At 67.1% G+C, this 111,433-nt stretch carries 97 protein-coding genes, 1 tRNA gene and 1 pseudogene (1 of these 99 only partly in view); 45 read left to right on the top strand and 54 right to left on the bottom strand.

Annotated elements, in window-relative coordinates; translation table 11 throughout:
• Together ACN0WF_RS07390 and ACN0WF_RS07385 are read left to right on the top strand one after the other, a co-directional pair.
• Positions 1–348 (top strand): annotated as a pseudogene (locus tag ACN0WF_RS07390) (methyl-accepting chemotaxis protein); the annotation flags it as partial.
• A 202-nt stretch (positions 349–550) separates the two neighbouring features.
• The gene (locus tag ACN0WF_RS07385; RefSeq protein ID WP_417772154.1) at positions 551–2,986 is read left to right on the top strand and encodes a methyl-accepting chemotaxis protein; all 2,436 of its coding nucleotides are present in this window, start codon (positions 551–553) and stop codon (positions 2,984–2,986) included.
• 103 nt (positions 2,987–3,089) lie between these two features.
• On the opposite strand, the gene ACN0WF_RS07380 is transcribed toward ACN0WF_RS07385, so the two are convergent.
• The 4 genes from ACN0WF_RS07380 to ACN0WF_RS07365 form a co-directional block, all read right to left on the bottom strand.
• A complete protein-coding gene (locus ACN0WF_RS07380; protein ID WP_417772153.1) occupies positions 3,090–3,887 on the bottom strand; it encodes an FAD binding domain-containing protein in 798 nt (265 codons plus the stop codon).
• A gap of 86 nt (positions 3,888–3,973) precedes the next feature.
• The gene (locus ACN0WF_RS07375) at positions 3,974–6,343 is read right to left on the bottom strand and encodes a xanthine dehydrogenase family protein molybdopterin-binding subunit (protein ID WP_417772152.1); all 2,370 of its coding nucleotides are present in this window, start codon (positions 6,341–6,343) and stop codon (positions 3,974–3,976) included.
• A gap of 170 nt (positions 6,344–6,513) precedes the next feature.
• Entirely contained in the window at positions 6,514–7,002 is a 489-nt protein-coding gene (locus ACN0WF_RS07370; RefSeq protein ID WP_417772151.1) for a (2Fe-2S)-binding protein, read from the bottom strand.
• 143 nt (positions 7,003–7,145) lie between these two features.
• Positions 7,146–7,862: an SRPBCC family protein gene (locus tag ACN0WF_RS07365; RefSeq protein WP_417772150.1), complete on the bottom strand. Its 717-nt coding sequence runs from the start codon at positions 7,860–7,862 to the stop codon at positions 7,146–7,148.
• A gap of 320 nt (positions 7,863–8,182) precedes the next feature.
• On the opposite strand from ACN0WF_RS07365, the gene ACN0WF_RS07360 reads away from it, so the two are divergent.
• The 3 genes from ACN0WF_RS07360 to ACN0WF_RS07350 all read left to right on the top strand — a co-directional run bounded on the left by ACN0WF_RS07360 (position 8,183) and on the right by ACN0WF_RS07350 (position 10,933).
• The gene (locus tag ACN0WF_RS07360; protein WP_417772149.1) at positions 8,183–9,139 is read left to right on the top strand and encodes a class I SAM-dependent methyltransferase; all 957 of its coding nucleotides are present in this window, start codon (positions 8,183–8,185) and stop codon (positions 9,137–9,139) included.
• The gene (locus tag ACN0WF_RS07355) at positions 9,136–9,999 is read left to right on the top strand and encodes a TrmH family RNA methyltransferase (RefSeq protein ID WP_417772148.1); all 864 of its coding nucleotides are present in this window, start codon (positions 9,136–9,138) and stop codon (positions 9,997–9,999) included. The genes ACN0WF_RS07360 and ACN0WF_RS07355 overlap by 4 nt, the downstream gene beginning before the upstream one ends.
• Positions 10,000–10,066: 67 nt before the next feature.
• Positions 10,067–10,933 (top strand): SDR family oxidoreductase, encoded by an 867-nt coding sequence (locus ACN0WF_RS07350; RefSeq protein WP_417772165.1) that lies wholly within the window; start codon positions 10,067–10,069, stop codon positions 10,931–10,933.
• Between the two features lie 14 nt (positions 10,934–10,947).
• On the opposite strand, the gene ACN0WF_RS07345 is transcribed toward ACN0WF_RS07350, so the two are convergent.
• Together ACN0WF_RS07345 and glpK are read right to left on the bottom strand one after the other, a co-directional pair.
• Entirely contained in the window at positions 10,948–11,706 is a 759-nt protein-coding gene (locus tag ACN0WF_RS07345; RefSeq protein ID WP_417772147.1) for a DUF1194 domain-containing protein, read from the bottom strand.
• A gap of 111 nt (positions 11,707–11,817) precedes the next feature.
• Positions 11,818–13,341: a glycerol kinase GlpK gene (gene glpK / locus ACN0WF_RS07340; RefSeq protein WP_417772146.1), complete on the bottom strand. Its 1,524-nt coding sequence runs from the start codon at positions 13,339–13,341 to the stop codon at positions 11,818–11,820.
• Positions 13,342–13,506: 165 nt separating this feature from the next.
• Between glpK and ACN0WF_RS07335 the strand changes: the two genes are divergently transcribed.
• Positions 13,507–14,727 (top strand): MFS transporter, encoded by a 1,221-nt coding sequence (locus ACN0WF_RS07335; protein ID WP_417772164.1) that lies wholly within the window; start codon positions 13,507–13,509, stop codon positions 14,725–14,727.
• A 107-nt stretch (positions 14,728–14,834) separates the two neighbouring features.
• Here ACN0WF_RS07335 and ACN0WF_RS07330 read toward each other — a convergent pair whose 3' ends face one another.
• The 5 genes from ACN0WF_RS07330 to ACN0WF_RS07310 form a co-directional block, all read right to left on the bottom strand.
• Positions 14,835–15,077 carry a cold-shock protein gene (locus ACN0WF_RS07330; RefSeq protein WP_417772145.1) on the bottom strand — a complete coding sequence of 81 codons (243 nt, stop codon included), beginning with the start codon at positions 15,075–15,077 and terminating at the stop codon, positions 14,835–14,837.
• 323 nt (positions 15,078–15,400) lie between these two features.
• A complete protein-coding gene (gene lepA, locus ACN0WF_RS07325; RefSeq protein WP_417772144.1) occupies positions 15,401–17,206 on the bottom strand; it encodes a translation elongation factor 4 in 1,806 nt (601 codons plus the stop codon).
• Positions 17,207–17,288: 82 nt separating this feature from the next.
• On the bottom strand, positions 17,289–18,476 hold the full coding sequence (gene mepA / locus ACN0WF_RS07320) for a penicillin-insensitive murein endopeptidase (protein WP_417772143.1): 1,188 nt from the start codon (positions 18,474–18,476) through the stop codon (positions 17,289–17,291).
• A 152-nt stretch (positions 18,477–18,628) separates the two neighbouring features.
• The gene (locus ACN0WF_RS07315; RefSeq protein WP_417772142.1) at positions 18,629–19,663 is read right to left on the bottom strand and encodes a patatin-like phospholipase family protein; all 1,035 of its coding nucleotides are present in this window, start codon (positions 19,661–19,663) and stop codon (positions 18,629–18,631) included.
• A 97-nt stretch (positions 19,664–19,760) separates the two neighbouring features.
• A complete protein-coding gene (locus ACN0WF_RS07310; RefSeq protein WP_417772141.1) occupies positions 19,761–20,579 on the bottom strand; it encodes an alpha/beta hydrolase in 819 nt (272 codons plus the stop codon).
• Between the two features lie 89 nt (positions 20,580–20,668).
• On the opposite strand from ACN0WF_RS07310, the gene ACN0WF_RS07305 reads away from it, so the two are divergent.
• The 5 genes from ACN0WF_RS07305 (at position 20,669) to ACN0WF_RS07285 (ending at position 24,766) form a co-directional block, all read left to right on the top strand.
• Positions 20,669–21,847, top strand: coding sequence for a glycosyltransferase family 4 protein (locus ACN0WF_RS07305; RefSeq protein ID WP_417772140.1), 1,179 nt, complete (start codon positions 20,669–20,671; stop codon positions 21,845–21,847).
• A gap of 297 nt (positions 21,848–22,144) precedes the next feature.
• Positions 22,145–22,687, top strand: coding sequence for a translation initiation factor IF-3 (gene infC, locus ACN0WF_RS07300; RefSeq protein ID WP_417772163.1), 543 nt, complete (start codon positions 22,145–22,147; stop codon positions 22,685–22,687).
• A 266-nt stretch (positions 22,688–22,953) separates the two neighbouring features.
• Positions 22,954–23,151, top strand: coding sequence for a 50S ribosomal protein L35 (gene rpmI / locus ACN0WF_RS07295; RefSeq protein ID WP_120270265.1), 198 nt, complete (start codon positions 22,954–22,956; stop codon positions 23,149–23,151).
• Positions 23,152–23,187: 36 nt separating this feature from the next.
• The gene (rplT, locus tag ACN0WF_RS07290) at positions 23,188–23,547 is read left to right on the top strand and encodes a 50S ribosomal protein L20 (RefSeq protein WP_417772139.1); all 360 of its coding nucleotides are present in this window, start codon (positions 23,188–23,190) and stop codon (positions 23,545–23,547) included.
• 160 nt (positions 23,548–23,707) lie between these two features.
• Complete coding sequence (locus tag ACN0WF_RS07285; RefSeq protein WP_417772138.1) at positions 23,708–24,766, top strand: Rieske 2Fe-2S domain-containing protein; 1,059 nt, start codon at positions 23,708–23,710, stop codon at positions 24,764–24,766.
• Positions 24,767–24,810: 44 nt separating this feature from the next.
• On the opposite strand, the gene ACN0WF_RS07280 is transcribed toward ACN0WF_RS07285, so the two are convergent.
• The 4 genes from ACN0WF_RS07280 to ACN0WF_RS07265 all read right to left on the bottom strand — a co-directional run bounded on the left by ACN0WF_RS07280 (position 24,811) and on the right by ACN0WF_RS07265 (position 28,607).
• Entirely contained in the window at positions 24,811–25,785 is a 975-nt protein-coding gene (locus tag ACN0WF_RS07280; protein ID WP_417772137.1) for a zinc metalloprotease HtpX, read from the bottom strand.
• A 90-nt stretch (positions 25,786–25,875) separates the two neighbouring features.
• Complete coding sequence (locus tag ACN0WF_RS07275; RefSeq protein ID WP_417772136.1) at positions 25,876–27,366, bottom strand: methyl-accepting chemotaxis protein; 1,491 nt, start codon at positions 27,364–27,366, stop codon at positions 25,876–25,878.
• A gap of 187 nt (positions 27,367–27,553) precedes the next feature.
• Positions 27,554–28,201, bottom strand: coding sequence for a peptide-methionine (S)-S-oxide reductase MsrA (gene msrA, locus ACN0WF_RS07270; RefSeq protein ID WP_417772135.1), 648 nt, complete (start codon positions 28,199–28,201; stop codon positions 27,554–27,556).
• A gap of 79 nt (positions 28,202–28,280) precedes the next feature.
• On the bottom strand, positions 28,281–28,607 hold the full coding sequence (locus ACN0WF_RS07265) for a hypothetical protein (protein WP_417772134.1): 327 nt from the start codon (positions 28,605–28,607) through the stop codon (positions 28,281–28,283).
• A gap of 522 nt (positions 28,608–29,129) precedes the next feature.
• Between ACN0WF_RS07265 and ACN0WF_RS07260 the strand changes: the two genes are divergently transcribed.
• A tRNA-Ser gene (locus ACN0WF_RS07260) sits at positions 29,130–29,219 on the top strand.
• A 300-nt stretch (positions 29,220–29,519) separates the two neighbouring features.
• Positions 29,520–30,584: a hypothetical protein gene (locus ACN0WF_RS07255; RefSeq protein ID WP_417772133.1), complete on the top strand. Its 1,065-nt coding sequence runs from the start codon at positions 29,520–29,522 to the stop codon at positions 30,582–30,584.
• Between the two features lie 164 nt (positions 30,585–30,748).
• On the opposite strand, the gene ACN0WF_RS07250 is transcribed toward ACN0WF_RS07255, so the two are convergent.
• The 7 genes from ACN0WF_RS07250 to ACN0WF_RS07220 form a co-directional block, all read right to left on the bottom strand.
• The gene (locus ACN0WF_RS07250; protein WP_417772132.1) at positions 30,749–31,087 is read right to left on the bottom strand and encodes a hypothetical protein; all 339 of its coding nucleotides are present in this window, start codon (positions 31,085–31,087) and stop codon (positions 30,749–30,751) included.
• 113 nt (positions 31,088–31,200) lie between these two features.
• Positions 31,201–31,725: a carboxymuconolactone decarboxylase family protein gene (locus tag ACN0WF_RS07245; protein ID WP_417772131.1), complete on the bottom strand. Its 525-nt coding sequence runs from the start codon at positions 31,723–31,725 to the stop codon at positions 31,201–31,203.
• A gap of 53 nt (positions 31,726–31,778) precedes the next feature.
• Entirely contained in the window at positions 31,779–32,627 is an 849-nt protein-coding gene (locus tag ACN0WF_RS07240; RefSeq protein ID WP_417772130.1) for an SDR family NAD(P)-dependent oxidoreductase, read from the bottom strand.
• A gap of 97 nt (positions 32,628–32,724) precedes the next feature.
• Positions 32,725–33,033, bottom strand: a complete 309-nt coding sequence (locus tag ACN0WF_RS07235; protein ID WP_417772129.1) for a hypothetical protein — start codon at positions 33,031–33,033, stop codon at positions 32,725–32,727.
• On the bottom strand, positions 33,034–34,368 hold the full coding sequence (locus tag ACN0WF_RS07230) for an acyclic terpene utilization AtuA family protein (protein ID WP_417772128.1): 1,335 nt from the start codon (positions 34,366–34,368) through the stop codon (positions 33,034–33,036).
• Entirely contained in the window at positions 34,365–36,245 is a 1,881-nt protein-coding gene (locus tag ACN0WF_RS07225) for a TRAP transporter permease (RefSeq protein ID WP_417772127.1), read from the bottom strand. The genes ACN0WF_RS07230 and ACN0WF_RS07225 overlap by 4 nt, the downstream gene beginning before the upstream one ends.
• 12 nt (positions 36,246–36,257) lie before the next feature.
• Positions 36,258–37,220: a TAXI family TRAP transporter solute-binding subunit gene (locus ACN0WF_RS07220; RefSeq protein WP_417772126.1), complete on the bottom strand. Its 963-nt coding sequence runs from the start codon at positions 37,218–37,220 to the stop codon at positions 36,258–36,260.
• Between the two features lie 146 nt (positions 37,221–37,366).
• Here ACN0WF_RS07220 and ACN0WF_RS07215 point away from each other — a divergent pair, with 146 nt between their 5' ends.
• Entirely contained in the window at positions 37,367–38,308 is a 942-nt protein-coding gene (locus ACN0WF_RS07215) for a LysR family transcriptional regulator (protein ID WP_417772125.1), read from the top strand.
• A 107-nt stretch (positions 38,309–38,415) separates the two neighbouring features.
• Here ACN0WF_RS07215 and ACN0WF_RS07210 read toward each other — a convergent pair whose 3' ends face one another.
• The gene (locus tag ACN0WF_RS07210) at positions 38,416–39,759 is read right to left on the bottom strand and encodes an ATP-binding protein (protein ID WP_417772124.1); all 1,344 of its coding nucleotides are present in this window, start codon (positions 39,757–39,759) and stop codon (positions 38,416–38,418) included.
• Entirely contained in the window at positions 39,756–40,415 is a 660-nt protein-coding gene (locus tag ACN0WF_RS07205; RefSeq protein WP_417772123.1) for a response regulator transcription factor, read from the bottom strand. The genes ACN0WF_RS07210 and ACN0WF_RS07205 overlap by 4 nt, the downstream gene beginning before the upstream one ends.
• 146 nt (positions 40,416–40,561) lie before the next feature.
• Between ACN0WF_RS07205 and ACN0WF_RS07200 the strand changes: the two genes are divergently transcribed.
• The 6 genes from ACN0WF_RS07200 (at position 40,562) to ACN0WF_RS07175 (ending at position 46,991) form a co-directional block, all read left to right on the top strand.
• Complete coding sequence (locus ACN0WF_RS07200) at positions 40,562–40,846, top strand: PepSY domain-containing protein (protein ID WP_417772122.1); 285 nt, start codon at positions 40,562–40,564, stop codon at positions 40,844–40,846.
• A 152-nt stretch (positions 40,847–40,998) separates the two neighbouring features.
• A complete protein-coding gene (locus ACN0WF_RS07195) occupies positions 40,999–41,364 on the top strand; it encodes a hypothetical protein (RefSeq protein ID WP_417772121.1) in 366 nt (121 codons plus the stop codon).
• Positions 41,365–41,405: 41 nt separating this feature from the next.
• Complete coding sequence (locus tag ACN0WF_RS07190; protein ID WP_417772120.1) at positions 41,406–41,876, top strand: DUF2271 domain-containing protein; 471 nt, start codon at positions 41,406–41,408, stop codon at positions 41,874–41,876.
• Positions 41,877–41,888: 12 nt separating this feature from the next.
• The gene (locus tag ACN0WF_RS07185; protein ID WP_417772119.1) at positions 41,889–44,096 is read left to right on the top strand and encodes a PepSY domain-containing protein; all 2,208 of its coding nucleotides are present in this window, start codon (positions 41,889–41,891) and stop codon (positions 44,094–44,096) included.
• Positions 44,077–45,090, top strand: a complete 1,014-nt coding sequence (locus ACN0WF_RS07180) for an FAD:protein FMN transferase (protein ID WP_417772118.1) — start codon at positions 44,077–44,079, stop codon at positions 45,088–45,090. The genes ACN0WF_RS07185 and ACN0WF_RS07180 overlap by 20 nt, the downstream gene beginning before the upstream one ends.
• 5 nt (positions 45,091–45,095) lie before the next feature.
• Positions 45,096–46,991 carry a heavy metal translocating P-type ATPase gene (locus ACN0WF_RS07175; RefSeq protein WP_417772117.1) on the top strand — a complete coding sequence of 632 codons (1,896 nt, stop codon included), beginning with the start codon at positions 45,096–45,098 and terminating at the stop codon, positions 46,989–46,991.
• A gap of 251 nt (positions 46,992–47,242) precedes the next feature.
• Here ACN0WF_RS07175 and ACN0WF_RS07170 read toward each other — a convergent pair whose 3' ends face one another.
• A complete protein-coding gene (locus tag ACN0WF_RS07170) occupies positions 47,243–47,407 on the bottom strand; it encodes a DUF3309 family protein (RefSeq protein ID WP_417772116.1) in 165 nt (54 codons plus the stop codon).
• 131 nt (positions 47,408–47,538) lie between these two features.
• Positions 47,539–47,712 carry a CsbD family protein gene (locus tag ACN0WF_RS07165; RefSeq protein WP_417772115.1) on the bottom strand — a complete coding sequence of 58 codons (174 nt, stop codon included), beginning with the start codon at positions 47,710–47,712 and terminating at the stop codon, positions 47,539–47,541.
• Between the two features lie 524 nt (positions 47,713–48,236).
• Between ACN0WF_RS07165 and ACN0WF_RS07160 the strand changes: the two genes are divergently transcribed.
• Positions 48,237–49,274 (top strand): zinc-dependent alcohol dehydrogenase family protein, encoded by a 1,038-nt coding sequence (locus ACN0WF_RS07160; protein ID WP_417772162.1) that lies wholly within the window; start codon positions 48,237–48,239, stop codon positions 49,272–49,274.
• 63 nt (positions 49,275–49,337) lie between these two features.
• Here the strand turns inward: ACN0WF_RS07160 and ACN0WF_RS07155 are convergent, their stop codons facing one another.
• Positions 49,338–50,117, bottom strand: a complete 780-nt coding sequence (locus ACN0WF_RS07155) for a carbon-nitrogen hydrolase family protein (RefSeq protein ID WP_417772114.1) — start codon at positions 50,115–50,117, stop codon at positions 49,338–49,340.
• A 110-nt stretch (positions 50,118–50,227) separates the two neighbouring features.
• Between ACN0WF_RS07155 and ACN0WF_RS07150 the strand changes: the two genes are divergently transcribed.
• Positions 50,228–51,889, top strand: coding sequence for a flavin monoamine oxidase family protein (locus tag ACN0WF_RS07150; protein ID WP_417772113.1), 1,662 nt, complete (start codon positions 50,228–50,230; stop codon positions 51,887–51,889).
• 67 nt (positions 51,890–51,956) lie between these two features.
• On the opposite strand, the gene ACN0WF_RS07145 is transcribed toward ACN0WF_RS07150, so the two are convergent.
• Entirely contained in the window at positions 51,957–53,162 is a 1,206-nt protein-coding gene (locus tag ACN0WF_RS07145; RefSeq protein WP_417772112.1) for an MFS transporter, read from the bottom strand.
• Between the two features lie 200 nt (positions 53,163–53,362).
• Between ACN0WF_RS07145 and ACN0WF_RS07140 the strand changes: the two genes are divergently transcribed.
• The gene (locus ACN0WF_RS07140) at positions 53,363–54,304 is read left to right on the top strand and encodes a LysR family transcriptional regulator (protein WP_417772161.1); all 942 of its coding nucleotides are present in this window, start codon (positions 53,363–53,365) and stop codon (positions 54,302–54,304) included.
• A 118-nt stretch (positions 54,305–54,422) separates the two neighbouring features.
• On the opposite strand, the gene ACN0WF_RS07135 is transcribed toward ACN0WF_RS07140, so the two are convergent.
• Both ACN0WF_RS07135 and ACN0WF_RS07130 read right to left on the bottom strand, forming a co-directional pair.
• Positions 54,423–55,340: a dihydrodipicolinate synthase family protein gene (locus ACN0WF_RS07135; RefSeq protein WP_417772111.1), complete on the bottom strand. Its 918-nt coding sequence runs from the start codon at positions 55,338–55,340 to the stop codon at positions 54,423–54,425.
• A gap of 174 nt (positions 55,341–55,514) precedes the next feature.
• A complete protein-coding gene (locus ACN0WF_RS07130) occupies positions 55,515–55,970 on the bottom strand; it encodes an Lrp/AsnC family transcriptional regulator (protein ID WP_417772160.1) in 456 nt (151 codons plus the stop codon).
• Positions 55,971–56,107: 137 nt separating this feature from the next.
• Between ACN0WF_RS07130 and ACN0WF_RS07125 the strand changes: the two genes are divergently transcribed.
• On the top strand, positions 56,108–59,530 hold the full coding sequence (locus tag ACN0WF_RS07125; protein ID WP_417772110.1) for an indolepyruvate ferredoxin oxidoreductase family protein: 3,423 nt from the start codon (positions 56,108–56,110) through the stop codon (positions 59,528–59,530).
• A gap of 22 nt (positions 59,531–59,552) precedes the next feature.
• On the opposite strand, the gene ACN0WF_RS07120 is transcribed toward ACN0WF_RS07125, so the two are convergent.
• The 6 genes from ACN0WF_RS07120 to ACN0WF_RS07095 all read right to left on the bottom strand — a co-directional run bounded on the left by ACN0WF_RS07120 (position 59,553) and on the right by ACN0WF_RS07095 (position 66,291).
• Positions 59,553–60,068 carry a TRAP transporter small permease gene (locus ACN0WF_RS07120; protein WP_417772109.1) on the bottom strand — a complete coding sequence of 172 codons (516 nt, stop codon included), beginning with the start codon at positions 60,066–60,068 and terminating at the stop codon, positions 59,553–59,555.
• Positions 60,069–60,257: 189 nt separating this feature from the next.
• On the bottom strand, positions 60,258–61,232 hold the full coding sequence (locus ACN0WF_RS07115; RefSeq protein WP_417772108.1) for a TRAP transporter substrate-binding protein: 975 nt from the start codon (positions 61,230–61,232) through the stop codon (positions 60,258–60,260).
• Between the two features lie 22 nt (positions 61,233–61,254).
• Positions 61,255–62,538, bottom strand: a complete 1,284-nt coding sequence (locus ACN0WF_RS07110) for a TRAP transporter large permease (protein WP_417772107.1) — start codon at positions 62,536–62,538, stop codon at positions 61,255–61,257.
• 10 nt (positions 62,539–62,548) lie between these two features.
• Entirely contained in the window at positions 62,549–64,072 is a 1,524-nt protein-coding gene (locus ACN0WF_RS07105) for an amidase (RefSeq protein WP_417772106.1), read from the bottom strand.
• Positions 64,073–64,212: 140 nt separating this feature from the next.
• Positions 64,213–65,145 (bottom strand): LysR family transcriptional regulator, encoded by a 933-nt coding sequence (locus ACN0WF_RS07100; RefSeq protein WP_417772105.1) that lies wholly within the window; start codon positions 65,143–65,145, stop codon positions 64,213–64,215.
• A 132-nt stretch (positions 65,146–65,277) separates the two neighbouring features.
• The gene (locus ACN0WF_RS07095) at positions 65,278–66,291 is read right to left on the bottom strand and encodes a 1-aminocyclopropane-1-carboxylate deaminase (RefSeq protein WP_417772104.1); all 1,014 of its coding nucleotides are present in this window, start codon (positions 66,289–66,291) and stop codon (positions 65,278–65,280) included.
• Positions 66,292–66,430: 139 nt separating this feature from the next.
• On the opposite strand from ACN0WF_RS07095, the gene ACN0WF_RS07090 reads away from it, so the two are divergent.
• Entirely contained in the window at positions 66,431–66,907 is a 477-nt protein-coding gene (locus ACN0WF_RS07090) for an Lrp/AsnC family transcriptional regulator (RefSeq protein WP_417772103.1), read from the top strand.
• Between the two features lie 18 nt (positions 66,908–66,925).
• Here ACN0WF_RS07090 and ACN0WF_RS07085 read toward each other — a convergent pair whose 3' ends face one another.
• The 6 genes from ACN0WF_RS07085 to hemP form a co-directional block, all read right to left on the bottom strand.
• A complete protein-coding gene (locus ACN0WF_RS07085) occupies positions 66,926–68,869 on the bottom strand; it encodes an SLC13 family permease (protein ID WP_417772102.1) in 1,944 nt (647 codons plus the stop codon).
• A gap of 196 nt (positions 68,870–69,065) precedes the next feature.
• Entirely contained in the window at positions 69,066–69,818 is a 753-nt protein-coding gene (locus tag ACN0WF_RS07080; RefSeq protein ID WP_417772101.1) for a nucleotidyltransferase family protein, read from the bottom strand.
• Between the two features lie 119 nt (positions 69,819–69,937).
• Entirely contained in the window at positions 69,938–72,355 is a 2,418-nt protein-coding gene (gene pheT / locus ACN0WF_RS07075) for a phenylalanine--tRNA ligase subunit beta (RefSeq protein ID WP_417772100.1), read from the bottom strand.
• A gap of 54 nt (positions 72,356–72,409) precedes the next feature.
• Positions 72,410–73,090: a phenylalanyl-tRNA synthetase subunit alpha gene (locus ACN0WF_RS07070; protein WP_417772099.1), complete on the bottom strand. Its 681-nt coding sequence runs from the start codon at positions 73,088–73,090 to the stop codon at positions 72,410–72,412.
• Positions 73,087–74,169 (bottom strand): phenylalanine--tRNA ligase subunit alpha, encoded by a 1,083-nt coding sequence (pheS, locus tag ACN0WF_RS07065; protein ID WP_417772098.1) that lies wholly within the window; start codon positions 74,167–74,169, stop codon positions 73,087–73,089. The genes ACN0WF_RS07070 and pheS overlap by 4 nt, the downstream gene beginning before the upstream one ends.
• Before the next feature lie 550 nt (positions 74,170–74,719).
• Positions 74,720–74,950, bottom strand: coding sequence for a hemin uptake protein HemP (gene hemP, locus ACN0WF_RS07060; RefSeq protein ID WP_417772097.1), 231 nt, complete (start codon positions 74,948–74,950; stop codon positions 74,720–74,722).
• Positions 74,951–75,377: 427 nt separating this feature from the next.
• On the opposite strand from hemP, the gene ACN0WF_RS07055 reads away from it, so the two are divergent.
• The 4 genes from ACN0WF_RS07055 (at position 75,378) to ACN0WF_RS07040 (ending at position 79,445) form a co-directional block, all read left to right on the top strand.
• Positions 75,378–76,703, top strand: coding sequence for a DUF2325 domain-containing protein (locus ACN0WF_RS07055; protein ID WP_417772096.1), 1,326 nt, complete (start codon positions 75,378–75,380; stop codon positions 76,701–76,703).
• Positions 76,688–77,002, top strand: a complete 315-nt coding sequence (locus tag ACN0WF_RS07050) for an antibiotic biosynthesis monooxygenase family protein (protein WP_417772095.1) — start codon at positions 76,688–76,690, stop codon at positions 77,000–77,002. Before ACN0WF_RS07055 ends, ACN0WF_RS07050 begins: the two co-directional genes overlap by 16 nt.
• Positions 77,003–77,158: 156 nt before the next feature.
• The gene (mtnA, locus tag ACN0WF_RS07045; protein WP_417772094.1) at positions 77,159–78,259 is read left to right on the top strand and encodes an S-methyl-5-thioribose-1-phosphate isomerase; all 1,101 of its coding nucleotides are present in this window, start codon (positions 77,159–77,161) and stop codon (positions 78,257–78,259) included.
• A gap of 130 nt (positions 78,260–78,389) precedes the next feature.
• Positions 78,390–79,445, top strand: a complete 1,056-nt coding sequence (locus ACN0WF_RS07040) for a dipeptidase (protein WP_417772093.1) — start codon at positions 78,390–78,392, stop codon at positions 79,443–79,445.
• 34 nt (positions 79,446–79,479) lie between these two features.
• On the opposite strand, the gene ACN0WF_RS07035 is transcribed toward ACN0WF_RS07040, so the two are convergent.
• A complete protein-coding gene (locus tag ACN0WF_RS07035; RefSeq protein WP_417772092.1) occupies positions 79,480–79,950 on the bottom strand; it encodes a hypothetical protein in 471 nt (156 codons plus the stop codon).
• A 14-nt stretch (positions 79,951–79,964) separates the two neighbouring features.
• Here ACN0WF_RS07035 and ACN0WF_RS07030 point away from each other — a divergent pair, with 14 nt between their 5' ends.
• From ACN0WF_RS07030 to ACN0WF_RS07010, 5 genes are all read left to right on the top strand, one after another.
• On the top strand, positions 79,965–80,786 hold the full coding sequence (locus tag ACN0WF_RS07030; protein ID WP_417772091.1) for an ion channel: 822 nt from the start codon (positions 79,965–79,967) through the stop codon (positions 80,784–80,786).
• Between the two features lie 138 nt (positions 80,787–80,924).
• Entirely contained in the window at positions 80,925–82,334 is a 1,410-nt protein-coding gene (locus ACN0WF_RS07025) for a cytochrome ubiquinol oxidase subunit I (protein WP_417772090.1), read from the top strand.
• A gap of 5 nt (positions 82,335–82,339) precedes the next feature.
• Positions 82,340–83,347 carry a cytochrome d ubiquinol oxidase subunit II gene (gene cydB / locus ACN0WF_RS07020; RefSeq protein WP_417772089.1) on the top strand — a complete coding sequence of 336 codons (1,008 nt, stop codon included), beginning with the start codon at positions 82,340–82,342 and terminating at the stop codon, positions 83,345–83,347.
• On the top strand, positions 83,347–83,505 hold the full coding sequence (locus ACN0WF_RS07015; RefSeq protein WP_417772088.1) for a DUF2474 domain-containing protein: 159 nt from the start codon (positions 83,347–83,349) through the stop codon (positions 83,503–83,505). The genes cydB and ACN0WF_RS07015 overlap by 1 nt, the downstream gene beginning before the upstream one ends.
• A 137-nt stretch (positions 83,506–83,642) precedes the next feature.
• Complete coding sequence (locus tag ACN0WF_RS07010; protein ID WP_417772087.1) at positions 83,643–84,560, top strand: alpha/beta hydrolase family esterase; 918 nt, start codon at positions 83,643–83,645, stop codon at positions 84,558–84,560.
• Here ACN0WF_RS07010 and ACN0WF_RS07005 read toward each other — a convergent pair.
• Both ACN0WF_RS07005 and ACN0WF_RS07000 read right to left on the bottom strand, forming a co-directional pair.
• The gene (locus ACN0WF_RS07005) at positions 84,557–85,816 is read right to left on the bottom strand and encodes an OpgC family protein (RefSeq protein ID WP_417772086.1); all 1,260 of its coding nucleotides are present in this window, start codon (positions 85,814–85,816) and stop codon (positions 84,557–84,559) included. The genes ACN0WF_RS07010 and ACN0WF_RS07005 overlap by 4 nt on opposite strands.
• Positions 85,817–85,907: 91 nt before the next feature.
• On the bottom strand, positions 85,908–87,290 hold the full coding sequence (locus tag ACN0WF_RS07000; protein WP_417772085.1) for a tetratricopeptide repeat protein: 1,383 nt from the start codon (positions 87,288–87,290) through the stop codon (positions 85,908–85,910).
• Between the two features lie 309 nt (positions 87,291–87,599).
• Here ACN0WF_RS07000 and ACN0WF_RS06995 point away from each other — a divergent pair, with 309 nt between their 5' ends.
• Positions 87,600–88,760: a YeeE/YedE family protein gene (locus ACN0WF_RS06995; protein WP_417772084.1), complete on the top strand. Its 1,161-nt coding sequence runs from the start codon at positions 87,600–87,602 to the stop codon at positions 88,758–88,760.
• A 16-nt stretch (positions 88,761–88,776) separates the two neighbouring features.
• Here ACN0WF_RS06995 and ACN0WF_RS06990 read toward each other — a convergent pair whose 3' ends face one another.
• The 4 genes from ACN0WF_RS06990 to mdoH form a co-directional block, all read right to left on the bottom strand.
• Complete coding sequence (locus tag ACN0WF_RS06990; protein WP_417772083.1) at positions 88,777–90,426, bottom strand: thiamine pyrophosphate-binding protein; 1,650 nt, start codon at positions 90,424–90,426, stop codon at positions 88,777–88,779.
• Complete coding sequence (locus ACN0WF_RS06985) at positions 90,423–91,721, bottom strand: CaiB/BaiF CoA transferase family protein (RefSeq protein ID WP_417772082.1); 1,299 nt, start codon at positions 91,719–91,721, stop codon at positions 90,423–90,425. Before ACN0WF_RS06985 ends, ACN0WF_RS06990 begins: the two co-directional genes overlap by 4 nt.
• A gap of 49 nt (positions 91,722–91,770) precedes the next feature.
• A complete protein-coding gene (locus ACN0WF_RS06980; RefSeq protein ID WP_417772081.1) occupies positions 91,771–92,262 on the bottom strand; it encodes a hypothetical protein in 492 nt (163 codons plus the stop codon).
• Between the two features lie 195 nt (positions 92,263–92,457).
• Complete coding sequence (gene mdoH, locus ACN0WF_RS06975) at positions 92,458–94,314, bottom strand: glucans biosynthesis glucosyltransferase MdoH (RefSeq protein ID WP_417772080.1); 1,857 nt, start codon at positions 94,312–94,314, stop codon at positions 92,458–92,460.
• Positions 94,315–94,407: 93 nt separating this feature from the next.
• Here mdoH and ACN0WF_RS06970 point away from each other — a divergent pair, with 93 nt between their 5' ends.
• From ACN0WF_RS06970 to ACN0WF_RS06955, 4 genes are read left to right on the top strand one after another with little or no spacing between them, the layout of a single operon-like run.
• Positions 94,408–95,439: a zinc-dependent alcohol dehydrogenase gene (locus tag ACN0WF_RS06970; protein ID WP_417772079.1), complete on the top strand. Its 1,032-nt coding sequence runs from the start codon at positions 94,408–94,410 to the stop codon at positions 95,437–95,439.
• A 48-nt stretch (positions 95,440–95,487) separates the two neighbouring features.
• Positions 95,488–95,886 (top strand): 6-pyruvoyl trahydropterin synthase family protein, encoded by a 399-nt coding sequence (locus ACN0WF_RS06965; protein WP_417772078.1) that lies wholly within the window; start codon positions 95,488–95,490, stop codon positions 95,884–95,886.
• On the top strand, positions 95,886–96,983 hold the full coding sequence (locus ACN0WF_RS06960) for a glycosyltransferase family 4 protein (protein WP_417772077.1): 1,098 nt from the start codon (positions 95,886–95,888) through the stop codon (positions 96,981–96,983). The genes ACN0WF_RS06965 and ACN0WF_RS06960 overlap by 1 nt, the downstream gene beginning before the upstream one ends.
• Entirely contained in the window at positions 96,980–97,789 is an 810-nt protein-coding gene (locus ACN0WF_RS06955; protein WP_417772076.1) for a class I SAM-dependent methyltransferase, read from the top strand. Before ACN0WF_RS06960 ends, ACN0WF_RS06955 begins: the two co-directional genes overlap by 4 nt.
• Before the next feature lie 44 nt (positions 97,790–97,833).
• On the opposite strand, the gene pcaF is transcribed toward ACN0WF_RS06955, so the two are convergent.
• Positions 97,834–99,039 carry a 3-oxoadipyl-CoA thiolase gene (gene pcaF / locus ACN0WF_RS06950; protein WP_417772075.1) on the bottom strand — a complete coding sequence of 402 codons (1,206 nt, stop codon included), beginning with the start codon at positions 99,037–99,039 and terminating at the stop codon, positions 97,834–97,836.
• A gap of 334 nt (positions 99,040–99,373) precedes the next feature.
• Here pcaF and ACN0WF_RS06945 point away from each other — a divergent pair, with 334 nt between their 5' ends.
• The 5 genes from ACN0WF_RS06945 to ACN0WF_RS06925 are packed head-to-tail and all read left to right on the top strand — an operon-like array spanning position 99,374 to position 105,242.
• Positions 99,374–99,631 carry an acyl carrier protein gene (locus tag ACN0WF_RS06945; protein WP_417772074.1) on the top strand — a complete coding sequence of 86 codons (258 nt, stop codon included), beginning with the start codon at positions 99,374–99,376 and terminating at the stop codon, positions 99,629–99,631.
• Positions 99,631–100,812 (top strand): acyl-CoA dehydrogenase family protein, encoded by a 1,182-nt coding sequence (locus ACN0WF_RS06940; protein WP_417772073.1) that lies wholly within the window; start codon positions 99,631–99,633, stop codon positions 100,810–100,812. The genes ACN0WF_RS06945 and ACN0WF_RS06940 overlap by 1 nt, the downstream gene beginning before the upstream one ends.
• Positions 100,813–100,825: 13 nt before the next feature.
• Positions 100,826–101,737: an amino acid--[acyl-carrier-protein] ligase gene (locus ACN0WF_RS06935; protein WP_417772072.1), complete on the top strand. Its 912-nt coding sequence runs from the start codon at positions 100,826–100,828 to the stop codon at positions 101,735–101,737.
• The gene (locus tag ACN0WF_RS06930; protein WP_417772159.1) at positions 101,728–102,747 is read left to right on the top strand and encodes a DUF1839 family protein; all 1,020 of its coding nucleotides are present in this window, start codon (positions 101,728–101,730) and stop codon (positions 102,745–102,747) included. The genes ACN0WF_RS06935 and ACN0WF_RS06930 overlap by 10 nt, the downstream gene beginning before the upstream one ends.
• Before the next feature lie 23 nt (positions 102,748–102,770).
• Entirely contained in the window at positions 102,771–105,242 is a 2,472-nt protein-coding gene (locus ACN0WF_RS06925; RefSeq protein WP_417772071.1) for a glycosyl hydrolase 2 galactose-binding domain-containing protein, read from the top strand.
• Here ACN0WF_RS06925 and ACN0WF_RS06920 read toward each other — a convergent pair.
• From ACN0WF_RS06920 to ACN0WF_RS06905, 4 genes are read right to left on the bottom strand one after another with little or no spacing between them, the layout of a single operon-like run.
• The gene (locus tag ACN0WF_RS06920) at positions 105,227–107,047 is read right to left on the bottom strand and encodes a serine aminopeptidase domain-containing protein (RefSeq protein ID WP_417772070.1); all 1,821 of its coding nucleotides are present in this window, start codon (positions 107,045–107,047) and stop codon (positions 105,227–105,229) included. The genes ACN0WF_RS06925 and ACN0WF_RS06920 overlap by 16 nt on opposite strands.
• Positions 107,044–108,093 carry a glycoside hydrolase family 5 protein gene (locus ACN0WF_RS06915; RefSeq protein ID WP_417772069.1) on the bottom strand — a complete coding sequence of 350 codons (1,050 nt, stop codon included), beginning with the start codon at positions 108,091–108,093 and terminating at the stop codon, positions 107,044–107,046. Before ACN0WF_RS06915 ends, ACN0WF_RS06920 begins: the two co-directional genes overlap by 4 nt.
• Positions 108,080–109,483: a lipopolysaccharide biosynthesis protein gene (locus ACN0WF_RS06910; RefSeq protein ID WP_417772068.1), complete on the bottom strand. Its 1,404-nt coding sequence runs from the start codon at positions 109,481–109,483 to the stop codon at positions 108,080–108,082. Before ACN0WF_RS06910 ends, ACN0WF_RS06915 begins: the two co-directional genes overlap by 14 nt.
• Positions 109,480–110,709 carry a glycosyltransferase family 4 protein gene (locus ACN0WF_RS06905; RefSeq protein WP_417772067.1) on the bottom strand — a complete coding sequence of 410 codons (1,230 nt, stop codon included), beginning with the start codon at positions 110,707–110,709 and terminating at the stop codon, positions 109,480–109,482. Before ACN0WF_RS06905 ends, ACN0WF_RS06910 begins: the two co-directional genes overlap by 4 nt.
• Before the next feature lie 369 nt (positions 110,710–111,078).
• Between ACN0WF_RS06905 and ACN0WF_RS06900 the strand changes: the two genes are divergently transcribed.
• A protein-coding gene (locus tag ACN0WF_RS06900) for a polysaccharide deacetylase family protein (protein WP_417772066.1) crosses the window boundary here: on the top strand, positions 111,079–111,433 show its start. The gene runs 728 nt beyond the window's last position; 355 of the gene's 1,083 nt are visible here — the first part of the coding sequence; it begins with the start codon at positions 111,079–111,081; the stop codon falls past the right edge of the window.

Raw genomic sequence — 111,433 nt, 5'->3', positions numbered from 1 at the left:
GAGGAAATCTCCGCCCAGATCTCGGCGATCCAGGGCTCGACCACCGAGGCGGTCACCGCCATCGGCGAGATCGCCCAGATCATGCAGGAGGTGAACGGCTACACCACCTCCATCGCCACCGCTGTGGAACAGCAAGGCGCGGCGACGAGCGACATTTCGCGCTCGGTGCAGCAGGCGGCGGAAGGCACCGGCGCGGTGACCCGCAACATGGAGCGTCTCGCCTCGACGGTCGAGAGCACCTCCTCGGCCGCCGGCAACGTGCTCGACGCCTCCGACGCGATGGCCCGCAACACCGACGCGCTGCGTGAGGAGATTGACAGCTTCCTCACCCGCGTCGCGGCCGCCTGATCGCGGCCGCGCTTGTGCGAGTCACCACCGGCCGGCTGCAGTCCGCAGCCGGTCGTTTCGCTTTCGCCAGCGGCCGCGCTCAAAAAACTAGAGATACGCAGCGTCACTTATCCAGAAATTAGCGCCAGGCTAGTCAGGTTTTACCGAAGATTCACTCCGCCAACCTACCTTGGCACGACGTTTTTCCTTCCGGAGTAGCCGTATGGCCCGCGCGTTCAGGTTTCTCGACAATGTCGGCTTCGCGACCAAGATCGGTGGTGGTTTCGCTGCCATCCTGCTGCTTGCCGCTGTTGCCGGCAGCGTCGGCACGCTGACCATCGCCGATCTGACAGACCAGATGCGGACATCGCAGACCGCAACGGCGGTTCTTGCCCGCCTCCAGGACGTCTCGGCGGCACGGCAGGCGTTCATTGTCAGCCATTCGGAAGAGACGGCGGAGCGCAGCCGGTCCGCGATCGACGGCCTCGGCCAGGATCTTCAAGCGCTCGGCGCCGTCGTGGCAGCCGATGAGGTGGCGAAGACGGACATTGGCGCAGCGATGAATTCGGTCGCGGTGATGCGCGAGAAGTTCAACCGTCTCAACGCTGAAACCACCGCTCGCTCGGACCTCGCCGCCCGGCTTTCCACCGTGACCGCCGACATCGGCCAGGCATCGGACGACATCGAACAGCAGATGGAGCGCGTGCGTCGCGACGCCAAGCGCGAGAGCCTCAAGGCAGCCGCGACCCGTCGCAAGGCCGACGAGATCATCCGCTTCGTCGTCGACCTCCAGGAAGAGGCGATGCGCACGCAGTATTTCTTCATGCGCTCCACCTCCTCCACCGACCCGAACCTGTTCGAGCAAGCCGTTGCCGAGGCCGGGGGCCTGGGCGACGACGCCCGCGCCCTCACCAATGCCCGCGTCAAGGGCGTCGACCAGGACAGCGTCGCCAGACTGGCCGAACTCGCCGCCGAACTGACAGGCAGCTTTGACAAGCTCGCCGCGACCACGTCCTTCGGCGAGAAGGTGCAGCTGCGCAATCTCATCAACGAAACGCTGGTGCAGATCACCGGCACCGCGAAGACCGTCAAGGAAACCGCCTACGCCGCCATCAGCGAGGTGCAGCACGAGGTGCAACAGCGCGACCTCGCCCTGATCAAGGTCGACCTCGTCTCGGAGAGCGCCGCGAAGCTGTCGCGACAGTCGCTGGTCGTAAAGACGATGACGCTGGAACTGCTGTCGCGGACAAGCGACATCTCCGTCGACGACGTGCACCGCGAGATCGCGGAGCTGGCGCGCGTGGCAAAGGCCATCGCCGGCGCGGCCAAGTCCTTCCCCGACGTCGCGGCGCTTGCGGAACAGACCACGGGTCAGATCGATAGCTACCGCACCAACTTCGACGCGTTGGTCGCCAGCGATGTCGCCGTCGGACAGATGGCCCAGGAGCTGGAAGTCGTCGCCGGCGACATGCGCCTCCAGATCGTAGAACTGGCGCGCAAGCAAGCCGACGCGGCGGCCGCGAGCGGCAGCGCCGGCTTCTGGACCATTTCCGTCACGCTCGCGGCGGTCATCGCCCTTGGCATCCTGATCGCCGTTGTGCTTTCGCTGGCCATCAGCCGCCCGATCCGCCGCCTGACGCAGGTGATGGGACAGCTCGCCGGCGGCGACACGGACGTCGAGATCGCCACGACGGAGCGCGGTGACGAGATCGGCGCGATGAGCCGTACGGTCGAGGTGTTCCGCGACAACGCCCGCGAGCGCACCCGCATGGAAGCCGAGCAGGCCCGCGAGCAGGCTGCCGCGGCGCAACGGCAGAGCCGGATCGAGGGCCTGATCGACGGTTTCCGCTCCGAAGTCCAGGCGCTGCTTGCCTCGGTCGGCGACACCGCTTCGGGGATGGAGTCCACCGCCCGGGACCTGACGCGGATCGCCGGAGAGAGCGCCGGACGAGCGGAGAACACGACACGTGCCAGCGGCGATGCCACGCAGAATGTGGAAAGCGTGGCGACCGCGGCCGAGGAACTCGCGGCATCGATCGCCGAGATCGCCCGGCAGGTAGGCCAGACCACGGAGATCGTCAGCCGTGCCAGCACCGGCACGCAGCGAACCAACGACCAGATCGCCGGCCTCGCCCAGGCGGCCAGCAAGATCGGCGAGGTGGTGACGCTGATCCAGGCCATCGCGGAGCAGACCAACCTGCTGGCGCTCAACGCCACCATCGAGGCAGCGCGTGCGGGCGACGCCGGCAAGGGCTTCGCCGTGGTCGCTGCGGAAGTGAAGGAACTGGCCACGCAGACGTCGAAGGCGACGGAGGAGATCGGCGCGCAGATCGCCGCGATCCAGGGCTCGACCCAGGATGCGGTGGACGCCATCGCCGAGATCACCTCGACGATGCAGGAGGTCGACAGCTACACCTCGGCAATCGCCGCAGCGGTCGAGCAGCAGGGCGCGGCGACGCAGGAAATCTCGCGCAATGTCCAGAACGCGGCGCAGGGCACGACCGAGGTCACCGAGAACATGGGCGAACTGGCCCAGGCCGTCGCCGAGACGAACGCCTCGGCCGACATGGTGCTTTCCGCTTCTGGCGACGTGGGGGCAAAGACCCGCGAACTGCGCGGCCAGATCGACCGCTTCCTGCGCGATGTGGCCGCCGCCTGACGGCTGCTCCTTCGCGCATCTCGATCAAGACGGAAGAACGGCCCGGGCATGAGCCCGGGCCGCTGTCATTTGGGCGTTTGCCCGTCCTGGCCTGGCGCTGGCCTCAACCGCAGGCGGCAACCGCGCGCCGCGCCATCACCGAGATCAGGTTGGCGCGATACTCCGCCGATCCGTGGATGTCGGAGAGAAGATCTCCGGCATCGCTGGTGACGCCGGCAACCGCATCCGGCGAGAAGGACTGGGAAAGCGCTGCCTGAAGGCCTTCGTGCAGGAAGACGCCGCCCTGGCTGGCGCCGGTCACCGCGACGCGGACACCACCACCGGTCTTCGCCACGAAGACACCGGCCATGGCGTAGCGCGAGGCCGGGTTCGGATATTTGGCATAGCCGCAGGCATCGGCCGCCGGGAAGGTGATCGCGGTGATCATCTCGCCCTCGCCCAGCGTCGTTTCGAACATGCCGGCGAAGAAGTCCTCCGCCGCGATCTCGCGCTTGTCGGTGTGGATCGTCGCGCCCAGCGCCAGAACGGCGGAGGGATAATCCGCGGCCGGGTCATTGTTGGCGACGGACCCGCCGATGGTGCCGCGATGGCGCACCGCCGGATCACCGATGTGCGCGGCGAGATGCGCGAGCCCGGGAAGCATGCGCCGGACGATCTCCGAGCCGGCAACCTCCGCATGGGTGGTGGCCGCGCCGATGCGAATGCCCGCTCCGGTCTCGGTGATCCCCTTGAGATCGGCGACATGGGTCACGTCGATCACGTCGGAAGGCGCTGCAAGGCGCTGCTTCATGGTCGGCAGAAGGGTCTGGCCGCCGGCAAGCAGCTTGCCATCCTCGGCGCCAGCCAGCTTCGACACGGCATCCGCGACACTGCCGGCGCGGTGATAGGTCGTTTCGTACATCCGGGTCTCTCCTTACCCAATCGTCCTGTCGGGTCCGGCCACGGGCTTTGCGCCCGGCCGGACCGTGGTATCGAATTCGCTTCGCCTCACTCGGCCGCCTCGGCCGGCCGGACAGAGCGGAGCGCCCGCCACACGACCTCGGGCGTCGCCGGCATCTCCAGCGCGTTGGTGCCGATGGCGTTGGTGATGGCGTTCATGACCGCGGGCGGGGAGCCGATGGCACCGGCCTCGCCGCAGCCCTTCATGCCGAGCGGATTGCCCGGGCACACGGTGAGCGTGGTCATCAGCCGGTAGGACGGCACGTCGTCGGCGCGCGGCATCGTGTAGTCCATGTACGAAGCGGACAGGAGTTGGCCGTCCTCGTCGTAGGAGGCGTTTTCCAGAAGCGCCTGGCCAATGCCCTGGGTCAGCCCGCCATGGACCTGCCCTTCCACGATCATCGGGTTGATGATCGTGCCGAAATCGTCGGCGGCGACGAAGTCGACGATCTCGACCTTGCCCGTGTCCGGATCGACCTCGACCTCGCAGATGTAGGTGCCCGATGGGAAGGTGAAGTTGGTCGGATCGTAGAAGGCCCCCTCCTTGAGGCCCGGCTCCATCCCCGCCGGCATGTTGTGGGCCGTGTAGGCGGCAAGCGCCACCTGGAAGAAGGGCAGCTCCTTGTCGGTGCCGGCCACCCTGAAGGTTCCGCCATCCAGCGTGATGTCGCCCTCCGCGGCCTCCATCAGATGGGCGGCGAGCTTCTTGGCCTTGGTCTCGACCTTGTCCAGCGCCTTGGAGATCGCCGACATGCCGACCGCGCCCGAGCGCGAGCCGTAGGTGCCCATGCCGAACTGCACCTTGTCGGTGTCGCCGTGGACGATGGAGACCGTATCGATACCAACGCCGAGCCGGTCAGCGACAAGCTGGGCGAAGGTCGTCTCATGACCCTGGCCGTGGCTGTGCGAGCCGGTGAGCACCTCGATGGTGCCGACCGGATTGACCCGCACCTCCGCCGATTCCCAAAGACCGACACCGGCGCCGAGCGAGCCCACCGCCTGGGACGGGGCGATGCCGCAGGCCTCGATATAGCAGGAGAAGCCGATGCCGCGCAGCTTGCCGCGCCGCGCCGCCTCCGCCTTGCGGGCGGCAAAGCCCGTGTAGTCGATGGCCTCCAGCGCCGCATCGAGCGAGGCATCGTAGTCGCCGGCGTCGTAGCACATGATCACCGGCGTCTGGTGCGGGAAGGAGCGCACGAAGTTCTTGCGGCGGAATTCGGCCGGATCCATGCCGATCTCCCGCGCCGTCGTCTCCATCATGCGCTCAACCAGGTAGGTCGCCTCGGGGCGGCCGGCGCCGCGATAGGCATCGACCGGTGTCGTGTTCGTGTAGACCGTCTTGACGTTGCAGTGGATCGCCGGGATGTCATATTGGCCCGACAGCAACGTCGCATAGAGATAGGTCGGCACCGAGGACGAGAACAGCGACATGTAGGCGCCGAGATTGGCCACCGTCTTCACACGCAGGCCGGTGATCCGGTTGTCGGCGTCGAGCGCCACCTCGGCCTCCGAATAGTGATCGCGCCCGTGCGCATCGGTCAGGAACGCCTCGGTGCGGTCGCTGGTCCATTTCACCGGGACGCCGGTCTTCTTCGAAGCCCAGAGACAGACCATCTCCTCCGGGTAGATGTAGATCTTGGAGCCGAAGCCGCCGCCGACATCCGGCGCGATCACGCGCAGCTTGTGCTCGGGCGCGATGTTGTAGAAGGCGGACAGCACCAGACGCGCCACATGCGGGTTCTGGGAGGTGGTCCAGAGCGTGTAGTGCTCCTCCGCCTCGTCATAGTGGGCAAGCGCGGCGCGCGGCTCCATCGGATTGGGCACGAGGCGGTTGTTGCGGATCTCCATCCGCGTCACATGGGCGGCCGCGGCGAAGGCCGCATCGGTCGAGGCCTGGTCGCCGATCTCCCAGTCGTAGATCAGGTTGCCCTCGGCCTCCGGGTGGATCTGCGGCGCGCCGGCCTTGAGCGCTTCCAGCGAATCGACCACGGCCGGCAGCGGCTCGTAGTCCACCTCGACGGCATCGGCGGCGTCGCGCGCCTGGGACCTCGTCTCGGCGACAACCACCGCCACGGCCTGGCCGACGTGACGCACCAATTCGCTTTCGAGCGCGCGCCAGGCCCCCATCTTCATGGGCGTGCCGTCCTTGGAATGGATCATCCAGCCGCAGATGAGATTGCCGACGCCGTCGGCGACCAGTTCGTGACCGGTGAGAATGTCGATCACGCCCGGCATCTTGCGGGCCGCGTCGGCGTCGATGCCGCGCACCCGGGCGTGGGCGTGCGGCGAACGCACGAAAGCGGCATGCATCATGCCGGGGACGCGCATGTCGTCCGTATAGCGGCCCTTGCCGGTGATGAACCGCTTGTCCTCGCGCCGCGCCACGCGCGCGCCAATTCCATCCGTCGATCCTGCCATTTCATCCTCCCTCGCGAGAGACGTGCCGCGCGCTGCGCCTGCGGCCGTCGTCTCTCTCAAACCAATTGCGTGTTCGTGAAATCTCTCCTGGCAATTCCGGCCTGTCACCAAGCCGCGCGCCTCCCCCCGTCCGCCCCGCCAAGGGCAGACACGCGCGCGGGCCCGGCGCGTTACTCGGCCGCGGTCTTCATTGCGGCCATGGTCTCGCTCGCGGCGGCGATGGCCTTGACGATGTTGTGATAGCCCGTACAGCGACAGATGTTGCCCTCAAGCTCGGCGCGGATCGTCGCCTCGTCGAGCGGACCACCGAGCCGGTTGACCATGTCAACGGCGGACATGATCATGCCCGGCGTACAGAACCCGCACTGGAGCCCGTGGTGCTCCTTGAAGGCCGCCTGCATCGGATGCAGTTCGCCGCCCTGGGCCAGCCCCTCGATAGTAACGACGTCGGTGCCATCCGCCTGGGCGGCCAGCATCGTGCAGGACTTCACGGCCTTGCCGTCGACGTGCACGACGCAGGCGCCGCACTGTGATGTGTCGCAGCCCACATGCGTGCCGGTCAGCCCCACATCCTCGCGCAGGAAATCGACCAGAAGCGTCCGGTCCTCGACCTCGCGCGCGACGGTCCTGCCATTCACCACCATTGAAACCTTGGACATGCCTTCCTCCCGGAAACGTGAAAACCCAAGCGCGGGCACCGCCCGCATTCCTCAAATACCGCGTCGGACCGTCTTTGGCGGGCCCGACGCAAGCCCTGGAAAAAAGCGGCCGGCGCCCGGTTTCCCGCGCACCGGCCGTCGTGTCATCGCATCAGCGCCAGCACCACGATCAGGGCCCCGAGCGCTATCAGTCCCCAGACCATCGGCCCGCCGAAAGCCCCACGGCCGGCGGCCGTCTCGACCTCGGCCTCGACCTCATGCATCGTCTTCTCGACGCGTTCCTCCGCATCATGGAGCGCCTCGCCAATGCGGTCGGGCGCGGATTCTATCGCCCTTGTCTTGGCTTCTTCCATCACACCGGCGTCCAGCGTGTCGTCATCGGCAACGGCGTCTCCGGCGGTCTCCGCCGGCTTCTCGCCTTCACCTTCGACGATCTCCTTGAACTTGCTGAAAAACTCGTCGGCCATCTTGCGCGACGTGGAAACGATGAGACGGCTGCCGAGCTGGGCGAGCTTGCCGCCGACCTGCGCCTTCACGGTGTAGGTGAGCACGGTCTCGCCATCTTCTTCCACCAGCACCACGTCCGCGGCTCCCTTGGCGAAGCCAGCGACACCGCCCTTGCCTTCGCCAGTGATGGTGTAGCTCTCCGGCGGGTTGAGGTTTCCCAGTGTCACCTCACCCTTGAAGGTTGCCTTCACCGGGCCGATCTTGGCGACAACCGTCGCGGCCATCTCGGTGTCGGAGGATTTCTCAAGCTCCTGGCACCCGGGGATGCTCTGCCGCAGAACATCGGCGTCGTTGAGGGCTGCCCAGACCCGGTCTCGGGGCGCATTAATCCGGTACTCGCCAGACAAGTCCATCAGTCATTTCCTCCGGCAGTCGGACCCGTTCGCAACGACGCTCCCTCGAACCGGCCCTGGCCGGCGCTTCGGATCCGGCGCCCTGGGCCCTGCGCGTGAAACGTTCCCTTCCAGAGTGGCGAAGCCTGCGCGTGCTTTCAAGGCCTTGCAAGACAATTCACGCGAAGGTCTAACCTGCTCGCGTCACACGGACGCGACAAACGGGCCGATTGGCGAGCACGGATCGCATGCCGGGCATGAACGCATGATTGACCCCGGGCCCGCGTCGTCCTAAGCGATCCGCCATGGTTTTGCCCGACACATCCCCGAGAAACCGGTCCATGCCCGACACCGAACGTCCCGCCCTTCGCCATGCCCCGACAGGCAGCCCGCCCGTCGCCGCCTGGCCGACCATCCTGGAAACGCGGGGCTGGGACGACTATGCCCTGCTCGACTTCGGCCACGGCCGCAAGCTGGAGCGTTACGGCAAGATTGTCGTCGACCGCCCCGAGCCCCAGGCGATGGGGCGCCCGCGGCTTCCCGAAAAGCGCTGGCTCGCGGCCGACGCGGTCTTCACCGGCAATGACGACGACGACGGCCCGGGCCGCTGGCGGCTCAACCGCGATCTCCCCGAGACCTGGCCAATGGCCTTCGGTGATGTGCATTTCCTCGGCCGTTTCATGTCCTTCCGCCATGTCGGCGTCTTCCCCGAGCAGGCTGCCCACTGGCAGTGGATGGCCGATCGGGTCGCCCGCGACGGGGCCAGGCCGGACGCCAGGCCGCCGCGCATTCTCAACCTTTTCGGCTACACCGGCCTCGCCTCGCTGGTGCCGGCGGCCGCCGGCGCGCATGTCACCCACATCGACGCCTCGAAGAAGGCCATCGGCTGGGCGCGCGACAATCAGGCGATGTCCGGCCTCGACGACCTGCCGATCCGCTGGATCTGCGAGGACGCCACCAAGTTCGTCGCCCGGGAGGTGAAGCGCGGCAACACCTATGACGGCATCCTGCTCGACCCGCCGAAATACGGGCGCGGGCCCAAGGGAGAGGTCTGGGATCTCTACCAGAGCCTGCCGGAGCTGCTGCCCATGGTGGAGAAGCTGCTGTCGCCGGACGCCGGCTTCCTGATCCTGACCGCCTATGCGATCCGCTCCAGCTTCGTCGCGCTACATGAAATCATGGACGAGACGCTCGCGCGGCGCGGCGGGCTGCTGGAGTCGGGCGAACTCGTGCTGACCACGCCGGACGGCGGGCGGGCGCTGTCGACCTCCCTCTTTTCCCGCTGGAGTTCCCAATGAGCCCGCGTCCGCCCCAAGGCCAGGGAGTCCGGCGCGCCGGCCCGGTCAAGCAGGTCACCTCGTTCTCCAACCCGCTGGTGAAGGACATCAAGGCGCTTGTGGCCCAGCGCAAGCACCGGCAGAAGACCGGCCGCTTCGTCGCCGAGGGGCTCAAACTTGCCGCCGACGCGCTCGACGCGGGTTGGGAAATCGACATGCTCGTGCTCGGCCCCGAGGCACGCGAGAGCGAGGCCGCCCGCGAGGTTGCGGCGCGCGCGCGGGCGCGCGGAGCGACGATCCTGGAGGTGACCACCGCCGTTCTCGCCGCCATGACCCGGCGCGACAATCCGCAGATGGTCGTTGGCGTCTATGAGCAGAAGCTGACCGCGCCCGAGGCGGTCGAGGCGGCGGCCAGGGCGGAGCCGGACGGCGTCTGGATCGCACTCGACCATGTGCGCGATCCCGGAAATCTCGGCACGATCATCCGCACGGCCGACGCGGTCGGGGCAAAGGGCGTGATCCTGGTCGGTGAGACCACCGACCCCTTCGCCGTGGAGGCGGTGCGCGCCACCATGGGGTCACTCTTCCATGTCCCGGTGACGCGTATGGATCGGGCAGGCTTCCGGCAGTTTGCCGGGCGCTGGCGCGGCACCCGCGTCGGCACCCACCTCAAGGGATCGACCGACTATCGCGCGATCGACTACCGCAAGCCCGTGCTGCTGCTGATGGGCAACGAGCAATCCGGCCTGCCGGAGGAGATGGCGGAAACCTGCACGGCGCTGGCGCGCATTCCGCAAGCCGGCGTTGCCGACAGCCTCAATCTGGCGGTGGCCACCGCCGTGATGCTCTACGAGATCCGGCGCGACGACCTCGCCCTTTGACCGGCCGGGCCGGCCGTGTCCAACCGAACGACGGGAAACGATGACACAGACACTGAACGGTGAGCCGATGCGGCTGTTCGTCTTCGGCCTCGGCTATTCGGCGAGCGCCTTCGTCGAGCGGGTGGCGGCGTCCTGCGACTGGATCGGGGCGACGACGCGTGGCCGTGAAAAGGCCGAGACGCTGGCGGCGCGCGGGCTGGTGCCCTTCCTCTTTGATGGCAGCGCGCCCGGCGACGACATCGACGCCGCGCTTTCGGCCGCGACCCATGTGCTGGTCTCGATCGCACCGGGCGAATTCGGCGATGCCGCCCTTGCCCACCACCGCGCCGCCCTCGCCGCGGCCCGGCCGCGCTGGGTCGGCTACCTCTCCACCGTCGGCGTCTACGGCGATCATGGCGGCGACTGGGTCGACGAGGAGACGCCCTGTCGCCCGGTCTCGAAACGCTCGCAGGCGCGCATCGAGGCGGAAAACGACTGGCTCGCCTTTTCCGCACGCACCGGCGTCCCGGTCCAGATCTTCCGGCTTTCGGGCATCTACGGCCCCGGCCGCAACGCCTTTGTCAATTTCGAGAAGGGGACGGCCCGGCGGCTGATCAAGCCGGGGCAAGTGTTCAACCGCATCCACGTGGAGGACATCGCCGGCGCGCTCGAGGCGGCGGTGAGCCGGGCTCCGGTGACGCGCGTCTTCAACGTCACCGACGACGAGCCCGCCCCGCCGCAGGACGTGGTTTCCTATGCGGCTGGCCTTCTCGGCGTCGAGCCGCCGCCGGAACAGGACTTCGAGACCGCCGAGCTTTCGCCGATGGCACGCTCCTTCTATGGCGAAAACAAGCGCGTCTCCAATGCAAGGGTGAAGGCCGAGCTCGACTATACGTTCCGATATCCCGACTACCGGGTCGCGCTCGAGGCGCTGCACCGCGACGGCTGGCGCTGAGCTTTCCCGCATCCTCAGCGGGAAAGGCGTGCGGCGCCGGCGAGATCGGCTTGAGCCAGCGTGCTGCCGGAGGACACGTCCGCGATTTCGAGAATGAGCTTCTTGCGCACGGCGCCGGCGAAGGTTGCCGTCGAATCCGCAGTGACCACGAAGGCGCCCGGCCCGCCGATGATCCGTTCGGCGAAGGCCTTTTCCAGATCATAACCGACCGGACGGCCCGAGCACTGGCGACAGAGAACGGCTAGGCCGTTGATGACGATGCCTGCGGCGACCACCTCGTCGCGGGCGGCCTCGATGGGCGGCCCGCTCCAGTTGTTGGCGCTGTCGGCGGAAAGGTCGATGACGCGTCGGACACCACGGTACTCGTTGCCCTCGATGAGGGCCTTGCCCTTCAGCAAGGCCGCTCCGATGGCGTTGCGTCCGTACGCCCGTCGCGGCGCGGCCATCAGTGTCCTTGCAAAGGCATCGGCTGCGGCGGAACCGTCGATCACGCTCCAGCCGACAACCACATCCTGCGAGCCCGCGTTGCCCCATTCCACATAGGTCAGGGCGATCCTGCCATGAGCATTGCCGAGGATCGCCGAAAGCACCATCGGATCGGTGATCGCCTCGGCGTAGCCCTGCCGCTGGAACCGGATCTCGTCGTCGTCGATTGATCCGGTGGAATCGGCGAGCAGCACCAGCTCGAGGTCCACGTCCGCGCCGCGCGCCGGTGCGATGGCGAGAAGAAGCGCCGCGACGAAGGCGGCAAACCATGCTCGGCACTGTGTCATTGCGCCCTCCCCATTCAGGAAGGCCCAAGTGAACCACGCCGCGACCAGCGCTCCAATATCCGCGCGCGCAACCGCGCTTCACGCATGCGTGAGCGCGGCCGGCGGCCGAGCCTATCGGCTGCGCGTGCGCTCGACCGCGTCCTGCCAGCCGGCATAGAGCGTCGCGCGCGTCTTCTCGTCCATCTCCGGCTGGAACCGGTGCTCAAGCCGCCAGTCCTCGGCAAAGGCCTGCGCATCGGGCCAGACCTCCGCCTGCTGGCCGGCAAGCCAGGCGGCGCCCAGGGCCGTGGTTTCCAGCACCTCGGGACGGTCGACCGGCGCGCCGAGGATGTCGGCGAGGAACTGCATGGTCCAGTCGGACGCGGTCATGCCGCCGTCGACGCGCAGGACGATGCCGTCGGTCGCCATATGGCTCAGGTGGGCTGCGTCCGAACGCATGGCATCGATGAGGTCGCGGGTCTGGTAGCCAACGCTTTCCAGGGCCGCGCGGCAGAAGTCGGCCGGACCGCTTGCCCGTGTCAGGCCGAAGAGTGCGCCGCGCGCGTCAGGGTCCCAGTAGGGCGCGCCGAGACCGACGAAGGCCGGCACCAGATAGAGCCTGTCGTCGGGATCGGATCCGGCGGCAAGCGCCTGCGTGTCGGCGGCCTGGCCGATGATGCCGAGCCCGTCGCGCAGCCATTGCACGGCGCTGCCGGCCACGAAGATCGATCCCTCGAGCGCATAGGTGGTCGTGCCGCCGAGACGATAAGCAATGGTCGACAGCAGACGGTTCTTCGAGGTGACCCGCGTCGTGCCGGTGTTGATGAGAGCGAAGCAGCCGGTGCCGTAGGTGGACTTGACCATCCCCGGCTTGAAGCAGGCCTGACCGACGGTCGCCGCCTGCTGGTCACCGGCAACACCGAGGATCGGGATTGCGGCTCCGAAATGCTCCTTGTCCACCGTGCCGAACTCGGCGGCGCAGTCCTTGACCTCCGGCAGCATCGACATGGGCACGCGCAGCAGGCGGCACAGGTCCTCGTCCCAGCGGTTGTCGTCGATGTTGTAAAGCAGCGTGCGCGAGGCGTTCGTCGCGTCGGTCACATGGGAACGCCCACCGGTCAGTTTCCAGATCAGCCAGCTGTCGACCGTGCCAAAGAGGAGATCGCCCGCCTCGGCCGCGGCGCGCGCGCCCTCGACATTGTCCAGGATCCAGGAAAGCTTGGTGCCGGAGAAATAGGGATCGAGCAGGAGGCCGGACTTTTCCGCGACCATCTGCTCGTGGCCCTCGGCCTTGAGCCTGGCGCAAAGCGCCGCGGTGCGGCGGTCCTGCCAGACAATGGCGCGGTGAACGGGCTTGCCGGTGCTGCGGTTCCAGACGAGCGTCGTCTCGCGCTGGTTGGTAATGCCGATGGCGGAAATGGCCGATGCGCCGCCCTCGATGCCAGCGAGCGCCTCGCGACAGACCGCGAGCGTCGAGGCCCACAGGTCCTCCGGCTCGTGTTCAACCCAGCCCGAACGGGGGAAATGCTGCTCAAATTCCTGCTGTCCGGTCGCCCGCGCCCTGAACGCTGCGTCGAACACGATGGCACGACTCGACGTCGTGCCCTGATCGATGGCCAGAACCAGGCCATCGGAAAGTTTCGCTAGGTCGCCCACGCACCGCCTCCAGGATCTTCGTTTTCTTTCTTTCTTGCAACAAAGGACATTCAAACGAAACTTGATTTTTCGTCAATCGAAAACAGCCGGCCGCAAACTCTCCTCCCCGTCGACGGCATTGGTGACCACTGTTATAGAGACCGCCGCGCGGACCCGCCGGTCCGACTGCCTGCGCTGGAGCTGACCATCACCAAGTTTCTCGCACTCGCCCTGCTTTCTCTCGCCGTCGTCGCGGCGCTGTCGCTGTGGTTCATCTCCGCCGCGATCCTGCCTGAGATGCTGGCCGAAAGCCCGATCTCGCCGACGAGACAGGCGTTCCTGTCGAGCGGTGTGCAGATCGGCTTCGTCCTCGGCGCGCTCGGCTCCGCCCTGCTCGGACTGCCCGACCGGCTCGACCCGACCCGCCTCTTTGCAACCTGTGCAGCGCTTGCCGCCCTCGTCAATGCGGTTCTGCTCGTCGCTCCCCTCGGCGGCGACCTGGCCATCGGCGCAAGGGTGATGACGGGCGTTCTGCTCGCCGGCGTCTATCCGGTCGGCATGAAGATCGCCGTCGGCTGGGGCCTGCGCGACCGGGGCTTCCTGGTGGGATTGCTCGTCGGGGCGGTGACGCTCGGCTCCGCCGTGCCGCATCTCGTCGCTCTCGGCGGCGGTGCCGACTGGCGGATGACGGTTCTTCAGGGTTCCGCCGCAGCACTTGTCGCGGCCGTTCTGGCGCTGTGTGTCCGCCTTGGCCCCTATCACGCGACCTCGCCGCGCTTCGACCCGACGGCGGTCGCGCGGGTGTGGCGCGACCGGCGCATCCGCCTCGCCTTCGGTGGCTACTTCGGTCACATGTGGGAGCTCTATGCCATGTGGACCTGGGCGGGTGCAGCACTTGCCGCCTCCTTCGCCGGCGACATGACGGCAGACGACGCGCTTCGGTCGGCACGGGTGCTCACCTTCGTCGCCGTGGCGCTCGGCGCTCTGGCCTGCGTCGCAGCGGGCTATTTCGCCGACCGGATCGGCAAGGAGACCGTCGCCATCCTGGCGCTTGCAGGCAGTCTCGCCGGCGCCCTCTTCGCCGCCTTCATCTTCGGCGGACCAAGCTGGCTGGTCGCCGCCGCCTTCCTGTTCTGGGGGATAACGATCGCGCCGGATTCGCCGCAATTCTCGGCACTGGTCGCCGATTTCGCGCCACCGGAGCAGGCCGGCAGCATCATGACGCTGCAGACCGCGCTCGGCTTCGCCCTCACCTTCGTGACGGTGCAGGCAACGCCGGTCGTCGCCGAGGCCTTCGGCTGGCGGGTCATGCTGGCGCTGCTCGCTCTTGGCCCGGCCTTCGGGCTCGTGTCGATGCTGCGGCTGAGGCGTCTCACCGCGACGGGCGACAGGCAGCGCGCTTCATGAGGCGCGCCCGCATCGTCCCTTGAAACGCAAAAGCGCCGCGCCCTTCCGGGCGACGGCGCTTGCGGCTTTTCGCTGATCACGTCACGCCGGGATACCCGGCGGAGGGATCAGAGGACGCGCAGGTTTTCAGCCACCGAGTGGCCGCGCGCGTAGGCAAGGTCGTATGCGACGAGCTGGCCTTCGCTCAGCGTCGGGACACCCGACCGGCGGAGCGCGGCCATGTCCACGTGGACATAATCGCCTTCATTCGGCTCGATCTGGCCGATGCCGGCCTTGATGTCGAACCACTTTACGTTTCCATGTTCCATAGTCTTGTCTTTCGTTCTTATCGTTGTTGCTTCTTCATTCATGCAATTGTTCGTCCGACGAGCGGCTCGAAGCATGGTCGAGGCCCGATCCGTTCGCCCTCAGGCAAACGCCGGGTCCTGCCGCTCCGCAACCGAATCGTCCGGTCTTCCTCAGATCCGGTCTGTCTCGGGACAGCCTGTCGCCCATGATAAAATCGGGTCGTTACAGGCATGCGACAACGCCTGCATGGGCATCGTCGTCAGGGTAGGATAAACAATCACAGTTAAGAAATGGTGACTGACATTTCGTTTTGCAAGGCCTCATGCAAAAAAGGCCGGCCCGGCGACACCGGACCGGCCTCCTCGAAAGAGGATTCAGATGATGCTCAGTTGTCCATCTTCAAGGCCTTGATGAAGGCTTCCTGCGGGATCTCGACCTTGCCGAACTGCCGCATCTTCTTCTTGCCTTCCTTCTGCTTTTCCAGAAGCTTGCGCTTGCGGGTGGCGTCGCCGCCGTAGCACTTGGCGGTCACGTCCTTGCGCAGCGCCGCGATGGTCTCGCGGGCGATCACGCGCGCGCCGATGGCGGCCTGGATCGGGATCTTGAACATGTGCCGCGGGATCAGTTCCTTGAGCTTCTCGCACATGGCGCGGCCGCGCCGCTCGGCCTGCGAGCGGTGAACCAGCGTCGAAAGCGCGTCGACCGGCTCGGCATTGACCAGGATCGACATGCGCACCAGATCGCCTTCGCGGTAGTCGGAAATCTGGTAGTCGAAGGACGCGTAGCCCTTGGAGATCGACTTCAGCCGGTCGTAGAAGTCGAACACCACCTCGTTGAGCGGCAGGTCGTAGGTGACCATGGCGCGGCTGCCGACATAATTGAGATCCACCTGAATGCCGCGCCGCTCCTGGCACAGCGTCAGGATCGCACCGAGGTAGTCGTCCGGCGTCATGATGGTGGCGCGGATCCACGGCTCCTCGATGCTCTCGATCTTCACCTGATCCGGCATGTCGGCGGGATTGTGCAACTCCTTCAGCGTGCCGTCGGTCAGGTGCATCCGGTAGACCACCGAAGGCGCCGTGGCGATGAGGTCGAGGTCGAACTCGCGCTCCAGGCGCTCCTGGATGATCTCCAGATGCAGCAGGCCGAGGAAGCCGCACCGGAAACCGAAGCCGAGCGCCGCCGAGGTCTCCATCTCGAAGGAGAAGGAGGCGTCGTTGAGGCGCAGCTTGCCCATGGCGGCGCGCAGATCCTCGAAGTCATTGGCATCGACCGGGAAGAGACCGCAGAACACCACCGGCTGCGCCGGCTTGAAGCCCGGAAGCGCTTTCGCGCAGGGCTTCTTGTCGTCGGTGATCGTGTCGCCGACGCGGGTGTCGGCCACTTCCTTGATGGAGCCGGTGATCACGCCGATCTCGCCGGGTCCAAGGTCGTCGGTCATCAGGAACTTCGGCGTCATGACGCCGACACGGTCGACCTCATAGCTCGCGTCCGTGCCCATCATCTTGATCTTCTGACCCTTCTTCAGCCGCCCGTCGATGATGCGAACCAGCACCATGACGCCGAGATAGGGGTCGTACCAGCTGTCGACGAGCAGCGCCTTCAGCGGCGCGTCCGGATCGCCCTCGGGCGCCGGCAGGCGGTTGACGATGGCCTCGAGCACGTTCTCCACGCCGAGGCCGGTCTTGGCGGAGATCATCACCGCGTCGGACGCATCGAGGCCGATCACGTCCTCGATCTGCTCCTTGACCCGCTCGGGTTCGGCCGCCGGCAGGTCGACCTTGTTGAGCACCGGAACGATCTCGTGATTGTTGTCGATGGCCTGGTAGACATTGGCAAGCGTCTGCGCCTCGACGCCCTGACTGGCGTCGACCACCAGCAGCGAGCCCTCGCAGGCGGCGAGCGAGCGCGAGACCTCATAGGCGAAGTCGACGTGGCCCGGCGTGTCGATCAGGTTCAGCTTGTACTGCTTGCCGTCCTTGGCCGCATAGATCAGCCGCACGGTCTGCGCCTTGATGGTGATGCCGCGCTCGCGTTCGATGTCCATCGAATCGAGCACCTGCTCCTTCATCTCGCGGCTGGTCAGCGTGCCGGTCATCTGGATCAGACGGTCGGCCAGCGTCGACTTGCCGTGGTCGATGTGCGCCACGATGGAAAAGTTGCGAATGTCGGAGATCTTCTGCGTGCTCATGCGCGCCCATTTACCATTGCCGCGACATTGCGCAAAGGGGATTGCGCGCGCACAGGCGGGGAAAATCCACCGCGACCGTCCCTCACCGGGCCAGAAGCACCTGAGTACAGGCCGCCGGCAGCGCCGACATGCGGATCTCTTTCTTTTTCGCCGGTTTCGAGGGCTTGGCGGGCCTGGCCGGCTTCTTGGGCACCCAAGGCTCGTCGGAAAGCCACCAGGCCAGCTCCTTGCCGCAACCGTCGCCCGGCGGCGGCGGGTTCTGATCCTTGCAGCCGACGCTGCCGGCGGGGCACGCGATGCGCACGTGGAAATGATAATGATGCCCCCACCAGGGGCGAACCTTGCGCAGCCAGGACCGGTCGGAACCGGTCTCGAACCGGCAGAGCGCCTGCTTGATTCCAGGATGCACGAAGATGCGGGCGACGCGCGGATCCTGCGCGGCGCGGCGGATGAGCCTGGCGCGGCTGTTCGTCCATTTCGCCGGATCGACGCCGCGGTCGGCGCCTTTCAGGTTCGACGGTCCCTTCAGCATCGACACCGCCGACATGCTCTCGCGCTCGTCGCGCGACAGGGTCCGCTCGGGCATCGGCGTCAGCCAGATGTCGGCGTCGAGGCCGATCTGGTGGCTGGCGTGGCCGGAGGTCATCGGTCCGCCGCGCGGCTGGGCGAGGTCGCCGACCAGCAGCCCGTTCCAGCCAAGCGCCGGCGCGTCGGTGGCCAGCCGCTGCAGCACGTCGATGAGTTCCGGGTTGCCCCAGTTGCGGTTGCGCGACAGGCGCATGACCTGCCAGGCCGGACCGTTGACGGGAAGCGCCGTCGCGCCCGCCATGCAGCCGCGCGCATAGGAGCCGATGGAACGGGCGGCAAGCGGCGCCGGCGTCCTGGCCGCGCCGAAGAGCTGCTTGGCGACGGCGTCGGGCGAGACGCGCGCGGGAACACCGGAGGCAGCGGATGCCGGTACCAGCGCCAGCGGCGCTGAGGCCGCATCGGCGCGCATGGCGCGATCCTCGGGAGCAGGAACGGGCAGCGGTGGCGCGAGCAGGCCGGCAATCGCGTCCGCCCCGCCGGAACGCTCGGCGGCAGGCAGGAAGCGCTGCACCCCGACGCCCCCCTCAACGGCGGCGTCGGGCTTATCCTTCGGCAAAGGGGCGGCGGCAAGCGGCAGGGCGGCAAGCGTGCCGGCAAGGAGCAGAGCAAGGCCCGCGCTGCGCGCGCGTGCGCGCGTCGAGAAGCCGCGGCCAAGGCCAAACGTCCGATCAGGTCCCGGCATCGCCAAGCTCCCTCGCTGTGCTACCGCGCGAGCCGCGCCGGCTCCCGGTCGCGTCTTGCCCGACTTGCATGTTGCCCGACTTGCATGAGCTCCCGCATTCTATCTCACAGCGGCATTTACGAAGGGTTAACCATGTTTTTGACAAGCCCGCCTCAGTCTTGCCGCGGGCTCATCAGCCCCGCCAGTTCGTCGATCGCCAGCGTGTGGTCGCGAATGATGCGGTCGGCCGCGCCATTCAACTCGATGATGTTGGCGGGACGGGCGTTGTCGATTGCCTCGACGCCCTCGGGCAGATCGGCGTCGAAGCGGTAGACCGCCGCAACGCCGGCATCGCGCAGGATATCGTCGGCAAGCGCTGCCGTGCTGGCCGCCTGCCCCTGGGAGACCGCGGCCAGCAAAGGCGCGCCGCGCGCCGGTGCGAGCCAGCCCAGCGCGTCGAATTTCTTGGCCTCCTCCGCGACCTTGCGCGGGGCCTGCCGCGCGCCGCTGCCAAGAGAGACAATGACCATGTCGGCCGCTTCCCACCCCTGTCGGCGCGCCATCGCATAGGCGGCAAGCACCGGATTTTCCAGGAACAGGCTGCCGCCGATCAAGCAGCGGTCGGGCTCGCCGGACAGACTTTCGGTCCGCATCGGCGGCAGATGCCCCGGCAGCGCCATGGTCGCGCGCACCGCCTGCCACATGTAGAAGTCGGCCGGCCGGCCGCCGTCGGTCGCCATGCCGTTGGTCAGAAGCAGCGGCTCGCGCCGGTCGATGTCATAGGCCGGCAGCAGCAGCCGCGTCAGCGCGCCCTGCAGCGACGACCAGCCGAAGCGCTCCTTCAACAGCTTCTCGAACGGCCTTTCATCGAAACAGAAATCGAAGGGCGCGCGCGGATTGGCGACGAGCCGCTCGAGGAAGCCGCGCCGCTGGAACAGTTCCCGACACTCCGTCTCGAAGAAACGGCGAAGCTCGGCAATGTCGTAGGCCGAACGGCCGGAGGTGTCTTCCGGGCGTGGCGCGGCAAGGCCGGCGGCGATGAGACCGCCTGAAGACGTGCCCGCCATGAGATCGAAGAAACGGTGAAGCGGCGCGTCCTTGCCCGCCATGCGCAGCCGGGCATCCAGCGTCTCCAGCAGGCGCAACGGGACGAGCCCCCGGATGCCACCTCCATCAATCGCCAGAACGAACCGTTTCCGTCTTGCCATCTGCCGCAGCCCTCCGTCTGGTCTCGCACCCGATTGTGCCGGGAACAGCCTTGGTGAGAAATGCGACGAAGCGATGACTTGACGCGCCCTGCGTCGATCAGTCCTGCGCGCCCTCCGCCGCTTGCGCGCGTTCCGCGACGGCGGCGATCATCCGGGCGATGTCCTCGGGGCGCGACAGGCGGTGGTCGCCGTCCTTGACGAGGGTCAGGACCGCATCGTCGAAGGCCAGGCATTCCATCAGCCGCAGGCCGTGCCGCCAGGGCACCGCCTCGTCGCGCTGGCCCTGGAGGATCGTCACCGGGCAGCCGGTGACCACCGGCTGGTCGAGAAGCAGGTTGTTCCGCCCGTCCTCGATCAGCTTGCGGGTGATGACATAGGGTTCGTCATCATAGTCTGAGGGTCGCGCGTAGCGTCCCTCTTCCATGATCGCGCGTCGGATCTCGTCGGTGAACTCGTGCTTCCACATGAGTTCCTCGGTAAAATCGGGCGCAGGCGCGATCAGAACCATGCCGGCGAGCGTACCGCCCGCCGCCCCGTCCCCGGCTCGGCGGCGCAGCGCGCGCGCCAGCAGAAGCGCGATCCAGCCGCCCATCGAGGAGCCGACGACCACTGTCGGCTCCTTGCAGAAACGGTCGAACACAGCGAGAGCCTCCTCCGCCCAGGCCGAGATCGTGCCCTCCTCGAAATCGCCGCCGGACACGCCATGGCCGGAATAGTCGAGCCGCGTCATCGCCCGGCCGGTTTCCTGCGCCCAGGCGGCCAGCGCTTCCGCCTTCGAGCCGGCCATGTCGGACTTGAAGCCGGACAGCCACAGCAGGCCGCAGCGGCCCGAGGCCCCGCCAGTCCGGCGCACGGCGATGGAGCGCGCATCCGCGCCGCCGCCAACCGTGATGAATTCGGCGTCCGTTTCGCTCATGGCCACTCCCTTCGCTTGCTCAACCGTCGGCTCATGTGGCACAGCTCGCGGGCTTTGAGAAGGTCCATCCCCATTCACCCGGAAACGCCGTGACGCCCCGCACGATCCTGCAAGTCATCCCGGAACTCCAGACCGGCGGCGCCGAGCGCACCACGGTCGACATCGCCCGCGCGCTCGTCTCGGCCGGTCACCGCGCCATCGTCGCCTCGGCCGGCGGACGGCTGGAGGCGGAGCTTCTGGCGGTCGGCGGCGAGCACATCGCCCTGCCGCTGGCGACCAAGTCGCCGCTCGGGCTCTGGCGGAATTCCCGCGCCCTGGCGCGGCTGATCCGGCACGAAGGCGTCGACCTCGTCCACGCCCGCTCGCGTGCCCCCGCCTGGTCGGCACTGTGGGCGGCACGGGCGCGGAAGGTCCCGTTCGTCACCACCTACCACGGCATCTACAATCAGAAGAGCGCGCTGAAGGCCTTCTACAATTCGGTGATGGCGCGGGGCGACGCGGTGATCGCCAATTCGCACTACACCGCCGAGCTGATCGCCAGCCGCCATCCGCTCGCACGCGGGCGCATCAGCGTCATTCATCGCGGCTCCGATCTCGCCGCGCTCGACCCCGCCGGCATCCCGCAGGCACGCAAGACAGCGCTCGCGGAGCGCTGGGGCCTTGCGCCCGGCGAGCGCGTGATCCTCAACCTGGCCCGGCTCACAGCCTGGAAGGGGCAGCGCGTGCTCATCGATGCACTTGCCGAGCTGGCGGCGCGCGGCACGCCGGAAACCGAGGGCTGGGTGGCGATCCTTGCCGGCGACGCGCAAGGGCGCGAGGACTATCTGCGCGATCTCGAGCAGCGCATCGAGGCAGCCGGACTGTCCGGCCGCATCCGGCTCGTCGGCCATTGCGACGACGTCGGCGCGGCGCTGGCGCTCGCCTCGGTCTCGGTCGTCGCCTCGGTCGAGGCGGAGGCCTTCGGACGGGCGGCGGTGGAAGCGCAGGCAGCGGGCGTTCCCATTGTCGCGACCGACCTGGGAGCCGCGCCGGAAACCGTTCTGGCCCCGCCAGAGGTGGCCGCGGAGGCGCGCACCGGATGGCGCGTCCGGCCAGGCGACGCATCGGCGCTGGCGGAGGCGATGGGCTCCATGCTGGCACTGTCCCCGGACGAACGCTCCCGACTGGTGGCGCGCGCGAAGGCCCACGTCGCGGCCTCGTTCACGGTCGAGGCCATGTGCACGGCGACGCTGGCCATCTACAGCCGGCTGCTCGCCCAGCGTGCCTGAGCGCGGCGACATCGCCGTCCGCGCGGCAATTTTCGTTGCGGAATATTTCCGGCACGGCCTTGAGCGAATCGTGCGTCCGCGCGCCGTCGCGGCACGGCGATCCACCACTCCGTTGGCGCTTTGCGCGGGAAACCGGTTGACTCCGGCGCGGTTTCACAGGAATTTCATCTTGCGGCCACAAGGGCGCGCGTGGCGGCCCCGGCGCTTGGCGTACGGGGTAATGCTTGTTGCGTACCTTGCCAATTCGGCAGACCGTGGCCAGATATATTCGGATCAACATTAGAGGAGATCGCGACCATTCGCCGTCCATATCGCGCACCGCCCCCCACCAAGGATGGCCCGCGCACGAACCAAGAGATCCGCGTTCGGGAAATTCAGCTCATCGACCACGAGGGGCAGAACCTCGGCGTCATCCTGACGGATGAAGCCATGAGGATGGCCCAGGAGGCCGGTCTTGACCTGGTGGAGATTTCTCCGAACTCGGCGCCGCCTGTCTGCAAGATTCTCGACTATGGCCGGTACAAGTACCAGAGCCAGAAGAAGGCCTCCGAGGCCCGGAAGAAGCAGAAGGTCGTCGAGGTCAAGGAAATCAAGATGCGTCCGAACATCGACACCCATGATTATGAGGTGAAGATGCGGAACATGAAGCGGTTCTTCGACGAAGGCGACAAGGTCAAGGTCACCCTGCGCTTCCGCGGCCGCGAGATGGCGCACCAGGATCTCGGCATCGCGCTTCTGCACCGGGTCCGCGACGAGACCGCCGAGTTCGCAAAGGTGGAATCGCATCCCCGCCTTGAGGGCAGGCAGATGGTCATGGTGCTCGCGCCGATCGTGCGCTGAGACCTTCAGGCCGGAAACGGTCGCCCGCTAGTCCCGAAGGCCCGGCAAATCGCCGGGCCTTCGCCGTTTCGAGGGGGAAACCGGACGACAAGCCCCTTGTCTTTTTCGGGACGGGTGCCTATAAGCCCCTGTCCCGAGCCGCCCGGCTCTGCGGGACCGCATTTTTTTGCGGTGTCGCTACATACGGGCATGCCGTGGCGGCTCACGACAGCTTCCAACAAGACCGGCGATGCACTTGCATTCGCCGTGCAAAGAAAGGATGCAAAATGCCCAAGCTGAAGACGAAGTCCGGAGCGAAGAAGCGCTTCAAACTGACCGCGACCGGCAAGGTCAAGACCGCCCAGGCGGGCAAGCGTCACGGCATGATCAAGCGTTCGACGAAGTTCATCCGCAACGCACGCGGCACGACCACCCTGGCCGAGCCCGATGCCCGCATCGTCAAGAAGTTCCTGCCCTACGGCTGAGCCTGACGGCGTTCTCGACTTTCCAAGGAGACTACCATGTCGCGTGTCAAAAGGGGCGTTACCGCCCACGCAAAGCACAAGAAGGTCATCAAGGCCGCCAAGGGCTACTATGGCCGCCGCAAGAATACGATCCGCGTCGCCAAGCAGGCGGTGGAGCGTGCGGCGCAGTACGCCTATCGTGACCGCAAGGCGCGGAAGCGGAATTTCCGCTCGCTGTGGATCCAGCGCATCAACGCGGCTGTCCGCGAGCAGGGCATGACCTACGGCCGCTTCATCGACGGCCTGAACAAGGCCGGCATCGAGATCGACCGCAAGGTCCTGTCCGACATCGCGATCCGCGAGCCGGAGGCGTTCAAGAGCCTCGTCGATCAGGCCAAGGGCGCGCTGGCCGCCTGATCAGGCGCACGCACCCTGCCGACTTCCGAAAGAGGCGCGCTCCGGCAACGGATCGCGCCTTTTTCACATTTGACGCCAGCCAACCGCCCCGGGGGCTTGCCCGTGCGGGCGCGACAGGGCACGGTCCGCGCGACTGCGCCCCTCCCGGGAGATCCGATCGATGAACAAGCTGGAAGCCGACCTGCTGCGCGGGCTCTGGTATGTGGCGTGCCCCGGCTCCGAGGTGCCGGCCGGCAAGATGCTCGGCAAGACGCTGATGGGCGAGCCGGTGCTGATAGGCCGCGCCGCCGACGGCAAGATCTTCGCCCTGCGCGATATCTGCCCGCACCGCGGCATTCCGCTGCGCCACGGCTGGTTCGACGGCGAGACCGTGCAGTGCTGCTACCACGGCTGGAAGTTCGACACGAACGGCACCTGCGTCGACATCCCCTCCACCCACGCGGCCCAGACCATCGACTATTCCAGGATCTCCTGCGGTGCCTATTCGGCGCGCGAGCAGAACGGCCTCATCTGGATCTACTTCCCCGAAAACGGCGAGAGACCGGAAGACGGGCGCCAGCCCGAGCCGCCGATGATGCCCGACATCGATGCCGCCACGGCGCCGCGTCTCGACATCATGCTGCCCTTCGTCTGTTCGGTCGATCACGCCGCGCTCGGACTGATGGACCCCACGCATGCGGCCTTCGTCCACACCTCGTGGTGGTTCAAGAAGAACGCCAAGAAGCTGCGCCCGAAGGAAAAACACTTCGCCCCCTCCGATCTCGGCTGGGCCATGGTGCGCCACAAGCTGCCGCCGCAAAACATCGCCTACAAGATCCTCGGCGACGACGTCACCACCGAGATCCGCTACGCGCTTCCGGGTCTGCGCATCGAGCATATCAAGGGCAGCAAGCACACGGTCGTCGGCCTGACCACCATCACCCCCATCGACCCGTCTCACACCGAGGTGCGGCAGATGTTCTGGGTGAGCATGGGCTGGATCGCGCCGCTCGCGCCGCTCGCGCGTCACCTGATGAAGGTGTTCCTCGACCAGGACCGGCGCGTCGTCATCCAGCAGCGCGAGGGGCTGGAGCACAATCCCAAACTGATGCTGATCAACGACGCCGACACACAGGGCCGCTGGTGGATGCAGCTCAAGGATGAATGGTTCCGCTCAAGTGCCGAGGATCGGCCCTTCGTCAATCCGGTGAAGGAACGCATCCTGCGCTGGATGAGCTGAGCAGCCCGCGCAACGCTGCCCGCAGGTCGGTGGCGCGCGGAAGATCAGTGCCAGAGACCCAGGCCGCGCAGCCTGTGGCGCGGCCGCCCCGCATCCGGGATGGGCGAGCGGGCGCGCACATGAGGATGGCCCTTGTCGTCGATCCACCGGTCGGGGCTCGCCTTCAGCGCCATCAGCCGCTCGATGCGCTCCTCCGTGCGCGGATGGGTGCGCAACACGGAGGGATCGGGCGTGCGCGCGCCGGTCGGCAGCACCGCCTCCCACATGCGCCCCTGCATCCGGTCGAGCCGGGTGAGCGCGAGCGCCAGCCCTTCGGGATCGCCGGTCAGTTCGGCTGCTCCGAGATCGGCATCGAACTCGCGGGTCCGCGACAGGGCAAGCTGCAGAAGCGTGCCGAGGGCGGGGGCGACGAGCAGGGCGGCGATGATCGCAAAGGGTGCCCCCTCCCTCCCCTCGATCAGCGACGGCAGATTGAAGAAGGCGAGGAAGAGGCCGAGCATCGACATCACCGTGGTCATGCGGCTCACCACATCGGCCAGCGCCATGACGAGAATATCGCCGTGGGCGACATGGGCGATCTCATGAGCCAGCACGGCAACGAGCTCGCGCGAGCTCATGCGGGTCAGCAGCCCGTCGGTCACGCAGATCACCGCGTCATCCGGCCGGCCGCTGGAAAAGGCGTTCATGAGCCGGCTCGGCACCTGGAACAGGCGGGGCACGGCTGACAGGCCGGCGCGTTCGCTCAGCAGGCGCACGATCATATGCGCGCGCGCATCCTCCGCCGGCGCCAGTTCCCGCGCCCCGTAAAGACCCAGAACGATCTGTGGCGAAACACGGGTGGCGAGCCAGACGGCGAACGATCCGCCGATGAGCGCCCAGAGCACGCCGTCGCCGCCGGCAATCGCGAAGGCGCACAGGCACAGAAGCAGCACCGCACCGACGCCAAGCGCCAGGGTCTGCGCGCGGTTGCGGCGCCGAAAGCGGGTCCGGACAGCGGGATCGATGGTCAGCGGCGTCATGGAGACAGTGTTACATCACGCCCGCACGGGGACGAAGCGCGCATATCGCCGCGCGCCTGTTCCTTCCCCGAGACACACGGCTCTCGCCCCTCAGCCGGCGGCGGCGGCTCGGGCAAGGAAGCGTTCGACCGCGCCGCGCATGCCCTCGGCGCGGCGGACCACGTCGTCGATGCCCGCTTCCATCTCGCCGGCCGCGCTCGCGGTGCGCGCAACCGTGTCCGACAGGCCCGCAATGGAGCTGGTGACAGCCCCGGTGCTCGAGGCCGCGCCGGAGACATTGCGCGAGATCTCGGCGGTGGCCGTGCCCTGTTCCTCGACGGCGGCGGCAATGGCGGACGTATAGCCGTCCACTTCCCGCATGGTCCGTGCGATCTCGCCAATGGCGGCGACCGCCTGTTGCGTCTCACCCTGGATCGCGGCGATCTGCGCGCCGATTTCCTCGGTCGCTTTCGCGGTCTGGGTGGCGAGTTCCTTGACCTCGGCGGCGACGACCGCAAAGCCCCTGCCCGCCTCGCCGGCGCGCGCGGCCTCGATGGTCGCGTTCAACGCCAGCAGGTTGGTTTGCTCGGCGATCGCCCGGATCAACGTCACCACCTCGCCGATCCTGCCGGCGGCGGCGGCCAGCCTGGCAACCCGATCATTGGTGTCCTGCGCGCCCGCGCTCGCCGCCTCCACGACAAGGCTGGTGCGGGAGACCTGGCCGCCGATTTCGGAAATCGACGAGGAAAGTTCTTCCGCCGCCGCGGCGACGGACCGCACGTTTTCCCGCGCCGTTCCCGAGGCCGAAGACGCTGTGTCTGCTTCCTCGGTCGACTTGCGGGCAGCCGCCTCCAGATGCTTCGCGGCCTCGCGCAACACGCAGGAGCGCCCGTCCATCTCGTCGAGAAGGCCACGGATCTCGTCACCAAAGGCGGCGATGCCAGACGCCAGATCCTTGCGCGTGTCGCGCTCCAAAGCCGCCCGCGCCTCTTCCGCCTGCTGCAGCCGCGCGCGCTCCAGAGACAGCGCCTCGTCCGCGTTCCCGCCCTCTCCCGCGACCGCCGCAAATGCGCCCTTGAGCGCGCGCACGAACCAGACGAGCGCCGCCGTCTCCAGCGCCAGCGCCGCAACATGCAGCAGCACGCGCGGCGTACCCGCGCTCCCGGCAAGGACCAGATCCGGCTCGACAAGGCCAATGATGCCGTGAAACCCGCAAACGACGGCGGCATAGACGAGAAGCGCACGCGCATCCAGCCAGCCGGCAAGCAGCGCCAGCACGGCGAAGACAAAAAGGTGGCCTTCCGCCTGGAAGCTCCCCGCCGGATCGCCGCCCGCAAGCGCGACAACCAACAGGCAGGACAGGCCGCCGAGCGCGGCCGCACCGACCATGCGCGTTCCCGCGCCCGTCTCCTTGCGCAGCCATACGGCGGTGGCGACAGCGCCCAGAAGCAGCGCGGATGCGGTCACCAGAACCGGCGACGCGGCACCGGCAAGCCAGGCCGCGGCCATGACAAGCAGCACACTGAGCCAGGTGAAAATCGCAACGGCCCGGGCAAAGCCCGCCCGCAGGGCGGCAAGAGCCGCAACATCCGCACCACGCATCGTCTTTCTCCGCTCGCCCGACGCATCCTGCAACGCGCGTCGCACCTGCGGTTCACAGTGGCGCGATAGGGTTAACGTCGCCTGAAACCGCAAATGGCAGGCCGAACGCGAAAGGCCCGGGCGATGCCGGGCCTTTCGTCTCTCTTCCAGGCGGTGCGGTCGCCGGTTGATGGCGCCGGCGTCACGCCTAGCGCAGCGGGGACGGACAGCTCACGCCGGTGCCGCCGAGGCCGCAATAGCCGCCGGGGTTCTTGTCGAGATACTGCTGGTGGTAGTCCTCGGCGAAGTAGAAGGCATCCATCGGCCGGATCTCGGTGGTGATCGCCGCCGTCTTCCCCGCCGCCGCGAGCGCCTCGGCATAGGCATCGCGGGTGGCCTCTGCCGCCTGCCCCATCTCCTCGCCGGCGAAATAGATGGCCGAGCGGTACTGGGTTCCCGTGTCGTTTCCCTGGCGCATGCCCTGGGTCGGGTTGTGGCCCTCCCAGAACGCCTTGAGCAGGTCCTCGCGCGCAATCTCGCGCGGATCGAAGAGGACACGCACCACCTCCGTATGTCCGGTTCGTCCGGTGCAGACCTCGTGGTAGGTCGGGTTCGGCGTGTGGCCGCCGGCGTAGCCGACCGCCGTCACGGTGACGCCCGGCAGGGTCCAGAAGAGCCGTTCCGCGCCCCAGAAGCAGCCAAGGCCGAGCAGCACCTCCTCAAGCCCGCCCTCGGCCGGCCGGTCGATGGGCTGCCCGAGAACCGTATGCACGCCTGGCGTCATGACCGGCGTGTCGCGGCCCGGCAGCGCCATGTCACGCGACACGAGGGAAAACTTGTTGCTGAGCATGGTCATGAAAGACAATTTCGCATCCTTTCCTGGGTTCGACCGCATCTCCGGTCGCCCGTCCGCAAGGCCGGGCCCGAAGGCAGGGTCAGGAGGAAACCTGCCGCCTGCGGCGGCCGAAGCGGAGCTCGCCGAGCCACAGGAGCACGATGCCGAGCGGGCCGGCAACAAGCCACACGGGCTGGGTCAGAAGCGTCAGGATCACCGGGTCCCACAGGGCCGGCGCGACATGGCGCTGGATCGCCGCCTGGGCGACGTTGATCGACGCCGGCGACAGGTCGAACCAGTATTTCCCGATCGGCGTGAAGGTCCACGCGGAAGCGGCGATCGAGCTGGTTCCGTCGACGACGAGCGCGACCAGCGCCATGGCGATGAACCAGAGCCCGAGAAGGCGCAGCAGCAGTCTGATCATCATGTCCTCTCGAGCGGCGGCGGGGCCGCGCATTTCCTTATCCGGCGGGCGGTCGACGCCCCCTCGGGATCCCCTTACGTCAACCAGATCCCGATACCGGGCTCCGGCTGCACGTCCGGGCAACCGGTGCCGGCAACGGATCCTTGCAGCGGATCCTTGCAACTGGCCAGAAGATAAGGACGGGCGGGCCCAGGCGCAATCGCGGCGGCCCCGCGCACACGAAAGGTTGAGAACCGCGCGTCTCCCCCCGCCGTCCCCTGCGTCCTTTGCCCGCGGATTTCGGGTCGCGGCGGCAAGAGACTCCGGCCCCCGGACACTTGATGTTGAAAACACGGCATTTCGTCCGCATCAGCGCTTGCAAGAGCCCCCCTCCTCGGTATATTGCGCCACTTGCAGGCGGCAGATGGCTCGTCGGGCGCGATTTTCTCGCACCGCTTCGAATCCGCACCCCGCCGGCATCGCGTCCTGCCTTTTCGCTCCGCCTGAACCACTGCGGGGCGTCATTGCAAAGACAGGACTGGCTGCGGAGAGGTGGCCGAGTGGTTTAAGGCGCACGCCTGGAACGCGTGTATACGGGAAACCGTATCGAGGGTTCGAATCCCTCTCTCTCCGCCATTTGCCGCTGATTGCCGCATCCAATAGCCTATGTGCCGCCGATCACCTCAAGCCGAGGCGACGGCCACTTTTTGTCGGGCCTTGTCGACCAAGAGGCAAGCGGACATACACCGCCGATACAGCAGATGACTGCAAGGCGCAGACGAACCTGTCGTTCGTTTTCCGACACCCAAGGCCCGGTTTACACACTTCGCGACCACGGCGGAGAGCACCTCTTACAGGAACCGGAAGTCTCGACCAAGGCAGCGACACCTAATAGACTTAACTTCATAGGATCACGATGGCTTGGAGAGCGAGAACTTGAAACCGATCGGACTGATCGACCCGGACAGGCTACAAAATATCCCGCAAAAGCACCGGGCAAAGCATGAGTTTTGCTTTCACCTGCATGACCTCATGGCGGCGTTGCTTGTGCAAATGGAAATAAAGAAGGCAGGGCATATTCGATTTGAGATTGAGTCCGAAGAAGATCGCCGCCTGTTGGCAAGCGGCATTCACATTCTGGAGTTTCTGGATAAGTCAGGACGCGGGGACTTAGAAAGGCGAGCGGTAGTAAATCACGTTTGCAATGCACTCTTTTCCGACATGCTCCACTTCATCTATGAAGCTCTTCGAGCATTGGAAAAGCGAAAATTCACTGTCGCCTTCTCCCTCCTTCGCAAGCCATTGAAAGAAGGCATGTTGATCGTCGCTCAGATGTGCGCTGACGAGGTGACATTCTTCGACAAAATGAAGTCTGACGCAAAGAACCTGCTCAACCGGAGAGACTTGGACGAAGCCGGGATAAAGGCTCTGCTCGAAGCAGCGATGAAAGCAAGTCGGGGATGCAGCTTCACAAATCCTGATGCAGTGTATGATGTAGTTTTCAATTTTCAGAACGACCTGGGTTTCGCAGGTCTATTCGATAAGGCTACGCATCTAGTGACGGAGTTTCGGAGGAACCAGACTGAAGACTACAATCTGAATTTCATTTTCAAGGACGCCATGGATGACGACATATATGCCGGTGGAACATACGCCCAACTCGCAATGCTTATCCTCTTTCTCCATATAATGCAGATCGAATTGTATGGGCGAATGAGAGAACCCAGCAAGAAATATCAAAATTGGATGCTGTTCACATCTCTTGGCGCATATGAAGCCCTCTTCACGAAGGGGCGCTCTCGGATGACCAATTTTGTCAATTCAAACTTCGCCGAATTCATGCAGTGTCCGGTGTGCGAAGCACAGCTTCGTATAAAAAAAGTGGATGCTCCGCGCCTATTCATCGGAGAGTACCTAGACTGCAACCAATGCTTCACAAGCCAGCATTTTCCGTTTGGTTGGCTGCTCTCCAAAGTCGATTTAGACCTCTTCGAAGACTAATATATAAATGCCCGCTCCCGACGCTTAGCGACTTTCTGTACGAGGTGCAGAGTTCGGTAAAATTGGCTTCAAGCCGCCATTCGCCACAAATTATAGGAAAGTTCGGTTGCGCGATTTCCATCGGTACGAGCGATTTTCAGCCGCGACACATGCCATAAGCAACTTCAATCAGTTTGTAGGGCTATAGCGTAGGTGTAGTTCTCGGTTTCACCGTCTTCGCCCCCCATTTTGTCGCTCCCGTGCGATGGAATTCGCCGATAGCCGCATTCTCGCCAGGCGGAACGTCGCTCCACCGACCGCTTCCACGCGGTAGCGCGCCAGATCACATGGCACAAAACAGCGCCGGTTGGAAAAATCAGGCTGATTGGATCGGCGAAAAGCCGCCACTTCAACTCCAGAAGGCGAAGGCCTGCATGCGGCCTTGAACCAGCGGTTTCACGCCAGGGCAACAGGCCCTTCAACGCCACCGGATCGCCTGGATCCTCGGCACGCGCCAGACGCATGTCTCCGCTTCGGCCCGCCATTTCAGCCCCTCCGGGAACACCGGCCCGCTGGCCGGGAAGGCTTTGCCGGTCAGGAGGAAAACTGCGCCGGGTCATGGCCCGGCGCAGAGGGTTCAGCGCGGGTCGTGGGTGTGGACTTCCAGCGCTTCCAGAAAGCGGGAGACCATGTTGTAGGCGCCGATTGTCGCGGTCAGCTCCACCAGGGCGCGATCATCGAAGTGCGCGCGCACCTGCGCGAAGATGTCCGGCGGCACCTGAACCTGCCGCGTCATGGCTTCCGCATAGGCAAGCGCCGCGCGCTGGTCGGGGGTGAACAGCTCGCTTTCCTGCCAGTTGGCCAGCGCGTCCACCTGCGCCTGGCTCGCGCCTTCCTGCAGGGCGATGGGAATATGCTGATCCGCCTCATAGGGGGCATTGTTGATCTGAGCGACACGGACGATCAGAAGCTCCCGCAGGCAGCCGTTCAACCCGCTTTTCTGGCGAATGGCAGTGAGAAAGGCGAGCCAGCCCTCGGCCACCGGCGGGCTGTGGATCAGCATCTGGTAGAGATGGAGCAAACTGCCGCGCTCGGCGACGATGCGCTCCACAAGCGCGCGGGATTCAGGCGCATCGGGATCGCCATAGGGAATGCGGGCCATGTATGTCTCCTCGGGCATGGTTTCGCGACCCTGCGGGCAGCAGGGCGAAAAGGTCAGCGGGTGGCGCTTGTCAGCCCGCCATCCACCACAAGTTCGGTGCCGGTGACATAGCGGCTTTCGTCACAGGCAAGGAAAAGGGCGGCGTGGGCCACGTCCCAGGCGGAGCCCATGCGGCCCATGGGCACCTGCTGGTTTCGCGTGGCGACGAAGGCGTCATATTGCCCGCCGGCATATTTGTCGGCCAGCCGGGTGACCAGCGGCGTGTGTATCAGCCCGGGCACCACGCAGTTCAGCCTGACGCCTCTGGAGGCATAGAGAACGGCCGTGGTGCGCGTCATCTGCATCAGCCCGGCCTTGCCCGCGGCATAGGCCACCTGCGGCTTGCCGATGTAGCGCAGGCCGGCGACGGACGAGACGTTGACGATGGATCCGCCGCCCTGCTTCTCCATCACCGGCAGCACGGCCTTGCATGTGAGATAGGCGCTCTTCAGGTTCACGTCCATCTGGGCGTCCCAGGTGTCCTCGTCCATGGAGACCGGGTCGCCGGGCTCGGAGCGCCCGACATTGTTGACCAGCACGTCGATGCGGCCGAACCGCGTCAGGCAGTCCTCCACCAGGGCGGCGGTTTCATCGGCGCGGGTCACGTCGCAGGTGTTCACGTCCATGGTGCCGTTCTCCGCGGCGACCAGACGGGCGGTTTCAGCCGCGGCCTCTGCATCGAGGTCCACGCCATAGACCCGCGCGCCCTGTCGCGCGCACAGAACGGAAATGGCCTTGCCATTGCCCCAGCCGGGGCCGATGGACCCGCATCCGGTGACCAGAACCACCTTGCCGTCCAGGCGGAACGGGGCGTGGGTCGGGGCTTCGTGAGAGGCGGAGCCGTCAGCTTCAAGATTATCCATGTGTCATTCCTCATCTCACGGCTCATGCGTGAGAAACAGCGTGGGTCGCGCGCGGCACATGCGGTGAGCGGTAAGGGGCGGCCGTGCCGCTGCCTGTTCAGTCTTCGGCAAGGTCCATGTCGAGCACGGCCGCGCCAATGCACTTGCCATGCGCATCCAGCGCCAGGGACTGGGTCACCCCACCTGCCAGAGCATCATGCAGCACGAAGTTCAGCGCCCCCAGCGCGGGCATTTCAAACCGCTCGATCCGGCCAATGGAGAGACCGGGGAAGCAGGCTCTCACGCGCTCCCCGGTCACGTCCCGCGCAAGGCGCGGGTAATCCTCCTGCCGGTAGGCGATCACTGAAATATTGGAGGTATTGCCCTTGTCGCCGGTGCGGCTGTGGGCAAGTTCACGCAAGCGCATCTAGGCCTCCATCATGTGAATTCGGGGCGTCACGAGTTGCTCCGGAACCAGGGTGGACAGCACGCCGATGACACGGCGCGTCGAGCGCCACGCGCCACCGCCGCCCGCCGGACCGTTGAGGTAAAGGGCCTCGACCTCCCTGCCGATGCGCTCTGCATCTTCGCGGTTGTCGGTCCGGGCGGCGAAGCGCATGCGGACCTCGCGCGGGTCCGGCTGGCCGGGCTCGGGGCCAAGAATGGCGTTGACGCCGATCAGTTCGCCGCGCGTTTCCCGGCACGGCACGCCGAGAAGGCGCAGGCGCTCGGCCACGATATCCGCCGCAAGCTGTCCACGCGCCACGGCGCCGGGGCCGGCATAGGAGATCTGCCCTTCGCCGATCCAGCCGTCCTGCAAGCCCAGGGAAACCTTCAGCAAGCCGCTGCGGGGATGCCCGTTGCCCCCGGTAACGCGAATGCGATCGGGACCATTCTCGATCATTGTCACGCCGGAGAAGTCCGCCACGACATCGGGTTGAAGGTAGCGCGCCGGATCGTGCACCTCATACAGGAGTTGCTCCGTGCAGGTCGCCCGCGTGACCGCCCCGCCGGTCCCCGGCAGCTTGGTGACGACGAGGCCTCCCTCTTCATCGAGTTCACCGATGGGCATCCCAAGACGGGCCAGGTCGGGCGGATCCTTGTAGCCGGGATCGGCAAAATAGCCGCCGGTGACCTGCCCCCCGCATTCCAGCAGATGGCCGGCGACAATTCCGCGCCCCAGCCTTGCCCAGTCGTCCATTCGCCAGCCGAAGGCATGGACGGCAGGACCCAGAAACAGAGCCGGGTCGGAGGCGCGCCCGATGATGACCACATCCGCCCCCCGCGCCAGCGCCTCCGCAATGGAGCCGGCCCCCAGATAGGCATTCGCGGAAACCAGCTTGTCGCGCAGGTCGGCCACCGGGGCGCCGGTTTCCTCGACGGTGAAATCACCGCTGCAAACGGCCTCCAGAACGTCATCTCCGGTGATGGCCGCGATGCGGAGGCCCTTCAGGCCGCACTCCCTGGCCACGCGGGCCGTGGCCTGGGCGGCGGCCAGCGGGTTGGCCGCTCCCATGTTGGTGACGATCTTCACACCGTTCTTGCAACAGGCCGGCAACACGGCCTGCATGCGCGCTTCCAGCAGCGGCTCGTAGCCGTGATCCGGATTGTCGAGGCGGGAGAGCTGGGCCAGGGCAATCGTGCGCTCCCCCAGGCACTCGAACACCAGATAATCCAGCTCCCCTCTTTCGGCGAGATCGACGGCCGGATCGATCCGGTCTCCCGAATAGCCCGCGCCGGTGCCGATGCGGATGCTCTTCATGGCCGACGCTCCGCCGCGACGCGGCTTTCTTGCGGTGTCTGCGGACGTTTGCGCATGAAGGCCCACGCCAGGAAGGCCAGGGCGATCAGCGGGGTGACGGTATAGGGCAGGACAGCCAGGGTGATGACCGCGAGATAGGTCGCGATATCCAGCAGGCGGTTTGCAAACAAAGGCATCCCGCTGAGCAGAGCCGGCACGGCCAGCACCAGGGCACCGCCGGTCAGCACCGCATCCAGCACCGCCATCGCCCCGCCGCTCGCGGTCATGCCCGGATAGACGAGGAACAGGAAGGGCACCAGATAGACCACCGCGGCCAGCCGCACGGCTTCGAGGGCGGCGGGCAGCCAGTTGGTCTTGGCAATGCCGGCCGCCACGAACACCGCCACGCAAACGGGCGGTGTCACCACCGAAAGGGTCGCGAAGTAGAACACGAACATCTGGGCGGAGAGCGGCTCCACCCCCACCGCCGTCATGGCCGGGGCCAGAACCGCGGCAACCAGGACATAGGCAGCCGTGGTCGGCAGGCCCATGCCCATGATGAGGCAAACCAGAGCCACGATGATCGCGATGATGGCCAGATTGTCGCCGGCCAGCTGCACGATGAGCGAGGAGATCACCACCCCCACGCCGGTGAGGTTGATCATCGACACGAGGATCTGCGCACCAGCCAGCAGCACGCCGACAATGACAAGGCCACGTCCGGCATCGGCAAGTCCGTCCACCACGTGCTTTGCCATCTCGCGGGGCGAGGCCTGCCCGACATTGGTGACGACATAGGCCAGCAGCAGGCCGAGAACACCCCAGAAGGCCGACGTGGTGACGGAACGGCCCGTGAGAATGGCCAGCAGAAGCCCACCCAGCGCAGCCACCACGGGCAGGGCCCGGCGCGGCGCGAAGATGGAGTTCCAGGCCGGCAGCTCCTCATCTGGCGCGGCCCGCAGGCCCCGCCGCAGCGAGACGATGTGCACGGTGATGAACACGGAGAGATAGAACAGCAGCGCCGGAATGGCCGCAGCGGCCATGACGGTGAAGTAAGGCACTCCGAGGATTTCGGCCATGACGAAGGCGGCCGCACCCATGATCGGCGGGGCGATCTGCCCACCTGTGGAGGCAACCGCTTCCACCGCGGCGGCAAAGGGGGCCGGATAGCCGAGCCGGCGCATCATGGGAATGGTGAAGTTGCCGGTGGTGGCGACATTGGCCACGGCACTGCCGGAAATCATGCCGAACAGGCCCGAGGCAATGGTCGCCACCTTGGCAGCGCCACCGGGGCTGCGCCCGCCAAGACGCATGGCCAGATCCATGAAGGCTTGTCCGCCGCCAGTGTGCAGCAGCAGGGCGCCAAACAGCACGAAGGCGGCAATCACGGTGGCAGCCACGCCAGTCAGCATGCCCCACACGCCAAGATCCCCGAGGAAAAGCGTCTCGGTCACGAAGGCGGTATCGAAACCGCGATGGTTGAGGGGAGCGGGCAACAGGTGGCCAAGCATGGCATAGGCCAGTCCGGCCACCACCACCGCCGGGAAGATGATCCCCACAGTCCGTCGGCTGAGTTCGAGAACGGAAAGCGTCAGGCCGACCGTCAGCGCCATGTCCAGCGAGGTTGCCCAGGGCAGTTCCGTCATGATGCGATCGTAGTTGACGACCACATAGGTGCAGGCGGCCAGCGTGCAGGCAGCCATGGCAAGATCGACTGCCAGCCCCACAGGGCGCCAGCGTGTGCCGGCGCCAAGGGGATAGAGCGTCAGGCCGAGGCAGACGACCAGAGCCAGAAAGATCGCACGTTGAATGAGGCTCTCAAAGGGGCCTGCGCCCGCGGTCCATAGTACGAACGCGCCAACGAGGACCGCGAGCGCGGCGGATAGCTTCTTGAACATTGGCGGTTCCCATCACTTCTTGGGCTGAAGCTTTTCGGGAATCTCGATGCCGTGCTCCTTGAACCAGCGGGCCGCGCCCGGATGCAGCGGAATGGTGCCGTAGGTGGTGGTCAGTTCGGCCAGGTTCGCCCCCTTCATCGAGGCCAGCGCCGCGGCCTGAACGGTCGTGTCGGCCATCACCGCATCGACAATGCGATAGGCGGTTTCCTCATTCAGCTTGGGGCTGACGCCCACCGCCAAGCCGAAGCTCCAGGTGGAATAGGCGGGAATGTCCTGATCGGCATTGGCCGGCACCTTCACCACGGAAATGTCGGGCATTTCCTTTTCCAGCTTGGCGGCCTGCTCACCGGTGAGGGACAGAACGTTGATCGGGGTCATCGTGGCGATATCGAGCGAAGAGCTGTCCAGCTTCTTGCCTGCGCCGGATTTGACGTAGCCGGTAACGCGGTTGTCCTTGACCATGTTCACCACGTCGGTGGTGGAGCCGCGAACATAGTCAGGCGTGATGGCGAGTGTCTTGAGGACGGCCTCGGTCGTGGCCTCGGTGGCGGAGCCCTTCAGGCCCGGATTGAAGCGCTGACCATTCAGCTTTTCCAGCGCATCGATACCGCTGTCCTTGCGCACCACCACATTCTGCGGTGCGGGGGAATAGACCCACAGAAGCTGCAGACCCGTCGGACGGCCATCAAACTCTTGCGTGCCGCTCACCGCGTGCTGGGCAACATTGGTGGTGACAAGACCAAAATCGATCTGGTTGCGGTCCATGCGGCGGATATTGTCCAGCGTTGCCCCGGTTTCCACCACAGACGCCTCAACGCCCTCGAGTTGATCATTGATGATCTTGGCGATTGATACAAAGTATCCATACTGACTCGAAGACGTAGACGTCGAGCCAATCAAGAGATTTTCATTGGCGTTAGCCGAGGGTATCGCGAGCAAAAGGGCGCCAGCCGCGGCGAGTGCACGGATTTTCATTTTAGTCTCCTCCCAAACAAGGCAAATAGTCTCCAGAAAATTGCCGGAGAAATTTATTTTTATTATCTCTTTTTCTTTCACCAGCGGCAGGAACTGTTGCACATGGGGGCTGGTGTTTTAATTGAAAAGAAGTCATTTTTCAGTGCATGAAACGCATCAATCCGGATCTCAACGACCTTCGGGTTTTCGTCACCCTTGCCGAAGCCGGAGGGTTTCGTGCTGCGGCCGAGATTATAGGGCTCAGCAGTCCGGCCCTCAGCCGCCAGATCGCGCAGCTTGAAGGGCGGCTCAACACGCGGCTGTTCGACAGGGATACGCGCAATGTGAAGCTCACCCCGTCCGGCCGGGAATTGCTGGGGCTGGCGCGCCGGGTGCTGAACGAAGCCGAGAAGGCGCGAGGAGAGTTCGAGACCTTTCTTGCCGCGCGGCGTGGCAGTATTTCCATGGCATGCCTGCCATCGGTCTCGGCCGGCCTCATGCCTCCCATCCTGGCGCGGTTCGTGAAGGACAGGCCCGATATCGACGTGCGCTTTCTGGATGCCGTGTGGGACGGCGGGGCAAGCGCCGTGCTGGATGGGCGCGCGGATCTGGGCCTGACGACAAACACGGCCGACAGCTCGGGCCGGCTGATCTTCCGCAAGCTGGTCAGCGATCCAATCTATGCCGTGGCAGCACCGGGCGGGCCGCTGGATGAACCTCGCAGCTTCCTGTGGGAGGAGATCCTCGCCATGCCCTTCGTCACAATGTCTCCCGGCACGACGGTTCGCGATCATATCGAGGCGGCGGTCACGCAGATTGGGGCTGTCTTCCGCCCCCGCTTCGAGGTCTCGCATCTGGCCTCTGTCGGCGCCCTTGTCCGGCAGGGGCTGGGGGTCGCGGCCTTGCCCCGGCTCACCTTGCCGGTGATCGGCGGATCCACTCTGGTCGTGCGCCCGCTGAAGGTTCCCACGATCGTGCGCCATATCGGCCTGTTGCATCTGAGCGGGCGCAGCCTGTCCCCGGCGGCACAGGCGCTGACGGATGTGATCGTGGACCATTGCCGCAGCTATACACAAGATGACCTGCTGGATGCCCTGGATCCCTCATAAGGCATTCCAGCCGCGGCGTTCGAACCTGCCGGACGTGCGCTTGAGCAACACGGCGCGCGCGCCTGATGCAGGGTCGGCGGCCGGGCGGCGCGCACTGGCGCCGACGGTCAGTTCGCCGGCGTCTTGCGGGGCAACCGGATGCGGGCCTCGAAGCCGTCCGTCGCGCCGGGTCTCGGGGAGGCCATCACCAGCCGGCTTCCCGTGCGCGCGGCAATCGCGGCAACGATAGACAGTCCCAGGCCGCTGCCGTCTGCCGCTTTGCCGGCACGGTGGAAACGGTCGGTCAGGCGCGCAAGAGCTTGTGGCGGCACGACGGGACCGTCGTTGGCGACGGTCAGCTCCGCCTCCGTGCTCAGCTCCACCACCACCGGCGCGGTTCCGCTGCCGTGGCGCAAGGCGTTTTCGACGAGGTTTCGGCAGAGAATGCCGAGAGCGTCGGGATCCAGATCGGACATGACCGGGGCCTCGGGAAGAGACAGGTCGATGCCGCAGCCGCCACCGGCGCCCCGGCGGATGTCCTCGACCACGATGCGCACGGCCGTGCGGAGGTCCGAGGCATGGTCCAGCCGCAGCCGGCCGCCCTCTGCCCTGGCAAGCTGCATGAGGCGCTCGGTCCGGCGGGTGAGCCGTTTCAGCGTTGCCTCGATGTCCGCCGCCCGCTGGCTGGCCGACGGGTCGCCGGTCTCCGACTGCAGACGCTGTGCTTGCGCGATCGCGCCGGCCAGCGGTGTGCGCAACTCGTGCGCGGCATTGGCGGCGAAGCTGCGTTCGGCGTCGAAGGCCGCCTTCAGCCGGTCGAGAAGGCCGTTCAGGGTGGCTGCCATCGGCGCGATTTCCAGCGGGATGTCCTGGGCGGGAACCGGCGACAGATCCCGGGCATTGCGCGTTTCGAGATTCTCCCGGAAGCGGCGCAGGGACGCCAGGCTTGCCCGTACCGCAAGCACGATGAAAAGCAGCGCGACAGGGATCACGACAAGAAGAGGCAATCCAAGCCCCATCTGGATTTGCCGTGCGACGGCGGCACGGCGGTCCAGGGGCTCGGCCATGGTGATCCTGACGCTGCCCTGCAACGCGTCCTCATTGTAGAGCCTGTGGGTGGCGGTCTGGCGAAAACCCGGCCCGTCGTAGGCGGGGAAGACGGTCGGATCCGCGGCATGGGATTGCAGCAGGATGCGTCCTTGCGCGTCGCGCACGAGGTAGGTGAAGAACTCGTCGTGCTCGCGGATCACCCCAAGGCGCTGGGTCACGCCATCTTCCTCGCGCCCGACGATGTCGACGACGGCAAGCGGCAGCAGGCGCTGCGCCGTCTCCTGAAGCGCGGAATCGAAGACCTCGTCCATTTCGTGCCGCAGGATCACGGCCGTCACGGAGGCGGCGGCGATCCACAGCGCCGTCAGCAGAACGCCGAGGGAAAGCCCGAGGCGGGCCTGAAGGCTGCGCGGCAGCCTCATGGTGTACCCAGACGGTAGCCCATGCCGCGCTCTGTCTCGATGACGCCGGCGCCAAGCTTCTTGCGCAAGCGGCTGACGTGGACCTCGATGGTGTTGCTCTCGATCTCGGTGTCGAAGGCGTAGAGCTTTTCCTCAAGCTGCGCCTTCGACAGAAGCTGGCCGGGGCGCGACAGGAAGGCTTCGAACAGAGCCCATTCGCGGGCGGTCAGCTGAACCGGCTTTCCGTCGCGGCGCAGGGTGCGGGATGCGATGTCGACGGCGAGCGCGCCGTGGCTGATGATCGGGTTCGGATTGCCCGAATAGCGCCGCGCCACCGAGCCGATCCGGGCCGAAAGTTCGGCAAGGTCGAACGGCTTGACGAGATAGTCGTCGGCCCCGGCGTTCAATCCCTCGATGCGGTCGGAAACCTGGTCGAGCGCGGTCAAGATGATCACCGGCGTCACGTCGCCTCCGGCGCGCAGGGTCTTGAGAAATCCGATGCCCCGTCCGTCGGGCAGCATGAGGTCGAGCAGGATCAGGTCATAGGCCGCACCCGCCATCGCATCTCCCGCCGCATCCAGGCGCGTGACCCAGTCGACCGACTGCCCGTCCCCGGCAATCTGGTCGCGCACGGCGGCGCCCAGAACGGTGTCGTCCTCGATCAGCAGGATGCGCATGGCGTTTCGTTTCCCTTGTTCCTGATGATACCTCTTGTCCGCCCTGGCTGACGCACAGCTGACGGTCGCGGGGTTCAGGCTTCAGCATCCCGTCAGTTTCAACGCGCATTGTCTCGCCAGGATAGCCGCACCCCGGAGCTTGCCCGATGAAGAAGATGCTGACAATTCTCGCCTTTCTCGCGGCGCTTCCAGCCGGATCGGCGCTCGCCCATGACGACCATTGTTTCGCCCCCATGGCCGACTGGCAGCCGCGCAAGGCAGTGGCCAGGCTTGCCGCGGAGAACGGCTGGACCGTGCGCCGGATCAAGATCGACGATGGCTGCTACCAGGTCGACGGCCGCGATGCCGACGGACGCCGGATCGAGGTGACCATCCATCCGAAGACATTGCAAGTGGTTGATTTCGAATACGAAGACAAGCACCGCGACTGAACCGCCGCCGTCCGTCGTTTCGGCTCGAGCCCCGCCCCACGGCGGGGCTTTTCGTTCCTGACGCCAAGCTGAAGCCGAAACCTCCAGGTTGTCAGGAAGCCCTCAGGTGGCGTCTCCAGATTGGCATCTCCGGTTCAAAGGAGACCCACGTCATGAAGAAGACCCTTGCCCTGCTCGTCGCCACAACGGCCCTGACCGCCGCCATCGGATTGCCCGCCTGGAGCGCCATGCGCAGCGAGGCGGGAGCCGGGGAACACCCCTTCGCCGCCGCCTTCGACGCCGGCCAGGAGGCGGTGGAGCTGATCTTCGTCAGTGACAGGCATGATGATGACGACGATGACCATGATGACAAGCACCGTCGGCGTTCCAGTCGCGACGATGACGACGAGGATGACGATTGCGAGGATGACGACAACGGCTGCAACAGCGCGCGCAACCCCGCGCCGGCCGGCACCGTGGCTCCGCCGAGCAACGGCCTCTTCGGCAACGGCGCGCCGCCCCGCGTTCAGGTGAACTGAAGCCGGCCGTCACGCTCCCACTTACGATGAAGGTGTTCCCGATGAAGTCCATTCTCGCAACGCTCGCGCTGACCACGGCGCTGACGCTTCCCGGCCTCGCGATGGCGCGCCCGGTCACGCTGACCACGACGCTCAACAGCTACGGCGGCGACGGCGCCTATCTCGCGCTCTATGTCACCGATGCAAAGGGCGCCTATGCGGGCAGCCTCTGGATGGCTGGCGGCAAGTCGAAATACTACCAGCACCTGTCCGACTGGTACCGCGCGACCGGAGGGGATGCGGCCCAGATCAACGGCATCACCGGCGCCAGCGTCGGCGCGGGCCGGACGCTGGAGATCACGCTCGATCTCGCCGATGCGCTCTTCGACGCGGGATACACCCTGCACATCGATGCCGCCGTCGAGGACATGCGCGACAGTCCCAACGAGGTCGCCGTGCCGCTGACGACGGCGGGTGCCGGCACCCCCGTTCGCGGCCGTCGCTACATCTCCAGCTTCACCTACGGCATGTAAGGGGACACGCTCATGATCCGCGCGCTCCATCGCTGGCCGGGTCTGCTGGCTCTGGCTCTCGTCACCGTGCTGGCGCTCAGCGGGGCGGTGCTGTCGGTGTTTCCCGCAGCAGAACGCCTGGCCTCGCCGCAGGCCGAGGCCAGGCTGTCGGTCGCGGATCTCGCCACGCGCATCCAGACCGCCTATCCGGGCGTGGAGCAGATCCGGCGTGCACCGTCGGGCCGGATCACCGCCTACTGGTTCGATGACGGCGCGCCTGGCGCTGCCATCATCGACCCGGCGACGGGGCAAGGGGTGGCTTCGGCCGACCCGAGCCAGACCCGGCGTTGGCTGACCAACCTGCACCGCTCGCTGTTTCTGGGCGATGGCGGGCGCATGGTCACGGCGGCCGGCGCGGCGGCAATGCTCGTCCTGGCGCTGTCAGGCGCGCTTCTCGTCGCGCGGCGCGCCGGCGGCTGGCGGCACTGGTTCGCACCCCTGCGCGGCCCGCTTTCCGGGCGGCTGCATGTGGAGATCGCGCGCGTCGCCGTTCTCGGTCTCGCCCTGTCCTCGGTCACGGCCCTGTGGATGACGGCCACGACCTTCGAACTGCTACCCGTCGAGAGCTCGATGCCGGCCTTTCCGGCAAACGCGAGCGGCGAGACCGGCGTGGCGCTCGGCGCCATCGAGCTGCTGGGGCAGACCCCTGTCGCGGACCTGCGCGCGCTTAACTTTCCCTATCCCGGAGATGCGACCGACGTCTTCACCCTGAAGACGGACCGCGGCACCGGATACCTGGATCAGGGCACCGGCGCGGCTCTTGCCTGGTCCGACCTGACGGGCTGGGAGCGCGCCTTCGAAACGATCTACATGCTCCACACCGGCCAGGGCGCCGCCCTGCTCGGTCTGGTGCTCGGGCTGATGGCCCTCGGCGTGCCGGTGATGGGCGCGACGGGCGTTCTTCTGTGGCTCGCCGGACGGCGCGCCAGGCCGCGCATTCACGGCAACCAGCCCGCGGGCCGGGCCGAGACGATCCTGCTCGTCGGCAGCGAGGGGGGCAGCACATGGGGCTTCGCGGCAACGTTGCACGCGGCCCTCACAGCGGCGGGCCAAAGTGTCCACGCCGCGCCGATGTCGACCTTCGCACCCGGGCGCTACGCCCGCGCGCGGCGGATCATCGTTCTTGCCGCCACCTATGGCGACGGCGATGCGCCCGCCTCGGCGAAGGGTTTTCTCGACCGGCTGAACGCACTTGAGCGCGCGCCCGACGCCCCGCTCGCCGTTCTTGGCTTCGGCGATCGCAGCTTCCCGGCCTATTGCGCCTTCGCGCAAGAGGTCCTGGCGGCTGCAACGGCAAAGGGCTGGGCGGAGTTCGCTCCGTTCGACACCGTGGACCGCCAGTCGCCCCAGGAGTTCGCCCGCTGGGGACGGACGCTCGGCTCGGCGCTCGGGATCGAACTGGAGCTGGCCCATCAGCCGGTTCTTCCCACCTGCGAAACGCTCACCCTTACCTCGCGCCGCGACTATGGCGACGAGGTGCAGGCACCCACCGCGATCCTGCGCTTCGCCCTGCCCAGGACGACGCTCTGGCAGCGGCTGAGCGGACAGGGCTTCGCGCGCTTCCAGGCAGGCGATCTGATCGGCATCCTGCCCGAGGGCTCCGCCGTGCCGCGTCTCTATTCGCTTGCCTCCTCCCGCCGCGACGGCTTCATCGAGATCGTTGTGAAGAAGCAACCGGGCGGCCTGTGTTCCGTCCAGCTCTCCTCGCTCGATCCCGGCGACACGGTGACGGCCTTCGTGCGCCGCAATCCCGGCTTCAGGCCGGGGCGGGGCCGTACGCCGCTGATCCTGATCGGCGCCGGCACCGGCATCGGCCCGCTGGCGGGCTTCGTGCGCGACAACACAGGACGACGACCCGTGCATCTGTTCTTCGGGATGCGCGATCCCGGGAGCGACTTCCTCTATGGCGCCGATCTCCGGCGCTGGCAGGCCGACGGCCGCCTTTCGCGGCTCGTCACGGCGGTTTCGCGCGGGGTTCGCCCCCACTACGTGCAAGATGCGCTGCGCAGCGAGGCGGCGCAGGTGGCAGGCCTGATCCAGAACGGCGCGCGCGTGATGGTGTGCGGAGGTCGTGGCATGGCCGCCGGCGTGGCCGACGCGCTGGCAGAAATCCTTGCCCCAACCGGGCTGACGCCGGCTATGCTGAAAAGCGAGGGACGTTATGTCGAAGATGTCTACTGATCTCGTGCGCCACGCTCTGAACGGTCCCACCATGGGCACGCGCTGGTCGGCGCTGTTCCACATGCCGGCGGGGTTCGATGCGGCCCCGGTCGCGGCTGCCATGCAGGCCGCGGTGGCGGACGTGGATGCACAGATGTCCACCTGGAAGCCGGACAGCGACCTGATGCGCCTCAACGCGGCCGCGCCGGACGTCTGGGTCGCCGTGCCGCCACCGCTCATGACGGTGCTGAAGAGCGCTCTGGACATCGGCCGCGCCTCGCAGGGCGCGTTCGACATTGGCGTCGGCGACGCGGTCGCGGCCTGGGGCTTTGGCCCGAAAGACGCCAGCGCGCCGGACATTCGAAGCGCCCTCGACCGCGCCCGCCGCCCGGCGCACGAGGTCCTGGACCTCGACCCGGCGCACTGTCGGGTGCGCAAGCACGGCGCCCTGCCCCTCGATCTGTCGGGCATCGCCAAGGGATACGGCGTCGACCGGCTGGCTGATGTTGCCGCCGCCTTCGGCATCGCCAACGCACTGCTGGCCATCGACGGCGAATTGCGCGCCATCGGACTTCAGCCCGACGGCGCCGCCTGGACCGTGGCCGTCGAGCGGCCGGACCACGGGGCACGGGCGCCACACGCTATTCTTGCCCTGCAGGACGCGGCGGTCGCGACGTCGGGAGACTACAGGCATTGGGTCGAGGTCGGCGGGCGCAAGCTGTCGCACACCATCGACCCGGTGCGTGGCGGACCGCTTGCCACCTCGCCCGCCTCCGTTACGGTGGTTGCCGCGACCTGCATGGCAGCGGACGCCTGGGCAACGGCGCTGATGGTGCGAGGAAGCCGGGAGGGCGCGGAATTGGCCCGACGGCAGCATATCGACGCCCTCTTCATCGAGCGGGAGGGCGACAATCTTCGCGAAACACGCGTCGGGCGGCTGTTCGAGAGCCCTTCGCCCTCGGACGCGGCGCCAGACACGGCGATGCACGCAAGCACGGGGATGTGCGCAGGATGACCCCTATGTTTCAAGATCGCCTGAAAGTCGCCTTGCTGGCCATCGCACTGCTCGGCCTGCTGTCGGGTCTCGGATTGTGGCTGGCCGGACAACCGGACCTTGCCGCCATGGCCTGGGCGACAGGTGTCATCCCGATACTTGCGGCCCTCATCATCGAGATTGTTCGAAGTCTCGCGCAGGGCGAGGTCGGACTCGACATCGTGGCGGCGCTGTCGATGTCGGCGGCGCTGCTGTTCGGCGAGACGCTGGCGGCCTCGGTGGTCGCGCTGATGTACTCGGGCGGAACCTTTCTGGAGAGCTTCGCCGAAGGGCGCGCCCGGCGCGAGATGAGCGATCTGTTGTCGCGCGTGCCCCGCACGGCCACGCGACACCGCAATGGCGCGCTCGACGAGGTCCCGCTCGATGACATCGCGCCGGACGACCTGCTGCTGATCCGGCAGGGTGACGTGGCACCGGTGGACGGCACGGTCGAGAGCGCGCACGCGATGCTGGACCAGGCGGCCCTGACGGGCGAGTCCATGCCGGTGCGGCTGGCGCGCGGGCAGGAGGTGATGAGCGGCTCGACCAATGCCGGGGATGCCTTCGATCTTCGGGTCACGCGGCGGGCGGCGGACAGCACATATGCCGGCATCGTCCGGCTGGTCGAGGCGGCACAGGCTTCCAAGGCGCCGATGGCCCGGCTGGCCGACCGCTATTCCCTGATGTTCCTGGCCGTGACGATCGTGCTGGCGACGGCGGCCTGGTGGCTCACCGGAGATCCGATCCGCGCGGTCGCGGTGCTGGTCGTGGCGACCCCTTGTCCGCTGATCCTTGCCGTGCCGGTGGCGCTTGTCGCCGGGCTTTCGCGGGCTGCCCATTTCGGAGTTCTGATCAAGGGGGCGAAGCCCCTGGAGGCGCTGGCACGGATCAAGACGCTGATCCTCGACAAGACCGGCACGCTGACCGATGGAAGACCTCAGATCGTCTCCATCGATACATATGGCGCGCTGTCGGAAGCCGAGATCCTGTATTTCGCCGCCGCGCTCGACCAGGCGTCGAAACACCCGATCGCGCAGGCGATCGTCACCTCTGCGCAGGCGCGCGGGGCCGCATTGCCGGCTCCCGAAAACGTGGTCGAAACGCCCGGCGAAGGCGTTGCCGGCACCGTCGATGGCCGAACGGTCGTCGTCGGGGGGGCGGATTTCGTCGCCGCGCAGGTCGGCGCCGACGATCCTGGAAGCGCGCTTCTCGAGGCCGGGTCCGTGGTCGTCTCGCTTGGCGTCGACGGGAAGCTCGCGGGCCATCTCGTCATGGCCGATGCGCTGCGGTCGGGTACGGCGGAGCTGCTGTCAGGGCTGCGCCGGCTGGGGATCGGCCGCATCATTCTGGCAACCGGCGACCGCCGCGCCGTAGCCGAAGCGGTGACCGAGGGGCTCGGCCTGGACGCCCTCCGGGCCGATCTGACCCCGGACCAGAAGGTGCTGCTGGTCCTGACGGAGCGCGAGGACGGCGCGGTGATGATGGTGGGCGACGGGGTGAACGATGCCCCGGCCCTTGCCGCCGCCGACATCGGGGTCGCCATGGGCGCGCGCGGAGCGGCCGCCTCGGCGGAGGCGGCGGATGTCGTGCTGCTGGTCGATCACCTCGACCGCCTGTTGCCGGGGATCGAAATCGCGCAACGCTCGCGCCGGATCGCTGTCGAGAGCGTCGTGGCCGGGATCGGTCTGTCGATCCTCGGCATGATCGCCGCGGCTTTCGGGTACCTGACGCCCGTGCAGGGCGCGCTGCTGCAGGAAATGATCGACGTGGCGGTGATCCTGAACGCGCTCAGGGCGCTGCGGATCGAGCCGGGGCGAACAGCCGGCGACGCGAAGGCCGTGCCCTCCGCCCGGCCGCCCCGTCCGACATCCACCGCAGCGTAGCCGAGGCATCGCGCCCGGAAAAGAAACGGCACGCGCGGCCCGTTTCAAGCGGAGCCCTCGAACTGGCGGGGCGAATTGTCCACTGGCTGTTCCATGCGCTGCATGTGGCCGCCGCGCTCTATCACCAGTTCTGGCGCAGGTTCGTTCCCGCTCCCGGGCGGATCGATCCAGGCGCATGGCGCGGAAGGACAGGCCGCGCTTCTTCAGGGGCACGGCCTGTTTTCGGGTGGGACGGGGAGTTCAGGTTGCCGTCACAGCCGGCCAAGCAGCATCAGCACGACGACGACGATCAGCACGGCCCCAAGCACGCCGACGCCGGAATGCCCGAAGCCGTAGCCATAGCCGCCGAAGCGCCCGCTGAACCCGCCAAGAAGGAAGATGATAAGAACAATGACCAGAATTGTGCCGAGTGACATGACGCATTCTCCTGTTGCAGGAAGCCGCTGCGTCCTCAGCTGAGATCGGACATGCAGCGGCATCATGAGGGTGCGGGCCGGCGCTCAAGCCGCGCGGCCCGTCTCGTCGTTTGCGGATCGCTCCGCGGTTGCTACGCGTCGCGCACGGCGTCCTTGATGCTGCCGACGGCATTCTGGATCTTGCCCTCGATCTTGTCGGCCTTGCTCTCCGTTTCGAGCTTCGCGTCGCCGGTCGCCTTTCCGACGGCGGTCTTGAACTTGCCCTTCACAACCTTCGCGGAGCCGATCACCCGATCCTTGTCCATGGTATTTTCCTTTGCCAGGCACATGCCCACCGAAACCCGGTGAACCGCCGCGATCATGGCATCCTCGCCCCCGCTCCATACTGATGCAGGTTGGTCCGTCCCGCATGGCGCGCTGGTCGCGCTGCCGCCTGGCGGCTCAAGGCGCTTGTCGAGCAACGGCGGGCTGGACGAAACTGCCCCTCGCGCCGACGCTGACCTGTCCGCTTCGCAAGGCAACGAGGCCGTGGCCGATCTTCGCGCCGGCCGCTTCGAAGGCGCCGCGGTCCTGGTTGTCTGAAGCCAGCGTATCGGACAATTCCACCACCACCACCAATATAGATCAATGCGCGCCGCGTCATGGCGGGCAACACTCCGGCCTGCAGTGCGAGCGCCCTCTCGCAACTGCCGATCTTTCGTGGACCGGCGCTGCCCTTTCCACGACTGTCACATGGAGAACCGTCATGAACTCGACCCTCAAATCGAAGCCGGCCGCGCCCCGTTCCGCGGGAGCCGCATCGGCGGGCGAGCGCGAAGGCGCCGCCAGGATGCAGGCGATGGTCTATGCCGCGCCCGGACAGATCAAGCTGCAGGACTGCCCCAGGCCGGTCATCAAGGATCCGGGAGACGCCATCGTGCGGGTCACCCATACGACGATCTGCGGCACCGACCTGCACATCTTGAAAGGCGATGTGCCGACGGCGACGCCCGGCCGCATTCTCGGCCACGAGGGTGTCGGCGTGATCGACAGCGTCGGGGCGGCGGTCACCTCATTCAAGCCTGGCGACCATGTGCTGATCTCCTGCGTCAGCGCCTGCGGCACCTGCGGGTTCTGCCGCAAGCAGATGTACTCGCACTGCACCACCGGCGGCTGGATCCTGGGCAACTCCATCGACGGCACCCAGGCCGAATATGTCCGCACGCCTCACGCCGAGATGAGCCTCTACCACATCCCCGAAGGCGCCAACGAAGAGGCGCTGGTGATGCTGAGCGACATCCTGCCCACCGGGTTCGAATGCGGCGTCCTTAACGGCAAGGTCCAGCCGGGCGGGTCCGTCGCGATCGTCGGCTCGGGTCCGATAGGTCTGGCGGCGTTGCTGACGGCGCAGTTCTACTCGCCCGGATCGATCATCATGATCGACCTCGACGACAGCCGGCTCGAGATCGCCAGGCGCTTTGGCGCCACCGAGACGGTGAACAGCTCCAACGGCAAGGCGGTCGAAGCGGTGATGGCGCTGACCGACGGCGCCGGTGTCGACACGGTCATCGAGGCGGTCGGCATACCGGCGACATTCGAGCTTTGCGAGCGGCTGGTCGCGGCCGGCGGCGTCATCGCGAACGTCGGCGTTCATGGCAAGCCCGCCAGCCTGCATCTGGAGGCCCTGTGGGACCGCAACATCGCGATCACCACGCGTCTGGTCGATACCGCGACCATTCCGATGCTGTTCAAGACCGTCGCGGCGAACAAGATCGACCCGACGCTGCTGATCACGCACCGCTTCAAGCTCGCGGAGGGCGAGGCGGCCTACAACACCTTTGCCAATGCCGCCGAGACCAAGGCGCTCAAGGTCATCATCAGCACCTGATCCGCGCCGCGCGGGCGCATCCCAGCGCCCGCGCGGCCCGAGCCCGGACCGCTTGTGCCGACCCTACTCCCGAACGGGTTCGCGCCGATCCGCCGCCTGGTTCGACAGGCCCTCCACCGCAAGATCCTCCGCACCCGGCAGCTCGGCGATCAGCAGCGCCTCCGTCACCCCGGCGGAGGCCACGACGCGGGCATCGGGGCCGACGATCACCGAACCACCGCCATAGACAAGCCCGGCCTCCGATCCGCAGTAATTGGCATAGGCGACGCACGCGCGGTTTTCATGCGCGCGTGCTGGCACCAGCACCTGCTGCACATGCTCATAGCCACGCGGATTGGCCGTCGGCACCAGCAGCAGGTCGGCCCCTGCTCCCGCCAGCGCGGCCGCGTGATGCGGGAACTCGATGTCGTAGCAGATGAGCAACCCGGCGCGCCGCCCCTCGAGCGGAAAGACCGCCGGCGCCCTGTCGCCGGCGGCGAAACCTGCCGTCTCCATCGCCCCGTAAAGCTGGATCTTGCGATAATGCGCCAGCATCTTCCCGCCGGCATCGAACGCGGAGGCGGAATTGTAGATGCGCGCACCCGCGCGCTCGGCCCAGCCGAGCGTCACGCCGCAGCCCGCCACGCGGGCAAGGTTGGCAACGCGTGCCATCCAGTCGCCATCGAGCGGCTGCGCCAGCGCGCGGTGCAGGTCCGGGCGGTTGTACCCCGGCAGGAACAGCTCGGGCATGACCAGCATGCGTGCGCCCGCCAGCGCCGAAACCCGCAGCCAGTGCTCGAGCCGGGCGAAAGCCCCGTCCACGTCGCCATCGGCGGAGGGTCCCTGATACAACGCCAGTTTCATGCTTCGGCCTTCCGGAAACGGTTGGCCCGACAATGACATATTTCATAGGATGGAGCCATCGGCCGCCGGCCCACACCCACCACTCCCACCTGCCCGTCCAAGGAGCCCCCATGCATCCGGTCACCGCGTTCGGCCCCGACTTTCCCTTTGCCTATGACGACTGGCTCGGGCACCCCGACGGACTTGGCACCATCCCCGCGGCGCGGCACGGGGCGGAAGTGGCGATCATCGGCGCGGGCGCGGCCGGCCTTGTCGCCGGATACGAGCTGATGCGGCTCGGGCTCAGGCCGATCCTCTACGAATCGGGCCGTTTCGGTGGCCGGCTTCGCTCGGAAACCTTCGAGGGTACGCAGGACGTGATCGCGGAGCTCGGCGGCATGCGCTTTCCGGTGTCCTCGCGCGGCTTCTATCACTATCTCGACCTTCTCGGATGCCGCAGCGAGCCGTTTCCCAATCCGCTGACGCCCGCAGCCGGCTCGACGGTGATCGACCTGGAGGGACGGACGCTGTTCGCCCGCAGCGCCGGGGACCTGCCGGAGCTCTACCAGCAGGTGTCGACCGCCTATCACGCGGCGCTCGAGGAGATCGCCCGCTTTTCCGGGCTTCAGGACGCGATCCGGGCGCGCGACCCGGCGCGCATCAAGGCGATCTGGGACCCGCTGGTGCGCGACTGGGACGAGCGCACCTTCTACGATTTCATCGCCTCTTCCTCGGCCTTCCGCGCCCTCTCCTTCCACCACCGGGAGGTCTTCGGCCAGGTCGGTTTCGGCACTGGCGGCTGGGATTCCGACTTCCCCAATTCCATGCTGGAGATCCTGCGCGTCAACCTGACCGAACTCGACGACAATCAGCGCTATGTGGTCGGCGGCGTCGAGCAGATGCCGCAGCGACTGTGGCGCCTTCCGGCGGATTGCGCCCACTGGCCTCAGGGCACCAGCCTGTCGGCGCTGAACGGCGGGGCGACGCGCGGGCGGGCGGTGCGCATCCGCCGCGAGACGGACGCCTCCGGCCGGCCCGGCGCACTGGCCGTCACCGATCAGTGGGGGCGAAGCGACAGCTACGACGCGGTGCTCGTCACCTGCCAGAGCCACCTCATGACCACCGCCATCGAGGTCGAGGAAGCCCTGTTCGACCAGAAGCTCTGGATGGCGCTCGACCGCACGCGCTACATGCAGGCGGCCAAGACATTCGTCATGGTCGACCGGCCGTTCTGGAAGGACCTTGACCCGGCCACCGGCCGGCCGCTGCTGTCGATGACACTGACCGACCGGCTCACGCGCGGCACCTATCTCTTCGACAACGGGCCCGACAAGCCTGCTGTCATCTGCCTGTCCTACGCCTGGATGACCGACGCGCTGAAGGTGTTGCCGCTGCCGGCGGAGAAGCGTGTCGAACTGGCGCTTTCCGCCCTTCGCCAGATCTACCCGGGCGTCGACATCGCCAGCCACATTCGCGGCAATCCGATCTGCGTGAGCTGGGAGGCGGACGAGAATTTCCTCGGGGCATTCAAGGGCGCGCTGCCCGGGCACTACCGCTACAACCACCGCATGTACGGGCATTTCATGCAGGAGGCTCTGCCGGTCGAGCAGCGCGGCATCTTCATGGCCGGCGACGGGGTGAGCTGGACCCCGGCCTGGGTGGAAGGGGCCGTGCAGACGGCGCTCAACGCGGTCTGGGGCATCATGCATCACTTCGGGGGAGAGACGCCCGCCGGGAACCCCGGCCCGGGCGACCTCTATCCCCGTCTCGGCCCCGTCGCCCTGCCGGACTGACCGATCAGGCCCGGCGCGCGCAAGGCGCCGGGCCTGATCGGTCACGCCGCGGTTCGAAGCGGCCGGCTCATGCGTCGCAGGCGACGACGGCGCGGGCGCGGAGCCTGCCGAGCAGGAGCAGTCCCAGGCCCGAGGCGGCCAGCAGCGCCCCGGCGAGGGGAATGGCCTCGTAGCCGAACCCCATCCGGATGACGGCCGCCCCGACCGCCGCGCCCAGCGCATTGCCGAGGTTGAAGGCGCCGACGTTGATCGATGAGGCCAGCGCCGGGGCATCCTCGGCGGCATGCATCACCCGCGTCTGGACCGGCGGCACGATGGCGAAGGCGGCGATGCCCCAGGCGAGCAGGCCAAGGGCGATGGCCACCTGGCTGGCAAAGAGCAGCGGCAGCACCACCATGATCGCGGCAAGCGCCAGGAGGAAGACCGCGGCCGCCCCGTCGAGCGACCAGACCGACAGCCGCCCGCCGAGCCAGTTGCCGATGGTGAAGCCAACCCCGATCAGCACCAGCGCCAGGGTGACGAAGCTCGCGGATGCGCCGCTCAGGACCTCGAGCGAGGCCGTGACATAGGTGTAGAGCGAGAACATCGCCCCCGCCCCCATCACCGTGGTGGCCATGGCCAGCAGGACGTCGGGGCGCATGAGCACGCTCAACTCGCGGCGGATTTCCGGCTTCCCGCCGGCGGCATCGCGCGGCAGCGCCAGCGCCAGCGCCGCGATTGCCACGAGGCCGAGGACGGCCGTTCCGGCGAAGGCCATCCGCCAGCCGACCTGCTGGCCGATCCAGGTGGCCGCCGGCACGCCGCCGATGTTGGCGATGGTCAGGCCCATGAACATCGCAGCCACCGCGCCGGCGCGCTCTTCCCGCGTCACCATGCTGGCGGCGACAATCGAGCCGAGCCCGAAGAAAGCCCCGTGGTTGAGGCTGGTGACAAGGCGGGAGGCCAGCAGGGTCAGATAGTCCGGCGACAGCGCCGACATGACATTGCCGAGCGTGAAGATGCCCATCAGCAGCATCAGCGCGGTGCGCTTGCCGAAACGGCTGAAGGCGAGCGTCATCACCGGCGCACCGACAAGAACGCCGACCGCATAGGCGCTGACAAGCAGGCCGGCCGTCGGGATCGAGACATCCACGCCCTCGGCGATGACGGGCAGCAGGCCCATCGGCGAGAATTCCGTGGTGCCGATACCGAAGGCACCGATGGCAAGCGCAAGAAGGGCCCAGCGCGCGTGCGGCGCCGGCATGGCCGCGCCAGGGGCGTTGACCGTTTGCATGATGATTTCTCCAGATCCCCGCAGCGCCTGTCGTCAGACGCCGCGCAGCCGGTGGCTCCCGCTCTCGCGCCCGACGGTGCGGGCGGGGCTGAGCCGGGCCGGCTCGTTTCGTTGCCCGGAAGATAGTCGTGCGGAAACGGCTTGATAATCCGCTCGCCAGGCACATTATCTGTGAAACAAATTCACCAAAGGGCCCCATGATGGACAATCGTGCAGGCGAAATGCAGGTCTTTCTGCGCGTCGTCGAGACCGGCAGTTTCTCCGAGGCGGCGCGGCTGATGCGGATGGCGCCCTCGACGGTGAGCAAGCTCGTCGCCCGCATCGAGGCGCGCATGGGCGTGCGCCTGCTCGAGCGCTCGACGCGCCGGCTCCTGCTGACCGCCGAGGGGGAGACCTACTATGAGCGCAGCCAGGCGGTGCTCGCCGAGATCGAGGAGATCGAGCGCGAGCTGTCGCAGGGCGCCAGGGCGGCGGGCGGCACGGTCAGGATCAATGCCTCCGTCGCGCTCGGCACGCTCGGCCTCGAGCCGTTGTTGCCGGCGTTCTGGCGAGACTGCCCCAACATCGTCATCGACCTGTCGCTGTCGGACGAGATCGTCGATCTCTACCTCGACCGGACGGACGTCGCCTTCCGGACCGGCAGGCTGCCGGATTCGCGCATGAACGCGCGGCACATCGGCGTGGCCCATCGCAAGATCGTCGCCGCGCCTTCCTATCTCCAGCGCCACGGAACGCCGCAACGGGCGGAGGATCTTTCCCGGCACAACTGCCTCGGCTTCAACTTTCGCCGCGCCGACCCTGTCTGGCCGCTGACGGAAAGCGGCCGCATCGTCGACCGCACCGTCTCCGGCGCGCTGCTTGCCAACAATGGCGAGACCGTGCGGCGCATGGCGCTCGCCGGAGTCGGCCTCGCCCGGCTCGGCGACTATCACGCACGCGAAGACCTTGAGGCGGGACGGCTGGTGGAGGTTCTCGCCGGGGCGGTCGAGCGCGACGAGGAGGAGATCAACGCCGTCTATCTCGGCGGCGCACGGATGCCGCAGCGGGTGCGCACCTTCCTCGATTTCGTCGTGCCTCGGCTGCGCCTGTTCCTTGCCCCCCAGGCGCGCGCGGACGACACGCCGGAGGCTCCGGCCACCTGAACGGCGCGGCGCGGCGGCCGGTTTCCGGATCAAAACTAAGACCATCGTCGCGCGCAGGTTCGTTCGTTGTGGCGGTCTCGTCACCCGATCACCTGACCCAACTTCATCGGGCCCAATTTCACCGCCCCCAGGTCAGGGCAAGCACGTCAAGGTCGCGGGCAAGCTCGAGCAGGCGTGATTTCGTGCGGTCCGACAAGGGCTTGAGCGGATGGCGCACGGCGTCGCTGCGGATCACCCCGCCCTCGCGAAAGACGGTTTTGGTCGCCCGCAGGCCGCATTGCCGGTTCTCGTGGTTGATGAGCGGCAGGCAGCGCGTCCACTGTTCGAGCGCGGCCCCGGTGTCGCCGGCAAGGTAGTTGGTCACGATCGGCCGGATCCTGTCGGGGAACATGGCCGAAGTCATCGAACCGGTCGCGCCAGCGTCGAGATCGGCCAGCAGCGTCACGGCCTCCTCACCGTCGAAGGGTCCGAGAATGTGGTCGCCCGCCGCCTCGATCAGCGCCGCCAGCTTGTCGGCGGCAAACGGGCATTCGATCTTGAAGTAGCTGACGTTTTCCAGCTCGCGGGCAAGCCGGGCCAGCAGCTCGACCGGAAGCGTCACGCCGGACAGCGGCGCGTCCTGCACCATGATCGGGATCGAAATCGCCTCGCTCGCGGCACGAAAGTGCTCGAAGATGCCCTGCGCCGCCGGAAAGAGGCCGGAGCCGTGGTAGGGCGGCATCATCATCACCATGGCCGCGCCCATGGCCTCGGCATCGCGCGCCCGACCGACGACGATGTCGGTGCTGAAATGGCTGATGGTGACGATCACCGGTACCCGGCCGGCGGTGTGTTCCAGACCGAGCTTCATCAGCCGCGCCCGCTCCTCGTCGCTCAGCAGGAACTGCTCGGAGTAGTTGGCCAGGATACAGATCGCGTCGACGCCCTGGTCGATCATGCAGTCGATGACGCGGCGCATGCCCTCCTCATCGACGCGGCCGTCGTCGTGGAAGGGTGTCGGGGCGACGGGCAGGATGCCGGTGAGCGGTGACGTCATGGCCAATTTTCCCAATCTTTCGTACAGATTTTCGAAATTCTGTCGCGCGATTGCACATCAATGCAGCGCCCGCGCGCCCTAAGCCGCTTGCGCCGACCGTAGCCGGCGAAACGGCCGGCGGCGAGCAAGTCCCCCGGCGAAGGCCGTCCCAGGGCACCCGACGGCTCCCCCCCGTCAGGGGATCTCGCGGGTCTTGATGTTCCTGAGCACGAGGTTGGTCTGGGCGCTCGCCACCGCCGGCAGGCGGAACAGGAATTCCTCGAGAAAGCGATTGTAGGCGGCAAGATCGCGGCACTGAACAACCAGGTGATAGTCGGCCTGCCCCGTGGTCGCGTAGCACTCGCGCACCTCGTCCTTGGTCTGGACGGCGCGGATAAAACCGGCAAGCTGCTCGGGATCGTGGCGCGTCAGATGCACATGCACAACCGCCTTGAAGGCCAATCCGAGCTTTTCCTCGTCGATCGAGATGCCGTAGCCGCGAATGACGCCGGCCTCTTCCAGCGCGCGCACCCGCCGCCAGCAGGAGGACGGCGACAGCCCCACCTCGCGGGCGAGATCGGCGTTGGAAATGCGGCTGTCGCGGCGCAGAAGCTCGAGGATACGCCGGTCGGTTCTGGCGATTTCTTCCATGATAATATCTTTCAAGATATATGATTTTCCCGACATGAATTGTCACGAAATCGCGGAATGATCCAGATATTTGGTCTGATTTTTCGCCTATCCTGCGACACCCTCACCAGATGCACACATTCCGGGAGGGTCTTGCCGTGAGCGACAGCGACCGAAAGCTTGACGACTACCGCCTTGCCGACCGCTACACGCGCCGGTCGGGTCGGGTGTTCCTGACGGGAACCCAGGCTCTGGTGCGCGTGCTCCTCGACCAGGCGCGGCGCGACCGGGAGGCCGGGCTCAACACCGCCGGCTTCGTTTCGGGGTATCGCGGCTCGCCGCTCGGCGGCGTCGACCTGGAGATGTGGCGCTGCAAGGACGCGCTGAAGCAGGCGGCCATCGACTTCATGCCGGCGGTCAACGAAGACCTTGGCGCGACGGCGGTTCTCGGCGCCCAGCAGGCCAGCCTCGACCCGCGCTGCGAGGTCGAGGGCGTGTTTTCCATGTGGTACGGCAAGGGCCCCGGCGTCGACCGCTCCGGCGATGCGCTGAAGCACGGCAACGCCTACGGCTCCGCGCCGAAGGGCGGCGTGCTCGTCGTCGCCGGCGACGACCACGGCTGCGTCTCCTCTTCCATGCCGCACCAGTCGGACGTGGCCTTCATGTCCTGGTTCATGCCGACGCTCAACCCGGCCTCGGTGGAAGAATTTCTCTCCTTCGGCGAATACGGGCTGGCGCTGTCGCGCTTTTCCGGCACCTGGGTCGGCTTCAAGGCAATCTCCGAGACGGTGGAATCGGGCCAGTCCCTCACCCTTCCCGACGACCGCGACTTCGTCATCCCCCCCTTCACCCCGCCTCCCGGCGGGCTGCACGTACGCCTCTCGGACCTGCCGAGCGCGGAAATCGAGACCCGCATCGGCGCCAAGCTCGACGCGGTGGAGGCCTTCGTCGAGGCGAACCCGATCGACCGGCGCATCTACGACATCGAGGATGCGCGCTTCGGCATCGTCACCACCGGCAAGGGCCATCTCGACCTGATGGAGGCGCTGCGCCTGCTGGGGCTCGACGAAGCCGCCTGCCGCAGGCTCGGCATCGACATCTACAAGGTCGGCATGGTCTGGCCACTGGCGCGCCGCGACGCGCTCGCCTTCGTCCGCGGCAAGAAGGAAGTGCTCGTCGTCGAGGAAAAGCGCGGCATCATCGAGAGCCAGTTCAAGGAATATTTCTACGACTGGCCCGGCGACAAGCCGGAGAAGATGGTCGGCAAGCACCGCGCCGCCGGCGATCCGCTGCTGCCGTGGACCGGCGAGCTCAGCCCGCTGGAGCTGGTCCCCGTCGTTGCCGAACGTCTCGACCGGTTCTTCCCCCAGGAAAAGCTGCAGGAGCGCGCCCGGACCCTGACGGCGACACCCGCGCCGGTGCTTTCCGTGCCGGGCGCGACCCGCACCCCCTATTTCTGCTCGGGCTGCCCGCACAACACCTCGACCAAGGTGCCCGAGGGAAGTCAGGCCAACTCCGGCATCGGCTGCCACGTCATGGCGAGCTGGATGAACCGCGACACCGCCGGCTACGCCCAGATGGGCGGCGAGGGCGTGCCCTGGGTGGCGGCATCGCGCTTCACCGGCAACCGGCATGTGTTCCAGAATCTCGGCGAGGGCACATGGTATCACTCCGGCAGTCTGGCGATCCGCCAGGCGGTCGCGGCGAAGACCAACATCACCTACAAGATCCTCTACAATGACGCCGTCGCCATGACCGGCGGCCAACCGGTGGACGGACCGGTGAGCGTCTCCGGCATCGCCCAGACCTGTCGCGCCGAAGGGGTGGAGCGCATCGCCCTCGTCTCCGACGACATCGGCAAGTTCTCCGGGGCCGACCTGCCCTTCGGCACCACCTTCCACGACCGGGCCGAAATGGACGCGGTGCAGCGCGAACTGCGCGAGGTGAAGGGCGTCAGCGTCCTCATCTACGAGCAGACCTGCGCCACCGAGAAACGCCGCCGGCGCAAGCGCGGCAAGATGGAGGATCCAGCCCGGTTCGCCGTCATCAACGACCTCGTCTGCGAGGGCTGCGGCGACTGTTCGGTCGAAAGCAACTGCCTCAGCGTCGAGCCGGTGGAGACCGAGTTCGGCCGCAAGCGCAAGATCAACCTGTCGAACTGCAACAAGGACTTCTCCTGCCTCAACGGCTTCTGCCCGAGCTTCGTCACGGTGGAAGGGGCGACGCGGAAAAAGCGCGGTCCGCTCGATCTCGATCTGGCGGCCCTGGCCGCCACGCTGCCCTCGCCGGCCCTGCCGGATCTCAACGAGCCCTTCGACCTTCTGGTCGCCGGCGTCGGCGGCACCGGCGTCGTCACCGTCGGCGCGCTGATCACCATGGCCGCCCACCTGGAAGGCAAGGGCGCCAGCGTCCTCGACTTCACCGGTTTCGCCCAGAAGTTCGGAACGGTGCTCGGCTATGTGCGTCTGGCGGAAACGCCCGGAGCGATCAACCAGGTCAGGATCGGCAACGGCTCGGCCGATGCGGTCATCGCCTGCGACGCGGTCGTCGCCTCCTCGCCCAAGGCCTCGGTGCTGTTTCGCCACGGCTCGCGCATGGTCATGAACCTTGCCGACATCCCGACCGGCGATCTTGTGCTCAACCGCGACGCAAGCCTCAACCTCGTGGCGCGCGAGGCGCTCGTCGCGCGGACGGTCGGGGTGGAAAACCTCTGGTCGCTCGACGCCAACACGCTGTCGGAAAAAGTGATGGGCGACGCCATCTTCGCCAACATTATCCTGCTCGGCGCGGCCTGGCAGCGCGGCATGGTGCCGGTCGGCCGCACCGCGCTGATGAAGGCCATCGAGCTCAACGGCACGGCGGCGGCGCTGAACGTGCGTGCATTCGACCTGGGTCGACTGATGGCCGCGACCCCGGACAGGATCGAACCGCTGCTTGGCGCGAGCGAGCGTTTCACCGAGACCACGGAAGAGATCATCGACCGCCGCGCCGCCTTCCTCGCCCTCTATCAGAACCGCTCCTATGCCGAGCGCTACCGGACGCGGCTTGCCGAATTTCGCAAGGCGCTGCCGGCGGAAGCACCCGAGGAGATCATCGCCGCGGCGGCACGCGCCCTGTTCAAGCTGATGGCCTACAAGGACGAATACGAGGTCGCCCGACTGCACACGCAAACGGGTTTCGCCGAGACGCTGAAGGAGACGTTCGAGGGCGATTTCAAGGTGAACTACCACTTCGCTCCGCCCTTCCTGCCGTCGTCGCGCGATGCGCGCGGCCGACCGGGAAAGCGCAGCTTCGGGTCGTGGATGACGCCGGTGCTGAAGACGATGGCCCGCTTCAAGGGCCTGCGCGGCACGCCCTTCGATCCGTTCGGCTACACCGCCGACCGCAAGCTCGACCGGGAGCTTCTTGGCTGGTACGAGCGCGTTCTGCGCGACATTGCCGCCGACTACGAACGGCTCGGCGCGGACACGGCGCGCGACATCGCCGCCGCCCCCATGGAGATCCGCGGCTATGGCCCGGTGCGCGAGGAGGCGGCGAAAAAGGTCACCGCGCGCACCGAGGAGGCGCTGCGGGCGGCGTGACGAACGGCGCCGGCGGGCCGCTTCAGCGCGCCGCCGGCTCCTCGCCCATCGCGGCCCAGCGGGCGGCGAGATGGATCAGGATGATCGCCATCGACAGCGGCACGGCGGCGGCGATCCAGACCATCGGGATGCCGAGCGTGTCGGCCGTCAGTCCCGCCTGGCGGGCGAGATAGCCCTTGGCGAAACCGCCGCGCAGACCGATGAAGCAGAAGTACAGAACCGGGCCGACGAAGACGACGACGGCGGCGCTCTGCAGCGCTTCGGCAAGATATCCGAGCAACCGCGGGCGGGCGGGAAAGACGCTGTTCAAAAGCACCGCGTCGGCGCGGGTCTTGAAGGAAAGCGTCGCGCCGAGCAGGCCGGTCCACACCATCATGTAGCGGGCGACATCCTCGGTCCAGACCGGCGGCGCGGAGAAGATGTAGCGCGCCACCACCTGGACCATCACCGTGGCGAACATGATGACGAGCGCGAGGATGGCGGCACGCCGCGCCAGCGCGTGAATGGCATCGCTCAATCCGATGACGAGGCGTCGCATGTTCGTGGGTCCCGGCTCTTTGGTTGCAGGTCGCGACGGGCCGGGGTGCGGCCCGCCGCCATGGTGTTTGTCGGCTCAGCGGGTGCTTCGCGGCGGGCCGGGGTGCGGCCCCCCACCGTGGTGTTTATCGGCCCAGCGGGTGCTTCGCGGCGGGCCGGGGTGCGGCCCCCCACCGTGGTGTTTGTCGGCTCAGCGGGTGCTGTCGGTCAGGTCGGTCCAGCGCTTGACAGCATCCTCCGGCATCAGCCCGGAGGTGTAGACCTTTTTCGACAGGTCACGGAAAGCGGCCCGCTCCTCGCCGCTCAGCCGCTGAACGGTGACACCGGCGTTTTCCAGGGCCTCGAGCGAGGTCACCGCGACGCGATCGAGCCAGGCACGGGTCGCGGCATTGGCGGTCTCCACCGCCTTGTCGACGGCCACGCGATCCGCATCCGAAAGACCGTCGTACCAGCCCTTCGACACCATGACGGCGCGCAGGGGAATGATGACCCCCGCATCGGCGAAGTTCTTCACGATGTCGGTCTGGCCGAACATGATCGGCACGAAGGCCGAGTTCAGGTAGCCGTCGACAATGCCGGTCTGCAGACCCGCCGGAACGTCCGACCAGGGCACGATGACGCCGGCGGCACCCCAGGACTGGTAGAGCGCGATCTGCGCGTCATCGAGGGCACGCATGCGCAGGCCCTGCATGTCGGCCGGCGCGCGCACCGCCTGGCTCGTGGTGATGATGCCGGACGACGGGCCGAGCGGCACCAGCGCCAGCAGCTTCACGTCCTGGGCGGCAATCGCCTCGTTGACCGTCTCGATCACCTTGCCGGCCGCCAGCGCCCGGTACATGTGGGCAACGTCGTCGAAGATGTAGGGAAGGCGGACACCGTAGATGAAGGGATCGATCTGCCCGACCGAGCGGACATCGGACAGCGACACCTCGAGCAGGCCGATGGAAAGCTGGTCGAGCTTTTCCGCCTCGTCGCCGATGGAGCCGCGCGGCATCTCGCGCACCTCCATGCCGGCGGCCGTGAGCGCCTCGCCGAAGGCATGGGCCCAGTTGTAGGAGCCCGACGTCTCCAGATCCGGCTTGGTGTCGAGCGCGATCTTCACCTCCGCCGAGGCGGGGCCGGCGGCGAGCAGCAGGGCGGCGAGTGCGACTGCCTTGAGTTTCATGGTCATTCCTCCCAGTTGACGTTCAGTTCACGGCGAAGCCGAAGAAGCGCGGCAGGGCAAGGCTGAGCTCCGGCCAGTAGGCAAGGGCGGCGAGCAGCAGCACCTGCACCGCCACGAAAGGCAGCGTCGCCAGGGCAAGCCGCCAGTAGTTGACGCCGGTCAGCGCCGACACCACGACCAGGCACTTGCCAAGCGGGGGCGTGATCAGGCCGATGCAGAGATTGAAGCTCAGCACGATGCCGAGATGAACCGGGTCGATGCCCTGGGCCAGCGCCTGCGGCGCGAAAAGCGGCACCAGCAGCGACAGGGCGACGGGCGTGTCCATGAACATCCCGGCCACAAGGAAGACCGCGAGCAGGAAGAACAGATAGCGCGCGCCGGAGAGGCCAAAGCTCTCGACCCAGCTTGCCAGCGCCTGCGACCAGCCCATCTGCCCGGCGAGATAGCCGAGCACGGAAATCGCCGCCAGGATGATGAAGATGGTACCGGTGAGCTTGGCCGTCGCCTCGACCGCGTCGATCAGCATGCGCCAGCTCAACCCGTCGTAGAAGCGCCCGGCCACGAGCGCGCAGAGCACGGCGATGGCCGAGCCTTCCGTCGGCGTGGCAAAGCCGAAAACCAGCGAACCGAGGATCACGACAGGCAGGCAGAGCGCGGGCGCGGCGCGCAGCAGGCTCGGCCAGAAGGCGGGAATGTCCGCTCCCTCGCCGCCCGGATGGCCCCGCCAGTGGGCGATGATCGCGTTGAGCGCCATCAGCGAGGCGGCGAGCAGCAGGCCCGGAATGACGCCGGCGACGAAAAGCGCGGCGACGGACGCGCCGGTCAGGCCGCCGTAGATGATCATGATGATCGAGGGCGGAATGATCGGCCCGATCATCGAGGAGGCGGCGGTGATCGCGCCGGCATAGACCTTGTCGTAGCCGCGCTCCGCCATCGCCGGCACGAAGGTGCGCGACAATGCGGCCGCATCGGCCACGGCCGAGCCGGAAATGCCGGCGAAGAAGACGCTGGTCAGGATGTTGACGTGGCCGAGACCGCCGCGAAACCGGCCGACCAGCGACAGCGCGAAATCGATGAGACTGCGCGTCACCCCGGCGCGGCTCATGATCTCGGCCGTCAGGATGAAGAGCGGCATCGCCATGAAGGCGAAGACATCGAGCTGCGCGAAGATGCGCTGCGGCAGGATCGACAGGTACTGGGCCTTGTCGGCCGCGATGAAAGAGACAACCGACACCGCTCCCATCAGGTAGGCGAAGGCGGTGCCGCTGACGAGAAGCGCGGCGAAGACGAGGGCGACGACCCACATGGCGGTCCGATCAGACGGCTGTTGCGGCGGCGGCGGCCGGGCGCGTGCCCGTTCCGTCGGCCGGATGGGTGACAATGGAGGTGAGGTCGGCGCGCGCAGTGCGCAGGCGATCAAGATCCGGGCGCGGACGCGCCGTCTCCGGGTCGCGCGCCAACAGCGCCTCGAGGGCAAACCCAGCGGCCAGAAGATCCTCGTCGCCGCGTACCCGGCCAAGCACCTGCAGGCCGAAGGGCATGCCCTCGCCGTCGAGACCGGCCGGCAGGGTCAGCGCCGGACCGCCGGACAGGGACCCGCGATAGGTGAGCGACAGCCAGCGGTAGTAGATGTCCATCGTCCGGCCGTCGATCTGCGCCGGATAGTGCTCGCTCCAGGGGAACGGCGAGACCGGAACGGTCGGCATCAGCACGATGTCGACCTCGCGCATCCGCGCATTGAAGGCGCGCAGGATGCGTGTCTGCTCCAGATGCGCCCAGGCCCGGTCGGCAAGGCTCATGCCCCGCCCGAGCTCGACGTTGGCGGCGATGTGGGGACCGAAGGTCTCCGGCGCCTCGGCGAAGACCTTGTCGAAGGCGGCGAGGAAGCTCTCCGCGCGCAGGATGTCGAACGCACGGTCCATGTCGCCGAGGTTCATGTCGAGCGGCCGGCACTCGGCCACATGCGGAGCGATGGCGGCGACGCGGCGGCGAAACACCTCGCGGATGCCCGGGTCGACCGCCGCTCCGCCGAAATCCTCGCTGTAGCCGACACGCAGGCCCGACAGCGCGGCCGGGGAGATCCGCGCGAAGCGGTCCGGGGCGGAGGGGGCCGAGAGCGGATCGTCCGGATCGTGACCCTGGATGACGTTGAGCATCATCACCAGATCACCCATGTCGCGGGCCATCGGGCCGAGCACCGAGATGGTCGACCAGCCGAGCGGGCGTGCCGGATGAGCCACCACATCGGCCGAGGGACGATAGCCGACGACGCCGCAAAGTGCCGCAGGCAACCTGAGCGAGCCGCCCGTGTCGGATCCCGTGCATAGCGGCAGCAGGTCGACGGCGAGCGCCGCCGCCGATCCACCCGAGGAACCGCCAGCCAGACGCTGCGGATCGAAGGGATTGCCCGTCGCGCCCCAGACGGGATTGCGCGAGTTCCCGCCGGCGCCAAACTCGGGAACATTGGTCTTGGCCAGCACGATCGCGCCGGCCGCGCGCAGCCGCGCCACCATCAGCAGGTCAGCCTGCGCCACATTGGAACGAAAACGCGGGCTGCCGTGGGTGGTGAGCAGACCCTCGGCGTCCTGGAGGTCCTTGACGCCGATCGGCAGGCCGTCGAGCGGCCCCAGCGGCTTGCCCTCGCGCCAGCGCTTCGTCGCGGCGGCAGCCTCGGCGCGGCCGCGTTGCGCGTCAACAACGGTCAGCGCATTGACCGCAGGGCCGACATCGGCGATGCGCGCCAGGCAGGCCTCGACGAGATCGCTCGGCGTGAAAGCGCCGGACGCGAAACCCTTGACGAGATCGATTGCCGACAGCTCGACGAGCGATCCGGCGTTCATTCTGTGGAACCGCTGGCACGGAACGTTGAACCGGTCATGCCGGGCCTCCCTCCAAAATCTTTTATTTTGCTAATGGCTACACAGGAGGGCCTGGGAGAAATAATGAGTAATCCGCAAGAGGCCATAACCAAAAGGAATTGTCAGAGCTGACTTGTCGTCTGGCGAAGGCAATTCAGGAACAGCTCGGCGGTGCCGTTGGTCTCGAACTGGTCGCGGCGCCAGAAGCAGCGCGCCTCCGACAGGAGGCCGTCGATGTCGAGCGGCAGCACGACGAGATCACCGCGAAGCGCGTGGCGCTGCGCCAGGCCTTGCGGAAACACGCCAAGCGCCGGCATCCGTCTCAGGATCTCCAGATTCAGCGTCAGCGAGACGGAAGCGATTGTGTTTTCCGGCGTGCCGAGGCCATTGCCGGCGAAGAAGGCGTCGAGCGCCCGGCGCGCCACGGACTCCGCCTGCGGCAGGATCCAGAGGTTGTCGGCAAGGTCGGCCCATTGCGGCGCGGGGTTGCGCGCCAGCGGATGGTCGACGCCGGCAACGACGACGACGGGTTCGCGAAACAGCACCATCTGCTCGATCCCCGGCAGCTCCTGCGGATGCCAGATGCGCGCGATCAGAAGATCGATCGTGCCGGCCTCGAGCTGTGGGAAAAGCGAGATGAAATGCCCCTCGGTGACGGAAACGCTCGTCGCCGGGGCGCTACGCTTGAACAGGGTGATCGCCGCCGGCAGCAGCGTCGGCGACACGGAGCTGACCGCGCCGATGGAGACGGCGCCGGAGACGCCGCTCGCCATGGCGGTCACGTCGAAGGCGGCCCGGTCCACCTGGTTGAGAACCTGCCGGGCATGTTCGGCGAGCCGACGGCCGACGGCGGTCAGATGCAGCCGGTTGCGGTCGCGCGCGACGATGGGAACACCGACGAGGTTCTCCAGTTCGGCGATCTGCTTGGAGACGGCGGGCTGGGTGACGCCGAGCATCTCGGCGACGCGCGCGACAAGACCCAGTTCCGACAGCGCGGCGATGATGCGCAGATGCCGAAGCGTGAGCGCGCTCTTGAAATGCTTGCCGTCGACCACCGTGACTTCCCCTTGCAGGCGCGGATGCGCCGGGCCTTTCCTTATCAGGCAAGGCGGACATGGGGAAACCGCGCGCGGCGCATCCGCAAGAAAGACGGCGGCGGCCGGGGCCGCCGCCGCAGGCGGGGAGGATCAGCCGTCCTTGTAGTAGTAGCTGTAGCCGTTGAGCGCCGGGGCGCCGCCAAGATGGGCGTAAAGCACCTTCGAGCCCTCGGGGAAGTAGTCCTTGCCGATGAGATCGATCATGCCCTGCATCGACTTGCCCTCGTAGACCGGGTCCGTGATCATCGCCTCGGTGCGGGCGGCGAGACGGATCGCATCATTGGTCTCCTGGGAGGGAACGCCGTAGGCCGGATAGGCATAATCGTTGAGGATGACGATCTCGTCCTCGCGCACGTCCCGGCCGAGCTTCACGAGGGACGCGGTGTTGTCGACGATCTCGCGCACCTGGGCGCGGGTCTGCTCCGGGGTCGCGGAGGCGTCGATGCCGATCACCCGGTCGGCGCGGTCCTGCGCGGCGAAGCCGACGATCATGCCGCCCTGAGTGGAACCGGTGACCACGCAGACGACGATGTAGTCAAAGGTGAAGCCGAGCTCCTCCTCCTGCTTCGCCACCTCCTCGGCGAAGCCGACATAACCGAGTGCGCCGTATTTGTGCACCGAGGCGCCGGCGGGAATGCCGTAGGGAACGCCACCGGCATCGCGCACCGACTGCATGGCGTCTTCCCAGCTCTGGCGGATGCCGATGTCGAAGCCGTCCTCGACGAGGCGGCTGTCGGCGCCCATCAGTCGGGTCATCAGGATGTTGCCGACCCGGTCGTAGACCGCATCGTAATGGGGCACCCACTTCTCCTGCACCACCACGCATTTCATGCCGATCTTGGCGGCGGTCGCCGCGACCATGCGGGTGTGGTTGGACTGGACGCCCCCGATGGAGACGAGCGTGTCGGCGCCCGACGCGATCGCGTCGGGGACGATGTACTCCAGCTTGCGCAGCTTGTTGCCGCCCATGGCGAGACCCGAGTTGCAGTCCTCGCGCTTGGCATAGATCTGCACCTTGTCGCCAAGCGCCGCGCTGAGGCGCGGCAGATGCTCGATCGGCGTCGGGCCGAAGGTCAGCGGATAGCGTTCGAACTCTTCAAGCATGCAGGCGTTCTCCGGTTGGCACTGGAAAAACGCTAACAGAAAGCGCGTGAAAGAGGCTTTCGAACTTGCTCTTCCGTTTTTGTCAATTTCCTTCATTATCCAACTTCATGACAGAAATTAGAAAATCTTACGGAAAAATATGAAAGAAACTTTCACGAGCGAACTCGACCGAATTGACCGCAACATCCTGCGCGCGTTGCAGGAGGATGGCAGGCTTTCCAACGCGGATCTGGCGAAGAAGGTCAATGTCAGTGCGCCAACATGCCATCGGCGCACGCAGCGGCTCTTCGAAGAGGGTTATATCGCCGGCGTGCGCGCCCAGGTCGCCCCGCAGGCGGTGGGACTGGGCGCGGTGGTGATGGTTGGCGTCGTGCTCGACCGGTCGACGCCGGAGAGCTTCGCCGCCTTCGAGCAGGCGGTATCGGGCCTGCCGTTCGTGCTCGACTGCAATCTCGTCGCCGGCGACTTCGACTACCTGATGAAAATCCGGGTGCGTGACATGAGCGACTTCAACCGCCTGCACGGGCAGACGCTGATCGCCCTGCCGGGCGTGCGCCAGACCCGGACCTTCTTCGTCATCAAGGAGGTGAAGGACAACGCCCCCCTGCCCTTCTGACCCCTCGCCCGCCGTAGGCTAAAGCTGCCAGACGAAGAGCAGAACTGGAATGCTGACAAGGACGACGAGCGCCTCGAGCGGCAGGCCGAGACGCCAGTAGTCGCCGAAGGAAAAGCCGCCGGGGCCGAGAATCAGCGTGTTGTTCTGGTGGCCGATGGGCGTCAGGAAGGCACAGGAGGCGCCGATGGCGACGGCCATCAGGAAGCCGTCGGGAGCAACCCCGAGCGAACCGGAAATGCCGATGGCGATCGGGCACATGACGGCGGCGGTGGCGGCGTTGTTCATCACGTCGGACAGGAACATGGTCACGACCAGCACCACCGTCAGGGCGACGATGGCATTGCCGCGCGCCACGGTGGAGACCAGAACGTCGGCGACGAGACGCGCGGTGCCGGTTTCCTCCATGGCCCCGGCAACGGGAATGAGCGCGGCGAGCAGCACGATCACCGGCCAGTCTATCGAGGTATAGACCTGGCGCAGCGGCACGGTGCGCAGGACCATCGAGGCCAGCACCCCGGCGGCGAAGGACACGGCGGCCGGCAGCAGACCCAGCGCGGCGATGAGAATGGAGACGCCCATGATGATCGCGGCGGTCCAGGCGCGCCGCGCATCGGGAATGCGCAATTCGCGCTCGGCCAACGGCACGCAGCCGGCGTCGGCGGCGAATTCGGAGAGCGCCTCCGCCGGGCCCTGCATCAGCAGCAGATCGCCCGGCTCGAGCCGCATGGTGCGCAACCTGGCCGTCGAGCGGCGCCCGCTGCGCGACACGCCGAGCAGGTTGACGCCGTAGCGCGAGCGCAACGCCATGTCGCGCGCCGAACGGCCGACGACCTGGGATTCCGGCCGCACCACGAGCTCGCGCAGCACCATGTCGTCGCTTTCGCTCGAACGGGTCGTCTCCTCGCCGTCCTCGCCAGCATCATCCGACTTGCCCGACTTCTCGCCGGAAACCGCCTTGGCGGAGGTTTTGGCCGAGGCCTTTACCACTGCCTTGACCTTCTCCTTCGGCTTTTCCGGCGTGGGGCCTTCGGGTGCGGCCTTCTCCGTCTCCGCGGTGTCCTCGCGTTCAGGCTTCTTCTGCTCCTCGAGCTTCAGACCGAGCTTGGAGAGCGCATCGGCGATGCCCTCGACATCGGCCTCGAGAACCAGAATATCGCCGGCGCGCACCCGGCGTCCGCCGTGGGGAACCCCGACGCGCACCTCGTTGCGCACGAGGCCGACGATCTGGCCATCGGCCCGCTCGATCTCGTCCTCCAGCGCCCGCAACGTCATGCCGACGGCCTTGCTGCCCTCGGGAACACGTGCCTCGGTGAGATAGCCGCCGATCTCGAAGCTCTCGCCGGCGGCGGCCTTCTTCACCGGCACCAGACGCCAGCCGATAAGAGCGACGAAGGCAACACCGGCGAGCGCGACGCTGAGCCCGACCGGAGTAAAGTCGAACATGGAAAAGCCGCCCGCACCGGTCTGGGCGCGAAAGCCGGAGACAATCAGGTTCGGCGGCGTGCCGACGAGCGTCGTCATGCCACCGAGGATGGTCGCGAAGGCAAGCGGCATCAGAACCTGACCGGGAGAAAGATCCAGCCGGGGCGCAAGCTGGAGGCAGACCGGCATCAGCAGCGCCATCGCGCCGACGTTGTTCATGACGCCCGAGAGCGCCGCCCCCAGCGCCATCAACGCGGCGAGCGTGGCGGTGCGGCCCGCCTCTCGCGGCAGCACCGTGCGGGCGAGCACGTCGACGGCCCCGGAAAGCTGGAGGCCCCGGCTCAACACCAGCACGCAGGCAACCGTGATCACCGCCGGATGGCCGAAGCCGGAAAAGGCACTATCGGCCGGTATCAGCCCGGCGACGACACAGGCGATGAGCGCGGCGAGCGCCACCACGTCATGGCGCAGGCGCGCGGACAGGAAGAGCCCCATTGCGAGCGCAAGGATCGTCAGGATCAGGATCTGGTCCGTGGTCATGAGCGGGGCTGATCTCCATGCGGTCGGGCGCAGGGCGCCAGCGGACGAGGGAAAAACGAAACGGCTGCCGTCTCCGTGCGGGAGGCCCAAGACACCGCCCGACAGGGTCGGAGCCAAAGACGACCGCAGGTCATAACACGCAGCACAGCGATATGTTCCAGGCCTTTGTCCAGACGCGCACCGCCACGGCGGCCGATCAGGGGCGCAGCCAATCGCGCCCGACTGCGTGCGACGGCTGCCCTTCACACGCCGCTAGTGCATCCGCATCCGCCTGCAGCGTATCCGGCCAGGGCACGACCTCCAGCTCCCGCCACAGCGCCTTCATGCGCTCGGCTTTCGCCGCATGGGTCGCACTGTTGTCGAGCGCGGGATTGGGCACGATGCGCATGGCGAAGATATCGGCCAGGCCGAAGGGGGCGGCGATGTCGAGCCGCCCGTCGGCCTCGAGGCGCACGGCGACCGCATGGGTTCGGCTGGCGTAGTTCAGGAGCGCCTGGTCGGTGCAGGCAAGCTGCGGATAGGGCTGGCCGAATTTCTCCGGGAACCAGAGATGAACGCGCGCCTGGTTGCGCACCTCCACGGGAAAGGAAAACCCGTCGAAGCGCCGCGCGGCGCGGCGAATGACCCTGTCCTCGGCCGCGAAACCGCGATCGCAGGCGTCGAAATAGAGAAGGTCGAAATCCCGGATGCCATGCCCCGCGGGGCGGCCGGTCAGAGCGTTCCAGACCGTCTGGTAGATGGCACCGCTCGCCAGACGCCAGTCGGGCAGCGCCAGGCTGCGGGCGAGATGGAGGGCGCGCATCACCGCTTCGTCGGTGCGCAGAATCAGTTCGAGCATCTTGCGCCGCTCGTCCTCGCCCGAGCGGGTCGGATCGCCCAGCACCTCACGGCCAAGCGGCAGGCCGGCGGCAAGGTCGGTGCGCGGTTCGGGCGATGGACGGGGCGTCATGGCCAGTCTCCCGACGGGTTTGGGCCGGTCTCCCGACAGGTTTGAGAAGGCGCGGGCGATCACCGCCCGCGCCATTGCCTGCTATGTGGCCGCCCGGGGCGGCCGGACCCGGCGCAGGGTTATCCGCGCAGCGTGCCGCCAGTCGCCTTCTCCACCGCGGCGCGGATCTTGGCGCCCACGGCCTCGATCTCAGCCTCGGTAAGCGTGCGCTCGCGCGGCTGCAGCGTGACGTCAATGGCCAACGACTTGCGTCCCGGCTCGATGCCCTGGCCGCGGTAGATGTCGAAAAGCGTCACGTCGGTGATCAGGGCCTTGTCGGCCCCGCGCGCCGCCTTGATGAGCTTCTCGGCCGCCACAGCCTCGTCGACGACGAAGGCGAAGTCGCGGCGCACCGGCATCTGGTCGCTGGCGTCGAAGGCCCCCTTCGACCGCCCGGCCTTTACCTTGGGCTCGGGCAGCGCGTCGAGGTAGACTTCGAACACCGCCATCGGGCCGTCGAGGTCGAGGGAGCGCAGCACACGCGGATGCAACTCGCCGAAGCGAGCCAGCACCGTCCTGGGGCCGAGACGCAGCTCGCCCGAACGCCCCGGATGCAGCCAGTCCGGCGTATCGGTGAAGACCATCAGCTTGTCGACCGGCGCACCGATCGCGGCGAGCACCGCCTCGGCATCGGCCCTGGCGTCGAAGACGGTGACCTCCCCGGCGCTGCCTGCCCAGTGGCGACCGGCCCCGTCGAGGCCGGCGGTGCCGCTGCGCAGGCCGGCTGCGACCATCGACTGGCCTTCCGGCGTGTCGTCGGCGAAGATTTGCCCGACCTCGAACAGCGCCACATCGCCATAACCGCGATCGGCATTGCGCTGTGCCGCCGCCGCCAGCCCGGGCACGAGGCTCGGGCGCATGTCGGACATGTCGGCCGAAATCGGGTTGGCGAGTTCGAGGCACTTCGCCCCACCGCCGAAGGCTTCCGCCTGCGGGCGGGAAATGAAGGACCAGGTAACCGCTTCCTTCATGCCGCGAACGGCCAGCGAGCGACGCGCCTGCGACCGGCGCACCTGCGCCGTCGTCAGGATACGGCCGGCGACCGCCGAGGTGCGCGGCAACGCCTCCGGGACGATCTTGTCGAGACCGACGATGCGCACGACCTCCTCGACCAGATCGGCCTTGCCGTGGACGTCCGGACGCCAGGACGGCGGCGCGACCTTGACCGCGTCGCCGGTGCCGGCGACCCAGAAGCCGAGACGGGTGAGCACGCCCTTGATCTCGGCCGGCGACAGGGACATGCCGGACAGGCGCTTCACCTCGGAGAAGGGGAAGTCGATCATCCGTTCGGTGTCGGGGATCTCGCCGACGAAAACCACCTCGCTCGGCGTGCCGCCGCACATCTCCATCACCAGCCGGGTGGCGAGATCGAGGCCGGGAAGGCAGAACTGCGGATCGACGCCGCGCTCGAACCGGTAGCGTGCGTCCGTGTTGATGCCGAGCGCACGGCCGGTGCGGGCGATGTTGACCTCGTCCCACAGCGCCGACTCGATGAGCACGTCGGTGGTTTCGCCGGTCGAGCCGGAAGCCTCGCCACCCATGATGCCGCCGATGGACTCCACACCATTGTCGTCACTGATGACGCACATGGTGTCGTCGAAGCGATAGGTCTTGCCGTCGAGGCCGAGCAGCTCGTCGCCCTCGCGGCCGCGGCGCACCACCAGATCGCCCGCGACCTTGGCCGCGTCGAAGACATGGAGCGGACGGCCGCGGTCGAAGGTCAGGTAGTTGGTGATGTCGACCAGCGCATTGATCGGGCGCAGGCCGATGGCCCTGAGGCGCTTCTGCATCCATTCCGGCGACGGGCCGTTCCTGACGCCGCGCACAAGACGCAGGCCGAATGCCGGACAGAGCGACGGCGTGTCGCCGAATTCCAGGCGCACGTTGACCGGGCAGGCACCGTCGCCACGCACCGGCTCGGGCCAGTTCTCCTTCAGCTTGCCGAGGCCGACGGCGGCGAGATCGCGGGCGATGCCAGAAACGGCCGTACAGTCCGGGCGGTTCGGCGTCAGGCCGATCTCGATGACCGGATCGTCCATGCCAGCATAGGCCGCGAAGGAGGCGCCGACGGGGGCATCCTCGGCCAGCTCGATGATGCCATTGTGCTCGTCCGACATCTCCAGCTCGCGCTCCGAGCACATCATGCCGAAGCTTTCCACATCGCGGATCTTGCCGACGGACAGCGTGACATCGAGGCCAGGCACATAGTCGCCCGGACGGCCGAGCACGCCGACGAGCCCGGCGCGGGCGTTGGGCGCGCCGCAGACGATCTGCAGCGGCTTGCCGTCGCCGGCATCGACGGTGAGCACCTTGAGCCGGTCGGCGTTGGGATGCGGCTTCGCGTCGGTGACGCGGGCGATGGTGAAGGGCTTCAGGCGGGCGGCCGGGTTTTCCACGCCCTCGACCTCGAGACCGACACGCGTCAGCGTCTCGACGATCTCCTCGAGCGTGGCGTCGGTTTCCAGATGTTCCTTGAGCCAGGACAGGGTGAATTTCATGACAGCGGTCTTTCGTGTCTCGTCAGGCCGAACGGGCGCCGGCGCAGGCAGGCCTCAGTTCGACGGGGTGAAGCGGTCCAGATCCGGCACCAGCGAGGCGCCGCCATAATTCTCCGCGAACCGGACGCCGATCTCGTGCAGCCGATCGGTCCAGCGACGGAGCTGGGCGTCGGAGATCGTGCCACCGGAAGAGATCGCCAGCGATGCCTCGACCTCGACCTGGTCGCGCAGCAGGCCCAGCTCCAGCATCGCCGCGTCCTCGGCGCGGTACTTGTCGAGCCAGCCCGCGGTCACCGTCGCGATGATCACCAGCAGTGCCGCCGCGGAGGTGGCGATCGCCCACTTGGCGATGCCGGAAATGCGGCGCTCGCTCACCACCAGAAGCATGGTCGCGATGGACAGGAAGGCGACGATGCCGACCGCCGTCAAAAAGCTCTCGTAGTTGCTTTCCGCATTCGCCTCCTGGCTGGCGCGCAAGGTGGTGATGCGGTCGCGCAGATAGAGGACGGGATCGGCCTGGACGCCGAGCCCGTCGCGGAAATAGGCGTCGCAGAAGCGCAGCCGGCCGCGTTCGCCGGACTTGTCGGCGCACACATCGACGAAGGAGCGCTGCGCCGCCGAAATTCCCGCGGCTGCCCCCGCGGTCTGGGCATGAACCAGCGGCGTGGCGGCCGCCGACAGGAAAACCGCAAGCAGCAGCGCGCCCAGGGCGCGGTGAAGGACCTTGGAGATCATCGCGACAATCCTCCGAACAGGGTCGGCAGGTCGAGCGGGCGGAAGCCGTAGCGGTCGAGCCAGCGCACGTCCGCGTCGAAGAACGCACGAAGGTCGGCCATGCCGTATTTCAGCATCGCGATGCGGTCGATGCCCATGCCCCAGGCAAAGCCCTGGTAGACGTCGGGATCGAGGCCGCAATTGCGGATGACATTGGGATGCACCATGCCGCAGCCGAGGATCTCGAGCCAGTCGTCGCCCTCGCCGATCCGGACCTCGCCGCCGGAGCGGTCGCAGCCGATGTCGACCTCCATCGACGGCTCGGTGAAGGGGAAAAACGACGGACGGAAGCGCATCTTGATCTCGTCGACCTCGAAGAAGGCCTTGCAAAACTCCTCCAGGATCCACTTCAGGTGGCCGATATGGCTACCCTTGTCGATGACCAGGCCCTCGACCTGATGGAACATCGGCGTGTGGGTCTGGTCGCTGTCGCAGCGGTAGGTGCGCCCAGGCGTGATGACCCGGATCGGCGGCGTCTGCGACATCATCGTGCGCACCTGCACCGGCGAGGTGTGGGTGCGCAGCAGCATGCGCTCGCCGTCCGCGCGCGGATGCAGGAAGAACGTGTCGTGCATCTCGCGCGCCGGGTGATCGGGCGGGAAGTTGAGCTGGGTGAAGTTGAGATGGTCGGTCTCGATGTCCGGCCCCTCGGCAATGGAAAAGCCCATGTCGGCGAAGATCGCCGTCAGCTCGTCGATCACCTGGCTGACCGGGTGAATGCGGCCGGTCTCCGACGGCGCGGGACGCAGTGGCTGGGTGACATCGACGCGCTCCGACTCGAGCCTGGCGTCGAGCGCCGCCTCCTGCAGCACATCCTTGCGCGCCTGCAGGGCATCGGCGACACGCTGCTTCAGGCCGTTGAGCGCCGGGCCGGCCTCGCGGCGCTCGTCGGGCGTCAGCTTGCCGAGTGTCTTCAGACGTTCGGAGATCGAGCCCTTCTTGCCGAGGGCGGCGATGCGCACATCCTCGAGCGCGGCTTCGGTCGAGGCCGCCGCAACGGCGGCGAGAATGTCGGATTCCAGAATTTCGATTTCGGACATGACACCGTCACGATCTGCGGCGCGCGCGGCGCTTGCCGGCGCTGCCTGTTGGAATGGGTTCCGGTCTTTTAACAGACTTCTGGCGGGTTTCCAGTTCGCCGCGTCAACGGCTTGCGCGGGATCGCGGCCGAAGGGCCAGGAGCCGCCCGCAGGTCGCCACAAGACGAACCGGCGAAGACGATCAGGCGAACGGGACGGGGCTAAATCGGCCGCAGGCGGGGCCCTGCGCCAGCATGCAGGCGGCAGACGGGGGAAGGTGCGCGGCGCGCCGGGAAGAAGAGGCAAGGCTGGAGACGGCGCGCGCGGCATGCGACGCCGCGCCCCGTCGGGGCTGCGTCTCGTCGAACCGCACTGAGATGACGATCTGCGCCATTTTTCCGGCCTGTTCCGAGCCAGCGTTCACATATCGGCGCGCGGTCTCGCACGCGCCTGCCGGCCGCGGATGTTTTGGCAGATGCCGGAACGCGACGCAAGAGCGGTCGCGGCACCGAGGTGCCGCAACCACCAGGCTAGGCAGGCATGGCCCGCCCCATAAGGCGGGCCACCCGTCTCACTTGGTCAGGAGCAGCTTTTCGAAGCGGGTGATGGAGAGCCGGTAGAGGCTTCCCTTGTGGCGAATGTGCAGTTCCCGCCCGCCCTGGAACAGGACCTCGCTGTCGAGCTCGAGCGGCGCCTCGTCCTTGCGCCGCACCTGCGGCTGGACGAGGGTCTTGCTCCGCAGCCCGCGCGTCGGCCGGGACACGGTACCCTCGCTGCGGAATGCGGTTTGCTCGTTCATCATGCAGGCTCCTTTGCTGCGTGTTGCGGGACCGCGTCGGATGGATCCATCCGCCCCCCCGGCCGCCGGCTGCGACAGTCACAGATTGGAACGACTCTAAACTTGCGAGTCATTCGCAACTTAATTCCTGACTCGAATACTCATATTTATATCCCGATGCAATGCCTTTCCCGTGAGTTTTCCGTCTTTTCGCATGCGACGCCGCAGGTGGAAGGCCGGCACAAGGGTTGTGGGGGACGGTTGCGTTTTATTCTTGACTAAAAAACTCATGTTTCATACGACATTCAAGTCCGTCGCCGTCCCGCTGTGCCCAGGGGCGGCCGGAGATCCAAGCGCCAGCAAGCCACGTGTCATCTCCCTCGACGCCCAGCAAGCCACGCTTCGAAACGGTGCCGCCGGCACCGGCCAAGCGGAGGCGAGACGACAGGACATGTGCGCAAGGCATGAGGATTTGCAGCGCGCCATCGGCGAGGCGCTCGAGGCGCATGTCGCAGGCGGCGCCCCGAAACCCGTGGACGCCGCCGCCCGCGACAGCGCGCAGAAGCGGCGCATCGCGATCTGGGAGCAGAGCGACAACGTCCATTGCTCGATCGTGGGAACCTGCGCCAGCGTCGAGGACCTGAGGCGGCTGGCCCGCAAGGTCGGCATCGACCTGGCCGCGGAAACGCCCGACTATGACGTTCACGGCCATTTCGTGCGCCTGTCCACCGCCGACAACACCTTTTCCCGCGCCTTCCAGAAGCTGCTCGACCAGCGCTTCGAGGGGGCGCTGCGACGCGTCGCGAGGGCCCGTGGCGCCGACGCCCTCGCCGCTCTCTGGCGCGAGATGTGCGAGCGCGGCCAGGTCGCCCCGGCCTATTGGGCATTCATGACGCAGGCGCATGTCCCCGCGAGCCTGCGCGCCTCCGTCTTCGGCGAGGTGCACATGCTCTCGCATCTCGCCGGTGCCTCGTTCCGGCAGAAGACGGCGGAGGCGACCACGCTGCGCGACCAGCTCCACGACAGCGAGGAACGCGCCCGCCGGGTCGAGGCCGGTCTCAAGTCGGCGCTGGCCGAGCGCGATCGCGAGATCGCCGAGCTTCGTGCAGCGCTGACGGGACTGCGTGCCGAACGCGAGATGAAGGCCTCCAGCCAGCCCGAGGACGCCGCGCCAAGCGATGACACGGCGGCCCTGCGCAAGCGGCTTTCGAAGGCCGAACGCGCCATCCAGACCGCACGCGCCCGGGCTCGACTGGCAGAAGCCCGGCTGGCCGAGATCGACCGGGAGACCGGCGAGACCCGTCCGGCCCGACCGCACCCGATGGCCGCGCGGGAGGTGGCCGTGTCGCCGACGCCTGGCGGCGGCGTCTCGATCATTCCGCTCGCCGCAGGAGCGGCGGAAGCCACCGCCCCGCGCGCCGTTCTCTATGTCGGCGGCATGCACGGACATCGCGACCGGCTGCGCGGTATCGCCGAGGCCTTCAACGCCACCTTCGTCCACCACGACGGCGGCGTTGAGGATGCGCCGCAACGCCTCGACAACCTGCTGCCTTCGGTCGATTGCGTCTTCTGCCCGGTCAACTGCGTCAGCCACGACGCCTGCCTGCGCGCCAAGAAGATCTGCCAGAAGCTGAACAAGCCCTTCGTGCCGCTGCGAAGCTCCGGGCAGAGCGCCTTTCGCAAGGCCCTGCAATCCCTTGTCGCCCCTTCTCAGCGACCCCAGATAGCCACGACACACCACGACCAGGGAGATCCCTCGACATGTACATCGCGATGAACCGCTTTCGCGTGCAGCCAGGACAGGAAGACGCCTTCGAGGAGGTCTGGCGCAACCGGGAGCGGAAGCTGGCGGAGATGGACGGTTTCGTCGAGTTCCACCTGCTGCGCGGCCCGGCCGGCGACGACCATACGCTCTTCGCCTCCCATACGGTCTGGCGGGACGAGGATGCCTTCCGCGCCTGGACGCAGAGCCAGGCCTTCCGCGACGCCCACAAGAACGCCGGGGACAACAAGCCGCTCTATCTGGGCCCGCCGTCCTTCGAGGGCTTCCAGGTGGTGCTGACGGAAACAGCCTGACGGAGCCCCGCACGCGGCGCAGGACCATCGAGACGGCCCGGCCTTTCAACAAGGGCCGGGCCGTTTTTCGCTTCGGATCCGCATGCCGGGCTTGCCTGACCGACGCGCATCGCCCAAAACCGGCGCACGATCAGAGACCCGGCAAGGGAGACGCCCATGAAGATCGACGGAACCGCCTATCGCTCCATCTGGCCCGGCGCCGACGGCAAGAGCGCCTCCATCATCGACCAGACGCGGCTGCCGCATGAATTTGTCACGGTGGACCTTGGGACACTCGAGGACGCGGCGACCGCGATCCGCGACATGTGGGTGCGCGGTGCACCGCTGATCGGCGCGACCGCCGCCTACGGCATGGCCATCGCTCTCACGCGCGATGCCAGCGACGCGGCGCTCGAGAACGCACATGAAACGCTGATCGCGACCCGCCCGACGGCGATCAACCTGAAATGGGCGCTCGACGCGGCGGCGGCGCACCTGCGCCCGCTGGCGCGTGAAGAGCGCGCGGCTGCCGCATGGCGCTTCGCCGCCGATCTGTGCGACGGGGACGTTGCCGTCAACCACGCCATCGGCCAGCACGGTCTTGCGGTCATCCGCGAGATCGCCGCGCGCAAGCCGGCCGGCGAGCGGGTCAACATTCTGACCCATTGCAACGCCGGCTGGCTTGCCACCGTCGACTGGGGCACAGCCACCTCGCCAATCTATCAGGCCCATGACGCCGGCCTTGCGGTGCATGTCTTTGTCGACGAGACCCGCCCGCGCAACCAGGGCGCCGGACTGACCGCCTGGGAGCTTGGTCGCCACGGCGTGCCGCATACGCTGGTGGTCGACAACGCCGGCGGCCATCTGATGCAGCATGGCGCGGTCGACATGGTCATCGTCGGTACCGACCGCACCACGGCGCGCGGCGACGTCTGCAACAAGATCGGCACCTATCTGAAGGCGCTGGCGGCGAAGGACAACGGCGTGCCGTTCTATGTCGCACTGCCCTCCTCCACCATTGACTGGACAGTCAGCGACGGCCTGCGCGAGATCCCCATCGAGGAACGCAGCGCGGAAGAGGTCACCTGGGTCCACGGCAAGCGCGCCGACGGCACGCTCGACAAGGTGCTGATCACCCCGCAGACCACGCCCGCAGCGAACCCGGCGTTCGACGTCACCCCCGCGCGCCTCGTCACCGGCCTTATCACCGAGCGCGGCGTCTGTGCGGCCAGCGCCGAAGGGCTCGCCGCGCTCTTCCCAGAGCGCGCGCCCGCCTGACGCGGAGACCTTGGGCGCAGGCGAAAGAGCCGCTCATTCCGCCTGCGCATTTCTCAACCCGGTGCGGTTTCCAAGCCCACGCCCGCGTGCAACACTCCCCGGACCCGCCTACCTTCCAGGGAAAATCACGATGACATCACGCCCCGTTCCCGTCTTCGACGGGCACAACGACACGTTGCTCAAGCTGGAGGTGGCGGCCCGTGCCGGGCGCCCCATCTCCTTCTTCGACCGCGACAACAAGTGCCACATCAACCTGCCCAAGGCGCGCGAGGGCGGTCTTGCCGGCGGGCTCTTCGCCATGTTCATTCCCTCCCGGATCGAGCAGGACATCACCGTCAGCTACGACCCCAACGACCCCCGGCATTTCGCCGAAGTGCAGCAGCCGGCGGCATTGGGCGTCACCATGGCGATGGCCGCGAAGGCGATGCGCATCGAGCGGGAGGCGAACGGCGCCGTCGCAATCTGCCGCACGGGCGAGGACATCCGCGCGGCGATGGCGCGCGGTGCCTTCTCGATGGTTCTCCACATCGAGGGCGCAGAGGCGATCGACAAGGACTTCAACGCACTCGAGGTGCTGCACGCGGCCGGACTGCGCTCGCTCGGCATCGTCTGGAGCCGCACCAACCTCTTCGGCCACGGCGTGCCGCTCGCCTGCCCCTCGTCTCCCGACACGGGCCCCGGCCTCACCGACGCCGGCAAGGCGCTGGTCAAGGCCTGCAACGAGCTGCGGATCATGGTCGACCTGTCGCATCTGACGGAAAAGGGCTTCTGGGACGTGGCCGGGCTGACGGACAGGCCGCTCGTCGCCTCGCACTCCAACGCCCATGCAGTGACGCCCTCGGCGCGCAATCTCACCGACAGGCAGCTCGACGCCATCGCGGAATCACGAGGCCTTGCCGGGCTGAACTTTCACCTCGCCTTTGTCGATCCGCAGGGACGCATCCGCCTCGACATGCCCATTGAGCAGATGGTGCGCCATGTCGATCACCTGCTGTCGCGGCTCGGCGAGGACGGAGTGGCGCTCGGCTCGGATTTCGACGGCTGCATCGTGCCGCAGGCGATTTCCGACGCGACCGGCCTGCCGGCGCTCATCGAAGGCTTTCGCAAGGCGGGCTACGGCGAGGAATTGATCGAAAAGATCGCCTGGCGCAACTGGGTGTCCGTGCTCGAGCGCACCTGGTCCTGAGGCTGCCGGTCCCGTTGCCCGCTGGGCGGCGGGATCAGGCCTTTCCGGCGGTGCCCGCCTCCGCCTCGATCCGCTCTTCCAGATACATGGCGATGCTCTGGGCGACCGCATGCAGACGTCTCAGCTCCGCCTCGCGCCGGGTTGTCGCCAGAACCTCGTTGGGGCGGCCGCTGCGCGCGCCATTGCCGAAGCGGCCCGCGCCGCGAACAATGAAGCGATAGGCCGCGCCGTCCGGCGACTTCGGCGTGTGCAGGATGTCGCCGACGTGCTGCTCCGCAAATCGAAGAGAATCGTCGAGTGTCGGCAAAGCTTTAGTGAACCCGTTCATGACACATCCCGCCCAAGCCGGCGCCGAGGTACTTCCTGGCGACATCATTAATTGTTTAACAAATAGTTTGTGCCGATTCGCAAAAGACTCAAAACACACATTGTTTTCGCCCAGGCGGACAACCTCGGGATGCATCGTCAGGCGGCCGGGCGGCGATTGACGCAGAAAGGCGAACACGGTCTCTTGGGGCAATGAAAGACGCCCAGAAAACGCCGCCATCGCCCGCGCCCGACACGCGCGTTTCCCCAGTGCGCGCGCTGCTGCGCGAACTCTATCACGGCAACACGACACGGGCCCGCGCCTGGCAGATCGCGCTGATCGTCTTCGACCTGATGACAATCGGCTATTTCATCGTCTCCTCGATGATCTCCGACCCGAGCCATGTCGACCACAGGTTCGACTATGCGCTCGGCGCCGTGCTCAGCCTCGACCTGGCCTTCCGCCTCATCGCCGCCGCGCGCCCCGCACGCACCCTCGCCGAGTTCACGACCATCGCCGACGCGGTCGTGATCGCCTCGCTGTTCGCGAGCGCGGTCCTCGACAATCTCGCCTTCCTGCGGGTGGTGCGGATGCTCCGGCTGCTGCGCTCCTACCACCTGCTGCGCGAGCTTCGCGACCAGTCCGGCTTCTTCAAGCGCAATGAGGAGGTGATCCAGTCGGGGATCAACCTCATCGTCTTCATCTTCGTGGTGACGGCGCTGGTGTTCGTTCTCGAAGGCCACCAGAACCCGGCGATCAACACCTATCTCGACGCGCTCTATTTCACCGTCACGACGCTGACGACGACCGGTTTCGGCGACATCACCATGACCGACAGCACCGGCCGCTTCATGACGATCATCATCATGGTCTTCGGCGTCGGGCTTTTCCTGCGTCTGGTGCAGACGATCTTCCGACCGCAGAAGGTGCAATATGCCTGCCCCGACTGCGGACTGTCGCGGCACGACCCGGATGCGGTCCACTGCAAGCACTGCGGGCGGACACTCAACATCCCGACCGAAGGCGAAATCTGAGCCGGCCGCCGTTCCGCGCCAGGGCTTCAATCTGTCACATCGCTGACGGGCACCTGTGACAGATAAATTCAGTATAGTGTAACGAGATTGCCCGCATACGGTGGGAGACGACCCAGACCGACAGGCTCGAGGTGACAGATGGACTTTACCGCAGTCGAACTGGCCCGGATGCAATTCGCATTCACGGTCTCGTTCCACATCATATTTCCCTCCTTCACAATCGGCCTGGCGAGCTACCTGATGGTGCTGGAGGGCCTGTGGCTGGCCACCGGGCGGGACGTTTATCTCTCCACCTTCAAGTACTGGCTCAAGATCTTCGCCGTCGCCTTCGGCATGGGCGTCGTCTCCGGCATCGTCATGAGCTACCAGTTCGGCACCAACTGGGCCGTCTTCTCCGACAAGACGGGGCCGGTGCTTGGACCATTGATGGGCTATGAGGTGCTTTCGGCCTTCTTCCTGGAGGCCGGTTTCCTCGGCATCATGCTGTTCGGCCTCAACCGTGTCGGCCGCCGGCTGCATTTCTTCGCAACCTGCATGGTCGCCCTGGGCACCGCACTTTCCGGCTTCTGGATCCTGGCCGCGAACAGCTGGATGCAGACCCCCGTCGGCCACTCGATCAACGCCGCCGGACAGTTCGTGCCGGAGAGCTGGTTCGAGGTCATCTTCAACCCCTCCTTCCCCTACCGTTTCGTGCACATGATGCTCGCGGCCTATCTGACCACCGCCTTCGTCGTCGGCGCGGTCGGCGCATGGCATCTGCTCAAGGACAGGCAGAACCCGCTCGCCCGGGTGATGCTGTCGATGGCGATGTGGATGGCGGCGATCGTGACGCCGATGCAGATCCTCGCCGGCGACATGCACGGGATCAACACGCTGGCCCACCAGCCCGCCAAGATCGCCGCACTCGAAGGACATTTCGAAGCCCAGGACGGCGCACCACTGATCCTCTTCGGCATTCCCGACATGGAAGCCGCGGAAACCAAGTACAAGATCGAGGTGCCGAAACTCGGCAGCCTGATCCTGACCCACACGCTCGACGGCCGGGTGCCCGGCCTCAAGGACTTCCCGCGCGAGGACTGGCCCAACGCCGGTATTGTCTTCTTCTCGTTCCGGGTGATGGTCGGCCTCGGCTTCCTGATGCTGGGTATCGGCATGTGGAGCCTGTACCTGCGCTACCGCGGCAGACTGTACGAGACGCCGCTGTTCCACCGTGCCGCGCTGACGATGGGGCCGGCCGGCTTCATCGCCGTGCTCGCCGGATGGATCACGACCGAGGTCGGCCGCCAGCCCTTCACGGTCTACGGCCTGCTGCGCACCTCCGACAGCGTCTCGCCCGTCGACGCTCCGGCGGTCGCCACCTCGCTGCTCGTCTTCATTGTCGTCTACTTCATCGTCTTCGGCATCGGCGTCTACTACCTGTTGCACGCCATGGCGCAGACCCCGGGCAGCGGCAGCCAGGGCCCCGAGACCGGGGAACCCTCCCGTGCGGCCGGCGTCACCCCCGCGTCCGCCTATCAGGCGTCCCAGAAAACCGAACCGGCGGAGTAAGACAGATGGCCATCGACCTTCCCCTCGCCTGGGCGCTGCTGATCGCCACCGCCGTCTTCCTCTATATCGTGCTCGACGGCTTCGATCTGGGCATCGGCATCCTGTTTCCCGCCGCCCGCTCGGCCACCGAGCGCGACGTGATGATGAATACGATCGCCCCCGTTTGGGACGGCAACGAGACGTGGCTCGTGCTCGGCGGCGGCGGGCTCTACGCCGTCTTCCCGCTCGCCTATTCGATCATCATGCCGGCGCTCTATGCCCCGGTCATGGCGATGCTGTTCGGACTGATCTTCCGTGGTGTCGTGTTCGAGTTCCGCTTCAAGGCGCGGCCCGAGCGGCGCTGGGTGTGGGATGTGGCCTTCTTCCTGGGGTCGCTGACCGCCGCATTGGCACAGGGCATCATCCTCGGCGCTCTGGTGCAGGGCATCGAGGTCGAGGGCCGCGCCTATGCCGGCGGTTGGCTCGACTGGCTGACCCCCTTCTCCCTGATGACCGGCGTCGCCGTCGTCGTCGGCTACGCGCTGCTCGGCGCGACCTGGCTGATCTGGAAGTGCGAAGGACCGATGCAGGCGCATTTCCGCGAAAAGGCGGCGGTGATCGCGATGGCTATGCTGGCGATGATCGCCGTCGTCAGCCTGTGGACGCCGATGCTCGACGACGGCTTCGCCGCCCGCTGGTTCGGCTTCCCGCAGATCCTCTACACCGCGCCGGTTCCGCTGATGGTGCTCGGCCTTGCCGTCGTGCTCTTCCGCAGCCTGCGCGGCACCCGAGACGTGGTTCCCTTTGTTGCCAGCCTCGGGCTCTTCCTCGTCACCTACGCGGGCCTCGGCATCAGCCTGTTTCCGAAGATCGTGCCGCCGTCGGTGACCATCTGGGAGGCGGCGGCGCCTGAAAGCTCGCTGCTGTTCCTGTTCATCGGCGCGCTGGTTCTGCTCCCGATGATCCTTGGCTACACGGCCTATGCCTACTGGATCTTCCGCGGCAAGGTGCGTCCGGGAGAAGGTTACCATTGATGGCCAATCCCGGCAGCGAACAGGCCGGCGCCCCCGGCCGGGCCAACGACAGCGACAAGCCGCTCTGGAAGCGGCTTGTCTGGTTCGCCGGCCTGTGGCTTGCCGGTGTCGGCACGCTTTTCATCGTCGCAAGCCTGATCCGCGCCACAATCCTCTAGCGACGCCCCGCGCGCTCACCAAAGCGTGACGCAGGCCAGATCGTTCGTCCCTTGCTCTCGCCGCCGTTCCGACCATCCTTGCCGGAACGGCGGGCGGGTTGTCCCGCGCCCCGCGAGATCCAGGCAAGGACGACGGCATGACACCTCTTCCACGACAGCGCCTCACCAGCCCGCACAAAACAGCATGCCGGGCGGCCGCACTCCTGTCCCTGCTGCTTGCCGCGCCAGTCGTCGCCGGCCAGCCGGCGCATGCGGTCTCCGCAGGAGCCGCGACCTGCGGCGCCGACACACCCTGCGTCATCGATGGCGGCCAGTACCGCATCCGCTTTCCCGATGGCTGGGACGGCCGGACGCGGCTCGGCGCGATCGTCTTTCTGCACGGCTGGAACGGCTCCGCGGAAGCGGAAATGAAGAACCGCGCATGGGCGGCGCTCGCCAACCGGCTGAACGTCGCCTTTGTCGCCCCGCAAGGAGCTGGCAACACCTGGTCCTATCCGGGATCACCCAGCAGCTTTCGCGACGAATTCGCCTTTTTCGACACGCTTGTCGGCGATCTTGTCACGCGCTTTCCGATCCGCCGCGACCGGCTGATGGCGGCGGGCTTTTCCATGGGCGCCTCGATGGTGTGGAACCTCGCCTGCCGGCGTGGCGATCTGTTCGCGGGATACGCGCCGGTCGCCGGCGCGTTCTGGGATCCGGTGCCGCAGACCTGCCCGTCGCAACCGCCGATCCTGTTTCACGTCCACGGCACCACCGACCGGACCGTGCCGCTGCAAGGCCGTTCCATCGATGATCAATGGCGCCAGTCGGACGTGGCAGAAAGCCTCGCCGTCTGGCAGCGGCAGATGGGCGTGCCCGTTATCTTTCCAGAGCGGAAGGCGGACAGCCCCGCTCTCGTCTGCCAGCGGCAGGAAAGCCCGGACCCGAAAAGTGCCGCCATGCTCGACGTCTGCCTGCATGACGGCGGTCACAGCGTGCGCGCGGAATGGATCGCGCGGGCATGGGTTCAACTCGCCGCGCGCATGAACTGGAAGGACCGTCCGGGCGCGGACTAAGCGCGGCGTTCGCGTTCGCCTTCGCCGGACCCGCGCGGCGCGGAGCGGGCCGACATATCATCGGCGACCACCACGGCGGGCACGAGAGGCGACTTCTGCTTGCGCCAGGGCTGCGACTTGTACCAGCCAACCGCATAGGCAACGGCGATCAGCCCGGCAAAGCCGAGCCCGTTGGCGAGAAACTCGACGAAGAAATTGCCGCGTCCCCAGACCATGTCACGCAGGATGCCAATGGCCTGCGCCAGCACGAGGCTTGCCAGGAAGACGGCAAGCGACTGCTGGCCGACCTTCTGCACCACCCCAACACAGGCACCCCAGAGGTTCTCGGTTACCAGATAGCTGCCCTTGGCGCCGACGGCGATCCAGGCGAGATAGGCCAGCGCCAGAAAATGCACATAGCGCAGGATGCCGAACTCGCTCTTGATCCAGAGCGGTTCAATCATGGTGCGGATCTCGAGGAGCGCGGGCGAGGCCTCGTAGGCATGGAACCAGGCGAAGGGCACCGTCGCCAGAACAATGACCGCGGCCACCACGATCAGATCGCGCCGAACGGGCGGAGCCGGCAGCCAGCCGCGCATGAAGGCGAAGCCGGTGAAGAACAAAAGCTGCCAGGCAAAGGGATTGAAGAACCACCGCCGGTCGGACCAGGGTTCGGCCGGCAGATCGAGCAGGCGGAACGAGGCGGCGAGCCACAGGGCCGCCATCACTGCGAACACCCAGCCCCGACCGATCCGCGACACCGCCAGGATCACCGGCATCAAGGCCAGGATGACGATATACATTGGCAGAATATCGAAATAGTTGGGGACATAGGTCAGCGTCAGCAGGCCGGGCAGGTTCTCGCCGGTCCTGTCGAAGAAATGCCAGAGGTTGAGCGATCCGACGTAATCCTGTTCGAGGCCACAACAGGAAATCAGGATGCCGCTGCGCTCCACCGCGACAAGCCCGGCGGCGATGACCAGAAACTGGCAGACATGGGCCCAGTAGACCTGCCAGACCCGATGGCTGACGCGGGCCGTTCCCATCCACCACCCCTGATGGTCGAACACCTTTCCAAAGGCGATGGCCGAGGCCATGCCCGAGCAGAAGACGAAGATTTCCGTGGCGTCGGAAAAGCCGAAACGGGCCGGGATCCAAAGCGTCCAGGTGTTCTCCGGCAGGTGGGCCACGAAAATGATGAACATGCCGAGGCCGCGAAAGAAATCGAGGCGCGGGTCGCGTCGCCGCTGTGGCGGGAGCGTCGTCTTGGCGTGCATGTTCAAGGTCTGTCGTCCCGCAATTTACATATCCCCTGCGCCGGCTTCCGGGGCCGGGCGCGTCTCTCACACGATTGAATCATGGCGGATTTCAGGCGGGCACGGCGCGCAGCCGGGCATCCTGCATGATCCGCGAAGCCCGCTCCATGCCGGCCGCGCGCTCCAGCCGCTCGGCGGCAAAGCGGTCGAGGGCGCCGCGAGAGCGCAGGCGGTCCTCGAGAAGCGCCTCGGCCTCGACCGCGAGCCCGGCCTTGAGCGCCGCGTCGATGGCGATCCGATCAAAGACATCGCGCTGCGCGTGGCTGCCGCCGACCTCGAAAAGATGCGGGCGGGCGCGATGCAGGTGGTGAAAGGCGGAGAAATAGTTGCCGCGCTGGTAGGCGTCGAGACCGAGCGCGGCCGGCACCCCGGCCGTTCCGGTGATCCTGGCGATGTCTCCAGGCTCCTCGGCGTGCGCCGCCATCGAGGCAAGCATCCGGTCGGCCGCCTGCCGGCGGTCGCCGCCGCCGAGTGCCAGCATGTAGTGAAGATCGGCGAACACATTGCAGCGGTCGTCGACGCGCGCCTCGGAGAGAGACGCAAGTTCCTCCCAGCGGCCGCCGATGTTGATGCCCTCGATCTCGAGGCGCACCAGCAGCGAGGCGGCATTGGAGATATCGCGGTAGTCGTCGGTTTTCTCGGCGCGGACGTCCTCGTCGTAGAGCGCGAGCACGCGGTCGTAATCGCCGCGGTCGAGATACATCAGCGCAAGATGCCACCAGACATGCGCGCGGAAATTGTTGCAATGAGCGAAGGCGGCGGTGTTGCTCTCGAGCCAGATCCGCCCCTCGTCGGCACGCCCGGTCATGTCGTGGACATGGGCGACGGCGTGCAGGCCCCAGGCGTCGTCGGACGCCAGCGCGAGGGCCTCGTGGCCAGATCGTTCCGCCGCAACATAGTCGCCGGTTTCCTCCAGCGCGAAGGCACGACAGCCGAGCAGGTAGCCCCGCTCGGGATGGTCCTTGTCATAGGCGGACAGCACACTCTCGACGGACCGGCGCATTCCGACCGCATCGCCGAGCGCGAAGCGGATCGCGTGCACGAGCTTCATCAACAGCGGATCGGCGGGATGATCGGCGAGAGCGCCGTCGAGCCTGTCGGCCGCACGCGCGGGGTTTCCGGCGATCCAGTCGGCGAGCGCCTCGACCACCGCTGCCTCGCGCGCGCCTGCCCCGCAGCACTGCCGCGCCGCCTGGGCCCGACCCAGGTCCTCCCGGGCCACCTCGACCAGCTCGCGGCGGCCGAGAAGCAGGCAGAACAACCCGTGCGCGGCATGGCCGAGCGCGAAATCAGGGCACAGGGCCAGCGTCTCGGCAAGATGCGTCGGCGTCTCGGCCCCATGGGCGAGAAAGGCCCTCACCGTCCTCTCCCAGGGCGCCTGCGCGGCCGGGTCGGAAAGCGTCAGGGGGTAACCGTAGCGGTCGGTGAGCGTCATACCGGGTCCTTCACGTGCCTGCGGCGATGCGGCGGGGCCTCCCGAGCCAGCCCTTTCGCCGGCGTCTCCCCCCGGGACGCCGATGTCCGGACATCCGGACTTCTGCCGAGATACCCTGTGTCCAAGTCTTTCCGCGACCCAGTTGACACGCAACACACAATAACTTGTGGCCAACGTGTGCCGTGACAAGCGCCCGGCGGACGCAGGTTGCCGAGAAGGCTGCGTTTCGGGAACCGGTTTGCGCGTTCCTCCGGGATCGGCGAAACCGGTTTCCTTCCGCCCGGCGCAACGGCAGGCTAGAAACAGATCATGACAGCCCTTGCACCGCCCCTTTCCGGTACCAACCGAACCCCGCTCGCCTTCGCGCTCGCCGCGCTGGCGGCGGTCGCGCTGATCGCAGCCAACACCGGCGGCCCTCGCCTCGGCTATGCCGTGGTGATCGGCGGCGTCGCCGGCGTCGCGCTCTACCACGCGAGCTTCGGCTTCACCGCCGCGTGGCGACGCATCGTCACGGAAAAGCGCGGCGGCGGTCTGCGCGCCCAGTTCCTGCTGATCCTGCTGACATCGGCTGTCGCCTTCCCGCTGATCGCCTGGGGCGCGTCCTTCGGCATGCCGACCGGCGGCTTCGTGTTTCCCTTCGGCATTGCCACCGCCATCGGCGCGGCAATGTTCGGCCTCGGCATGCAGCTCGGCGGCGGCTGCGCCTCCGGCACGCTGTTCACCGTCGGTGGCGGCTCGACGCGCATGGTGGTGACGCTCGCCGCCTTCGTCGCCGGCTCCGTCGCCGCCACGCCGCACATGCACCTGTGGGGCCAGTTGCCGGCACTTCCCGCCTATTCGCTGGTCGCCTCGCTCGGGCCGGTGCTCGCCTTCGCCGTCACCGCCGTCGTGCTCGGGCTGATCGCGCTCTGGAGCGTTCGGGTGGAAAAGGCCGCGCACGGATCGCTCGCAGAGCCGCGGCGCACCGAATCCGTGCTGACCGGCCCCTGGTCGCCGATGCTCGGCGCGCTCGCCATCGCCCTTGTCGGCATCGCCACCTTCATTGTCCTCGGCAGGCCATGGGGCATCACCTCCGGTTTCGCGCTCTGGGGTGCGAAGATCCTGCAGGAGCTCGGCGTCACGGTCACCGACTGGCCGTACTGGCAGTGGCAGAAAGGCGCGCTAGACGCCTCGGTCTTTGCCGATGCGACGTCGGTGATGAACTTCGGCGTGATCCTCGGCGCCATGGCCGCGGCCTCGCTCGCCGGCAAGTTCGCGCCGGTGTGGAAGCTCTCGACCCGCGACCTGCTGACTGCCATCGTCGGCGGCCTGCTGATGGGCTATGGCGCTCGCCTCGCCTATGGCTGCAACATCGGCGCCTATCTCGGCGGCATCGTCTCAGGCTCGCTGCACGGCTGGCTGTGGCTGGTCTTCGGCTTCGCCGGCAGCCTTGTCGGCACGCGCATCAGACTGAAGCTCGGCATGGGCTGACCCGCGGGGCCAGCTCTCAGAACTTGCCGTCATAGGCCCGCCGACCTATCCGGCAGGCCAGCAGCGTGAAGCCCTTGCGGCCAAGGGCGGCCCGCGCCTCGCCAGCCAGTGATCCGGCATCGTCGATCCACGATCCATACCCACCCAAGGCACGGGCCACGGCGGGAAAGTCCGTTCCCTGGAAGTCGACGCCGACGTTGCCGCGCCCGCTGCCGCGCTGTTTCATTTCGATCAGCGACAGGCTTTCGTCGACCAGCACGCAGACGATCACCGGGAGCGCAAGGTCGCGCAGGGTCGCAAGCTCGCCGAGCCCCATCTCGAGACCGGCATCGCCCACGAAAACGACCACCGGGCGTTCCGGCTCGGCCAGGGCGTGGCCCATGCCGAGCGGCAGGGCACAGGCCATTGTGCAAAGCGCGGAGGATTGAAGCATCCCGCGCGGGAAGGGCACCGTCCACATCTGCGAGGCGAGGATGCGATGGGCGCCGCTGTCGGCCGTCGCCACCGTTTCGGCCGGCAGGACCTCGCGCAGGGTGCGAAACACCGTCGCCGGCCCCCAGCCCTCGGGCTCCGGCGCAAACCGCGTCGCAAGCGCGGCGCGCGCAGCCGCGATCTCGCCATCCGGCCAGGTCCGGTGCGGGGCGGCAAGGCCCGCACCGAGCGCCGAAAGCGTCGGGGCGATGCCCCCGGCTAGCAGGTGCCGGACGGCGTGCATGCCATGGTCGCGCGGCACGCAGGCGATCTCCACCACCGGCGCATCCTGCGGCCAGGGCGCACGCCAGTTGATGCGCATCTCGATGGGATCGTAACCGAGGAGCAGGATGCAATCCGACTGTCGAAGAAGCGGCAGGAGATGGGCGTCAGCCCCCGGCGACAGCCCGGCACCGCCGAGCGACAGCGCATCGACCTCGTCCAACAGGCCCTTCGCCTTGTAGCTGGTGAGCAGAGGCACATTAAGTTTCCGGCAAAAATCCGCGATTTCGGCGCCTGCGCCCTCATTGACAGCATCGACACCGGCGATTGCCAACGGACGAAGCGCGGCGGAAAGGAGTTCGCGCGCGGCAGCAAGATCCGGCCCGGCAGCGACCATGCGGCGGGCATCGAGACGGGGCGGCCGGGGCGACAGCGGTTCGCCGCAGTCGCCTTCCGCCACACTGATCGGCACATCCACATGAACCGGTCCGGGCTGGCCTTCCAGCGCGATACGGATTGCCTTGTCCATCATCGCGCCGATGGCTCCCGGGCTGGCGCGGAAGCTCGCCTTCACCACGGGCCGCAACAGTTGCTGATGGTCGAAGATCTGGTGGGTGTAGGTCTCCGCCTCTCGCCCGTCGACGCAGCCGGTGAGGAAAATCAGCGGCACCCGGTCCTGAAAGGCGTTGGCCACCACATTGACCGCATTCGCGACGCCCGGTCCAAGGGTTGCAAGCAGGATGCCGGGCGCGGCCTCGCCGCGCCGGGCCTCGGCATGCCAGACGCCCTCGGCCATGAAGCCGCCCGCGTTCTCGTGCTTGACCAGATGAAAGGCGATCCCGGCCTTGTCGAGCGCGCCCATCAGCGCGAGCACCTCGCCGCCCGGAATGCCGAAGGCATGGCCGCAGCCTGCCTGCCGCAGCTTCGCGGCAATGAGGGCCGCCCCGCTCGCGCCCCGGTCTTCGCTTGTCATGCGCCTGTTCCCTCGTCCGGTGTTTTCCCGGCGAGCGACACCGCACCGCCGGCTGCGAGATCGTCTATAGCCATCCCGTCGAGGCCAAGCCAGTCGGCGAGCACCTGCGTGCCGTCGGCACCCAGCACCGGCGGCGGGCGGCGATAGCTGACCGGTGTCCGCGAGAGCTTCAGCGGGTTGCCGATCAGCCCGACCGAGCCGCCGGCCGCGAGCGGATGCGCCATCTCGATCCGCATGTCCCTGTGGCGCAGCTGCGGATCATCAAAGACCTCATCCAGAGCGTTGATTGGCCCGCACGGCACCCCGGCCGCCTCCAGCGCCGCAATCCAGTCGGCCTTGTCGCGGGTCGCTGTGATGCGCCGGATCTCCGGCTCCAGTTCGGCGCGGTTGCGCACCCGCTCCGCGTTGCGCACAAAGCGCGGATCGCGGGCAAGCTCCGGCCGGCCGGCGATCTCGCAGAAGCGGACGAACTGGGCGTCGTTGCCAACGGCAAGGATGAAGGCCCCGTCGCGGGCCGTATAGGCATTGTAGGGCACGATGGTCGGATGGGCGTTGCCGCGTCTCGGCGGCACCACCCCATCGGTCAGATAGCCGACGCCCTGGTTGATCAGCCAGGCGACCTGCGTGTCGAGAAGCGCAAGGTCGATATGCTGGCCGTGGCCAGTCGCCGTCCGGTGATGGAGCGCGGCGAGAATGGCGCTGGAGGCATACATGCCGCACATGACGTCGGCGATGCCGACACCTGCCTTGGTGGGCTCGCCGCCCTCCTCGTCCGGCCTGCCGGTCAGCGACATAAGCCCACCCATGCCCTGGATGAGAAAATCGTAACCGGCCCGATGCGCATAGGGACCGTCTTGTCCGAAACCGGAAATCGAGCAGTAGACAAGACCCGGGTTCGACGCCGAGAGGGTCTCGTAGTCGAGACCGCGGCGGGCGAGGTCGCCGACCTTGAAATTCTCCACCAGAATATCCGCCTCGCCCGCCAGACGGCGCACCAGAGCCTGTCCGCTTTCCGAGGCAAGGTCGACGGCAAGCGAGCGCTTGTTGCGGTTGGCGGAGAGGAAATAGGCGCTCTCGCGCGTTTCGCGCCCCTCCGCGTCCTTGACGAAGGGCGGTCCCCAGCCGCGCGTGTCGTCACCGGTGCCCGGCTTCTCGATCTTGACCACATCGGCGCCCAGATCGCCAAGAAGCTGCGTGGCGGTCGGGCCGGCGAGAATGCGGGACAGGTCGAGCACCTTGAGGCCCTCGAGGGGACCTGGCGCGGGGGAGCGCCCGACGGGCGCGGAAGACGTCATGATGCTGAGGATGTCCCTTGTCTGGGTGCAGGAGGGCTAGCGACTCGCTTCAGGAGCGCAGCCGCACGACGAGCCCGAGAACCAGGCCAAGAAGGACATGGCCGACGAGCGAGGCCCAGGCAAGAGGTATGAAGCCGAGGAAGGCTGGCAGGCCGGCGGCCAGATGGGCCATGAAATAGAGCGCGAAGACCCACAAGCCGACGCCGTAGCCGAAGGCCACCACCGGCCAGGGCAGGAACGGCAGGAAGCGGTCGGCGATCGGCCGGGCGATGTAGAGATAGCCAAGCGGATAGAACAGGATGCCGACGACCAGGTGGATTGCCTCGGCAAGCGTGACGTTGTTGAAGCCGAAAACCGACTGGACGAGAGCCGCCGGCTGCAGCGGGCCACCGACCCAAAGCGGCGTGACAGCGCGGGCCCATATTTCCCACGCACCATCTGCAAAGACGCCGGCCATCAGCGTCGTGACGAGCGTCGACAGGACAAGCGGAGGAAACAGCGGTTTCACCCGGTGTGCTGCGGGGCTTGCGGTATCGGGCATGGAGGCTCTCCCTGGCGCGGGCCGTTTGGCACCGGATCGGACGGGCGCGGCCGACCTCGTCGGCGCTTTCGTCCCGCTCACAATGTCCGGGCACCGGCCTCCGCACAAATCACAGGCGGTTGAGCGGTGCATCGCCGCGCATCACGCCCGCGCGAGCCCGGCCCGACCTGCCGCCACCGCCGCCTGGCGGCGGGGTCAGGCCTCCGCCTTGCCGATCTCCCCCTTGAAGAAGGACACACCCATGGAGGCGTGGGCGGGGAGTTGCAGCGGCAGCAGGCATTCAGCCGGCGCCGTCTCCTCCGGCAGCCGCCACAGGCCACTGGCCAGCGCCAGGGCGCCGGCGCGCGGACCCGAGGTGCCAATGGCGAGAGGAACGGCCAGCGCCGGTCCCAGGATCACCGGCAGCATCGGCCACACCAGATCCGGCGACAGGGAAAAGGCCCAGGCGAACCCGGCCAGGCCGAAGAGGGTCTGCGGCCAGAGCTTCGCCGCGCAAAGACCCGCCGGCAGTGCGCGGCTGTCGCGGATCTGCGCGCCCCAGCCGATGGCCTTGCCAAACGGCAGGCCGGCGACAAAGAGCGTGACGGCAACGGCAATGATCGGCGCCATCAGCATCGCGAACACGATCTCCGACAGCGCGCCGGCGACGATGCGCGGCGCACCGCCGAAGGCCTTCCGCAGGCGAGCGTCGGCGAGAATGTCGAAAACCGTGGCGATCTTCGGGGCGAAGATCATGGTCAGGATGGTGATGAAGAGCGTCAGGCCGGTCGCCGCGTCGAAGGCGATCATCTGCGCGCCGCCGAAGGTCACGAGCCCGGCACCGATGAGCATGAAGGCCAGCCACGCCGGGGCGGAGACGAACATCAGGATCGCCAGCACGAGCTGTATGCGGCTGACGAGCGGCAATCCGCGCAGCCCGAGCAGCTTGAGGTACTGGAGATTGCCCTGACACCAGCGCAGTTCGCGGCGGATGAACTCCAGCATGTTGGGCGGGTTCTCTTCGAAGCTCTGCGTTTCTGCCGGAACCACACGGACCTCGTAGCCGGCGCGGCGCATCAGCACCGCCTCGACCTGGTCGTGGCTCAGCACCCAGCCGGACAGCGGCCCCTTTCCGGGAAGCACCGGCAGATGGCAATGAGCCTCGAAGGGCGCGATACGGATCAACGCGTTGTGGCCCCAGTAGGGACCGCAATCGCCCTGCCACCAGGCGCTTCCCAACGTGTAGGAACGCATGCCGAGGCGCATGCCGAACTGGAAGACGCGCGCAAAAGCGCTCGACGCGGGCATGCCGACGACAAGCGTCTGCAGAATGCCGAGGCGCGGATTTGCGTCCATCCTGGCGACCAGATCGAGGATCGCGGCCGCTCCCATGAAGCTGTCCGCGTCGAGCACCAGTGCGTAATCGTGGTTCGCGCCCCAGCGCTCGAGGAAATCGCGGATGTTGCCGGCCTTGAAGCCGGGATTGTCCGCCCGGCGCCGGTAGGTCACGCGCATCTCGCCCTCCCAGCGGCGGGCGAGGTCGGCGAAGACCTCCTCCTCGCGGCAGGCGATCACGGCGTCATTGGTGTCGCTCAGGACGTAGAGCGCGAAGCCCTGCCCGCGACCGGCGCGGACGAGATCGGCGACCATCGCCTCGAGACGGGTGCACACGGCCTCGACATCCTCGTTGCGCACGCAAGAGAGGATCGCCGTCGAGGCGGTGCTGGCGACGCCGGCATCGCCCCGTGCAAGCGGGCAGACCGCCGCCACCGGATCGCGGCTCAAACGCATGAGCGCCAGACCGATGGTGGCGTTCCAGAAACCGATCACCGTCCACGGCAAGGTGAGCAGGAAGCAGCCGATCATCAGCCATTCGCCGGCCGAAATGCCATTTCCGGAGAAGCTGAGGGCAAGCAGCGCCGTGAGCGCGGCCGCGCTCGAGACGACGAGAGCGCCAAAGGCCAGACGCCGCAGCCGCAGCCGGCCGGCGTCGAGCGGCCGATGGTCGGCCGCCGATCCCGGGTCTTGCGAACAGTTCAGATCCTCAAACCGCGAGGCCCCTTCCACAGACATGTGTTCTTGCCCTTTTTCCGCGAACCCGTTTGTCCCTACGACTGGCGAAGCGTTCCGGATGCGCTATACCTCACGATGGACTAAGGAGGATTTGTGACGCAGCGCAGCATGGACGCGAATATTCCCGATCGCGCAACCGCATTGTGGGCCGTCGCTCCGCATGTGCTGGAACTGCGCCAACAGGCGCTTGGCCAGTTGGCGGAGGGATCCTTGCGCGTCGTGACGCTGTTTTCCGGCGTCAGCGCCGGCACCGAAAGGCTGGTGCTGGCCGGCAAGGTGCCAGAAAGCGAATGGCAACGCATGCGCGCGCCGTTTCAGGACGGCGACTTCCCCTTTCCGGTCAAATACGGCTATGCCGCCGTCGGCAGGGTGATCGAGGGCGATCCTTCCCGCATCGGCCAGACCGTCTTTGCGCTTCATCCCCACCAGTCCCTCTTTGATCTTCCAGCCGATGCGCTGGTCCCCGTGCCCGAGGACATTCCGGCGACGCGCGCCATCCTTGTCGCCAACATGGAGACCGCGCTCAACGGGATATGGGACGCGAACGCCTCACCTGGCGATCACATTGCCGTGGTCGGCGGCGGTGTCGTCGGTCTTCTCGTCGCCCGGCTCTGCGCCCGGATACCGGCGACACGGGTGAGCGTGATCGACATCGATCCCGCGCGCGCGCCTCTCGCCCGGGCTTTTGGCGCACACTTCTGCCTGCCCGGCGATGCGCCCGGCGAGCAGGATCTCGTCATCCATGCCAGCGGCCACCCGGACGGGCTCGCGACCGCGCTGGCGCTGGCGGGAATGGAGGCGACGGTGCTGGAGATGAGCTGGTATGGCGACCGGCCGGTCGCCGCGCCGCTCGGCGGGGCGTTCCACAGCAGGCGGCTTGTCCTCAAGTCGAGCCAGGTGGGACAGGTTCCCCCGCAACGCCGTGTGCGCTGGAGCTACCGCCGGCGCATGGAGGCGGCCCTGTCACTTTTGCGTGACCCGGTGCTCGACATGATGCTTTGCGAACCGATTTCACTTCAGGATGCGCCGGCGCGCCTGCCGGACCTCCTGTCGGGGGCCTCCGGCATGCTCGCCCAGCCGATCGTCCATCCCTACGCGGAGGACGGCAGCGGCGCACCGGCCTGAGCCACCCCCAGCCCGACACGACACGCTTTTCCCGATGGAGACGACCGCATGCACGCCGTAGAAGTCCGCGACCACATCATGATCGCCCATTCCTTCAAGGGCGAGGTGTTCGGCCCGGCCCAGAAGATGCACGGGGCGACCTTCGTCGTCGACGCCGCCGTTATGGCGCGCGATCTCGACGACAACGGCATCGTCATCGACATCGGCCGCGCCCATGAGGTGCTCAAGGAAGTGCTCGCGCCGCTCAACTTCAGCAACCTCGACGAGGTTCCCGAATTCGCCGGCAAGAACACCACGACCGAATTTCTGACCCGGCACATCTTCGAGGCGCTCGCAACGGCCGCCCGTGCCGACCGGCTCGGCCGACCGGCTGGCGAATTGCACGCCATCCGCGTCACGCTGCACGAATCCCACGTTGCGCGCGCCTGGTACGAAGGCGAGATCTGATGTCGGGCGGGCGTTCCGCCGACCTTGTGTTCCTTCACCCCGGCACACTCGACACACCCACCGGCGGCTATGTCTACGACCGGGCGCTTGTCGATGCGCTCCGGCACGCCGGAATCAGCGTCGAGACCGTCTCCCTCGGGTCCGGCTATCCGGCTCCCGCACCCGACGCGCTGAACCGGGCGCGAAGCGCGTTCGAGAGCCTCGCCGACGGGCAGGCCGTGCTCGTCGACGGGCTTGCCTATGGCGTGCTCGACGAGATAGCGGCCCCCCATGCCGAGCGGCTTTGCATCGTCGCTCTGGTCCATCACCCGCTCGCCCTGGAGAGCGGCCTTGCCCGGGACAACGCGGCAAGGCTGCATGCGCAGGAAACGGCAGCCCTCGCCCTTGCCCGGCGCGTGATCGTCACCAGCCCGGCCACGGCTCGGATCGTTTCCGGCGACTTCGGCGTGGCGGAGGAGACCATCCTGGTCGTCGAGCCGGGTGCCCGGCCGGGTGCAGGACCGGTCGCGCTTCCCCCGAAGGCCGAGAGGGCGGCATCTTCCGTCCCGCGTCTCGTTGCCGTCGGATCGCTGGTTCCGCGCAAGGACTATCCGACCCTGCTCGCCGCGCTCGCGGGTCTGGAGGGGCCCTTCCGGCTCGATGTCGCCGGCAGCGACGGCTTCGACCCGTGTCACGCCGCCATGCTGCGCGCACGCGTCACCGACAGCGGTCTCGCCGGACGGGTATTCCTGCACGGCGCGCTGCCACGCCCGCAGATCGACCGGCTCTACGCCCAGGCGGACCTCTTCGTGCTCACCACGCTCTACGAGGGCTACGGCATCGCTTTCGTCGAGGCGATGGCAGCGGGCCTTCCGATTGTCGCGACGGGCGAAGGCGCGGTGCGCGACACTGTGCCCGCAGAGGCCGGCATTGTGCTTGGCAATGGCGACATCGACGGGGTTGCAGAGGCGATCCGCGACCTCCTCGCCGATCCCGAGCGGCGCATTGCCATGGGACATGCGGCGCGCCGGCACGCGGCCGGACTGCCCGGCTGGGATGAACAGGCGCACAAGGTGGCGGCGCTCCTTGAAGGCCTGACACGGGAGACATCCGCATGAGTGGTTTTTCGACGGACTGGCTCGCCGCGCGCGAACCGGTGGACCTCAGGGCGCGCAACACCACCGTGCGCGACGCTTTCCTGGCATTTCTCACCGAAAACTCCAGGGCTTCCCCGCTCCGCCTTCTCGATCTCGGGGCCGGTACCGGGGCGACGGCGCGTGCGCTCGCGCCGCATTGCCCGCAAGACACCATCTGGCGCTTCGCCGAACATGATCCCGCGCTGATCGCGGAAGCCGAGCGACGCGCAACGGCGGACGGCCTCGTCATCGAGACCGTGTCGGCGGACCTTTCCGCCGGTCTTCCAGCATCTCTTCTCGAGGGCGTCGACGGAGTGACGACGTCCGCCTTTCTCGATCTCGTCTCCGGCGGGTGGACAGCCGCACTGGCGGCGACACTTCGCGCAAGCCGCCTGCCGTTCCTGGCCATGCTGACCTTCGACGGCCGACAATCGCTCTCCCCCGCCGACCCGCTCGACGGCCGGATCGAGGCCGCGATGCGCACCCATCAGGGGCGCGACAAGGGGTTCGGTCCGGCGCTCGGCCCGGATGCCCACGCCCATGCTGTCGAGACCTTCGCCCAGGCCGGTTTCCTGGTCACGCAGGGTCCTTCCGACTGGGAGGCGCTGCCTGGCGAGGCCGCGTTTCAGAAAATGCTGGTCGATGGCTGGGCCGGTGCCGCGCGTGAGACAGGCGCCCCGGATGCCGACATCTCGCGCTGGCAGGCCTTGCGACACGACCAGATCGCCGCCGGCAGGCTGGTGACACGGGTCGGCCACCGCGACCTCGCAGCCCTGCCCCGCGTATGAAAAAGGCGGCGCGATCGCTCGCGCCGCCCAAAGACCTCAGGCGCTCACGCCTTCTCGATGGCGCAGGCAATGCCCTGGCCGACGCCGATGCACATGGTGGCCAAGGCCCGCGCCGCGCCGCGGTCGTTCATCTCAAGCGCGGCGGTGCCGAGAATGCGCGCACCCGACATGCCGAGCGGATGGCCAAGCGCGATGGCACCGCCGTTCGGATTGACATGCTCGGCATCGTCGGCAACGCCGAGCTCGCGCAGGACGGCAAGTCCCTGCGCCGCAAAGGCCTCGTTGAGCTCGATCACATCGAAATCGGTGATGCCGAGGCCGAGACGGGCCATCAGCTTGCGCGTCGCCGGCACCGGGCCGATGCCCATGATGCGCGGCGGGACGCCGGCGGCCGCGCCGCCGGTAACCCGGGCAATCGGCGTCAGGCCGTAGGCCTTCACCGCCTCTTCCGAGGCAATAAGCAGGGCGGCCGCGCCGTCGTTGACGCCGGAGGCGTTGCCAGCGGTGACGGAGCCGCCCTTGCGAAACGGCGTCGGCAGCTTGGCAAGCTTCTCCGCCGTGGTGCCCGCACGGGGATGCTCATCGGTGTCCACCACCACCGGATCGCCCTTGCGCTGGGGGATGGTCACGGGAACGATCTCACGGGCAAGACGGCCGTTCTCCTGGGCAGCGACGGCGCGCGCCTGCGAGCGGGCGGCGAAAACATCCTGATCCTCGCGCGAGACCGCGAAGTCCTCGGCGACGTTCTCGCCCGTCTCCGGCATGGAATCGATGCCGTACTGCGCCTTCATCACCGGATTGACGAACCGCCAGCCGATGGTCGTGTCATGGATCTCGGCATGACGTGAGAAGGCGGTTTCGGCCTTGGGCATGACAAAAGGCGCGCGCGACATGCTCTCGACGCCGCCGGCGATCATCAGGTCGGCCTCGCCGGCGCGGATCGAGCGGGCGGCAAGAATGACCGCATCCATGCCCGAGCCGCACAGGCGGTTGACGGTGGTACCGGGCACATCGACCGGCAGCCCCGCGAGCAGCGCAGCCATGCGCGCCACATTGCGGTTGTCCTCGCCCGCCTGATTGGCGCAGCCGTAGATCACGTCATCGACGCGGGCCCAGTCGACCTTTGCGTTGCGCTCGATCAGCGCGCGAATCGGCACCGCGCCGAGATCGTCGGCGCGCACGCTCGACAGCGCGCCGCCGAACCGGCCGATCGGCGTGCGGATGTAGTCGACGATATAGGCATGACGCATATGCTTCCCTCCCACCGGGCACTTCGAATGTCCGGCACCGTTTTCGTTGGCAGCGGTACCGGCGTCAATCTCTCAGGCATCCATATAATAATTGAACGACCGGACGGTCAATTAAAACGCATGCCGAAGGCTCCCGACTGAAGGGGCGGCGCACCGGCATGCCTCACTGACAATCAAGTAAAGACTGTGTTAACCACAAGACCAGCGCCTTGTGAAATTCGCGGCAATTTTAGAGATCGTCAACGCGGGTCTGGCAGAAATCAGGCGTTTACAGCGCCGGCATAGAAATTCCGGCCATGATCGCAGCAACCATGGATTTTGAGGAGGGCGGGACATGTCGACCGCGACGACCATTCGATCAATCATCGAAAAGCACGGCAAGCTGCCGGTTGACGCAACCTCACTTGCCGAGGATGCCGATCTCTATGCGGCGGGGCTGTCCTCCTTCGCCTCCGTCCAGCTCATGCTGGCGATCGAGGAAGCCTTCGACATCGAGTTCCCCGAGAACCGGCTGAACCGCAAGACCTTCTCCAGCATCGCCATGATCACCACGACGGTCGACGAACTGACCGGCGAGCAAAGGGCGGCGTGATGAACATCCACGCATCCGCTTCGGCAACCGACCTTGGCGCGCGGATGCGCCGGGTGGCCGCAATCGCCGCCGTCCATGCCGACGATGTGGATGCGGCCGGACGTTTCCCCTCCGAGGCCGTTTCAGCACTGCGCGCCGAGCGCCTTCTCGGCTCCCACATTCCCACCGGGCTCGGGGGTGACGGTGCCAGCGTTGGCGACATTGCCGAACTCTGCGCCATTCTCGGCCAGGCCTGCGCTTCCTCGGCAATGATTTTCGCCATGCACCAGATCAAGGTGTCGAGCCTCATCACCCATGGCGAGGAAGCTTCCTGGCATCGTTCCTTCATGGAGCGGATCGCCGGCGAGCAGCTTCTGCTCGCCTCGGCGACGACCGAAGGCGGCATCGGCGGCAACCTGCGCAACTCGATCTGCGCGGTCGAAGTTTCCGCAGGCACCTGCCTGCTCGAGAAGAACGCCACGGTGATCTCCTACGCCGAGATGGCCGACGCCATCCTCGTCACCTCGCGCGCCCATGTGGACGCCGCCGCCAGCGACCAGGTGATGACGGTCTTCCTCAAGGACCAGTACACTCTGGAGAAGACCCACGACTGGGACACGCTCGGCATGCGCGGTACCCGGTCCGATGGCTTTGTCTTCCGCGGCGAGGCTCCGGCGGAACAGATACTGCCAAAGCCCTTCGCCGAGATCGCCGCACAGTCGATGCTCGCCTATTCGCACATCCTGTGGAGCGCCGTCTGGTACGGCATATCCGCCGACGCCTTCGCCCGCGCCCAGGCCTTTGTTCGCGCCGCAGCGCGCCGCGCGCCCGATATGGCGCCCCCCGGCGCGCTGCGTCTGGCAGAAGCCTCAAGCCTGCTGCAAGGCGTGAAGGCCAGCGTCGTCGCCGCGCTCGATAGATACGAGGCCGCGCGAACCGATGAGGACAAACTCTCCTCGATGAGCTTCGCCGTCGCCATGAACAACCTGAAGATCGCCAGTTCGCAAACGATCCTCACCATCATCAATCATTGCATGCTGATCTGCGGAATCCTCGGCTACAAGAACGGCACCCCGTTCAGCCTCGGCCGGCACCTGCGCGATGCCCATTCCGCCCAGCTCATGATCTCGAACGACCGCATTCTCGGCAATACGTCGACCATGCTGCTCGTCCACAAACAGGATACCAGCCTTCTGGGCTGAGGAGGGGGACACGATGGACATGCAGACCAGCCTGCTCGACCGGCTTTTCGACGCGGGGCTCCTCATCGACACGGGCGTCGACGGCCTCTACGGCCGCAGCGGTGCCTTCGAGAGCGTCATTTCCGGTTTCGAACGCCTGATCGACGCCCATGCGCCGGCCGAGGCCAAGCCGGAGGCGATCCGCTTTCCGCCGGGCATGAACCGCGCCCACTTCGAAGGCTCGGGCTACATGAAGAGCTTTCCGCAGCTTGCCGGCACGGTGCACAGCTTTTGCGGCTGCGAACTCGACCACATGAACCTGCTGCAGTGCATCGGCGAAGGCGGCGACTGGACCGAGGGGCAGAAGGCCACCGATGTCGTGTTGACGCCGGCCGCCTGCTATCCGCTGTATCCGGTGATTGCCCGGCGCGGACCGCTGCCCGCCGGCGGTGGTCTCTTCGACCTGCAGTCCTACTGCTTCCGCCACGAACCCTCCAAGGACCCAGCCCGCATGCAGCTCTTCCGCATGCGCGAGTTCGTGCGCATGGGCACGCCCGATGAGGTGATGGAGTTCCGCGCCGACTGGATGGAACGCGGGCAGAAGCTGATCGCCGCCGTCGGCCTGGAGCCGGAGCTGGACACCGCCAACGACCCGTTCTTCGGACGGGCCGGCAAGATGATGGGCAACAGCCAGCGCGAGCAGAAGCTGAAGTTCGAGCTGCTGATCCCAGTGACCTCTGCGGCCAACAAGACCGCCTGCCTCAGCTTCAACTATCATCAGGATCATTTCGGCGAAACCTGGGGTCTTGAGACCGCGGACGGCGAGACCGCCCATACCGGCTGCGTCGGCTTCGGGCTCGAGCGGATCGCGCTGGCGCTGTTCGCCCGTCACGGGCTGGACACCGCCGACTGGCCGGCTCCGGTCAAGACCGCGCTCTGGGGTTGAAGGCAATGTTCGACCGCCTCGCGCGCCTGTCGCCGGACGGGTACCAGCCGCACGCCCTGCATTCGGCCGACCGCATCTGGCCGGAGACAAACTGCTATGTCGATCTGTGGATCGAGGTGCTGAACGGTCTCGGCCTCGATCCGCTCGCCATGCTCGGTTTCACGCTGACGCAGGACTTCGAGGGCGACCAGTTCACCTTCTTCAAGGTGCCGCTGGAAGACCTTGAGCGGCTCTATGGCATCCGCGCCACGGAACTTGCCGTCTACGAACCAGTCGAAAACCACGTCGCGGTGCAGATCGCGCGCGGCCGGCTGTGCCTCGTTGAGGTCGACAGCTTCTTCCTGCCCGATACGCAAGGGGTGAGCTACCGCATCGAGCATGGCAAGACGACGGTCGCGATCACCGCGCTCGACCTTGCCGCCAAACGCCTGCGCTACTTCCACAACGGCGGCTTCTTCGCCTTGTCCGGAGAGGATTTCGACGGCGTGTTCCAGCGCGGCATCCATGCGCAGCCCCTGCCCCTGCTGCCCTACACCGAGTTCGCCAAGTTCCCGGCCTCCGCGCCGGAGGGCGATCCGAGGATCGTGGCGCGCAAGTTGCTCGCCGACCATTTCGCCCGCCGTGCGAGCGAAAACCCGTTCCTTGCCTACAAGACGGTGTTCGAGGCCCAGATCGCGGCACTGGCCGAACGTCCCTTCGAGGACTTCCACAAATACGCCTTCAACACGCTGCGCCAGGCAGGGGCGAATTTCGAGCTCGCCGCCAGTCACCTGGCCTGGCTCGCGGACGACAGTGCATCGGGCAGCGAACTGGCCGACGAGGCGGAAGCCGCGCGCAGGATCGCGGAGACCTGCAAGACCATCCAGTTCCAGCTTGCCCGCGCCCTTGCCCGCAAGCGTTACGCCGGCCTTGCCGCCGCCCTCGATCCCGCGGCGGAATCATGGGATGCGCTGATGAGCGGCCTGGCCGGAAAGCTTGACGCCGGGCCGGCGCACGGCCGCGCGGCCTGACGCGCGCCATGCCGGATCCCTCAGTGACCAGCGCCACGACGGACCTTCTCGCCGACGCGCAATGGCAGCTCGCGGTGCTGCCCGCAGGCCAGTGGTGCGAACCTGCCGACATCACTGATGCGGCCGACTGGCTGCCGGCCTGCGTGCCGGGCACGGCGGCCGAGGCGCTGGAGCGCGCCGGCCGGTTTGACCGCACCGCGCCCATGCCGCTTCACGACAAGGATGTCTGGTACCGCTGTCAGGTGGCGCCTGCCCGCGCCGGACGGCACCGGCTTGTCGCCGAGGGACTGGCAACGATCTGCGAGGCGTGGCTCGACGGCGCGCCGATCCTCATTTCCGACAGCATGTACGCCCCTTGCGAAGTTCTGGTCGATCTGGACGGACCCGCCGAACTCATTTTCTGCTTTCGCGCGCTCGCGCCCCACCTGAAGAAAAAAGGCCCCCGCGCCCGCTGGAAGACGAAACTGGTTTGCGAGCCGGGCCTGCGGCTGGTGCGTACCACCTTCCTCGGTCACATGCCCGGCTGGTCCCCCGAGATCCACGCTGTCGGCCCCTGGCGGCCTGTCGCGCTCGTGCGCGAGGACGAAACGCTGTTGCACGGCCTTCGTATCCTCGCCGATCTCGCCGCCGACGGCACGGGCCGTCTTTCGGTGTGCTTCACTCCGGGCCGCGGCTATCGGGGCGATGCATCCGCGCGCGTCTCCTGTGCAGGGGGCAGCGCCGATCTGGTCGAGGACGAGACCGGTACCCTGCACGCCCATCTGGAGCTTGCCGGCGTCGCCCCCTGGTGGCCGCACACCCACGGAACGCCGACGCTCCACGACGTGATGCTCGACGTCGGCGACGACCGCCACCGGCTGGGCCGCACCGGCTTCCGCCGGATCGAGGTCGAGCGCGATGCCGACGGCGCCGGCTTCGGCCTTCGCATCAACGGCGTTTCGGTCTTCGCGCGTGGCGCCGTCTGGACCTCGGCCGACATCGCGGGGCTGTCGGGCACCCGCGAGGCCTATCTGCCCTGGCTGCGGCTTGCACGCGAGGGCAACATGAACATGCTGCGGATCGGCGGGACGATGGCGCCGGAGGCGCGCCCCTTCTTCGAGGTCTGCGACGAACTCGGCATCCTCGTCTGGCAGGACCTGCCCTTCGCCAATCTCGACTACCCGGCAACCGATCCGGTCTTCGCCGAGACCGTGCGGGCCGAGACGGAAGCCCTGCTTTCGGCAAGCTCCTTCGCCCCATCGCTCGCCGTCATCTGCGGCGGCAGCGAGATGCACCAGCAGGGTGCCATGATGGGTCTGCCGGAAAGCCGCTGGAAAGGACCTCTCACCGAGGAGATCCTGCCGGATGTCGCCGCCCGCGTCCGCCCGGACGTCCCCTACGTGGCGAACTCGCCCTCCGGCGGCACGCTTCCGTTCTCGCCCAATGCCGGCATCGCCCATTACTATGGCGTCGGTGCCTACCGCAGGCCGCTGGAGGACGCGCGCCGCGCAAACGTGCGCTTCGCCGGCGAGTGCCTGGCGTTTTCCAACGTGCCGGAGCCAGCCAGCCTGGCCGGCGCGGAAACCGCGCCGTGTCACCATCCGGACTGGAAGCGTGGCGTGCCGCGCGACCGCGACGTCGGCTGGGACTTCGAGGATGTGCGCGACCACTATGTGCGCGATCTCTACGGGGTCGATCCGCTCGATCTGCGCTACGGCGATCCGGCGTCCTATCTCGATCACGGCCGGGCCGCCGTCGCCGAGGTGATGGAAGCCACCTTCGCTGAGTGGCGGCGGCCCGGTTCCTCCTGCCGGGGAGCGCTGGTGTGGACCTTCCAGGACCTGATGCCGGGCGCTGGCTGGGGCGTGGTTTCCTGCGACGGGCAACCGAAATCCGCCTTCCACGCACTCGCTCGCGCCTTCGCCCCGCTGCGCCTGAGCGTGACCGACGAGGGCACCAACGGGCTCGCGATCCACGTCGCCAACGACCTGCCCGCCCCGCGCCGGCTGAAACTGCGGCTGGCCTGCCTCAGGCACGGCGCGCTTGCCATCGCCAGCGGCGAGACCGAGATCGGCATCGATGCGCATGGCGCGGCAAGCCTCGCGGCAACCGACCTGATCGGTGCCTTCTTCGATGTCACCCATGCGTTCCGTTTCGGACCGCCGGCGCATGACTGCGTACATGTCTGGATGGAGGATGCGGAAACGGGGGAGCTTCTGGACGAGGCCTTCCACTTCCCGCTTGGTCGGGCGAAACCGGCCGGCACTGCCCGGATCGAGGCCCGTGTCGAGGCAGAAGACGGCGGCGGCTACAGGCTTTGCCTGAGCACCGACCGCCTTGCCCGCAGCGTGGCGATCCTGGACGAGGCGTTCCTGCCGGAAGACAACTGGTTCCACCTCGCGCCGGGCCGGGAGCGCGTCTTGCGGCTTTCGCCCCGCGACGGCGGGACCGACGCACGCCCTGGCGGAACCGTCCGCGCCCTCAACGCCGATCCGGTTTCCTACTCCGCCGCCTGAATTCGGCTTGCGGACTGCACCCGGCGCGCTGCGGCGGCCGCACGGGCCAGCACCGGCGCGCGGTCGGCGATATGGGTCAGATTGTGGTCCGCGCCGGGGAGCGTCATCACCGAGACATTGGGATAGGCGGCAAGCCGCGCATGGCTGCGGCCGAAGAAGATGTCGAGCTGGTCCAGGCCGGGGTCACCCTCGCTGAAGACGAGCTCCACCTTGACGTCTCGCGCGGCAAGGCTGGCCAGCCCCTGGTGAACCCGAGCGAAGAGGCGCGAGAACGGCAACAGGCCGAAGAGCCAGGGAGCAAGCCGACGCTCGCTTTCGCGAAACGCCCGCCGCGACAGGTCGAGGACGATGGCGCCCAGCGCCACCTTGCCGGCGACAAGCCGGCGCAGCTTCTCCGTGTCGAACAGCTTGCGTCCATAGGCGCTGGCGGAAACGTTGCCAAGCCTCAGCACCTCGCCGACGTCATCGCGCGGATCCCACAGGAAGCGCTGCAGGTTGACGGCGATGACATGGCCGACCCGAGGGTCGGCGACCGCCCCGTTGAGTGCCAGATAGGCGCCGCCGCAGGAGCCAACCACCACCGCCGCGTCGCCGCCCCACCAGAGCTGGCAAAGATCAAGCGCGGCTGAAAGCTCCGCCACCTGCCCGCCGTGGTAGTGAACCACCTCCGGCCCAGCCGCACGGGCGCGGCTGTCGCCGACATCGGCGAGATCGAAGCGCAGCGAGGGAATGCCGGCCAGCGCCAGCACGCGCGCGGCAAAGGTGCCGCCGCGCGCCCAGCCGGCACGCGGGTTTCCGCCGGCGCCGAGGAGGATCACCGGACGCACATCGCACCGCGCCATGCCGGTGACACGGGTCGGCTCGCACCACACCCCGACCAGCGCCTCGTCGGGGCCGAACACGCAAAACCGCTCGCGAAACCCGTTCCCCGCCTGAACCGCGCCAACGACGCCGGTCATGGCGCGATGGGCGGTTTCGGGCATCTCGTTCCGGCGCACCGGGATGTTTCGCGCCAGAAACCGCGTGATCGCAGTGCAATCGCCTTCAGGCGGCACGGAGAGCGTGGGATCGGACACGGCGTCCGCATAGCCGGCAAATGTCCCCCCGCTGCATCCCGGCCGCGCTCCGATCGCCCGTGCGAAATCCTCCTCCGCCGACGCATCCGGGCGTGCCAGCACCTGCACCGCGAGCCCTTGGGGCACAGTTTCCGGCGTCAACGCCATACCGCGCAGCTCGTCGGCCAGGCCCGCCGACATCGGCAGGCCGGCAACGACGAGCGCCTCCCCCTCGCCCACTTCGGGCGGGCTGCCGGTCATCTCGCCGATCATCGCCGCGCGCAGCTGAAGCTCGCGCAGGAATGCCCGGCCCCGCAGCACCGGCGCAAGAAGAACGAGGCCGGCGGCCGTCTCCGGCGCGGCGCGCGCCCATTCGGCGGCAAGAGGCGCGCCGAGGCCGAGGCCGATCACCGCGACGCGGACGACGCCCGTCTCCGCCTGCAAGGTGTCGCATGCGGACGACAGCGCCTCGCGGAACGGGTCAAGTCCGACCACGTCGGCCGCGGTCGACAATGCGTCGCCCGACCCCGGCTGGTCATAGCGCAGCACTGGATACCCGAGACCGGCAAGACGGTCGGCGAGAATACGCAGGGCACGACGCAGGGAGAGTGCGTCGAACCCCCAGGGTTCAACGATGACGATGCCAACCTCGGCATGACCTTCCCGCGCCGGAAGATGCAGCAACCCGGCCGTCCCGGCGAAAGTCACGGGACGCAGCGGCGGCAGCGGAATATCGGATATGTCTGTCATCGGCGTTCCAGAGCCTTGCAGGTCCTCTCCTCCGCGCTCAGGCGCGGGATCTGCCGCTCGATGGCGACAAGCTGCGGGCGGTCGCCGGTGTCATTCGGCTGGATGGAGAGCGGATAGTCGCCCCACCAGTCGCCGGCCGCCCAGATCGTCCAGCCGGCCCAGATGTCCGGACGCGAGTTGAGAAAGCCCGTGACCTGCGCCAGCCCGCTGTAGCAGTCGGGGCGCGCGTGACCGCCGAACTCCCCGAGGAAGGCGCGGTTGCCGGTCTCCTCCATCCAGTCGGTGACCTTGCGCAGCGCCGCCATTGCCTCGCCGACCCGGTTGCAGGCGGTCTTGGTGCCCGAATAGTCATCGTCGAGATACTGATGAATGTCGAAGCCGTAGTGGTCGATCGGATCGACCACGCCGCGCATCACCTCGGCGTTCGAGCCGCCCGGCTGGTCGGCGTACCAGTGGACGGCAGCCGTCCAGATCGTACCCGGCACGAGCAGGAAATTGTCGGCGCCGGTCTCGCGGATGGCGGCGATTGCCGCATTGGCGGAGGGCAGCCAGTCATTTGCGTCGATGTAGGCCGGCTCGTTCATGATCAGATAGATGACATCCTCGCGCCCGGCGTAGAGCTTGCCGAGCTTGCGCCAGAAATCGGCGAAAGCCTCGACCGGCACGGCCTTCGAACCGATGAGGTCGCCGTAATACTTGGCGAAATTGCTGGGATCGAGCACGACGGTCATGCCAAGACCGGTCGCCGTCGCCACCGTGTCCTGCAGGCGCTTCAACTCCGCCTGGTCGAAGGCGGCGAACTGCTTCTTCTGCAGCCGCTCCCAGCGGAACGGCAGGCGCACAACGTTCATGCCCTTGGAGCGCAGATATGTGAGCGTCTTCGTCGAAGGATAGGTGTAGTTCTTGCCGAAGACACCGGGCAGAACGTCGCTGAACTCGGCACCGGCCGCATTGGCCCCGCGCAGACACTCCGCAGCGCCCGCCGGCATTGCCGTCGTCAGGGCGAGCACCATGCCGGCCACCGTCAGCAGCTCACGAATGCCCATTGTCCCCGGCTCCCACCGTACGCACCTGTCGCTCCCCCTCATGCGGCTCGTCCCGCCGAACGCGCGCCGCGCGCCAGCGCAGCGTCAGGAAAGTCGTCGCCGCATTGTCGACCTTCCAGTGGCGGATCACCCAGCGCCGCGAGATCAGATGCAGCGCCAGAAGCTGCGCCAGCGCGGCGATGGCGACGCCCTCCGGGCCGTAGTGCTCGCCGAGCACATAGAGCAGTCCGAGATAGACCAAAAAGACGACGCTGCGGATCTTGAGCAGATACCCTTCGCCGCCGCCGATCATCATCAGCCAGGTGCCGGGGCCGAAGAATGCATGACAGATCGCACCGACGGACAGCAGCACAAGCACCGGGAAATGTTCGACGAAGGCCGGGTCGAAGAGATGCAGCACGAAGGGACCGACGAAGAACAGGAAAACGCCGCCGGCAAGCGCCAGAACGAAACTGCCCGCCGACAGCATCGCCACCAGACGCTGGGCTCCGTCGTGGTCGCGCTCCTGAAACCGCGCCGAGATCAGCGGCACGCCGACCGTGTCGATGGCCAAGACAGGCAGGATAAGCAGCGAGGCGATGCGGTTGGCGACGAAATAGAAGGCGGCTATGTCGAGGCCGATGGACAGGCCGATCAGGATCGTCTCGAGATAGAGCGCGGCCGCCTGGAAGAAGCCGTTCGCCGAGAAGTTCAGCGTCTCCTTACGCCATTCCCGTGTCGGCACTTCCCGTCGGGCGGTATTCTGGCGCAGGAAGGAAAGCCCCTCCTGGGCCACGAAGCAGGCGACCTGATAGCCGACCACCAGCGCCAGCAGGCCGGCGACGACGCCGGCGGCCTCGGCGCCGCCCTCCAGCAATCCGGCCCATGCGAGGAAGACCAGCGCGACGCTGCACAAAAGCCGCCACAGGTTCTCGCGCGGCACCAGCGCCAGCACGATGCGCGCGTGAACCAAAAAATAGCTCTGCAGATATTCGCTCAGCGTGAAGATCGCGCCAAAGACAAGCGCGATCGGCAGCGCGTTGTAGGGCGAGGCCAGGTGCCCGGCAAAAGCCCATATGCCAAGTGCCGCGAGCAACTGGCCACCGCAGCCGATCGCGAGCCAGACGGCGTTGTAATAGAGGATCGACTGGTTGGTCTGGCCTTTTGCGTGCGTCGACAGCCGAAAGTGCTTCACCAGCAGCACCTGCTGGCCGAACACCGCGATCAGCCCGAGCGACGACCCGACCGAAAACAGGAAGATATAGAGACCGTATTCCTCGGTATCGAGCGCATGACTGGCGGCAAAGAGCAGCGCGAAGCTGAGCACCGTGCTGCTGCCCCGGCTGACCAGCGACCAGAACAGCTTTTGGAATCCCTTGCCGGCGATGACCGTGCGGATGCGGGCGATCATGAAGCGGCCCTCTCGCCTTCACTGCGCGCCTGCTGCGCCGCGCGGTCGACGGCAAGCTCCAGAAGCGCGGTGTAGTCGGCGGCGATCTTCGGCCACAGATAGGCACCGGCCGCGGCGAGGGCATTGGCCGAGAGGCGTTCGTAGAGGTCAGCATCATCCGCGACCTCGGCGATCCGCCGCGCGAGCGCGTCCGCATCTCCAGGCGGGAAGAGGAAGCCGGAGCTCCCATCGCTCACGGTCTCGGCAATGCCGCCGAGATCGGACCCGATCACCGGCACGCCATGGGCAAAAGCCTCGATGGCGACGCGGCCGAAAGCCTCGCGACCGACGGAGGGAAAGACAAGGAGATCGACCTCGGGGAAGAATTCGGCCGGATCCGCCCAGCCCAGGAAACGGGTGCGCTCCGACGGAAAGTCCTTGCGCATCGTGTGTTCATCCTCCGGCTTTCCGGTGCCGGCGATGACGAACTCGACCGCCCGCTTGCAATCGAGATCGCGCGCTGCCCGGCCGAGAACGTCGAGCCCCTTGAAAGGCCGGTGAACGCCGATGAAGCCAACCCGGAACGGGCGTCCCTCGGGCATGCGCCGCGAGGTTGCAGCCACGTCGCCATCGATCACGCCCGGGATGCAACGGGTCTCGGCGCGCGAGAAATAGCCCGCATCGAGATGGCGCGCGACAATGCTCGGCGTCTCTCCGCACACCGCATCGACACAGCGCGAAAAGAAACGCTTGCCGAGCGAGGAGATCTCGCATTCCCGGCAGCGCGGCTCGCAATTGCGGCCGTTCTTCTGCATGACGCTGCGCCAGCACAGGAGGAAGGCGTTGCGCAGCGTATGGGCGACAGGTATGCCCTCGCTGTGGGCCGCCGCCCAGGAGGCCACATTGATGTTCTCGATGCTGTCGGTCAGCAGGACATCCGGACGGAACTCGGCGATCTCTCGACGCATGGCGGAAAAAGCGCGCGGATTTCCGTTTTCCAGAACGTGCCACACCGCCTTCTTCCACAGCGGACGACCGGGTTTCCAGTAGTTCCAGTCGATGTTGGTGCTGGCGATCCGGTGGACGCGTACGCCCTCGTAGGTCTCGCGCAAGTCCTCGTCGCCGACCGTCAGGACGAGCACCTCATGGCCTTCGCTCATCAGCATCCGTGCGACGAGCAGCGCCGAAACGGGCGCTCCGCCTTCGAAGTGCGGGGGAAAGGCCCCACAGGCCATGAGTACGCGCATTGCGGTGACTTTCAGTCCTTTGTCGCCTTCGCGTCGAGCGGCGTTCCGCGTCGCGAAGACTGGGTCTGCAGGTGGTTTCCGGCCTGTTGGCGCAGGAAGGGTAGCGCGCGAGGGGTTAACCCCCCGTATTGGAAAACGGCAAGCCCCGTCACCGGCGCGAATAGCACTTAACATCAAATTGACGCTTCGCAATCCGCAAGTGACGTCGGGTCGCAGGAAAGGCACTGTTTGCCAAGATCGCGGCCAAAGAGCGACGTGCAACGGGATGTTCATTCCCGCCGCATAGTGTCCGTCGCTACTTGCAGAAAGACGCCGCACGCTCTTGCGGCCGTCATGGCGCAGGCGCCGCAAAGACCTGGGGGAACACCGGTGCAGCGAGTTGGGATCACACCGAAACCGACAGTCGCGCAAACGCTCAAGCAGCGGATCAGGACAGCGGGCCTGCGCGTCATCGCGGCAAGCCGCCTGTCGTCGCTGATCGGCCGGAGGTATCGTGGGCGCGGCGTCATCCTGATGTTTCACGACTTCGTGCGCGACCCGGAGCGGACGCTCGGGCAGGGATGCCGGGTTCCCGATTTCGAGGCGATCCTGCATCACCTGCGCCGGTCCGGCCGAGATATCGTCTCGCTCGACGATGCGATGTCCCGCCTTGCCGGCGGCAATCCCCGTCCCTTCGCGGTGCTGACCTTCGACGACGGCTACCGCTCGAACCGCACCCTTGCCC

Origin of the sequence: Stappia sp. (genome assembly GCF_048268045.1) — a bacterium.
Classification (GTDB): Bacteria; Pseudomonadota; Alphaproteobacteria; order Rhizobiales; family Stappiaceae; genus Stappia.
The sequence above is the reverse complement of the archived record's forward strand: the minus strand, read 5'-3'. Positions and strand labels throughout refer to the sequence as shown.

Coding starts and splice junctions, on each gene's coding strand:
- ACN0WF_RS07385 (WP_417772154.1), top strand. CDS start 551: ATGGCCCGCGCGTTCAGGTTTCTCGACAATGTCGGCTTCGCGACCAAG.
- ACN0WF_RS07380 (WP_417772153.1), bottom strand. CDS start 3,887: ATGTACGAAACGACCTATCACCGCGCCGGCAGTGTCGCGGATGCCGTG.
- ACN0WF_RS07375 (WP_417772152.1), bottom strand. CDS start 6,343: ATGGCAGGATCGACGGATGGAATTGGCGCGCGCGTGGCGCGGCGCGAG.
- ACN0WF_RS07370 (WP_417772151.1), bottom strand. CDS start 7,002: ATGTCCAAGGTTTCAATGGTGGTGAATGGCAGGACCGTCGCGCGCGAG.
- ACN0WF_RS07365 (WP_417772150.1), bottom strand. CDS start 7,862: ATGGACTTGTCTGGCGAGTACCGGATTAATGCGCCCCGAGACCGGGTC.
- ACN0WF_RS07360 (WP_417772149.1), top strand. CDS start 8,183: ATGCCCGACACCGAACGTCCCGCCCTTCGCCATGCCCCGACAGGCAGC.
- ACN0WF_RS07355 (WP_417772148.1), top strand. CDS start 9,136: ATGAGCCCGCGTCCGCCCCAAGGCCAGGGAGTCCGGCGCGCCGGCCCG.
- ACN0WF_RS07350 (WP_417772165.1), top strand. CDS start 10,067: ATGCGGCTGTTCGTCTTCGGCCTCGGCTATTCGGCGAGCGCCTTCGTC.
- ACN0WF_RS07345 (WP_417772147.1), bottom strand. CDS start 11,706: ATGACACAGTGCCGAGCATGGTTTGCCGCCTTCGTCGCGGCGCTTCTT.
- ACN0WF_RS07330 (WP_417772145.1), bottom strand. CDS start 15,077: ATGAATGAAGAAGCAACAACGATAAGAACGAAAGACAAGACTATGGAA.
- lepA (WP_417772144.1), bottom strand. CDS start 17,206: ATGAGCACGCAGAAGATCTCCGACATTCGCAACTTTTCCATCGTGGCG.
- mepA (WP_417772143.1), bottom strand. CDS start 18,476: ATGCCGGGACCTGATCGGACGTTTGGCCTTGGCCGCGGCTTCTCGACG.
- ACN0WF_RS07315 (WP_417772142.1), bottom strand. CDS start 19,663: ATGGCAAGACGGAAACGGTTCGTTCTGGCGATTGATGGAGGTGGCATC.
- ACN0WF_RS07310 (WP_417772141.1), bottom strand. CDS start 20,579: ATGAGCGAAACGGACGCCGAATTCATCACGGTTGGCGGCGGCGCGGAT.
- rpmI (WP_120270265.1), top strand. CDS start 22,954: ATGCCCAAGCTGAAGACGAAGTCCGGAGCGAAGAAGCGCTTCAAACTG.
- rplT (WP_417772139.1), top strand. CDS start 23,188: ATGTCGCGTGTCAAAAGGGGCGTTACCGCCCACGCAAAGCACAAGAAG.
- ACN0WF_RS07285 (WP_417772138.1), top strand. CDS start 23,708: ATGAACAAGCTGGAAGCCGACCTGCTGCGCGGGCTCTGGTATGTGGCG.
- ACN0WF_RS07280 (WP_417772137.1), bottom strand. CDS start 25,785: ATGACGCCGCTGACCATCGATCCCGCTGTCCGGACCCGCTTTCGGCGC.
- ACN0WF_RS07275 (WP_417772136.1), bottom strand. CDS start 27,366: ATGCGTGGTGCGGATGTTGCGGCTCTTGCCGCCCTGCGGGCGGGCTTT.
- msrA (WP_417772135.1), bottom strand. CDS start 28,201: ATGACCATGCTCAGCAACAAGTTTTCCCTCGTGTCGCGTGACATGGCG.
- ACN0WF_RS07265 (WP_417772134.1), bottom strand. CDS start 28,607: ATGATGATCAGACTGCTGCTGCGCCTTCTCGGGCTCTGGTTCATCGCC.
- ACN0WF_RS07250 (WP_417772132.1), bottom strand. CDS start 31,087: ATGCGTCTGGCGCGTGCCGAGGATCCAGGCGATCCGGTGGCGTTGAAG.
- ACN0WF_RS07245 (WP_417772131.1), bottom strand. CDS start 31,725: ATGGCCCGCATTCCCTATGGCGATCCCGATGCGCCTGAATCCCGCGCG.
- ACN0WF_RS07240 (WP_417772130.1), bottom strand. CDS start 32,627: ATGGATAATCTTGAAGCTGACGGCTCCGCCTCTCACGAAGCCCCGACC.
- ACN0WF_RS07235 (WP_417772129.1), bottom strand. CDS start 33,033: ATGCGCTTGCGTGAACTTGCCCACAGCCGCACCGGCGACAAGGGCAAT.
- ACN0WF_RS07230 (WP_417772128.1), bottom strand. CDS start 34,368: ATGAAGAGCATCCGCATCGGCACCGGCGCGGGCTATTCGGGAGACCGG.
- ACN0WF_RS07225 (WP_417772127.1), bottom strand. CDS start 36,245: ATGTTCAAGAAGCTATCCGCCGCGCTCGCGGTCCTCGTTGGCGCGTTC.
- ACN0WF_RS07220 (WP_417772126.1), bottom strand. CDS start 37,220: ATGAAAATCCGTGCACTCGCCGCGGCTGGCGCCCTTTTGCTCGCGATA.
- ACN0WF_RS07215 (WP_417772125.1), top strand. CDS start 37,367: ATGAAACGCATCAATCCGGATCTCAACGACCTTCGGGTTTTCGTCACC.
- ACN0WF_RS07210 (WP_417772124.1), bottom strand. CDS start 39,759: ATGAGGCTGCCGCGCAGCCTTCAGGCCCGCCTCGGGCTTTCCCTCGGC.
- ACN0WF_RS07205 (WP_417772123.1), bottom strand. CDS start 40,415: ATGCGCATCCTGCTGATCGAGGACGACACCGTTCTGGGCGCCGCCGTG.
- ACN0WF_RS07200 (WP_417772122.1), top strand. CDS start 40,562: ATGAAGAAGATGCTGACAATTCTCGCCTTTCTCGCGGCGCTTCCAGCC.
- ACN0WF_RS07195 (WP_417772121.1), top strand. CDS start 40,999: ATGAAGAAGACCCTTGCCCTGCTCGTCGCCACAACGGCCCTGACCGCC.
- ACN0WF_RS07190 (WP_417772120.1), top strand. CDS start 41,406: ATGAAGTCCATTCTCGCAACGCTCGCGCTGACCACGGCGCTGACGCTT.
- ACN0WF_RS07185 (WP_417772119.1), top strand. CDS start 41,889: ATGATCCGCGCGCTCCATCGCTGGCCGGGTCTGCTGGCTCTGGCTCTC.
- ACN0WF_RS07180 (WP_417772118.1), top strand. CDS start 44,077: ATGTCGAAGATGTCTACTGATCTCGTGCGCCACGCTCTGAACGGTCCC.
- ACN0WF_RS07175 (WP_417772117.1), top strand. CDS start 45,096: ATGTTTCAAGATCGCCTGAAAGTCGCCTTGCTGGCCATCGCACTGCTC.
- ACN0WF_RS07170 (WP_417772116.1), bottom strand. CDS start 47,407: ATGTCACTCGGCACAATTCTGGTCATTGTTCTTATCATCTTCCTTCTT.
- ACN0WF_RS07165 (WP_417772115.1), bottom strand. CDS start 47,712: ATGGACAAGGATCGGGTGATCGGCTCCGCGAAGGTTGTGAAGGGCAAG.
- ACN0WF_RS07160 (WP_417772162.1), top strand. CDS start 48,237: ATGCAGGCGATGGTCTATGCCGCGCCCGGACAGATCAAGCTGCAGGAC.
- ACN0WF_RS07155 (WP_417772114.1), bottom strand. CDS start 50,117: ATGAAACTGGCGTTGTATCAGGGACCCTCCGCCGATGGCGACGTGGAC.
- ACN0WF_RS07150 (WP_417772113.1), top strand. CDS start 50,228: ATGCATCCGGTCACCGCGTTCGGCCCCGACTTTCCCTTTGCCTATGAC.
- ACN0WF_RS07145 (WP_417772112.1), bottom strand. CDS start 53,162: ATGCAAACGGTCAACGCCCCTGGCGCGGCCATGCCGGCGCCGCACGCG.
- ACN0WF_RS07140 (WP_417772161.1), top strand. CDS start 53,363: ATGGACAATCGTGCAGGCGAAATGCAGGTCTTTCTGCGCGTCGTCGAG.
- ACN0WF_RS07135 (WP_417772111.1), bottom strand. CDS start 55,340: ATGACGTCACCGCTCACCGGCATCCTGCCCGTCGCCCCGACACCCTTC.
- ACN0WF_RS07130 (WP_417772160.1), bottom strand. CDS start 55,970: ATGGAAGAAATCGCCAGAACCGACCGGCGTATCCTCGAGCTTCTGCGC.
- ACN0WF_RS07120 (WP_417772109.1), bottom strand. CDS start 60,068: ATGCGACGCCTCGTCATCGGATTGAGCGATGCCATTCACGCGCTGGCG.
- ACN0WF_RS07115 (WP_417772108.1), bottom strand. CDS start 61,232: ATGAAACTCAAGGCAGTCGCACTCGCCGCCCTGCTGCTCGCCGCCGGC.
- ACN0WF_RS07110 (WP_417772107.1), bottom strand. CDS start 62,538: ATGTGGGTCGTCGCCCTCGTCTTCGCCGCGCTTCTCGTCAGCGGCACC.
- ACN0WF_RS07105 (WP_417772106.1), bottom strand. CDS start 64,072: ATGAACGCCGGATCGCTCGTCGAGCTGTCGGCAATCGATCTCGTCAAG.
- ACN0WF_RS07095 (WP_417772104.1), bottom strand. CDS start 66,291: ATGCTTGAAGAGTTCGAACGCTATCCGCTGACCTTCGGCCCGACGCCG.
- ACN0WF_RS07090 (WP_417772103.1), top strand. CDS start 66,431: ATGAAAGAAACTTTCACGAGCGAACTCGACCGAATTGACCGCAACATC.
- ACN0WF_RS07085 (WP_417772102.1), bottom strand. CDS start 68,869: ATGACCACGGACCAGATCCTGATCCTGACGATCCTTGCGCTCGCAATG.
- ACN0WF_RS07080 (WP_417772101.1), bottom strand. CDS start 69,818: ATGACGCCCCGTCCATCGCCCGAACCGCGCACCGACCTTGCCGCCGGC.
- pheT (WP_417772100.1), bottom strand. CDS start 72,355: ATGAAATTCACCCTGTCCTGGCTCAAGGAACATCTGGAAACCGACGCC.
- ACN0WF_RS07070 (WP_417772099.1), bottom strand. CDS start 73,090: ATGATCTCCAAGGTCCTTCACCGCGCCCTGGGCGCGCTGCTGCTTGCG.
- pheS (WP_417772098.1), bottom strand. CDS start 74,169: ATGTCCGAAATCGAAATTCTGGAATCCGACATTCTCGCCGCCGTTGCG.
- hemP (WP_417772097.1), bottom strand. CDS start 74,950: ATGATGAACGAGCAAACCGCATTCCGCAGCGAGGGTACCGTGTCCCGG.
- ACN0WF_RS07055 (WP_417772096.1), top strand. CDS start 75,378: ATGTGCGCAAGGCATGAGGATTTGCAGCGCGCCATCGGCGAGGCGCTC.
- ACN0WF_RS07050 (WP_417772095.1), top strand. CDS start 76,688: ATGTACATCGCGATGAACCGCTTTCGCGTGCAGCCAGGACAGGAAGAC.
- mtnA (WP_417772094.1), top strand. CDS start 77,159: ATGAAGATCGACGGAACCGCCTATCGCTCCATCTGGCCCGGCGCCGAC.
- ACN0WF_RS07040 (WP_417772093.1), top strand. CDS start 78,390: ATGACATCACGCCCCGTTCCCGTCTTCGACGGGCACAACGACACGTTG.
- ACN0WF_RS07030 (WP_417772091.1), top strand. CDS start 79,965: ATGAAAGACGCCCAGAAAACGCCGCCATCGCCCGCGCCCGACACGCGC.
- ACN0WF_RS07025 (WP_417772090.1), top strand. CDS start 80,925: ATGGACTTTACCGCAGTCGAACTGGCCCGGATGCAATTCGCATTCACG.
- cydB (WP_417772089.1), top strand. CDS start 82,340: ATGGCCATCGACCTTCCCCTCGCCTGGGCGCTGCTGATCGCCACCGCC.
- ACN0WF_RS07015 (WP_417772088.1), top strand. CDS start 83,347: ATGGCCAATCCCGGCAGCGAACAGGCCGGCGCCCCCGGCCGGGCCAAC.
- ACN0WF_RS07010 (WP_417772087.1), top strand. CDS start 83,643: ATGACACCTCTTCCACGACAGCGCCTCACCAGCCCGCACAAAACAGCA.
- ACN0WF_RS07005 (WP_417772086.1), bottom strand. CDS start 85,816: ATGCACGCCAAGACGACGCTCCCGCCACAGCGGCGACGCGACCCGCGC.
- ACN0WF_RS07000 (WP_417772085.1), bottom strand. CDS start 87,290: ATGACGCTCACCGACCGCTACGGTTACCCCCTGACGCTTTCCGACCCG.
- ACN0WF_RS06995 (WP_417772084.1), top strand. CDS start 87,600: ATGACAGCCCTTGCACCGCCCCTTTCCGGTACCAACCGAACCCCGCTC.
- ACN0WF_RS06990 (WP_417772083.1), bottom strand. CDS start 90,426: ATGACAAGCGAAGACCGGGGCGCGAGCGGGGCGGCCCTCATTGCCGCG.
- ACN0WF_RS06985 (WP_417772082.1), bottom strand. CDS start 91,721: ATGACGTCTTCCGCGCCCGTCGGGCGCTCCCCCGCGCCAGGTCCCCTC.
- ACN0WF_RS06980 (WP_417772081.1), bottom strand. CDS start 92,262: ATGCCCGATACCGCAAGCCCCGCAGCACACCGGGTGAAACCGCTGTTT.
- mdoH (WP_417772080.1), bottom strand. CDS start 94,314: ATGTCTGTGGAAGGGGCCTCGCGGTTTGAGGATCTGAACTGTTCGCAA.
- ACN0WF_RS06965 (WP_417772078.1), top strand. CDS start 95,488: ATGCACGCCGTAGAAGTCCGCGACCACATCATGATCGCCCATTCCTTC.
- ACN0WF_RS06960 (WP_417772077.1), top strand. CDS start 95,886: ATGTCGGGCGGGCGTTCCGCCGACCTTGTGTTCCTTCACCCCGGCACA.
- ACN0WF_RS06955 (WP_417772076.1), top strand. CDS start 96,980: ATGAGTGGTTTTTCGACGGACTGGCTCGCCGCGCGCGAACCGGTGGAC.
- pcaF (WP_417772075.1), bottom strand. CDS start 99,039: ATGCGTCATGCCTATATCGTCGACTACATCCGCACGCCGATCGGCCGG.
- ACN0WF_RS06945 (WP_417772074.1), top strand. CDS start 99,374: ATGTCGACCGCGACGACCATTCGATCAATCATCGAAAAGCACGGCAAG.
- ACN0WF_RS06940 (WP_417772073.1), top strand. CDS start 99,631: ATGAACATCCACGCATCCGCTTCGGCAACCGACCTTGGCGCGCGGATG.
- ACN0WF_RS06935 (WP_417772072.1), top strand. CDS start 100,826: ATGGACATGCAGACCAGCCTGCTCGACCGGCTTTTCGACGCGGGGCTC.
- ACN0WF_RS06920 (WP_417772070.1), bottom strand. CDS start 107,047: ATGACAGACATATCCGATATTCCGCTGCCGCCGCTGCGTCCCGTGACT.
- ACN0WF_RS06915 (WP_417772069.1), bottom strand. CDS start 108,093: ATGGGCATTCGTGAGCTGCTGACGGTGGCCGGCATGGTGCTCGCCCTG.
- ACN0WF_RS06910 (WP_417772068.1), bottom strand. CDS start 109,483: ATGATCGCCCGCATCCGCACGGTCATCGCCGGCAAGGGATTCCAAAAG.
- ACN0WF_RS06905 (WP_417772067.1), bottom strand. CDS start 110,709: ATGCGCGTACTCATGGCCTGTGGGGCCTTTCCCCCGCACTTCGAAGGC.